This window comes from Corynebacterium marinum DSM 44953 (assembly GCF_000835165.1).
GTDB classification, from domain to species: domain Bacteria; phylum Actinomycetota; class Actinomycetes; order Mycobacteriales; family Mycobacteriaceae; genus Corynebacterium; species Corynebacterium marinum.
Window position 1 is genome coordinate 1 of record NZ_CP007790.1, and the last position, 113,765, is coordinate 113,765.

Below are 113,765 nucleotides of genomic sequence, written 5' to 3' on the forward strand. Positions count from 1 at the left end.
GTGACAGATGAGCAGCATTCTCTCGCCCAGACCTGGGAGGCGATCAAGGCGGAACTTCTCGACCAGTCGGAACGCCCCGACACCGACATCCCCGTCTTCACCCACCAGCAGCGGGCCTTCCTGGGCCTGGTGCAGCCGATCGTGCTCGTCGACGGCTACGCCGTCCTCGCGACCCCCCACGCCATGGCCAAGCAGGTCATCGAGGACGACCTCGGCCCGCACATCGTGAAGGTGCTCTCCGAACGCACCGGCCGGCCCTGCAGCCTGGCGGTGTCCATCCAGCCCGAGGCTGCCCCGCCGCCCGCCCCTGCGCAGACCCAGGTCCAGACCCAGGTGCAGGGCATCCAGCAGCAGATTCCCGATCACCAGCTCGGGTGGAACACATCGCACACGACCCAGCCGAGGCCTCCCGTGCAGCGCGAGGTGCCGGCCTCCCGGCCGCAGCCACCGGCCCCGCCCGCGTACCCGCAGTACCAGTCGAGCTCCGCGGCCGCGCCGCCGAACCCGGCCCCCGCGGCGCCGGTGTACCACCAGTCCCAGCGCATGCAGCGGGAGACACCGGCGCACGACCCGAACCGCGAGCGTTCGCTGAACCCGAAGTACACCTTCGAGAACTTCGTCATCGGTTCCTCCAACCGTTTCGCCAACGGTGCCGCCGTGGCCGTGGCGGAGAACCCGGCCCGCGCCTACAACCCGCTCTTCATCTGGGGCGGTTCAGGTCTGGGCAAGACGCACCTGTTGCACGCCGCAGGCAATTACGCGCAGGTGCTGCAGCCCGGCCTGCGGGTGAAGTACGTCTCCAGCGAGGAATTCACCAACGACTACATCAACTCGGTCCGCGACGACAGGCAGGAGTCCTTCAAGCGCCGTTACCGGAACCTGGACATTCTCATGGTCGACGACATCCAGTTCCTGCAGGGCAAGGAGGGCACCCAGGAGGAGTTCTTCCACACCTTCAACGCCCTGCACCAGGCGGACAAGCAGATCATCCTGTCCTCCGACCGTCCGCCGAAGCAGCTGACCACGCTGGAGGACCGCCTGCGCACCCGATTCGAGGGCGGCCTGATCACGGACGTCCAGCCGCCGGACCTGGAGACGCGCATCGCCATTCTGGAGAAGAAGGCCCAGGCGGACGGCACGCACGTCGACCGCAGCGTCCTCGAGCTCATCGCCTCGCGCTTCGAGTCCTCGATCCGCGAGCTCGAGGGCGCGCTCATCCGCGTCTCCGCCTACTCCTCCCTGATCAACGAGCCGATCAACCGGGAGATGGCGGAAATCGCGCTGCGCGACATCCTCCCGGACGCCGCGGACGTGGAAATCACCGCCTCCGCCATCATGGAGGTGACCTGCGAGTACTTCGGCATCACCATGGAGACGCTCACCGGCGCCGGCAAGACCCGTTCCGTGGCGCACGCCCGCCAGCTGGCGATGTACCTGTGCCGCGAGCTGACGGACCTGTCCCTGCCGAAGATCGGCAACGAGTTCGGTGGCAAGGACCACACGACCGTCATGTACGCGGACCGCAAGATCCGCGGTGAGATGACGGAGAAACGGGACGTGTACGACGAGATCCAGCAGCTGACGCAGCTGATCAAGAATCGCGGCCGCGCCTGACCTCACCGCTCTTATCGACGCCGCCCCGGGCTGCAGGATCCTCCTGCGACCTGGGGTTTTTGCGATTCATCCCCAGAAAAGAAGGCCATCCACAGGGTTGTCCACAGCAGTGTAATTACAAGAATGTAAGTCAGAGAGATTAGTCACAGAGTGGCCGGGAGCACATTCGGGCGGGGGCCTGTGGATAACTATGTTTCCCCTGTTGAGAAGTGGTGTCCGGGGTGGGGAGCAATTGTGGACAACTCCGCCTGTGGATAATTTATCCACAGATGGGCAGAGTTATCCACAGGTTGTCCACACCCTGAATCACACCGTGTATTCGATCCGCTACCTTGTGATTCAGGGCCCCATCCACAGATTGCACAGGACCTATTGTTACTACTCCTTTTAAAACTTGTAATTTCTAAAGAAGAAAAAGGGTGTGGGGAGAACAGCTCGGCAGGGCGGGCCGGGGCCGCCGCGGCGGGGGACTTCCTGGAATTACAGGATTTCGACTGACGGGACCGTGGGGTACGTTGGTGATTGTTGTTTCAGGTCCGCCCGTCCTTCCGGCGGTGGATCACACATATTTCGAGGAGCCCGAAAGCATGGAGTCGCAAGCAGTGTCGTTCCGGGTGGCCAGGGACGACCTGGCCAACGCCGTCGGGTGGGTGGCCAGGAGCCTGCCCACCAAGGTGACCCAGCCGGTGCTGCGCGCCATGCTCGTCACCGCGGACGACAACGGGTTGGAGTTCGCCGGCTTCGACTACGAGGTGTCGACGCGGGTGCGCATCGCCGCCGAGGTCGGTGAGCCCGGACGCATCGCAGTCGCCGGTAAGCTCATCGCGGAGATCGTCAACATGCTTCCGAACAAGCCCGTCGAGCTGCGCGTCGAGGGCTCCAAAGCGATGCTCTCGTGCGGTTCCTCCCGTTTCGAGCTGCCGCTGATCCCGCTGGACGACTACCCGCAGATCCCGACCCTGCCCGAGGTCACCGGGAGTATCGACCCGGCGCTGTTCGCCGAGGCGATCACCCAGGTCGCCACCGCTGCGGGCAAGGACGACACTCTTCCCATGCTCACCGGCGTGCACATGGAAATCTCCGGCAGCGAGGTGAAACTCGCCGCGACCGACCGTTTCCGTCTGGCGCTGCGCACCTTCGAGTGGGATCCGGTCTCTCCGGACGTCCAGGCGAAGCTGCTCATCCCTGCCAAGACCCTGCTCGACAACGCCCGCACCCTGGACTCCCACGTCCGGGAGCCCGTGGAGATCGCCGTCGGCGCAGGCGAGCAGATCGGCGCTGCCGGCCTGTTCGGCGTGCACACCGACAGCCGCGAGACCACCACCCGCATGCTGGACGCGGACTTCCCGAACATCCAGCCCCTGCTGCCGAAGACCCACACGTCGATGGCCACCGTGGAGATCGCCCCGCTGCAGGAGGCCATCCGCCGCGTCAGCCTGGTCACCGAGCGCAACGCCCAGATCCGCATGCAGTTCAGCGAGGGCGAGCTCATCCTCTCCGCCGGCGGCACGGAGTCCGGCCACGCGGAGGAGCGCCTGCCCTGCGGTTTCGCGGGCCGCGACGAACTGACCATCGCCTTCAACCCGGGCTACCTGCGCGACGGTCTGGCAGTGGTCAACACCAACCGGGTCGTCTTCGGTTTCACCGAACCCTCCCGCCCCGCGATCCTCATCCCGGAGCCGGAGCAGCTGCCGGAGGCCGACGCCGACGGCACGTTCCCGACGCCCGACTCGGAGTTCACCTACCTGCTCATGCCGGTCCGGCTGCCGGGCTAGTTCCAGCTTCGTCCGGGAGGTGAGCACACATCTACATCAGGACGCTTGATCTGCGGGATTTCCGCAGCTGGCCGCAGCTGACCCTGGAGCTCGAGCCGGGGATCACACTGTTTCTCGGCCGCAACGGCTTCGGCAAGACCAACATCATCGAGGCCGTGGGCTACATCGCGCACCTGTCCTCGCACCGCGTCTCCCACGACGCCCCGCTGGTGCGGGCGGGGGCGGTAAACGCGCGGATCACCGCGACCGCGGTCAACCAGGGCCGGGAGTTGACTGCCCACCTGCTGATCAAACCGCACGCCGCGAATCAGGCGCAGATCAACCGGACCCGGCTGAGCTCACCGCGGGAGGTGCTGGGGGTGGTGCGTTCCGTGTTGTTCGCGCCGGAGGACCTGGCGCTGGTCAAGGGGGAGCCGGCGGAGCGCCGCCGCTATCTCGACGACATCATCGCCACGCGCAGTACCCGCCTGGCCGGGGTGAAGGCGGACTACGACAAGGTGCTGCGCCAACGCAACGCGCTGCTCAAGACGGCGGGCGCTGCGCTGCGCCGCGGTTACCGGGACTCCGACGGGGCGAGCGCGCTGGCCACCCTCGATGTGTGGGACGGGCAGCTGGCCGCCCTGGGTTCTCAGGTGACCGCCGCGCGGCTGAACCTCGTCGACGAGCTGGGCGACCTGATCGCGGAGGGTTACGCGGGTCTGGCGCCGGAGTCGCGGCCGGCGCAGGTGGGTTACCGGTCGACGGTGGCGTCGGAAAGCAGGGACCCGCAGGTCCTCGAGGCGGAGATGCTCGCGGAGCTCGGCCGGGGCCGCCAGCGGGAGATCGAGCGCGGGATGTCGCTGGTGGGGCCGCACCGCGATGATCTGGCGCTGAAGCTGGGCGGGCAGCCGGCGAAGGGATTCGCGTCGCACGGCGAGACCTGGTCTTACGCGATCTCGCTGCGCCTGGCGGAGTTCCGGCTGCTGCGCCGCGACGGTTCGGATCCGGTGCTCATCCTCGACGACGTGTTCTCGGAGCTGGACGCGGGCCGCCGCGAGCAGCTGGTCAGGCTGGCGGCGGAGGCCGAGCAGGTGCTCATCACCGCCGCGGTGGCCGGGGATCTGCCGGATAATCTCGGCGAGCTGTCCCATGCCCCGCTCCGGCGTTTCACCGTCGGCGTCCGGGACACCGGGGAGGGCCGCGTCAGCGTGCTGGAGCCCGACGATGAGTGAGCAGCCGGACCCGGTCAAAGCCGCGTTCGATGCGATGCAGCAGGCGGCGAAGCGGCGGGGCGCCACCCCGCTGCCGCCGCGCAAACCCGCCGCCAAGAAGACCCTGCCGCCGCGGATCGGCCGGCCCACCGGCCGCGACGGCCGACGAAGGCGGCGCCCGCTGGAGGTGGATTCCCTGGGTTCGGTGCTGGGCACGGAGATCTCCCGGCGGGGCTGGGAGAAGGAAATCGCCGGCGGCTGGGTGACTGGGCACTGGGACGAATTGGTGGGGGAGAAGATCGCCCAGCACACGGCGGTGGAGATGATCAAGGACAAGAAACTGTTCATCACCTGCGATTCCACTGCCTGGGCCACGAACCTGCGGATGATGCAGAGGCAGATTCTGCAGGTCATCGCGGAAAAGGTGGGCCCGAACATCATCGTGGAACTGAAGATCTTCGGGCCGAAGACGCCGAGCTGGCGCAAGGGGCCGCTGCATGTCAAGGGCCGCGGGCCGCGCGACACCTTCGGATGAGGGGATCCGCCGAAAACGCGCGAGAACGCCCCTCCACGGCGCGAGACCCCTTCTCTGGTGGTTCCCCATTAGGTGTAGACTAAGGAGGTCTGAAATTACCTTCTAGCGAGGAGAACTCGTTTCACGTGGCAAACGCTGAAAACAATTACGGCGCGTCATCGATCACGATCCTCGAGGGCCTCGAAGCTGTCCGGAAGCGTCCGGGCATGTACATCGGTTCGACCGGCCCCCGTGGTCTGCACCACCTGGTGTGGGAGGTCGTGGACAACTCGGTCGATGAGGCGATGGCGGGTCACGCCACCAAGGTTGAAGTCACCCTGCTGGCCGACGGCAGCGTGCAGGTGCTCGACGACGGCCGCGGCATTCCCGTGGAGATGCACCCCTCCGGTGCGCCGACCGTCCAGGTCGTCATGACCCAGCTGCACGCCGGCGGCAAGTTCGACTCGGATTCCTACGCGGTCTCCGGCGGCCTGCACGGCGTGGGTATCTCCGTGGTCAACGCCCTGTCGACCCGCGTCGAGGCCGACATCAAGCGCGACGGCAAGCACTGGATCCAGAACTTCAACAACTCCGTCCCGGAGGAGCTGGTCGAAGGCGGTAACGCCCGCGGCACCGGCACGACGATCCGGTTCTGGCCGGACGCCGAGATCTTCGAGACCGTTTCCTTCGACTACGACACGATCTCGCGCCGCCTGCAGGAGATGGCGTTCCTCAACAAGGGCCTGACCATCACCCTCAAGGATGAGCGGGTCAGCGACACCGAGCTCGAGCTGGAGGCGCTGGCCGAAGCGGGCGACACCGCCCCGTCCATCGACGGTTCCTCCTTCGACGACAGCGATATCGAGGAGGCCGAGGCACCCGCCGGCGAGGCTCCGAAGCCGCCGAAGAAGCGTGAGAAAAAGGTCGTCTACCACTACCCGGACGGCCTGGTGGACTACGTCAACCACCTGAACAAGGGAAAGACCCCCATCCACCCGTCCATCGTGGGCTTCGACACCAAGGGTGCGGACCACGAGGTCGAGATCGCCATGCAGTGGAACTCGGGTTACAAGGAGTCGGTGCACACCTTCGCCAACACCATCAACACCCATGAGGGCGGCACGCACGAGGAGGGTTTCCGTTCGGCGCTGACCTCGTTGATGAACAAGTACGCCCTGGCGCACAAGCTGGTCAAGGAGAAGGACCCGAAGCTCACGGGCGAGGACTGCCGCGAGGGTCTCGCCGCGGTCGTGTCCGTGCGTGTGGCGGAGCCGCAGTTCGAGGGCCAGACCAAGACGAAGCTGGGCAACACGGAGATCCGTTCCTACGTCCAGCGCATGGTCAACGAGCATGTGGCCTTTTGGTTCGACGCCAACCCGGCGGAGGCCAAGGCCATCGTGAACAAGGCGGTGTCCTCGTCCCAGGCGCGTGTGGCGGCGCGCAAGGCACGCGAGCTGGTGCGCCGCAAGTCCGCGACCGACCTGGGCGGGCTGCCGGGCAAGCTGGCGGACTGCCGCTCCAAGGATCCGGTGGCCTCCGAGCTCTACATCGTGGAGGGCGACTCGGCCGGTGGTTCGGCGAAGGCCGGCCGCGACTCCATGTACCAGGCGATCCTTCCGCTGCGCGGCAAGATCCTCAACGTGGAGAAGGCGCGCCTCGACCGGGTGCTGAAGAACGCCGAGGTCCAGGCCATCATCACGGCCCTGGGCACCGGGATCAACGAGGAGTTCGACATCTCGAAGCTCCGCTACCACAAGATCGTCCTCATGGCGGACGCGGACGTCGACGGCCAGCACATCGCCACCCTGCTGCTGACGCTGCTGTTCCGCTTCATGCCGGACCTCATCGCCGAGGGCCATGTCTTCCTGGCGAACCCGCCGCTGTACAAGCTGAAGTGGTCCAAGGGCGAGCCGGGCTTCGCGTTCTCCGACCCGGAGCGCGACAAGTTGATCGCGGAGGGCCTGGCGGCCGGCCGCAAGATCAACACCAACGACGGCATCCAGCGTTACAAGGGCCTGGGCGAGATGAACCCGAACGAGCTGTGGGAGACCACCCTCGACCCGACGGAGCGCATCCTGCGCCGCGTCGACCTCGAGGATGCGCAGCGCGCTGACGAGCTCTTCTCCATCCTCATGGGCGATGATGTCGCGGCCCGCCGCTCCTTCATCACCCGCAAGGCGAAGGACGTCCGCTTCCTGGACGTGTAAGGCCTGCTTATCGACATCCCCGCGCTGCTCACCCCAGCGCGGGGATATCTATTTCCAGCATCTCGCCCATGCCGATCCAGCCGATCCACGGGTCGTCGTTGAGCACGACGGGGGAGTGGACGTGGCCCAGCAGGCACGCCCCGTAGCCGCGGGACAGGAGGTGTTCCTGGGTGGTGGGCAGGCAGGGGTTCTTGGTGTACTGGCCCTCGACCTCGGTGTGCAGCACCCCCACGTGGCCGGGTTCGTTGACCCGGGGCAGGTCCTTGAGCAGGTCCCGCGGGTCCGGGTCGGCGACGACGTTGGCGGCGTGGAACAGCAGGGGCACGCCCGGCACCCGGATCTCCTCGATCCCGTCGCCGCGCGGGCGGTGGACGCCGGGGAGGTCGGGGAAGCGGGGGATCATCCCGGAGCCGACGTCGTGGTTGCCCCACACGTGAACCAGGGGCAGGGTGAGGTCGCGGGTGATGTGGCGGAACAGGGCTATGCCGTCCGCCAGGTCCGCCTCCGTGGCTTTCTTCTTGTCCAGCAGGTCCCCGGTGAACACGATGGCGTCAGGGCGGATGGCGGCCCCGGCCAGGGATTCGTAGGCCCACTGCACCCCGGGGGACTTCTTTTTCCCCAGGTGCAGGTCGGCGAAAGCGAGGAGGCGGACCGTAGCCATGTGCCTAGGGCATGTGCTTCTGCAGGATGCGGCCGAACTCGGGGATCTCCGGCTCGATGACCTTGGCGGCCTTACCGCGCAGGGCGTTGTAGGCCTTGGCCAGCGGGGCGACGGTGATGGACTCGGCGTTGCGGTCCGCGATCGCCATGAGGGAGTCCACGACCTGGCTGCTACGGCCGGCGAGGAAGGCGCCGAAGTCGCTTCCGCCCTCGTTCCGGAAGGCCTGCCAGTGCGGCTGGAGGTCGCCGAGCACATCCGGGAGCATCCGGTTGAGGCCCTTGGACACGATGTCGCCGTCGATCTTCTTGGCGGCCGCCACGGCGCCCTTCATGGCGGTGCCGCTGAGGCCGGACTGCTTGGCGACGGTCGCGTCCGCGAACGCGGCCAGGTCCGCCAGCACGGCGGGACGTTTGTCGTCGGTCAGGAGCAGGGAGAGATCAGTCATGGTTGCCAGCCTAGCGTCAGGCTGGCGGCCGGGTGGGGTGAAAAAGAGGCGATCACCATGGTTGAACTCGTCCGGGATGGTCCGGACGGGTTCAACGACGGTGATCGCCTCCGCGTTGTGGTTCTTCCGCCGCAGCCTGTTAATCACACAAGTAACTTTAATTGACTGCAACCACAACGTTACTGACTTTACACATAAGCACGCAATCCCGCCAAGGAAACAAGCGGGGAATGTCCCCACCGTGTCATTATCGACATCCGCGCAGTTCAACCACGAAAAACCGCCCCGCACCCGGAGGGTGCGAGGCGGTCCGTCATGCTGCCCGGTGCGGGCCGTCCGTTTTAGGCGGAGCGGCGGCGCAGAACCAGGAGGCCGGCGCCTGCGGCGGCGGCGATGAGGCCGACGGCGAGGGCGATCATGGTGCCCTCAACGCCGGTGTTGGCCAGCTGCTTCTGCTGTGCGGCCTGGGCCGGAGCGGCGGCCTGCTGCTGAGCAGCCGGTGCAGCCTTGGCCGGGGCGGCCTGCTGCTTTGCCGGTGCGTACTGCTTGGCGTTCTCGGCCTGCTGCTGAGCCATGGCCTTGTGATCGACGAAGTCACCCTTTCCGCCCTGGCCCGGGGTGCCCGGCACTGCGGGAGCAGCCGGGGCTCCGGGTGCTGCCGGAGCAGCCGGGGTGGTGGTCGGGGCCGGAGCCTGGTCGTTCGAGGAGCCGTCGGAGGAGCCGGAGCTCAGGAGGGCGGACCCGGCGAGGCCGGACAGGCCGAGTGCGGCAGAGCCGCCGAGGGAGGAGTCCTCGGTGGGCGGGGTGTCGTCGGAGGAACCGGAGGAGAGGTCAGCGGAGCCGTCGCCCGGCGCCGGGCCGTCGGAGGATCCCTGGGAGGAGCCGGAGCTCAGGGCCGCAGAACCAAGAGCGGCAGAACCGAGGCCGGACAGGCCGAGTGCGGCAGAGCCGCCGAGGGAGGAGTCCTCGGTGGGCGGGGTGTCGTCGGAGGAACCGGAGGAGAGGTCAGCGGAGCCGTCGCCCGGCGCCGGGCCGTCGGAGGATCCCTGGGAGGAGCCGGAGCTCAGGGCCGCAGAACCAAGAGCGGCAGAACCGAGGCCGGACAGGCCCAGTGCAGCGGAGCCGCCGAGGGAGGAGACCTCGGTGGGCTCTGTGGTTGGGGGACTGGAGGTGGTGCTGGTTTCGGTGGTGCTGGTTTCGGTGGTGCTGGTTTCGGTGGTGCTGGTTTCGGTGGTGCTGGTTTCGGTGGTCGGCGGTGTGCTCTCATCGAGGAAGCAGTTCGCGTTCAGCATGTAATAAGTCACTTTCTCGCCCTCGACCTCTACGGTCTGTTCCCGGGCTCCCTGAACGTTGTAGGTGACGAACGTTTCTTCCGCGTTATGGGTGGCGCAGGAGTTGTGGGGTCCACCCGGACCTCCGTTTGCGGCCAGATCTTCGGGGCTCAGGACCGATTGGCCAGTAGGAACGAAAATGTACGCTTCGCCTTCCTGCTGAGTCTGAACCAGTACGAGGGTGCCGCCTTCGACCGGGATGCTGTTTTGGGCCCCGGCCTGGGGGACGAATGCGAGGGAGGCTGCCAGGGCGACGCCAGCGATTGCGGCGGAAATACGCTTCTTGGACATGGTGTTCCTTAAGGGACGAAGTACAGAGGGATCGGTCGTCGGAAACGATTCCGGAGCTGCGACCGAGCCGGCTGAGGGAAATCATCCCAGCGCCGACTACGTCTCACAGACTAAGTGAGTTGGATGAGAAATTGGTTGTAAGCGAAAAGAATCCTGTCAATTGGGAAAAAGATAAGATCATAGCCTCCCCTGCCTGGGGGTGAAATTGGTAAATATTCAGGATATTTGAGAAAGAAGCGATTTTTCCTCGGTCCGAATTGTGGCTGTTGTGACTGCTGTGAAGTGTGGGGCGTTTCGACCGGTCACGTCGCCAGGCGGACATAAACCGCCTCGCAGGCCGTTGCGAAATCCCGGTTCCGTCCGCTCAGTGGCTCCAGGCGGGCCACGGCCCGGGCGAGGGCCGCGCCGGCGGCGGCGGGATCGGCGTGCACGGCGAGGCCGTGGATGCGGGCCCCCGGCACGGACGCGGCGGCCACGAGGGCGGCGAAATCCCGGACCTGCACACGGTGGGCGGCGCAGAACTCATCGGCGATGAGCAGCAGCTGCTCCGGCGTGAGGGGGGGTGTCATCCGCGCGCCCGCCTTATCCGGGATTCCAGATCGGCGTGACCGGGGATGACGTCGCGGGCGAGCTGGGCGACGGCGTCGTCGGCAAGCAGGCGGTTCGCGGCCGCGACGATGGCGCGGACGGCGGCCTCGTGCTTGCTGGAGCCCTGGGCCCCGGCGAGCAGCGTCAGGGCGCGGTCCTGTTCAGGGGTCAGGCGAAGGGTCATGGCCATGTCCCAGTGATACCAGAATGGTGGCAGATTGCGGGGGAGGAGCGCAGAAAACTGCCGGAGAAGCCCCTCAGTGGCTTGGGGGTAGTATAGGGGGATCTACACCCTCAACAGATAGGTGATCATGAGCGACGACACCCCCACCGGTGGAGGAGACCTCTTCGACCGCATCCAACCCATTGACATCAATGAGGAGATGCAGACCAGCTACATCGACTACGCGATGTCCGTCATCGTGGGTCGTGCGCTGCCAGAGGTGCGCGACGGCATGAAGCCGGTCCACCGGCGCATCATGTACGCGATGTTCGACAACGGCTACCGGCCGGAGCGCGGTTATGTGAAGTCCGCCCGCCCCGTCGCCGAGACCATGGGCAACTACCACCCGCACGGCGACGTGGCCATCTACGACACCCTCGTTCGCCTGGCCCAGCCGTGGAACATGCGCTATCCGCTGGTCGATGGCCAGGGCAACTTCGGCTCCCGCGGCAACGACGGCCCCGCCGCCATGCGATACACCGAGTGCAAGATGTCGCCGCTGGCCATGGAGATGGTCCGCGACATCCGCGAGAACACCGTCGACTTCTCCCCGAACTACGACGGCAAGACCCGCGAGCCCGACGTCCTGCCGGCGCGCGTGCCCAACCTCCTGATGAACGGCTCCGGCGGCATCGCCGTGGGCATGGCGACCAACATCCCGCCGCACAACCTCAACGAGCTGGCCGACGCCATCTACTGGCTCCTGGAGAACCCCGACGCGGACGAGAAAGAGGCCCTCGACGCATGCATGGGCTTCGTCAAGGGCCCCGATTTTCCCACCGCCGGCCTCATCATCGGCGACCAGGGCATCCACGACGCCTACACCACCGGCCGCGGGTCCATCCGCATGCGCGGCGTCACCGAGATCGAGGAGGTGGGCAACCGGCAGACCATCGTCATCACCGAGCTGCCCTACCAGGTCAACCCGGACAACCTCATCGCCAACATCGCCGAGCAGGTCTCCAACGCCAAGCTGGCCGGCATCTCCAAGATCGAGGACGAGTCCTCGGACCGCGTCGGCCTGCGCATCGTCATCACCCTCAAGCGCGACGCCGTGCCGCGTGTGGTCCTGAACAACCTGTACAAGCACTCCCAGCTGCAGGCCAACTTCGGCGCGAACATGCTCTCCATCGTCGACGGCGTCCCGCGCACTCTGCGCCTGGACCAGATGCTGCGCTACTACGTGGCCCACCAGATCCAGGTCATCGTCCGGCGTACCCAGTTCCGCCTCGATGAGAAGGAGGAGCGCGCCCACATCCTCCGCGGCCTGGTCAAGGCCCTCGACATGCTCGACGAGGTCATCGCCCTCATCCGTCGTTCGCCCACCGTGGAGGAGGCCCGTTCCGGCCTCATGTCGCTACTCGACATCGACGAAGTTCAGGCCGACCACGTCCTGGCCATGCAGCTGCGCCGCCTGGCGGCCCTGGAGCGCCAGAAGATCGTCGACGAACTCGCCGAGGTTGAGCTCATCATCGAGGACCTCAAGGACATCCTGGCCAAGCCGGAACGCCAGCGCACCATCGTCCGCGACGAGCTCGCCGAAATCGTGGAGAAGTACGGCGACGAGCGCCGCTCGCGGATTGTCGCCGCCACCGGCGACGTGTCCGAGGAGGACCTCATCGCCCGCGAGAACGTGGTGGTCACCATCACCTCCACCGGCTACGCCAAGCGCACCAAGGTCGACGCCTACAAGTCGCAGAAACGCGGCGGCAAGGGCGTGCGCGGAGCAGAGCTGAAGCAGGACGACATCGTCCGCCACTTCTTCGTCAGCTCCACCCACGACTGGATCCTCTTCTTCACCAACTTCGGCCGCGTCTACCGCCTCAAGGCCTACGAGCTGCCCGAGGCCTCCCGCACCGCCCGCGGCCAGCACGTGGCCAACCTGCTGGAGTTCCAGCCCGAGGAGCGCATCGCCCAGGTCATCCAGATCCAGACCTACGAGGACGCCCCCTACCTGGTGCTGGCCACCGCCCAGGGCCGGGTGAAGAAGTCCCGCCTCACCGACTACGAGTCCGCCCGCTCCGCCGGCCTGATCGCCATCAACCTCAACGAGGACGACCGTCTCATCGGCGCCGCCCTGGTCAACGAGGGCGACGACATCCTGCTGGTCTCCCAGTTCGGCCAGTCCATCCGCTTCACCGCCGACGACGAGCAGCTCCGCCCCATGGGCCGCGCGACTGCCGGCGTGAAGGGCATGCGTTTCCGCGGTGATGACCAGCTGCTCGCCATGAGCGTGGTCCGCGACGGCGAGTTCCTGCTTGTCGCCACCTCCGGCGGCTACGGAAAGCGCACCGCCATCAACGAGTACTCCACCCAGGGCCGCGGCGGCCTGGGCGTGGTCACCTTCAAGTACACCCCCAAGCGCGGACGTCTCATCGGTGCTGTCGCGGTGGATGAGGACGACGAGATCTTCGCCATCACCTCCGCCGGCGGCGTCATCCGCACCGTGGTCAACCAGATCCGGCCCTCCTCCCGCGCCACTATGGGTGTGCGCCTGGTCAACCTCGAGGACGGGGTGGAACTGCTCGCCATCGACAAGAACGTCGAGGAAGAGGGCGAGGAAGCGGCCGAGGCCGTGGCCAAGGGTGACATCGACGGGCCCGCCGAGCGCGCCCAGAAGAAGGGCCAGGAGTAGCCGATGGCAACACGCGACGTCTCAGTGACTCGGGTGTCACCCCTGTCCGCCTTCCGCGTCGGTCTGGCCATGTCCCTGGTGGGTCTCGTGGCCTGGCTCATCGCCGTCGCGCTGCTCTACGTCGGCATGGACGCCGCAGGCATCTGGGACCAGGTGAACTCCCTGATCGGCGATGTCGGCGGTTCCCAGGCGGTGAGCTTCGGGCTCGTCATCTCCTTCGCCGCCCTGCTGGGTGCGATCAGCACGATCCTCACTGCCGTCCTGGCTCCGCTGACCGCGGTGATCTACAACGCCATCGTCGACCTCTTCGGCGGCCTGCAGGTCAGGCACCAGGAGGAGGCGGAGTAGGGGACCGTTCGCAACTCGCCTGTTCAGAAGTAGCAAATACCCCTTCTGAACAGGCGATTTGTCTCGATGGCACACTACTGGGTAATGTTACGTTTCGTTCCCAGGGCCTATAGCTCAGTTGGTTAGAGCGCATCGCTGATAACGATGAGGTCGCAAGTTCGATTCTTGCTAGGCCCACCAGGAACATGGGGCATTAGCTCAATTGGTAGAGCATCTGCTTTGCAAGCAGAAGGTCAGGAGTTCGATTCTCCTATGCTCCACAGCAGGGGAAACCCCATGTGAACCCGCCCTCCGGAAGATCCGGAGGGCGGGTTTTCTGTTGCCGGGTCCGGCGTGGCGCCTCCCCGGTGCGGGTCGGGTGCGTTACGATATCGAATCGTTACATACCCCGATATGCATAAGGTGCCCCCTATGAAGAATCTGAAGCGAAGTGCCATCGCCCTGGCCGCCGCCACCGTGCTGTCTGCCGGGGTCGTCTCCCCGGCCAGCGCCCTCTCTTCACACCCTGCCCTGTCGTTCCTGCCCGCCCTGCCAGCCCTCCCTGCGCAGCAGTCCGCGGCGCCCGTGTCCGGCGACGCCGCGCACCTCGAGCACCAGACGATCCAGCGGCTCAACGACTACCGCGCCTCCCGCGGGCTCAACCGGCTGAGCGTCGACCCGGGTCTCACCTCCCAGGCCCGGGCCTGGTCCCAGCGCATGGCCGCTGGCAGCTCTTTCTCGCACAGCAAGGGGAACAACGTGTTCGAGAACATCGCCTGGAACACCCACGCCGGGCCGGACACCTTCTTCGGCCAGTGGAGGAACTCCCCGGGCCACGACCGCAACATGCTCCAGGCAGGGGTGACCAAGGTCGGGGTCGGCGTCGCCTACGCGCCCGACGGCAAGGCCTTCGCCACCATGCAGCTCGCCCGCTGAGGGAAGTTGCGCGCGGCAGATGCGCCATTGTTTAAAACATTCAGAAACGTGTTAAATAGGTAGGTGATACTTACCTTCGACACGAGGAGAATGACGTGAAACGCACCCCGGCAGCCGTCGCCGGCCTGGTACTCGCTCTCGGTCTGGCGGGGTGCGCTGCGGCGGACGACGACACGGCGGAGTCATTCCTCAAGTCCCAGGGGCTGGCGGGAATGGACGCGGTGGAGATTGTCGAGTACCTCGACCGGATCCCCGTCTCCGCCCGCTCCGCGGAGCTGGTCGCCTCCGTGCGCCACGATGAGCTGGTGCTGGCGGCCGAGGGGCAGGAGGTCGTGCTGGATCTGCCGGAGGATCAGACCTATGTGTCGGTGGCCCCGTACGTCGACGAGACCCACGACTGCTTCTATCACAGCCTGACCACCTGCCGGGGGGAGTTGGCCGGCCAGCCGGTGCAGGTCACCTTCACCGACGCGGCGACGGGGGAGACGCTGATCGAGGAGGAGACGACCACCTTCAGCAACGGCTTCGCCGGTTTCTGGGTGCCCAGCCACACCACCGGCACCATCGAGGTGACCCACCAGGGGCGCACGGGCACCACGGAATTCTCCACCGGAGAGGACGGCGCGACCTGCGTCACGGACCTCCGTTTGACCTGACCGTGGGCCCGCCCCGCCGTTTTCATTAACGTTTCAATAAAGCGGTCCCGGGACTAGGCTGGAGCCATGGGCACCCACGCGCATGAGCACCGCCACGGCGTCGGCAGCACGCACGCCACGTCGGCCCCGCTGCGCGCGCTGGCGGTCGCATTCGTCATCACCGCGACGGTATTCTTCGCGGAACTGGCCGCTGGCCTGATCTCCGGTTCGCTGGCGCTGCTCTCCGATGCGATGCACATGCTCTCGGACGCCGCGGGCCTGATCATCGCGCTGCTGGCGGCGGTGGTGGGGAAGAAGGCGGCGTCGAGAAGCGCGACCTTCGGCCATCGGCGGGTCGAGGTGCTGGCGGCCCTCATCAACGCGGTGACGGTCACCGGTGTGGTGGGGTGGATCCTCGTCCGGGCGGTGGGGCGCCTGGGGGAAACCCACGAGATCGACACCACGGTGATGCTCATCGTCGCGGTGGTCGGCCTGGCGGCGAATGCGCTCTCCGCCTGGGTACTGTCGCGCCACAGCTCGGAGAACCTCAACGTCCGGGGAGCTTTCCTGCACATCGTGGCGGACATGCTGGGTTCCGTGGCGGTCATCGCCGCGGGTCTGGTGATCCGTTTCACGGGTTGGACGCCCGCGGACACCATCGCCTCACTGGCGATCGTCGCCTTCGTCCTGCCACGGGCGTTGACCCTGCTGTGGCAGACGGTGGAGGTGCTGCTGGAGCGCGTTCCGCGGGGCGTGGACACCCGGGAGATCGAGCGGGCCCTGCGCGCCGTTCCGGGCGTGACCGACGTGCATGACCTGCACATCTGGTCCACCGACGGTGTGACTCCGCTGGCCACGTGCCACCTGGTGGTCGATGAAGTCTGCGTGGGGACGGGGGAGTGCGGCGTCCTCGGGCAGGCCCAGGCCGCGCTGTGCGGGCTGGGTATCGGGCACTCCACGCTTCAGCTGGAGCATCCGGGCCACGTGGACAACGAGCAGGTGTGCGGGCCCCAGCCGTACGGGCTCTAGTCCTCCTGCGTCCCGATGCTGAACTTGGCGATCTCCCGGGCGCTCACGCTCTGGGCCTGCCCGTCGAGGTCCTCGCACTCGAAGACGGCGTCGGGGTTCTCCGACTCGACGACCGCCCGGAGGCGCTGGAAGTTGTTGACCTCCGGCAGGCCGTTCACGTCTTTCTCCCCCGACTGGGCGGGGAAGTGGAAGGTCCGGTCGTCGACGGTGGTGACGGTGAGCACATTGGTCTTCATGCGGCCGACACTACCGGCGCCCACCGCCGTACGCACCCCTACTTCTTCTTGGCGTCGCCTTCGACGGTCTCTTCGGCCGGGGCTGCGTCGCCCGCGGCGATGTCGGCGTCGGCATTCACGTCGACCTCGTCCTCGGTCTCGGCCTCGTCGGCCTCGTCCAGTGCAGCGGCGTGGTGCTTCTCCAGCTGCTCGTCCAGGGACTGCATGAGCTCCTCGTCGACCTCCTCCGGCACGCCCTCCTCCGGGGTGGTGGTGGAGTAGACCAGCGTGGACTCGGTCTCGGGCGCCTTCTCCTCGGTGCCGGAGAAGTCCTCGACGCGCGGCGGGGTGTCACCCGGCTTCGGCTCCTGGCGGGTGAACCAGTAGACGCCGCCGGCCACGGCGGAGAGCAGGAGGGCGACCAGCCCGGCGATCGTCAGGGTGCGGCGGCGCTGGGCAGCCTGGGCGCGCTGCCGGGAGGGGCGGTTGTCGGCGGCCTTCTCCAGCCGCTTCTTCGCCGCGTCGAGGCGCGCGTGGGCGGCCTGGGTGACGTGGCCGGCTTCGCGGCGGCTTTCGTCGAGAAGCGACCCGCCGCGGGCCTTGAGGTCCTCGAGGTCGACGCGTCCCGCGGCGTCGGAAAGTAGATCGTATGCCTCGCGGGTCTTCTTCTCGTTGTACTCCTTGACGCGGTCGCGGACGGCGAGTGCGGCGCTGAGGGCCATTTTCAGGGTCACGGGGTTCACAGCAAGCTCCTTCATGGTGAATTCGACTTGCCTCAAGCGTAGCCAGAACATCCCGGCCGTGCGGCGGGTCCGACCCCGGGAATACGCGGCGAAAGAAAGTGGACAGCTTGGTTCATTTCGGCCGCTCGGAAGGCCGTTTTTCGGCATTTATATTCATCTCACTATTAGTCCGTTTTGCCAGGTCAAAGCATTAGTCACACGTGATATCTTTGAAAATATTACGCTGCTTCTTCCGGTGCGTTGCTACATTCACCATCACTTGCTCAACGGACACGGAAAAGGAGGGTCGAACATGAACGCGACAGCACCGCAACACAGCGTCAAACGGCGCTTCTCGGCTTCCGTTCCGCTGGACTCCTTCGACCCCGTCGAGACGCATCAGGCGCCGGTGCCCTCCCGCACCTCCCTCTCCTTCGAGGTCATGCCCCCGCGCCACGACGTGGACGAGACGAAGATCGACGAACTCCTGGCCACCCTCGGTTCCTACCGGCCGGACTACATCTCCGTGACCAGCTCCCGGAACTCCGGCTGGCTGGAGGGCACCGCCCGCTTCATCGAGAAGGTCGACGCGCAGACCCGGATCCCCACCCTCGCGCACCTGGCCTGCACCGCCGGCACGCGGCAGGAGCTCATCGACTGGATCAACCGGCTCATGGACTCCGGTGTGCGCGGCTTTTTGGCGCTGCGGGGCGACTACGCCGAGGGGCAGACCGGGATGCCCGCGGGCTACCTCCCGCACGCCACCGATCTGATCAGTCTCATCCGGTCGCTGGAGAACGACCAGCGCGCCCGCTTCGGCGCCGGCCGCCTGGCCATCGGCGTGGCCGCCTACCCCAGCGGCCACGAGGAGTCCGCGAGCAGGGACGAGGACATCGACGTCCTCCTGGCCAAGCAGCGCCTCGGCGCGGACTTCGCCATCACCCAGCTCTTCTTCGACGCGGAGGACTACCTCCGCTTCGCGGAGAGAGCCCGCCTGGCGGGCGTGAGGATCCCGCTCATACCGGGAATCATGCCCATGACGAGCCTCGCGAGACTGCGCCGAATGGGCGAGCTCTCCGGACTCACCGTCCCCGACCGGCTGACCCGCCGGCTGGCGGCGGCGGGACCGGAGGGCGAGTACCAGACGGGCCTCGACCTCACGGCCGAGCTCGCGCAGACCATCCTGGCAGCCGGTGCCGGCGGGATGCACGTCTACACGTTCAACCGGCCCGACACCACCACAGAACTGCTGGACCGCATCGGCATCGCACCCCGGCCAACCGGCTAGGCGAAGACCGACCGCATCCACCGGGAGACCTGCCCCAGGCGGTCCCCGGCCCCTAATTCTCACCTGCGAACCTTTTTGAGAGGCCTTCTTTCCATGACTTCCTTCCCGTCCTTCACCATCGAGGGTTACCCCCGCGTCGGCGCCAACCGCGAGCTGAAGAAGGCCCTCGAGTCCTTCTGGGCCGGCCGCATCGACGAGGAGACCTTCACCTCCTCCGCGCACTCCATCCGCCTGGAGAACTACGCCCGACTGCGTGACCTCGGACTGGACGCCGACTACGCCATCCCGGCCGACGTCGCCCTCTACGACCACGTCCTGGAGACCTCCCTGACCGTCGGCCTCATCGGCGGCGACGCGGAGGAGATCGACCTCGCCGAGTACTTCGCCCTGGCCCGCGGCAACGCCGAGCGCTCCCCGCTCGAGATGACCAAGTGGTTCGACACCAACTACCACTACCTCGTCCCCGAGGTCGCCGACTCCGGCGCCATCACCCCCCGCGCCCAGCGCATCCTGGACATCGTCGCCGAGGCCAAGGCCGCCGGCCACGTCGTCCGCCCCTACCTGGTCGGCCCGGTCACCCTGCTGGCCAAGTCCAAGCCGGCCGAGGGCGCAGGCAACCCGCTCAACCGCCTGGCGGAGCTGACCGAGGCCTACAAGACCGTCCTCGCCGCACTCAAGGAGGCCGGCGTCGAGTGGGTCCAGCTGGCCGAGCCCGCCCTGGTCTCCGACCTGACCGTCGCCACCGACGAGGAGCTCGCCCAGCACGCCGCCGACACCTACGCCGCCATCCTCGGCGTGACCAACCGCCCGCAGGTCCTCATCTCCACCCCCTACGGTTCCCTGCGCGCCGGCCTCGAGGCACTCGCCCAGGCCGGCCCGGAGGCCCTGCACGTCGACCTGGCCCCGGCCACCCTGGCAGCCGACGCCGGCTACGCCGGGCGCGTCGCCGCCGCCGTCAAGGCAGCCGGCAAGAACACCGTCCTGGTCGCCGGCGTCATCGACGGCCGCAACGTCTGGGCCGCCGACCTGCGCGAGCGCCTGTCGGTGCTGGAGGGCCTGAAGGAGGCGGGCGTCGAGAAGCTCGCCGTCTCCTCCTCCGTCTCCCTGCTGCACGTGCCGCACACCGTCGCCGGCGAGACCTCGCTGCCGGTCGACGTCGCCGGCTGGCTCTCCTTCGCCGACGAGAAGATCGGCGAGGCCAAGGCGCTGTCCGCAGCGCTGGCGGGCGGCACCGTCGCCGCCGCCGACGACTTCGCCCGCTCCGACCGCGCGGTGCGCACCCGCACCGAGTCCGCCCGCACCCACAACGAGGCCGTCCAGGCCCGCGTCGCCGCTCTGCCGGCCGGCCAGGTCGCCCGCCAGCCGGAGTTCGCCGCACGCGTCGAGGCGCAGAAGGCCCTCAACCTGCCGAAGCTGCCGACCACCACCATCGGCTCCTTCCCGCAGACCGCCGAGATCCGCAAGGCTCGCGCCGACCACCGCACCGGCGTCCTCAACGAGGAGCAGTACACCGAGGCCCTGAAGGACGAGGTCAAGTCCGTCATCGAGCTGCAGGAGCGCCTGGGCCTCGACGTCCTCGTCCACGGCGAGCCCGAGCGCAACGACATGGTCCAGTACTTCGCCGAGCTGCTCGACGGCTTCGTCGTCACCGAAAACGGCTGGGTCCAGTCCTACGGCTCCCGCTGCACCCGCCCGCCGATCGTCGTCGGCGACGTCTCCCGCCCGGAGGCCATGACCGTCGAGTGGGCCAAGTACGCCCAGTCCCTGTCCGAGAAGCACGTCAAGGGCATGCTCACCGGTCCGGTCACCATCCTGGCCTGGTCCTTCGTGCGTGACGACGTCCCGCTGTCCGTCTCCGCCGACCAGATCGGCGTCGCCCTGGCCGACGAGGTCGCCGACCTCGAGGAAGCCGGCATCGAGATCATCCAGATCGACGAGCCCGCCCTCCGCGAGCTGCTGCCGCTGCGCGAGGACGCCCGCCCCGAGTACCTCGACTGGGCCGTCCGCTCCTTCCGCCTGGTCGCGATCGACGCGAAGCCGACCACCCAGATCCACACCCACCTCTGCTACTCGGAGTTCGGCCAGATCATCGACGCCGTCGCCGCCCTCGACGCCGACGTCACCTCCATCGAGGCCGCCCGCTCCCGCATGGAGTTGCTCGAGGACCTCGAGGACTCCTTCCACTCCGAGATCGGCCCGGGCATCTGGGACATTCACTCCCCGCGCGTGCCCTCCGTCGCCGAGCTCACCGAGCTGATCAAGGCCGCCCTGGTCAACGTCCCGACCGAGCGCCTCTGGGTCAACCCGGACTGCGGCCTGAAGACCCGCGGCTACGCGGAGACCGAGCAGTCCCTGCGCAACATGGTCCTCGCCCGCGACATCGTGGTTGAGTCGCTGTAACGCGCTGTAAGTACTGACGCCATCAGGGCGCAACCGACCTCGGGTCGGTTGCGCCCTTCGTGCGTCTACCGTGAGAGTGTTCGAGAACTCCATGGTCGTGGCGGGGTCCGGGGATAAGCTTGCGGCATCAAAAGTCGAAAACCCTGACAAGGAGTCACCGTGAACACTGAGGAAGCAGAAATCCGGACTCTCGTCTCCTACTGCGAGGACAACCTGGGGGATCCCCACCTGTGGAAGACCCCGGACGGGTACCCCGAGAGTCTGGCGCTGTGCATCATCGATTCGCTCTACTCCACGGGGTCCCACTACACCTCGGTGGTCAACGTGATCAGGCGGTACAAGGAGAAGTACCCCGCCGGCGGCAAGCACGGCGCGGAAGATCTCCTCCGGTCCATCATGGAGGCCGGCGGCGCCCGGAAATGGGCCGAGGACGTGGTGCAGAACAGAAAGCCCGCCCACACCCGCCCCGGGGCACCGCTGAAAGCAGAGATCATCGAACAGGCGGCCCAGCTCATGATTGACCTGGGCATCCACACCGTCCCCGATCTGCGCCGGGTGGTGGAGGAGAAACCGCAGGACAATCCCGTCTATTACGGCTGGAAGAAACTGCCGAGCCAGAGCTCCGGGGTCACCTACAACTACCTGCTCCTACTGGCTGGCATGCAGTCCATCAAGCCCGACCGCATGGTCCTGCGTTTCCTCGCCGACGCTCTGGGCAAGAACACGCAGATATCCAATGACCGGGCATGCAGACTCCTTACAGAGACCGCGAAGCATCTAGGCGTCGAGCCCCGGGTCCTCGACCACATCGTCTGGCGGGCGGCGTCGGGACGCGAACTCACGGACTGAGCGGGTGATCGGCCCCGTCACCTTCCGCATCTCCACCCGGGTTTCGTTAGGATGGCCACCATGACCAACAAGACCGCTACCGCGACGCTGCACACCAACCGCGGCGACATTGTCATCGAGCTCTTCGGGAACCACGCCCCGGTCACCGTCGAGAACTTCGTCGGCCTGGCACAGGGCACCAAGGAGTACTCCACCGAAAACGCTAAGGGCGAGAAGAGCGGCCCGTTCTACGACGGCGCCGTGTTCCACCGCGTCATCGACGGCTTCATGATCCAGGGCGGCGACCCGACCGGCACCGGCCGTGGCGGCCCGGGCTTCATGTTCGCCGACGAGTTCCACCCGGAGCTGCGCTTCGACCGCTCCTACCTGCTGGCCATGGCCAACGCCGGCCCGGGCACCAACGGCTCCCAGTTCTTCATCACCACCGGCCCGACCCCGCACCTGAACAACCACCACACCATCTTCGGCGAGGTCGTCGACGAGGAGTCCCGCAAGGTCGTCGACGCGATCTCCTCCACCCCGACCGACCGCATGGACCGCCCGGTCGAGCCGGTCGTCATCGAATCCGTCACCATCGCCTAACACCCCCTTCCCCGAAGGCCCGCCACGTTGCTTATCGACGTCGGCGGGCCTTCCCCTTTCCAGGAGCCCTCATAAGTGACCACCCTGCGCCGTTGGTGGGCTGACGCCCCCGCCACCACACTGCTCACTCTCACCGCGGTTATCGTCTACGCGATCACCGCGCTGCAGTCCGGCTCCCTGATGGACAACCTCCCCGGTTCCTCTCTCGGCGCCGCCTGGGTCCTCTACGGCCCGGAGGTAGCGCAGGGCGGGCTGGACCGCCTGCGGGCCCTCGGCGCGATCTTCCTCCACATCGACCTGGGCCACGTGGCCATCAACAGCTTCATGCTCCTGCTCATAGGCCGCGAGATCGAGCGGTTCGCCGGCACAGCCCTGTACTCCGCGGCCTTTTTCGCCGGGGGAATCGGCGCCTCCGCCACCGTCCTGTGGATGGCGCCGTACAACCCGACCGCGGGGGCCTCCGGGGCGTTGTTCGCGCTCATGGTCCTGCTGCTGGGCATCACCCGCGCTCGGGGCGGCGACCTGCGCGCGCCCCTGGCGCTGATCCTGGTGAACGTGGCGTACACCTTCATCGCCCCGTCAGTGTCTCTCTGGGGCCACCTCGGGGGACTCTTCGCCGGTCTGCTCATGGTGTTGTTCTTCGTCCACCCGCGGGCAGCCTTTCGCTGGGCGGGTGTGCTGGGCGTGCTCCTGCTCTCCTGCGCGGCAGTCCTGCTTGTGTAATCCGGGGGCTGAAAGTTATCCACAGGCTGTGGAGTGATCTGTGGATATTGTGAAGAACATCTCTTCGGGCAAACCATCCCCAGCCTGTGGATAACTTTGTGGACAGTTTTCCCCACCTGCGCAAACGTTCGAATAATTCACGATTTTCACAGCTTATGGGGCCAGCCGACGAACTTTTCCGGTGTCCTGACACCAAACTACACACGTGTAACTATCCACAGTGTGGATAACTCCTGTGGAAGGATTCCGGCCGTGGGGGCTGGTGGATAACTCCGTGGAATTCTCCACCGGCCTGGGGATAAACAGGGCAGTTATCCACATTCCTCCGCCCGGTGACTGATTCGTGTCCTTCGCACCTGTGGCAGCCTCAGGACATCGCCAGGGCAATCCCCATCACGACCAGGAAGCCGACGAACGGGGCGATGACGGTCACCCTGCCGATGTCCTTGTAGGACTGGCGGTGCGTGAGGCCGCACACGAGTAGCAGGGTGATGACGGCACCGTTGTGGGGGAGCGAATCGAAACTGACGGAGGCCATCGCCGTCACGTGGTACATCAGCTCCGGACTGACGCCCTGTTCGGCGGTCATTCGCGCAAGATCTGAGCCGAAGCTCTCCAGCGCGATGCTGAGTCCGCCGGAGGACGATCCGGTGATGGCTGCGATCACGGCGGTGGATAGTTCCGCCACCACGAGCGCGTTGTCGCTGACCTCGAATATGCCTTCCCGGATGACGGCGAATATTGCCAGTGAGGCGATCACGCCACCGTAACCGACCTCGCTCGCCGTGGTGAATGCGGGGAGCACGGCGGTCTTGGCGCCCTCCGAGATGCCGTCGACGTAGTCCTTGGCCCGCTTCGGCCGCATGAGGAAGATGGCGATGACCGCCGTGGCGAGGGCGATCGTCACCGACCAGACCCCGATGACACTGCTCAAGGTCGTGGCGCCGAACTGTTCCTCGGCGAGGTAGTCGAAGTTCATCGTCGTGGAGAAGACGTACACGAACAGGAAGTTCATGGTGACGACGACCAGAATGGGCACCAGCGCGATCACGCCCCTGACGGCCACGTTCTGCGCTGTCTGCGGGCGCTCCAGGACTGCGACGCCGCCGCCGGTGGACGGTGCCGTGCCGGCGGGGGAAGGGCCGTCACTGTCCGGCGATCCCGCTTTCAGGTCGGGTCCATATGATTCTCCGGCGTGGATTAATTTGCGCTGGCGCCAGGTGAGCCAGGCGATTCCGAAGGCGTAGGTGACCATTGCCCCGAGGATGCCCAGGACCGGGGCGGCGAACGTGGTGGTTTCGAAGTACCGGGTGGGGATGGCGTTGTGGATCTGCGGGGATCCCGGCAGGGCGGCCATGGCGAAGGAGAAGAACCCCAGGGCGATCGCGGCCGGCATCAGGCGTTTGGGGATACCCGCCTCCTGGAACAGGGCCTGCGCGATCGGGTACATCGCGAAGACCACCACTCACGCGCTCACGCCGCCGTAGGTGAGCAGTGCCGAGGCTATCGACGTGGCGAGGATGGCGCGCTGCGGGCCCAGTGCCCTGGAAATCCACCGGGCGAGATCTTCGGCGTACCCCGATACCGACATCAGCCGTCCGAAAATTGCGCCGACCAGAAACACCGGGAAGAACTTCACGATGAATCCGCCCAGGGCCGGCATAAAAATTTGAGTGTAGGAGGCAAAGAGAAGTGCCCCGGAGAACAGGACGGCGATCATCGCGGCGACCGGCGCGATGAAGATGACTGAGTGGCCCCGGTAGGCGAAGAAAATGAGGAATGCCAGCGACACCAGGATGCCGATAAAGGGAAGGACTATAGGGGTTCTCTTTCATAGTGATGGGGTTGGCGCCAAGACGCCGGCGAGCAGATGATGCGCGATTGCCCCTGCCGGCGTGACGGATTACCGGGAGAGCTGATGTGACTTCTGCCTTATCTCGCAGAATTAGTAATGCGGGTCACTAGTAACAACTGCACTGCGCGCGCCCCGATGAGAACGATGATTATTGATTTTTCGATACCAGATCTAGTGTTGATTAATGTTGGAAATACAATAGAGATGGCCGGGTGCGGGTCCGGAGAGGACCACGGCACCTCGGGTTCAACAGCGTGGAGGATCAGCAAAACCCCGGTCCCCGCCGCCGGACGGCAGCAGAAACCGGGGTTGAACCACGCGGGGAGGGCGGCTAGCGCCAGCCCATCGTCATCAGCAGGCCCAGGACGAAGAGTCCGAAGCCGATGCCGTAATTCCAGGGCCCGAGTTCCACCATGAAGGGGATCTGGGCGCCCGCCAGGTAATTCACGATGAGCCACACGAGTCCCGCGAGCATCAGCCCGAACATGAGGACCTTGTACCAGAGCGGCGTGCCGCCGGTGTTGATCTTCACGGGGGTGCGGTTGGCGGAGGAGGTCGAATGGGCGATGGGGCTCTTGGTGATCTTTGCCTTGGGCATCGTGGGGGGCCTTTCGGTGGGTTGTCAGGATCAGGTTAGCAGCAGATCACCGTCTGTTGAGGAGCTGTTCCAGGGGGTTGGCGGGGGGAGCCTCGACGGTGTCGGCGCCCGGTACAAAGACGCCGACGTCGAACTCCCAGTACCGCACCGTGATCGTCTGGTCCCGGCGGAGCGTGGTGCCCTGGGAGGGGTCGGAGGCGGCGATGAGACCGGCGTCGACGAGTGCCCCCGTGCTCACGGGTTCGCCCGTGGCGAGGTTGCCGGTCCAGCCGGCGGCCCGGAGCGAGGCCAGGGCCTCCTCCTCGCTGAGACGGGTGATGCCGGGCATGGTCATGATCATGCCGTTGGACACCTCGAGGGTGACGGCGGTGCCCGGGGGCACCTGGGATCCTTCGTCGCTGACGGAGAGGACGAGGCCCTCGGTTTCGGCGGAGTCGCTCATCCGCACCTGGGCGACCAGGCCGAGGTCGTTGAGTGTGGCCTCCGCCTGCTCCAGCTGCATGCCGGAGAGGGTGGGGACGCGGATGAGGGCGGGGCCGGTGGAGACGGTGATCCGCACGCGGGAACCCTTCGAGATCTGCGCCCCGGCGGGCGGGTTCTGCTCGATGATCAGCCCGGCGGCCACCGTGCCGGAGTTCTCCTCCGCCACCTGCTGCTCCAGCAGCAGGCCGGCCGCGGTCAGCGCTTCGGCGGCCTGCTGCGGGTTGAGCCCCGTGACGTCGGGGACGTCGGTGATCTCCCGCCCGCTGGACACCGCCACGGTCACCGTGGTGCCCTTCTGCAGCTGCGAGCCGGCGGTCGGGTTGGTGCGGATGACGTCGCCGCGGGGGACGTCGGGCGAGGGTTCCTCGTTGACGTCGACCCGCAGTTCCAGCGCCTCCAGCTGCGCGACGGCGTCCTGGCGGGGCAGGCCGGTGACGTCCGGGACCGCGACGGTGTTCTGCACGGTCTGCGTCTGCCCGCCATCTCCGCCGCTGTCGCCGCCCCGCAGGTCCCAGAGGAAAGCGCCGCCGATACCCACCGCGATCAGGGCCAGCAGCGCCGCGAGCCACACCATCCATCTGCTTCTCGACGCCCCCTCGTCCCCGCGCACCACCGACGTGACGGTCGTGGGGGTGTCCTCGACGGGTTCGACGGCGGTGATGTGGTGCCGCGCGGCGTCGGTGACCGCGTTGCGGGAGAGCTTCAGCAGGTCCTTGCCCATGTCGGCGGCCGACTGGTAGCGGTCCGCGGGGTGCTTGGCCATGGCGGTGAGCACCACCGCGTCGACGTTGACGGCGGCGGTGGGGGAGAGGGGGGTGTCGATAAGCGAGGAGGGTGCGTCCGGTTCCTCCTGGACGTGCTGGTACGCCACGGCGAAGGGGGTTTCGCCCTGGAAGGGCGGCCGGCCGGTGAGGAGTTCATAGAGCACGCAGCCGAGAGCGTAGACGTCGGAGCGGCCGTCGGCGGCCTTGCCGCGCGCCTGCTCGGGGGAGAGGTACTGCGCGGTGCCGATGACGGCGGAGGTCTGGGTCATCGCGGAGGTGGAGTCGTCGAGCGCGCGGGCGATGCCGAAGTCCATCACCTTGACCTCACCGGTGTTGGTGATCATGATGTTCGCCGGCTTGACGTCGCGGTGGATGATGCCCGCGTCGTGGCTGACCTGCAGCGCCTCGGCCACCGGGAGGAGTATCTCCGCGGCGCGGGTCGGGGTGAGGGGCCCCTCCTCGCGGACGATGTCCCGCAGGGTGCGGCCGTGGACCCGCTCCATGACGATGTAGGGGACGGCGATGCCGTCGACGACCGTGTCGCCGGTGTCGTAGACGGCCACGATGGCGGGGTGGTTGAGCCTGCCGGAGTTCTGCGCCTCCCGGCGGAACCGCTCCCGGAAGCTCACGTCCCGGGCGAGCTCCACCCGGAGCATCTTGACGGCGACCCCGCGGCCGATCAGGGTGTCCTGGGCGGCGTAGACCTCGGACATGCCCCCGGTGCCGATCACCTCGGCCAGGTCGTAGCGGTCACCGATCAGAGACATCAGGTTCCTCCGTTGGTCATGTTCCCCAGGTTATCCAGGAATTCATCGGCGCCGCCCGGAGTTGCGTTACCTGTCGCCGGCGGCGGCTGGGTCTGCGGTTGCGGTTGCGGCTGTGTCTGGGTCTGTGTCTGGGGCTGGGTCGGAGTCGGCTGGGGCGCCGGGCTGGGCTCTGGTTCAGGCTCCGGCTCTGCGGTCACCTCCGTGGGGGTGATCAACTCGGTGATGGTCTCCTGGGGTGCCTGAGTCGGCGGGGCCGGCGCCACGGTGGGTTCCTCCGCCGTCGGGGTGACCCACTCGGTGACGATCTCCTGCGTGACGGTCGGCGGCGTCTGCGTGGGTTCCGGTTCCGTGCCCGCGCCATCGAAGAGGCCGGCCTGCCAGGCGAAGTAGAGCCCGCCACCGAGCAGGGCCGCGATGAGCACGGCCAGCAGCACCCCCGAGATGAAACCGCCGCCCCCGCCGCCCCCGCTGCGGCGGGGCTGTGCGGGGGGCGCGGGAGGTGCTGTCACGGTGGCCGAGGCCGCGGGCCTGACCGTCGTGGGGTGGGTGACCGCCCCCAGCATGCGGGTGGATTCGGTGGGCGAGGGCTCGGGGGCCAGACGGGTCATCACCGCGGACTTCGGCTGCGGGGGCCGCTGGCCGAGCCGCACGGCGGACACGGCCAGCGCCATCTCGTTGCCGTTGGCGAAACGCTGCGTCGGGTCCTTGCGCAGGGCGATGCCGATCAGCTCGCGGGTTTCGGCGCTGACGCTGGTGGACAGCGCCGGCGGCGCCTGGCTGATGTGGGCCAGGGCCACCGACACGGAGGAATCCCCGGTGAAGGGCCGACGGCCCGCCAGCATCTCGTACCCGACGACGCCCAGCGAGTAGATGTCGCTGCTCGCCGTGACCTCCCGCCCCTGCGCCTGCTCGGGGGAGACGTACTGGGCGGTGCCCACCACCATGCCGGTGCGGGTCAGCGGCACCGCGGCCGCCGCCTTCGCGATGCCGAAGTCGGTGATCTTGACCTGCCCGTTCTGGGTGATCATCAGGTTGCCCGGCTTGATGTCGCGGTGGACCAGGTCCATGCGGTGGATGATGGACAACCCGTGCGCGGCCTGCTCCAGAACATCCAGGGCGAGGTCCTCGGTGAGGGTGTTCTCCCGCGCAAGCAGGTCGGCCAGCGACTCGCCGCGCACGTACTCCATGGCGATGAAGCAGAACGTGTGCCCGCTGGGGTCGGGGATCTCCCGGTAGTCGTAGGTGCGCACGACGTTGTCTGAGTCGATGAGTTCGGCGGTCTCCGCCTCGTTGCGGAAGCGGTCGAGGAACTCCCGGTTGTCCGAGAACTCCGGGCGCAGGACCTTGACGGCCACCTCGCGGTCGAGGACGGTGTCGTCCGCCAGCCACACGGTGGACATGCCGCCGTGGCCGATGATCCACTGCAGGACGTAGTCCGGCCCGATGAGGTTCTGGAGCCGCTCGCGGCCCTCGATGTCGGCCATCACTGACCCCCGGCCGCGTCCAGGACGGCACGCCCGACGGGGGAGGCCACCTGGCCGCCCGTCGCGCTGCTGCCGAACCCGCCGCCGTCCTTGACCACCACGGCCACGGCCACGTCGCTGTCCGGCAGGTACGCCACGTACCAGGTGTGCGGCGGGGTGCCCTCTCCGCCGTGCTCGGCGGTGCCGGTTTTCGAGGCGATGCCGGAGCGCCCGCCGGAGGTGTTGCGCTCGGAGGCGAGCATGAGATCCTCGATCTCCCCAGCCACCTCCGGGGAGACGGCCTGGGTGATCTCGCGCGGCTCGTTGCCGCGCAGCTCCCGCAGGTCGGTGCCGGTGATCCGGTCGACGAGGTAGGGCTCCATCCGGAGCCCGTCATTGGCGACGGTCGCGGCCATCACCGCGGCCTGCAGCGCCGACATGGTCACGTCGCGCTGCCCGATGGAGGTCTGACCGAGGGCGGCGTCGTCGGGGAGCTCGCCGAGGCTGCCCGGGGAGACCGGCAGACCCAGGTCGTACTGCTCGCCGACGCCGAAGGACTCGGCGGCCGAACGCAGGGCGTCGGCACCGACGTCGATGCCCATCTCCACGAAGGCGGTGTTGCAGGACAGGGAGAACGCCGTCTCCAGGGACACCTGGCCGCCGCCCGCGCAGGTCTGGCCGGCGTAGTTGGTCAGCGTGGTGGTGGTGCCCGGCAGCGTGATCTCGGCCGCGCCGGTCAGCTGCGAGTCGGCGGAGTAGCCGTTGTCCAGGCCTGCCGCGGTGGTGATGATCTTGAAGATCGACCCCGGCGGCAGTGTCTCCTGGGTGGCGTGGTTGATCAGCGGGTTGCCCGGATCCGTGGTCACGGACTCCCACGCGCCGGCGGCGGTGGCGGAATCGCTGAGCGGGTTCGGGTCGAAACCGGGGGAGGACGCCAGCGCGAGGACCTCGCCGCTGGAGGGTCGCAGGGCGACGACCGCACCTTCGTAACCGTTGGCGCTCAACTGCCGGTGCGCGACCTCCTGCATGCGGGGGTCGAGCGTGAGCTCCAGGTTCGCTCCGGGGGAGTCCTTGCCCGTCAGGGTGTCCAGCCAGCGGGCGCTGAACAGTCCCGGGTCGGTGCCGTTGAGCACGCCGTTGTAGGAGGACTCCAGGCCGGAGGCGCCGAACTGGTCCGAGAGGTAACCGGTGACCGGGCCGAACGCGGTCGGGTTCTCGGAGGGGTAGGAGCGCTGGTACAGGCCCTCCCCGTCGGCGGCGGAGGTGGCCAGCACCATCCCACCGGTGGAGATCTGGCCCCGCGGGGTGGACTTGAGCTCGAGGAAACCGCGCTGGTTGAGCGGGTTAGCCGCGTACTCGTCCTGCCGGAAGACGTGGATGATGCTCAGGTTGACCAGCAGGACCAGCGTCAGCAGGAGGGCGAAAATCGAGGTGAAACGAATGGAACGGTTCATCGCGCAACCCCCTCCTCCGGTTGGACGGGGAAAAGGCCGGTGCCGTCGGTGGCTTCGGTGGCGTCGATACGCGGCGACGTCTCGGCGGGGCGGCGGGCGGAATGCGAGATGCGCAGCAGAAGTCCCAGCAGAATGTAGTTGGCCATGAGCGAGGAGCCGCCGGCGGACATGAACGGGGTGGTCAGGCCGGTCATCGGCATGAGCGCGGAAATACCCGCGGTGACCACGAAGACCTGGATCGCGATGGTCAGCGACAGGCCGCCGGCCACGAGCTTGCCGTAGGAGTCGCGCACCTGCAGGGAGGCGCGGAAACCGCGGGCGACCAGCAGCGCGAAGAGGACGAGCACGGCGGCCAGGCCGACCAGGCCGAGCTCCTCGCCCACGGCCGCGAGGATGAAGTCCGAGTGGGCGACGGGGACGATCTCCGGGTGGCCCTGACCGATGCCGGTGCCGGTGATGCCGCCCCAGGACATGCCGAACAGGGACTGGGAGAGCTGGTAGCCGGTGGAGTCGTAGTTGGCCACCGGGTCGACGAAGTTGGTCACCCGCTCCTGGATCTTCGCCGAGACCTGGTACACGGCGAAGCCGCCGGCGGCGACGAGCGCCAGGCCGATGAGCAGCCAGGAGCCGCGGCCGGTGGCCAGGTACATCATGCCCAGCACCGTAGTGAACAGCAGCAGCGCGGGGCCGAAGTCGTTGGAGACGGCCATGATGAGGATGGCGATGGCCCACACCGCCAGGATCGGCGCGAGGTCGCGCAGACGCGGGAAATCGATGCCCAGGAAGCGGTAGCCGGCGATGGTGAACAGGGCGCGCTTGTTCACCAGCAGCTGCGCGAAGAACAGCAGCAGCAGAATCTTGGAGAACTCGCCGGGCTGCACGGAGAACGGGCCGATGGAGATCCAGATCCGGGCGTCCGCGTTGATCGACGTCGGCCACACCAGGGGCAGCGCCAGCAGCACCAGGCCCACCAGGCCCAGGAGATAGGAGTACTTGCTCAGGACCTTGTGGTCGCGGACGGACACCAGCACGCCGATGAGCAGCACGATGCCCACCAGCGTCCACATCACCTGCCGGCCGGCCATCGACGTTCCGGTGGCCAGGTCGAGGCGGTGGATCATCACCAGCCCGACGCCGTTGAGCAGGGCCGCGACGGGCAGCATCAGCTGATCCGCCTGCGGGGCGAAGAAGAGCAGCGCCACATGCGCGACGGCGAACACCGCGATGAAACCGCCGATGAGCCACAGCATGTCGGTGCTCAGGACGTTGCCCTGGCTCAGCTCCAGGCTGGCCAGCATGACGGTGAGGACGACCGCGCCGAGGATCAGCAGACCGAGCTCGGTGCGTCGGGTGAGGAAGCGGGACATCTACTTCACCTCCCGGCAGTTGATGCCCGGGCGGGTCAGATCGCCGCCGTCGGATTCGGCGTCCCCGCCCTCCGGCGGGTTCTCCCGGTCGATGCACACCGGCAGAGCCTGGTCGGCCAGGCGGCGCAGCTGCTGCGTGACCTCGTCGTAGGAGCCGGTCTCCAGCCCCGCGACCGAACCGCGCGCGGATTCGGGCAGGTCCTGCAGCGTGAAAGGCGAGCAGTCCTCCGTGCTGCCGACGTCCACCACGCGCAGGGCGCCCGCCTCGTCGAGGCAGGCCTCCTGGTAGGGCGTATGGAGGTCACGGCCGAAGACCGAGAAGTCCACGCCGCTTTCGATGACGAGGTGTTCCTCCTCGCCGGTGCTGATGAAATAGGAACGGTCGACGGTCGAGTAGACCCACCAGGCGGCGGCCACCAGGCCGATGAGGGCCAGCAGGGCGAGGATCAGCGAGGGGAGACGAAATCGGCCCCGCCGGGCGGCATCATCTGCCGGCCCGGCAGTCACCTCCTGCGCTCCGGACGGCACCTGCGGGGCGCCCGTCAGCGGTTGGCTGGACACTTCGCCGTCCGGCGAAATGGTCTTCGGCCGACGCGAGAGAAGCGCCGCGCGCCCCGCCGAGGTGTCCGGGTGGGACTCCTCCTCCGGGTCGCCCAACAGGGCGCCCGCGGTGACGGGGACGGCGGGCAGGGCGGCGACGGCGGCGTCGTCAAGTTCGTCCGTGTCGACGACGTCGGCGACGACGACGGTGATGTTGTCGGGGCCGCCGGAACGCAGCGCCAGCTCGATGAGGCGGCGCGCGGCGACCTGCGGGGCGCCGGTGTTGAGTTCGGAGGCGATGGTGGAGGCCGTCACCGGGTCCGAGAGTCCGTCGCTGCACAGCAGGAGGCGGTCGCCCGGACGGGCGTCCAGGTTGGCCAGCGTCGGCTCCACCGGCCGGCCCGTGTAGGCCTTGAGGATCAGCGACTTCTGCGGGTGCGAGGAGACGTCCTCCGGATCGAGGCGGCCCTCGTCGACCAGGGACTGGACGAACGTGTCGTCGACGGTGATCTGGCTGAGCTCGCCGTCGCGCAGCCGGTAGCCGCGGGAATCGCCGACGTGGATCAGGCCGAACTCCCGGCCGTTGAACATCAACGCCGTCAGCGTGGTGCCCATGCCGTCGGTCTCGGGATCCTGCCGGATCGCCTCGGCGATCTCCCGGTTCGCGTCGTCCGCCACGCTGCCCAGCAGGGCGAGCATGTCGTTGTCGGCCGGGTCGGCGTCGAGCTGCTCCAGGCGCGTGACCATCATCTGGCTCGCCACCTCGCCGGCGGCGTGGCCGCCCATGCCGTCCGCGATGATCAACAGATTCGGACCCGCGTAAGCGGAATCCTCGTTGTTGCCGCGCACCAGGCCACGGTCCGAAAGGGCCGCATAATTCAATCTCAGGTTCACGGAACCAACCTCACTGTCGTCCGGCCGACCTTAATGTCCGAGCCCACGCCGACGCGTTCGGGCTGGTCGATACGCCCGCCGTCGACGAAGGTGCCGTTGCGGGAATCCAGATCCTCCACGAACCAGTCCGAGCCACGCCGGAACAGCCGCGCGTGACGCCCCGAGGCGAAATCATCGCCCAACTGGAAATCACATTCCGGGGAACGTCCCATCACCACCTCCTCCAGCGAACCGACTGCCATGTGCGAACCCTTCAAGGGGCCCTCCACGACGGCCAACTGCTTCGCCGCTTCACGACGCCCCGGCACCACCGCGGCGCGCCGCGGCGTCGCCGGGGCGCTGGTCCGCACGCCGGCGGCGAGACGGACGTCCTTGTACATGGCGCGGACCGCCATGAAAATAAAGAACCACAGGAGCAGCAGCAGGCCGATCCTGAAGATCTGCAGGACAATCGAATCCACCGCTACCTCCTCGACGAGGAGCGGGAAGGATCGACGATCCGCACCTCGATATGCGAATGGCCCACCGTGATGACGTCGCCGTCAGCCAGCAGCCAGTTGTCCACCGGGGTGTCGTTCACGGTCGTGCCGTTCGTCGACTCCAGATCCACCAGCACGGCATCCTGCCCGTCCCACGTGACCTCCGCATGCTGACGCGACACACCCGTGTCCGGCAGCCGGAAATCCGCGTCGTTCGACCGGCCGATGATGTTCGACCCCTCCTGCACCAGAAAAGTCCTGCTCGAGCCGTCCTGCAGCAGCAGGGTCACCACCGGCTGAATCGGAAGCTCGGTGACTTCGGTGGGTGCGTCCTGCTTGTTCATGGTCTTCTCCTGAGGTTCAGGCTGGTCAGTACTGATGGCGTCGAAGCCACTGTCGTCCGAAGGCGCATCATCCCGGAAGGACGACACCCGCAGCTGGCCCGTGTGCAGACCCGACTCCTCCGCGATGCGGACGACCACGGGGCCGCCCACGAACCACCCCTGGTTGCGGCAGTAGCGCGTCATCTGATCGGCGAAAGCCGCCGGCAGATCCGGATTCACCTGCGAGAGGTTCTCCAGATCCTTCGACGACACGCCCACCACGTAGACGTTGGGGGCAGTGACCACGCCGTCATCGACGACGAGGTTGTCCCCCGACTCCTGCTTGAGCAACTCCTCGATCTCGGCGGAAACTACTTTCCCGCCGAAAATCAGGGCAAACCCGTTGTCGAGACCGCGCTGCAGAGCACTGTCGAGCCTGGCGAAACGAGCCATCATGGACATGTCGCACGGCCTCCTTTCTGAAGGGCTTTCCAACGGACGGTTAACCAGCAATGGCGCGGAGGATTCCTCCCGCGCGCACGATCCACATCATTATAGGGGCCGGGTGGGTGGGAATCGTAGATGAAGAATCCGGGCGGGCGCGGGGGAGCACCTGTCCCGCCGGAGTTTCCGGGCTGGTTTCGCGGGGTCGGCAGGCCGGGTGGCCTGCAGATTTGTTCTTTGAATGTGACGCCTGTTATCTTGATTAAGTCCGCACAGCAGTAAGGCTAACGCCGAGCAGCTGTCGCATCACCCGCCCGGGTGGCGGAATGGCAGACGCGCTGGCTTCAGGTGCCAGTGTCCGCAAGGGCGTGGGGGTTCAAGTCCCCCCCCGGGCACAAATTAAAATGCAGCGGGTCACACTTAAGGTGTGGCCCGCTTCTTTTTGCGTCCGTCGGGGTGGGAGCGGCGGGGCAGGAATCCGCCGCCGCACTGACATTGGGCCGCCGAGAGGCCTGTTTCCGGGCCGAGGTCCACCCGGCGGAGGATCCGGGGCCTGTCGACGGCGGCGTCGACACCCAAAACGCCGAATGCCCCGGCTTGCGGGGCAGTCGGCGGGCGTCGGACGGGCGGAGACTAGAAGTGGATGCCGTGGTTGGCGAACCACGGCACGGGGTCCACGGCGCCGTTGCCGCTCGGGTGGATCTCAAAGTGCAGGTGTGAGCCGGTGGAGAATCCCTCGCTACCCATGCCGGCGATGTGCTGGCCTGCGGCCACGCGCTGGCCGACGGACACGTTGAGCGTGGACATGTGGCCGTAGACCGACATGGAGCCGTCGTCGTGCTTGACGCGGATCCAGTTGCCGTAGCCGGAGGCCGGGCCGGAGTTGATCACGGTGCCGGACATGACGGAGTAGATCGGGGTGCCGATGGCGTTGGCGATGTCGATGCCGTTGTGCATGGTGCCCCAGCGCGGCCCGAAGCCGGAGGTGAAGGTGCCGGTGGCGGGGCGGACGACGGAGGCCGTCGGTACGACGTCGGCGATGCCGGCCGTGGTGGCGACCTGGTTGACCGCGCCGGTGGCCGCACTGGTGGCGGCGGAGGACATGGATGCGAAGTCCGGGGTCTGCGCGGAGGCGTTCGCCATGCCCGCCATGCCTGCGGTGGTCACGGTGCCGGCAACGACGGCGGAGAGCGCGAAGCGTCGCCTGGCGGTCTGGAGGGTGGAGGTCTTGCGGTGGCGTCCGGTGTAGCTCAAGGTCTGACTTTCTTTTGAGGGGCAGTCAACTAGTAGCGGCTTCGTAACCGTACCGTTATCAATTTGTGACAACCCTAAACCTCGGACGCATTGTTGTCCAGTTATGCCTCTGGCCTGCGCTGCTCCGGCCGGGGCATCTCGAAACGCTCGCCCTCGGTGATGCCGAAGTAGGTCGCCGGGCCCCCACCTCGGGAGATGGGGTGCGCGAGCGCCGTCTGGTAGATCCCGTCAACCAGCAGATCCTTGTCGATGTGCACGCCCACCACCTCGCCGAACACCACGCGGGTCTGGGTGGGGGAGCCGGCGGCGTCATCGAGCCGGACGATCTGCGTCACACGGCACTCGAAGACAACGCGGGCCTCGGCGACATGCGGGGCGTCGATAAGCGAGGACGCCGCCGGCGTCAGGCCGGCGAGCTCGAACTCGTCGACATGCTTGTCGACGATCGCCGCCGACTCATTCATCGCCTCCGCCAGCTCGCGCGTGGCGAGGTTCCAGCAGAACTCGCCGGTCTCGGTGATGTTGGTGACCGTGTCCTTCATGCCGATGCTGGCGAAACCGATGATCGGCGGCGTGTAGGAGAACGCGTTGAAGAAGCTGTACGGCGCGAGGTTGAGTTGACCTCCGGCGCTGCGCGTGGAGATCCAGCCGATCGGCCGCGGCGCGATGATCGCGTTGAACGGGGAGTGGGGCAGGCCGTGGCCGGCGGAGGGCTCGTAGAAGTGGAAGTCGCGGTGGTGGGGCATGGTGGGGTCCTCGGTGCTCAGTGGGGTGGACGGGTGGGACCCCTCACGGTATCCGTCGACCGCGGTCCGCCCCCGTGATCACCGGGAGGCGGGGTTCAGCCACGCCTCCACCGTGCCGGGGTGGTTGTCCGCCCACCGGCGCACCGCCGGCAGGACGTCGAGCCCGTCGCGCTGCACGTACAGGTCCATCTCGTTGACGTCGGCGGCGGTGAAACGGATGCTCTGCAGCACCGCGCGGGTGCGCTCGTCGCACTCGGCCCAGAAATCGTTGTGCGCGAGCAGGCAGGCCTCGTCCGGGGCGGGGAAGGCGCCCTTCGGGTCGGCGAGCGGGCGCAGGTCGTGGGCCTCGTTGAGGAACATCGGCTGCCACAGCGGGGTGACGAAGTTCTCGCGGGCCCCGATGCGGGTGTTCACCGTCTCGATGAGCTTATCGATGTCGCCGGACGGCTGCTCCCAACCCAGCGCATCGAGCCCGTAGGTCTTCAACAGTTCATTGCCCATGACGGTCAGTCCGGCGTAAGAACCGGTGCCCTGCACCACACGGGTGGTGAAGGTCTCGGCGACCTCCTCGCGGGCGAGGTCCTCCAGCGAGGTGACCGAGGCGTCGACGTAACCGGGCACCGCCCAGAAGAACCTGGCGTCGCCGTACAGCGGGGCGACATTGGTGACCGCATCCTTGACATCGGCCCAGTACATGGCATGCCCGCCGGGCAGCCAGGCGTCAGCGAACAACTGGTGCTCCCCGCTGGCGAGCTTCGGGTACATCTCCGGGTGCGGGCCCTCATGGACCACGACCTCGTGGCCGAGGCGCAACAGCACCTCCTCGACGACGGCCGCGGCAACCTGGTGGAAGGATTCGTTGATTCGTCCGTAGTGGATCTTCATGTCGCTGGTGTCCTTGAGGCAGGGTCGGGTACGGGCGGGTTTTCGCCAGCCTAGCCACCCGGTGCGGGGCAGGTGCGAACGCCGCGGTTGCAGGGGGGCGGCGACCCGCCCCCGCGGTGGTAGGTTCGGCACGGAAATTACATCTTCTGCCTGGGAGTCCGGTCCGAGACGACCCCGGGAGAGCCCCACTTTATGGAGGTCGGGACATCATGAGCACTCGAGTGTCAGCGCAGACGGAGCGGGTGACAGCCGCCGAGACCCTGGCTGCCCGGCTGGACCGGCCGATGGGTTTTCTCGGCGTGCTCTTCCTCTTCGTGGTCCTGGGACAGCTGCTCGTCACCGAACCGGGGTGGGTGCGGACCCTGAACATCACCGGGTGGGTGTTCTGGGCGCTGTTCGTCGCCGAGTTCCTGTTGCGCGCCTATATCGCCGGATTCCAGGCGGCGTTTTGGCGCCGCAACTGGTGGCAGGTCATCTTCCTGCTGCTCCCCTTCCTACGGTTCGTGCGGGCGTTGCGGGCGCTCCGGGCCCTGCGGATGGCCCGGGTCACCCGGGCGGCGCGGGTCGGCGGCATCCTCTCCGCCGGGGTGCGAGGCTCCCGTTCCGCCGGGCGGCTGCTGTCGAACCGGATCGGCTGGCTGGTGTCCGTTACTGTGGTCGTCATCCTGGCCGCCAGTCAGCTGCTGTACGTCATGGAGTCGGAATTGGACTACAGCACGGCGCTCTACGAGGCGGCCCTGGCTACGATCACCGGCACAGGGATCACCGCCGACGACTCTTTCGCAAGGCTGCTACAGCTGGTGCTGGCCGTCTACTCCGTCGCGGTGTTCGCCACCCTGGCCGGTTCCCTGGGCGCCTTCTTCCTCCAGAACGAGGAGGAGGAGTCGGCGGGACAACAGTCCTGAGCCGGCGGGCCTACCCAACCACCCTGCCGTCCCTCACCGGCGCTATGTGAAAGTCGTGCTCAGGAGGCCTCAGTTCCAAGAACTGAGGCAGCCATCCCCGCCACCTCCAGGTGTTCGCGCCGCCGGTTGTTGACGCTGACGCTCGAGGAGGGCTGTGGTGCTGTTCAGTCCCGGAGAGATCCGCCGTTGGTGGCGATGACCTGCCGGTACCAGTCGAAGGATTTCTTGCGGTACCGGCTGAGGGTGCCGCTGCCATCGTCGTTGCGGTCGACGTAGATGAAGCCGTAGCGCTTGGACATCTGCACCGTTGACATCGAGACCAGGTCAATCGGCCCCCAGGCGGTGTACCCGAGCAGCCCCACACCGTCGGCGATGGCTTCGCGCACCTGAACCAGGTGGTCGTTGAGGTAGGCGATGCGGTAGTCATCGTCGACGGTGCGGCCATCCGGGCCGCCGTCGATAAGCTCATCTGTGGCGCCCAGGCCGTTTTCCACGATGAACAGGGGCTTGCGCCAGCGGTCCCAGTAGTCGTTGAGGATGATGCGCAGCCCCACCGGGTCGACCTGCCAGCCCCAGTCGGAGGCCTCCAGCGTCGGGTTGACCACCCCGCCGATGATGTTGCCCCCGCCGCGCTCACCGGCCGCCGGGTCCGCGGCCTCGGCCACGGACATGTAGTAGGAGAAGGAGACGAAATCGACGGTATGCTGCAGCGCCTCCCGGTCGGCGTCGGTGATCTCGAGGTCGATGCCGTGGTCACGGAAGTAACGCTGGGTGTAACCGGGGTACTCGCCGCGGACGTGGATGTCGCCGAAGGTGTAGTCCAGCTGCGCCTCGTACTGCGCCTTGCGTTGGTCGTCCGGGTGCGGTGTCAGGCCGTAGCGCGGCACCGCGAGGATCATGCAGCCGACCTGGTTGGCCGGGTCGACCTCGTGGGCGATCTTCGTCGCCAGGGCGGAGGCGACCAGTTCATGGTGGACGGCCTGGTACAGCTCGGTTTCGCTGAGCTGTTGACGCGGGGCCTCGATGCCGCCAGCGGTGAAGGGGTTGTGGAGGATGGCGTTGACCTCGTTGAAGGTCAGCCAGTAGCGGATGCGCCCGTGGTAGCGCTGCATGACGGTGCGGGCGAAACGGGTGAAGAAATCGATCAATTTCCGGTTGCGCCAGCCGCCGTAGGCCCGGGCCAGGTGCAGCGGGGTCTCGTAGTGTGACAGGGTCACCAGCGGTTCAATGCCGTATTTCTCCAGCTCATCGAGCAGGCGGTCGTAGAAGGCCAGACCCTCTTCGTTCGGCTCGGTGTCATCACCGTGGGGGAAGATCCGCGACCAGGCGATGGAGAAGCGGTAGACCGTGAAGCCCATCTCGGCGAACAGGGCGATGTCCTCGGCGTAGCGGTGGTAGTGGTCGATGCCGGTCAGGGTGAGGTTGTCTGCCGTGGGTCCCTCGGTGGGTGGGGCCTGAAGCCCGTGGGGTAGGACGTCGCGGATGGACAGGCCCTTGCCGTCCTCGTTGTAGGCGCCTTCGATCTGGTTCGCGGCGGTCGCCCCGCCCCAGAGGAAACCGTCGGGGAAAGTGATCGTCATTGTGTCGGTCTCCTCGCTCAAGGTGGTGAGGCCCAGGGTATAAAAGGGTGCGCTGCCGGGGTGGTCGGATGTCGGCGCCACGTGGGCCTGTCGCGTTCTCAGTGACGCGCCGCTGGTGGTGATGGGTGGAAGTGCTCATCCGGTCAGGGGTGGTGAGTGAGCTGACTCCGGCTCAGGGCAGGCTTGGTGGGCGCGCAGGTGTCGCCTGCCGCGCCACGTGTTCATCCACGAAAGACAGGAACGCCACTGCCCGGGAACTGGCTGACCGTCCCGAGGGCTCCCTGCAGGCTGAGATTCTCGGTTGCAGCTTTTCAGGGGTTGTCCTGCAGCGGCCGTGAGGGTGACACCGGGAGTCAGCGACGCCAGGTGGTGGGGTCGCCGGCTGCGTTCTCGGGATCCAGCTCCCACGCCCGGGCGATAAGTTCCATGGACCGGGTGTTGCTCTGCGTGTCGGAGCCTTTGACCAGGAGCATGAGCTCGTCTGCCTGCGCCTTCTCGACGAAGGTCTCCAGGTAATCGGCGACCTGTTCACCGGTGCCGACACCGTAATAGTCGAGCATCGAGGCGTACTGCCGCCCAGCCGCAGAAGCCATCAAGTGAGCGATCTCTCCCTCGCTGACGGCACGTCCATTGAAGTGCATCGCCGTGACGTGCTGCCGCACCATCTGTTCGTGGATCCGGCCTGCTTCTTCTTCAGTCTCGGCGGCAGTCGCGTTGAGGGCCGCGATCACGTAGGGCGCCGACATCACCGAGGAAGGCTCGAAAGTCTCCCGGTAGAGCTCAACGGCCTGTTCGAGCATCGGGGGGAACAGGTGTGAGGCGAACGAATAGGGCAACCCCAGCTGGGCGGCGAGCTGCGCCCCGTAGAGGGAGGAACCGAGCACATAGAGCGGCACGTTGGTGCCCCGGCCCGGGATGGCCTGCACGCCCGGGAAGGGCGATTCCCCCTGGAGGTAGTGCATGAGTTCGATGATGTCCGAGGGAAAATTCTCCGCCGCATTCAGGGGGCGCCGCAATGCCCGCGCCAGGGTCGTGCGGTCGGTGCCGGGGGCCCGGCCAAGCCCCAGGTCGATCCGACCGGGATACATCTCCTCGAGCGTGCCGAACTGCTCCGCGACGACATAGGGGGAATGGTTGGGCAGCATGACCCCACCGGCGCCGAGCCGGATGGTCGAGGTATGTGCCGCGACTTGCGCGATGACCAGGGCGGGGACCGCGGAGGCGATGGAGGAGGAGTTGTGGTGCTCGGAATACTAGACCCGGGAATAACCCAGCCGTTCGGCCTGCTGCGCTATGGCGACAGAACGCCGAAAGGCATCGGCAGGACGCTCTCCTTCGTAAAAACTGGAGAAATCGACGATGGACAACGGTACTCGGGGTGTCATGCGGCTCCGTTTTGTCGGGATCGGGAAGGCGGGAGGCCACGACAGGAACGCGCTGAGCCCGATGGATGCACCACCGGATCAGGTGACCCCTGACGGGGGATCTCTTGCCGGGGTTAGCTCTGGCTGCGGCCGGCCAGGGCGGATTCGACGAGGTTGCTGGCCGCAACCGGCGTCTTGTCCTCGACCGCCTGGCGCCAGCCGGCGGTGTCGGTGACAGCGGCGAGGTTCGAGTGCAGCACGGCCAGCAGCGCAGTGTGCACCGTTTTCGCGTCCACGGATCCGGCGGCGTTGGAGATGCCGATCGCCCCGGTCGCGTCCGAGAGCACCTCCACCTTCAGGCCGAGGGATTCCGCGCCCACCGCGGATCCGATGATGCAGTTGTTGGTCATGAAACCAACCAGAGTGATGGTGTCCACCTCCTGAGCACGGATCCATTCCTCCAGGTCGGTGTCGGCGAAGACGCTGGCGAAGACCTTCGAGGTCTGCTGCCAGTCGGACTGCACGAGGTCGGCGACCTCGGGGTGCAGCTGCGCACCCGTGGAACCGGCCGCGAAGACCGGGGCGCCTTCAGGCAGCTCGTGCCGGATCGCGGCGACAGGAACGTTGTTCTCGCCAGCGATGGTGAGGGCGTCGATGATGGCGGCCAGCGTCTCGTTGCGGGGAGGGTACTGGATTTCCAGGGGGCCGTCGAAATACTCGTTCTGGATGTCGACGAGGACCAGGGCTCTGCGCGGCTGGGTCATGGGTGTCCTTTCCACAGTAATGGGCGATCGCGCTGTGGGGCGCGTCAGTCCCTAGTGTTCTCTTTTCCCCTCCACTAGCGTGAGTGTCATTTATGATGACCTTCGATGGAAAAAGGACAAGCATGAAGATCACCGTCCACGCTTTCGAGACGATCCCGATGTTCCACCTCTCGGTCCCCCTGCTGGTCTTCTCCGAGGTGGGGCAGCTGGGAACGGCGCAGGGCTGGCAGGCTCAGGTGTGGTCTCTGCATGGGCGGCCGGTGCGCACCGCTGAGGGTGTGGTTCTCGGTGACATTCACGGCCCGGAGATCGCCGACCACGCCGATCTGCTCATCTTCCCCTCCTGGCCAGCCGATCTGCCTGCCGTCGATGCCGAAATCACACGGATCATCCAGCGGGCGCATGAGCGGGGGGCGGTGATTGTCGGCCTGTGTCTGGGGGCGTTTCCCGTGGCGGCCAGCGGTATCACCGATGGGCGGTCGGTGGTGACGCACTGGGGGGCGGCTGATCAGTTAGATCAGGCCTATCCGCGGGTACGGGTGGAGCCTGAAGCCCTCTACATCGACCACGGTGACGTGCTGACCTCTGCCGGGACCGCCTCGGGGCTGGATGCGTGTCTGCACCTGGTGCGGGAGCGGTTGGGGTCGCGTGCTGCGGCCATGCTGGCCCGCCGGCTGGTCATCGCCCCGCACCGTGAGGGGGATCAGGCGCAGTACATCGACAGGCCCTTGCGGGGTGAGCCGGTGCCCGGACCGGTCAACGAGGTCATCGACTGGATCCTGGAGAACCTGGACCAGCCGATGACCGTGGCAGCGATGGCGGAGCGGGCGCATATGAGCCAACGCAACTTCACCAGAGTGTTCACACAGATCACCGGCACCACGCCCGGTAAGTGGCTCACCCAGAACCGGTTGAACCACGCTCGAACCCTGTTGGAGAGCACGCGGGACTCCATCGCGGACATCGCCCGTGCGTGCGGGTTCGCCAGCCCCGTGACGTTCCGTCAGAATTTCACGGCCGCCTACTCGACCACCCCGACGTCGTACCGGCAGCGTTTCCACGAGAATGAACCCCACCGAGCGTATAAGTGACAGAAGTGCGTTATGGCGTTGATCGGTTATACGCGGGCTCTGAAATCGGACGGATCGTAGACCGCGGATCTGCAGCGTGTCGCTCTGCTGGCTACCGGGGTGGAACCGGAGCATCGGTATAGAGGCCTCGCGATTCCGCTACCGCCGGTCGGTGCCGGAGCGGCGGTGCAGGCGACTTCTGACAGCGGCACTATCGCTGGGCCGGGATCCATGACATACTGGGCGTTGGTCGCGGTTTCTGTGTGCAGTGTCTAGGCGCTCGCAAGAGATTTACACGCGAGCGCCTTGTTTTCCTCAGCCATGCAGTAACTGCGGAGGTTGATGGTCGACGAGGAGTTCCAACGACTCGGGCGTCAGCGAATCATGCTGGCGAACGTAGCATCGCCTCATCAGGAAAAGGTAATACATATGGCACAGGGAACTGTTAAGTGGTTCAACGGCGAAAAGGGCTTTGGTTTCATTGCCCCCAACGACGGATCCGCTGATCTCTTCGTCCACTACTCCGAGATTCAGGGTGGCGGTTTCCGCACCCTCGAGGAGAACCAGCCGGTCGAGTTCGAGGTCGGCGAGGGCGCCAAGGGCCCGCAGGCACAGCAGGTTCGCCCGCTGTAAGCCACTGGCTCGCTAAAGAATAACCGCCTCACCTTCGGGTGCGGCGGTTTTTCTCATCTCCGGGTCAGGCTTGGATTCGAGTGGTCGCTGCAGCAGCACCGTCAACACCACTTCTTGAAGGGCGGTCATCGTTGCTCGGCGTGGTCGATTTTGAGCTGTATCGCCTGCATGCATGCTCACCTACCGGCCGTTGAGCATAGGCGTCATCGTGGAAGCGATCACCCCGAGACCGGATATGTTCGTTAAAGGTCATCGCAAGGCTGAGGTGTGAGGCGTTAGACGCCTTCTGACCCTGCCAACGGCCCCGATCCGGCAACAGCGTTGGAACTGAGACCGTCACCGGTACAAACTCGATCCAGAAGGTCATCGCAGCCCCCGATCATCCGAAAGATCGGACCATCCAAAGCCCCACACGTTGTGAACTACGCGCCTGAAGCGGGACCGAGAAATCGATGTCCACTCCAGAAATCGCAGTTCACTTATACGATTGGGGGTTAGACTGACGTGCATGATGCCGCTGAAGCCTGACCGATCCGGACATCACGACCCCACATCCCGTGGACGCGAGGTGACCGCCGCCGATTCAAACGACGACGTCGTCCCGGCCGGGCAGATCACGCCGTCCATCCCGAAGTTGATCGGAGTGGCCGTCGCTGCCGCCGCCCTGATCGGCGGGGGGACGGCCCTCGGAATCTCCCAGGCGATGCCCGTCCCTCAGGAGTCCGCGTACGTCATGCAGGATTCTCCCCGGCTCGCGCCGTCCGAACAGACGGACGTGGTGATCCACAACCCGGACGCGGTGCTCAGCGCCGGGGACGAGGCCAGGATCGTCCGGGATGCCGAGAGGCTCGAGGTTCCCGCGGTGGTCACCCAGCTGCACTACATGGTCTTCGCCGACAACCACGAGAACGTCAACGACACGGTGGAGGAGTTCGCCCGCGACACCCGACCCGACCTGATCTCCGCCGATGACGACCACTTCGCCGACGGCGTCCTCATTGTCGGTGTCGGGCTGGACCCTCGCCAGTCCTTCGTGTTCGCGGGCAACGACGTCGCCGACGCGCTGCATCTGCACTCGGGTAGCCACCTCGACAAGGCGGTCACCGCAATCCAGCCCGGGGTCAAGGACAACAACATCCCCGCCGGGCTGTTCGCCGGTGCCGATGCCGCCACCGACACCGAGACTCTCGCGCGGGACCTGTACGGGGATGCCCGCAACAACCGGGTCGGTGCGATCATTGGCGGGGGAGTGGGTGCGGCGGGAGGTGCCGCGGCGGCGGCCGCCGGCGCCGGCGCCGTGCTCCGGACCCGCCGCAAGAAGGCGCTGACCGCCCGGCAGCACTACGACGTGGTGTCCCGGGAGTACGGTTCGCTCGCCCAGCGGCTCGACCACATCGACATCCGGGCACACTCGCTGACCTCCCCGTTCGCGGACAACCAGATGCGGAAGCAGTGGGAGGAGGTACGCGACCGCTTCCTCAATCTTCACGATCATGTGGATTCCTTCAGCCATCTCTCCGCCAGCTCCCCGGACAAGGCCTTCCTCTCACACGCCACGGAGCTTGACGACGCCGCGGAAACCACCACCCGGGTCAGCTACGCCGAAGCGAACATCGACAGCCTGTTCAGGCTCGAACACGGCGATGAAACCGTGCGCCGTACCGAGCTCGCGGCGCTCCGCGAGGACGTCATCGCGGCTCAACTGGAGATAGGCGAGTCCGAATCGGAGCTGTCCCAGCGCCTGCGCGGCATTGAGCGCCGCGCCGACGAGCTCTCCGCCTCCGCGTCGTCGCCGTCGTTCATGGACCAGTTCGTGGTGCTGCTGGGGGATTACCGCCTGGCACTGGCTCAGCTGCAGGAGCAGAGGTTCTCGGATGTCAAGCCCGCCTCGGAGCTGGCCGCCCCGGCCATCTACGACCGGAACTACCGCCCCGGTTACGGCTACCACGGCTTCGTCCCTTTCTGGACGTTGAGCACCTGGCACTCGAGCAATGTCCAGGCAAACGAGGCGACGCAGTCCTCCTCGACCAACTCGTCCTTCAGCTCGGGCTTCTCCGGGGCGGGCGGTTCCTCAAGCTTCTGATCCGCCGCAGGTCACTCGACCTCGACGGGCAGGCTCGCGGCCGTCGACAAGCTGGGTGAGATCCACGAAGGGGCCCGACCCAGACACGAGGATTGAAAACCCCATTCGAGGAGAAGAGGAATAACGTGAAGATCACCGTTGTCGGAGGTTCGCCGGGTGCAGGTGCCCAGTTAGCTGTCGCGGCGGTGCGGGCGGGACATGATGTGACTGCGGTGTCGTGAAGCGGCAACGTTCCGGATGGCGTCACTGCGGTTGCCGGTAGCGCGACGGATGCTGAGGTCGCCCGCGCGGCGGTGACAAGGTCCATCATTGCGGCGATGAGGGAGTCCGGGGTTCGTCGGCTTGTTGTCCAGTCCTCCCTGGGTGCGGGTGATTCGGGGAAGCAACTTCCTGTTCCGCTGCGTCAGCTGATGAAGGTTCTTCTTGCCAAGCCGTTGGCTGATCATAATGAGCAGGAGAAGGCGGTGCGGGAGTCCGGACTCGATTGGACCATTGTCTGCCCGACCGGGCTGAAGGATGCTCCTGCCCGCGGCACGTGGCGGGCGCATGAGGTGCCTGACGGGGAAACGTTGGGCGGAACCATTCCCCGGGTTGATCTGGCTGCTTTCATGCTGGAGGTTGTGGCGGACGATTCGGCCGTTGCTAAGGGGTTCGGTATCAGCAGCTGACCCACTCAGCTGCGTTCTGCGGGGAAATGCTTGTCGACGCCCACGTGGCCAGCCCCGGGAAAATAAAAACCGGGCCCCGTAGTGGGGCCCGGTAGAACATGTCACCGGCTCAACTGCTCACCGGCGCACGTCGGAATGTCACCAGAAGACGGCGATGGCGATGTTGATCAGCGACATGCCGCCGACGGCGTGGGCGAGGCCCTTGGACACCGGCTCGTCGCGGGCGACCTTGCGGCGCGCGATGACGGCGGCGACCAGGACACCGACGAGGATGACCAGCTTGATGCCGATCTTCATGTGGTTGACCGTGCCGTCGTTCATCTCGGCCAGGCCGACGAGGCCCAGGCCGGTGAGCAGCTGGACCCAGGCGCCGATGTGCTGCCACTGGAGAACGGTGGGCTGGCGGAAGGTGGCGAGCCAGCCGCCGACGAGGGCGGCTGCACCGACAATGTGCAGGAAGACGAGGAAGGTATAGAGGAGGTCCATGCCTGACATGCTAACTTTTCGGCACTCAGGTGGCTAAACGGACAGCGGCTCAGCGGTTCTGGTACCAGATCGTCCCCGTGAGCACGGTGGCGAAGGCGGTCCACGCGGCGTAGGGGAGAAGGAACGCGCCGCGGCGCTTATTCACTGCGATGTTGCGTCTGGCCAGGTCGGCGCTGGAGATCGCGAGCATGCCCGCCTCGAGGGTGGCCGGTCCGGGCTGGTGCCCCTTGAAGAACAGCGCGCTCCACCCGGCGTTGAGCGCCAGGTTGGCGGCGAGCGCGTTGCGCAGCTCCTGGTATTCGGCCGTATCGCCGCGTTCCTGCAGGTCGGCGAGGCTCCGGCCCGCGACGGCGGCGATGCTGGCGTACAGCCCGGTCCAGGCGACGGGGAAGACCCAGGCGGGTGGCTGGATAGCGGGTTTGGTCAATGACCGGTACCAGGGCGAGGACGTGTCGGTGGCCAGGGAACCTGCAATGGCGGTGGCCACGACTGCAGCTGACGTGGCGCCGATGGTGCGGTGGCGGCGCTGTCTGAGGGCGGGGAAGTCGAGGATGTCCATGTCCCCGATGCTAGAGAATCGCGTGCCCGCCAGCCGCGCCGAGGAGGAAGGGGCGGGTCCACTGACACCGTGAACCAGCCCCCGCGTCCACCTCCTATTCGGCGGCGAGTTCGGCGAGACCAGCCTGATCGGTGACCTCGATGTCCTCGTCGGTGATGAGGAAGCTCATGAGGTCCTGGCCGAGGACGACTTCGCCGTCGTAGTTTTCCTTGGTCCGGGCGATCATCTCTTCGTCGCTGATGCCCTCGACCTTGCCGGGGATGCCGTTGACGAAGTGGCTGTACACAGCCAGCTTCGGCTGTGCCTGGGCGAAGATCTCGCCGGCCTGGTCCGGGGTGGTGTGGTGCGAGATGACCTGGGGCAGGACGTTGCGGTCCTGGAAGGCGGCGACTTCGTGGATCAGGATGTCGGCGTCCTTGCCGTAGGTCGCCACATTCTCGTTCGGGATGGTGTCGCCGCTGATGACCACAGACTTGCCCTCGTAGTCGATCCGGTAGCCCTTGGCTGGTTGGATCACGTCCGCCGGGTCGTGCTGCACGTCGAACATCGTCACCTTCAGGCCGTCCTCGTCGAAGATGACGCCGTCCTCGGTGAACTCGTGGGCCTCGATGCCGGTGGTGTCGCGCTCGAGCTCCCCGTCGGCGACGCGGACGTCGACGTCGTTCTGGAAGGCTTCGCGCAGGTTGTCCACGATGTTGGTCACGCCCTCGGGGCCGTAGACGTCGAAGGCTCCCTCACGGCCGCCGAAGGCGGGCACGTAACCGGTCATCCACAGGTCGTCGATGCTGAGGACGTGGTCGGAGTGGAAATGGGTGAGGAAGAGTCCGTCGACTTGTCCGGCCTCCACGCCGGCCTGGATGAGGCGGACGATGGCGCCACGGCCGGCGTCGACGACGTAGTTGTTCTCTCCCGCCTGGACGAGCACGGAGAAGCCGAAGCGTTCCGTGCTCGGGATCGGGCTGCCCGTGCCCAGCAGCGTCACCCGCAGTTCGCCCTCGGCCGGGGGGTTCGCCGCCGGGTGGGTGGACTCGGTGATGTTCACCGGGAAGTCGTTCGCTGTCACGTCCCGGGGCTCAGCTGCGTTGCGTGACGATGTCGCCGACGAGGACGTGGACGAGGACGTGGACGAGGACTCAGTGGTGGAGGATCCGCTTTCCTGGGCCCCGGTGGCGGTGCAGGCGGTGACTGCCGTCAGCGAGAGAAGGAGGGCTCCGGTCAGGGCCGTCCTGGCGAAGGGGCGGGTTCTGGAAATGAAAGGTTTCATTGCTCAGCTACCGTTCTCTTATGTGACGTGGGTCATATAATGGTAGCAGACGTGAATCATCAGACCTGACCGGTTCCGCGCCCTTCCTGGGGCGTCGAGGTCCCTACAACCGCATCAGCCACCGCACTATCCTGGAATGAGGCAGTCAATGATATGACGTGTCGCCCCGGGCGAAGCCCCAACGAGAGTCCCCAGGAGAGCGGAGTCCCAGCATGGACCACAAGATTCCCACCATGCCGGTGAAGCGGAAGAAGTCCACCGCTCCGTACGTGGTGGCGCTCGACGTCGGGTCCACAGCCTCGCGGGGAGGGCTCTACGACGCCACGGGTCGCCCGGTCTCCGGGTCCAAGCAGCGGATCGCGCACGAGTTCAGCACGGCCGGCGACGGGACGAGCGTCATCGACGCAGACCAGGTCGTCGCCGAGTGTCGGGAGATCATCGACGAGATCGTGTGGTTCGCGCAGAACAAGGGGTTCGCCGACCAGATCGCCGGCGTTGCCATGGATTCCTTCGCGTCCTCGCTCGTCCTCGTCGGCGCCGACGGCAAGGCGCTGACTCCGTGCCTCACCTACGCCGATTCCCGTTCCCGGAAGCAGGTGCAGGAGCTGGGGGAGCGTATCGACGAATCCGCGTACCACGCCCGCACCGGCGTCCGGCTCCACAGCTCCTACCATCCGGCCCGCCTGCTGTGGCTGCAGAATGAGCACCCGGAGACCTTCGCGCGTGCGGAATCCGTCATGACGATCGGGGAGTACGTCTACCTCCGCCTGGCCGGCATCCGTGGCCTGGCCACCTCGGTGGCGGCGTGGTCGGGCATCGTCGATGTGCGCACCGGCGAGCTTGACCTGCCGGTTCTGGAGGCGTGCGGGGTTGCCCCGGAGTTGTTCTCGCCCATCGTCGACCCGGACCAGCCCGACCGTCCGACCTCCACCGGCTGGAAGGAGCTGAAGAAGGTCGACTGGTTCCATGCCATCCCCGACGGCTGGCCCTCCAACATCGGCCCCGGGGCGATCGACAGCTCAACCGTCGCCGTCGCCGCAGCCACCTCCGGCGCCGTGCGCGTGATCCTCGACGAATGCCCGACCGAGATCCCCTCCGGCCTGTGGTGCTACCGGCTCTCGCGAGATCGGTGGATCGTCGGCGGCGCCCTCAACGACGTCGGCCGCGCGGTCTCCTGGCTGGACGCCACCGTCGCCTCGCCCGGAGAGAATCTCGACGCGGTGCTGGCCGGACCCCCGCTGGCGGGCACCCCTGCTGTCCTCCCGTTCTTCAGCGGCGAGCGCGCCACCGGCTGGGCGGCCGGCGCCCGCGCGACCTTCCACGGAGTCACCGCCGCCACCGGCCCGCAGGAACTGTGGCGGGGCGTGTTCGAGGGCATCGCCTTGTCCTACCGGCGGGTGTGGGACGAGCTCACCGCCGCCGGAGCAAGGCCGTCACGGGTGATCGCCTCCGGCCGTGTCTCGCTCGACCATCCCGCCTGGCTGCAGATGCTCGCCGACGCCCTCGAGGCCCCCGTCATCCCTCTGGCCATGAAGCGCGCGACGCTGCGCGGAACCGCCCTGATCGCGCTCGACACACTGGCACCCGGAGTGGAGAGGGCGACGCCACCTTTCGGGGAGGAATGGCGGCCCGTCGATAAGCATCTGCCCCATTACCGGCAGGCGATGGGCGACTTCGAGATGCTTTACGGCGTACTCGTCGCTTAACGGCCATTCACTGGGTGGCCTCCGGCTCCATGCCGCGCTCCGCCATGACCTCCTTGACCAGGGTGAGCGCGTTGAGCACCCGCGGGAAACCGGCGTAGGGGAGGAGGTGGATCATGGTACCTACGATCTTTTCCCTGGTCAGAACCACGTTGAAGCCGACGTTGATGTGCAGCTTCAGCTGGCGCTCCGTGCCCAGGGCGGCCAGGGAAGAGATGGTCACCATCGTCTGCTCCTGCTGGGACAGGCTGTCGCGGGAATAGATGTCGCCGAAGGCGAAAGAGACGATGTCGTCGGAGAGCAGCGGGCCCAGGTCCTTGTACGACTCGACGAGCTTGGCGTGGTCGCAGGTGTTGGACTGGCCGCCGGCGACCAGCTCCATCATGCGGTCGAGGCCCTTCTGGAAGCGCTCAGCGGTCCCGGGCGGGGGCCCCGCGTGCCTCACAGGGCGGCGGGTAGGGCGGACGAGGGCGTCGATAAGCGGGGCGGCTTCCCGGGACCGCCGCCGAGAACGACGGACCGGACAATAATCAACGTCTAATAGGTCACGTTGCGTCGTAACCGGCCGGCGCAGGGAGGGGGCGGGCTAGTGTTCGAGACAGTACCGGCCCACTTGACCGGGGTGAATTCCTCCGTCGAAGCAAGGAAAAGTCATGGTCACCAGTCCTGTCTCGTCCTCCCGATACTCCGCGCGCACCAGACCCTTCAACTGGGTCCTGCTCGTACTCGGCGTCCTGCTCACCGCTCTGGGCCTGGGACTGAGCGCCGGCGGATTCGCCATCATGGGCGCCGAGGCAGCCCAGCGGGACGGCCAGTACCTGACCGGCCCTGCGCAGAGGTTCGAGTCCACCGGCCACGCCGTGACCACAGGTTCCCTCGTGATCGACCCGGGTGAGGCCGGCATGAGCGGCCTGCCGCCGCTCAACGAGCTGGCCAGCATCCGGATCCGGGTGACTCCCGTCGTCCCGGACGAGGCGGTGTTCGTGGGCATCGCCGAGGCCGCCGACGTCTCCGGCTACCTCGAGGATGTCCCCCATTCGGCGGCGGGGGACGCCGCCTGGATGAACGGCGGGTCCCGCACAACGCAGTGGGACTGGCGCACCGGCGATGTTGACCCCGACCTCAGGGAGGTGTCCGGCAACCGGAGCCCGGAACCTCCGGAGCAGCAGGACTTCTGGGCAGTCTCCGCCAGCGGCGCCGGCGTCCAGGACATCACCTTCGACCTGCAGGAGGGGCAGTGGACACTGGTAGTGATGAACGCCGACGCCGACCGCCCGGTGTGGGTCGACGTGGAGGCCGACGTCCGCACCGGGCTGCTCGGGGCAGTCAATCCGGGGCTGCTGATCGCGGGCCTGATCGGACTGCTGCTCGGCATCCCGCTGCTGCTGTTCGGCACGGCGGGGCTGGGCCGGGACATCGCCCCCCGGGAACCGGTGGGGGACGCGGGAGTCGGGGGAGTTGGGCCCGTGCCACTGGGCCGCTCCCCGCTGACCTTCACCGGTTACCTCGACGAGGGCGTCTCCCGCGGGTTGTGGCTGGTCAAATGGCTGCTGGCCATTCCGCACTACCTGGTGCTGGGCCTGTTGTGGTTCGCATTGGTGGTCACCACCATCGCCGCCGGGCTGGCCATCCTGTTCACCGGCCGCTTCCCGCGGGCCTGGTTCAACTACAGCGTCGGCGTACTCCGCTGGAACTGGCGGGTGGGCTTCTACGCCTACTCGGCGCTGGGCACCGACCGCTACCCGCCCTTCACGCTGGCCGCGGGCGACTACCCTGCGGACCTCGACGTCGCTTACCCCGAGCGCCTCTCACGCGGACTGGTGCTGGTCAAGTGGTGGCTGCTGGCCATTCCGCACCTGCTGGTCGTGGCGCTGCTCACCGGCAGCGGCGGGATGCTGAGGCTCGAATCGGGCGACGGCGCCGGTGCCAGCCTGGACATGTCCCTGATTGGGTTGCTGGTACTCGTGGCGGCCGTGATCCTGCTGTTCACCGGCAGGTACCGCCGCGACATCTTCGACCTCATCGTCGGCCTCAACCGCTGGGTGTACCGGGTGTCCACTTATGTGCTTCTGCTGCGCGACGAGTACCCGCCGTTCCGCCTCGACCAGGGGCCGACGGAAGAACTGGTGGAGAAACAGGCGGCGGCGGGAAGCTGACCTGGGGCCGGATTCGAGGCGGCGTCGATAAGCGGCGCTCAGGCGCGGCGGCCGTGTACCGCGAAGTAGAGGACGGCAGCGGCGGCCGCGACGCCGGCGAGGGTCGCGTACATGGTGCCGTAGCCGGTGGCGGCGACGAGGGCGCCCAGCAGGATCGGGCCGAGACCGAGGCCGAGGTCCATGAACAGGAACAGCGTGGAAATGCCGGTGCCGATCTTCTCCCGGGGAACCGCGTTGACGGCGATGGCCTGGCAGGCGGGCATGAGCGTGCCGTAGCCGAGACCGGTCAGCGCGCCGGCGAGGACGACGTGCCAGTCTGCGGTGGCGAGGGCGAGCATCCCCAACGCAAGGATGAACAGTGCCAGACCGAGGTAGACGACGATGTTGTCACCGCGCTTGTCCTGCAGTCGGCCGAGGACGGGGCGCATGAGGAGCATCGGCACCGCGTAGGCCAGGAAGAACAGGCCGGCGCCGGTGAGCACCCCGCGTTCGACGGCGTAGCCGTTGAGGAAGGTGATCACGCCGCCGTAGGCGAGCCCGATGAGCAGCATGAAGGCGCCGATGGGGGCGACGGCCGGGTGGGCGATGTCGCGGAAGGAGAACCGGGGCCGGGTGGCCTTCTTCGCCTCGGCGATGGCCTGGCGCTGGGCGGCGGAGGGGCGGAGGAAGATGCTGAGCGCCAGGGCGAGCACGGCGATGGCCAGGCTGGCGATGAAGAGGATGTCGTAGGTGAAGGCGCCGACCAGTGCCAGGCCGAGGGCAGGTCCGACTGCGGTCGCCAGGGTGGAGGTGAGCGCGAAGTAGCCGGTTCCTTCGGCGCGGCGCCGGGAAGGGATGGCGGTCTGCGCGATCGCCATGAGTGCCGTGCTGGCGAAGGCGTACGCGCAGCCGTGGACGATGCGCACGGCGATGAGCAGGGGGAGGGAATCCACGACCAGATACAGGGTGGACGTCAGCGCTATCACTACGGCGGAGACGAGCAGGACCGGCCGTTTTCCCAGCGTGTCGATGACATAGCCGCAGAAGATCCGCCCGAGCGTGGCGCCGATGACGAATGAGCTCGCCGCGAGACCGCTGGCGGTCTGTGAGGCGGCGAACTCCCGGACGGCGTAGAGCGCGATGGTGGTCACCAGCAGATAGAAGAGCAGGTACTGGAGGAAGTTGACCACCCAGGCCAGCACGAAGGTGGGGGAGATCAGGCGCTCACGTGCGGTGGAGTCGACTTTCGGGGTGCGTTCCTGCCGGCTGTCGTCGTCGACTGTCAATGAAGTTCTCCTCGTGGATGTTGCTGCGTGTAGCGAAAATGATATTCCCAATAATGGCCAGGAACAATCCGCGGGAGGGGAATCGTGTGTCTGTGTGGCATCAGGGGAGGGGCGGGGGTTTCACGTGGAACATCCCGGGGCATTGGCGGGAAGGTCCATGAGGGCGCAAAAAGGCCCAGCCCGTGGGGGCTGGGCCTGTGGGAGCGGCAGGTTAGAAGGAGATGCCGTGCTGGGCGAACCAGCCGACCGGGTCGACGGCGCCGGCGCCGCCGGGGTGGATCTCGAAGTGCAGGTGGGAGCCGGTGGAGAAGCCTTCGCTGCCCATGCCCGCGATCTGCTGGCCGGCGGTGACGCTCTGGCCGACGGACACGGCCAGGGTGGACATGTGGCCGTAGACGGAGACGGATCCGTCGCTGTGCTGGATACGGATCCAGTTGCCGTAGCCGGAGGCCGGGCCGGAGTCGATGACGGTGCCGTCCATGATCGCGAGAATCGGGGTCCCGATGGCGTTGGCGATGTCGATGCCGGCGTGGAGAGTGCCCCAGCGCATGCCGTAACCGGAGGTGAAGGTTCCCTGCGCGGGGCTCACGACGGCGCCGGAAGCGGTCTGTGCCGCATGGGCCGGAGCGGCGGGGGCTGCGGCTGCCTGGGCGGCTGAGGCAGCGGCAGCTACGGCGGCCGCTGCCTCCTCGGCCTCTGCCTGGGCCGCAGCGGCGCGCTCGGCGCTGAACGCGACGGCCTTGTCCAGCTGCTCGTCGATGTTGGCCACCGGCTTGTACTCGGAGATCTCCAGGATCTGCGGCGATGCGGCCACGGCCGGCGACTGGTCGGCGTCGCTGGTCAGCTGGTAGTCGACGTCGACGGCCTGCGGGGAGGGCTCCGGGGAGGCCTGCAGAGTGGCGGCGGCTGCGCCGCCGACGCCGGCGGAGGACACCGCACCGGCGGTGAGGGCCACCAGGGCGAAGCGCTTACGGGTTGCCTGGGCGGTGGAGATCCTGCGGTGACGGGCTGCAGTCGACCGCTGAGTGTTGTTGAGAATGGAATTACTCCTGTCGTGCTGCCGGCGAGGCGGTCCGGGCTCGTGTTACATCCGTGAGCACGTCGTGACCGATTCGTTATTGATGGGCGTCACGCTACCGATTCGACTGCATGCATGCAAGTCATGTATGGGGCAGGAGCTCTCTACTGGGGTCCGAAATGTGGAAAATGGTGGGAAGCCGGATATTTTCCCAGTTCCGATGCCAAGGTGGACAGGATTTTATGTCAGACGGCCATGTAGTTCACAGGTTCTTGTGCGGTGCCGGGGGTGACGGCGGAGACAGCCGGACAAGCGGGAGAGGCCCCGCCGGACCCGGTGGGGGTCGGCGGGGCCTCATCGGCGTGCGTCAGGAATTAACGGCGCGGGGTGCGGCCTTCGGAACCGGGGTCGAAACCGGCGTCGGCATCGCCGTCGACGTCGAGTTCCTCGCGGGCGACGTCCTCGCGGACGGTCTCGGTGTCGCGGACGGTCTCCTTGTGCAGGCTGACCTCCTCCACCGGGACGGTTTCCTTGGTGACGTTGACGCGTTCCTCGGACAGGGACACGGTGGTCTCCTCCTCGCCGAGGGCACCGCCGCGATCGCCGCGGTCGGCGCGGTCACCGTCGACCGGAGTGCGCTCGATGCGCAACTCCTCACGCTCCACGGGGACCTCGACGGTCTGGGTGTCGTGGACGACGTGCTTGCGCAGACGCACCTCACCGGTCTGGACGTTCTCCTTGTCCACGTTCACGCGCTCCTCGGACAGCGTCATCGAGTCCGCGTCCGTGGTGGTGTCCACGTCGGCGCCGGTATGTCCACCGATACGATCATCGGTGCGGTCGTATGCGGCGCCGCCGGCGAGGCCCGCCGCTCCCGCTCCCGCGCCCGCTCCCGCTCCGGCCACGTCACGGCCGGCCGGGCGGTCACGGTCGTGGTCGCCGGCGTCGTAGGTCTCGACGTTCTGGGTGCCCTCGAGGCCGTAGTGGCGGTAGATGACGGCCTGGTCCTCGTCGGACAGGTGGGCGTCGTCGTCGATGTTCGGGGCGTCCTGGATACGGTCCTTGGTGAAGGCCAGTCGGAGTTCCTCGCCCGTGAGCTGGTGGCCGCGCAGCGGCACCAGGCTGGAGCTCATGCCGAACAGGCCGTGGCCGACCTCGACGAAGTCGGGCTGGCCGGTGGAGTCGTTGATGTACACCTGCTTGACCGAGCCCAGCTTGTCGCCGCTCTTGTCGTAGGCGGTGGCGTTTGCGAGATCCTGAATGTTGCGGTTTACCATCGTGCACTCCTTTAACTCGTTGTCGCGGTCGTCCGGGGTGCGTGCCGTGCGTGGCCCGCGGTCCCGGTCAACTGCTTTGACTGCTTCGGGGTGGTGCACCGCCAGCCTAGGAACGCTCCGCCCGGAATTCCATGCTTCTCAGCTAATGGATATGGATCCGTAACTTTTCCCGCATTCAATACACAGGAACCGGGCTGCGCGGACAGGGACGCCGGAGCGCCGCCCGGGATCCCCGGGGCGGCGCTCCGTATTCAGCTCGGGTCTCAGGACACGCCTGTTGTCTTACAGGGCGCCGTTCTCCCACGGGCCGGTGATGGCGTAGGTGATGCCGGGGTTCTGCACGTTGAAGAACAGGATCCTGCCGTCCGGGCTGAACGTGGCGCCGGCGACCTCGCTGTTGTTGTTGGAGTTCAGTTCCGCGAGGTCGAAGATCTGGCCGTCGAGGGTCACGCCGCGCAGCAGGTTCTTGCCTGCGCCGTCCTCGCACAGCACGAGGGCGTTGGTGTTCGGGGAGACGCAGAGGTTGTCCGGGCTCTGCAGGACCTCGGGGTCGGTGGACTCGTAGGTCAGCTCGAGCTGGCCGCCGGAGTTGCCCCGCGGGGTGTAGCGCCAGACCTGGCCCAGGCCCGCGTCGCCGCCGCTGGTGGAGACGATATAGATGGAACCGTCGCCGTACCAGGCGCCCTCGAGGCGGGCGAAGAGCGCGCCGCCCTGCTCGTAGCCCTGCTTGAACACGGCGAGGGAATCGGTGCTGTCCGGATCCGGATCCTTGATGTCGACCCAGGTGACCGGCAGGGGCTTGCCTGCGCGCTGGCTGATGCTGGTGTCGAACTTGGGCTGGGCCTTGATGGCCATCATCTGCAGCTTGCCGCCGGCGGTCAGGTCATTGCGGTCGTTGGGGACGAAGCGGTAGAAGCCGGAGGTGCCGCGGTCCTCGGTCTCGTAGACGATGCCGGTCTCCGGGTCGATGGCCACGGCCTCATGGGTGAAGCGGCCCATCTCCTTGATCGGGACGGCGTCGACGGGGGAGGTGGCGTCGGCCGGGACCTCGAAGACGTAGCCGTGCGGGTGCGCGACGTCCAGGCCGGTGAAGGTCTCCTCGCAGGTCAGCCAGGTTCCAGCGGGGGTGGGGCCGCCGGCGCAGTTGCGGATGGTGCCGGTCAGCGAAGGGTACGCGGACACGAGCTCCATCTTGTTCGGATCGAAGACCAGGTTGGTCGTGCCGCCGCCGGCGTTCGGGTCGTAGGAGTTGGCGCCGAAGGCCGCGCCCTGCGACCGCTCGTGGTTGCGGACCAGGTTGATCATGCCGTTCGCGCCGGCGAAGGCGGCCATGCCGTCATGCATGTTCGGCGTCGGCGTCCCGTCGCTCATCAGGGTGCCGGTCTGGCCGAAGGCCACGTAGGAGAAGCCGGCGGGCAGGAGCAGCTCGCCGCCCGGGGCCGGCTGCAGCGGGCCGTAGCCGCCGTTGTCGGGTGCCTGCATGGTGTCGACGCCGCGCCCGCGGCCTTCGGCGGCCAGCGCGGCGTTGCCCATCAGGGCGGAGAGGACGCCTGCGGCGCCCAGTGCTCCGCCGGCCTTCAGGAATCCGCGGCGCCCGAAGGCGGGCTGCTGCTGTGATGCGTTCATCTGCTTATATCCTCACTGGATCATTCTGGCGGTTGTGTCCCGCCCGTGTAATTCAAACGGTCAATCGATAGTTTTAGGCGAATTGGCCGCTGGGCATTCATGTGAGCGCCCCCCGGTGCCGCCGAGCCCCCGACCCCAGGCGAGATACTGAAAAAAACCTTAAAGAGTGGGTGCGGTGAGGACTTTAACAAAGGTTGGTATGACCTGCAGGGTGAGCGAAATTGCTGCTGGTGGGGTATTTTCTCCCGATTCCCCGGTCGCACCGATACTGATGCTCCGGCATCCGGACCCCCGGAAATTGGCTACGCTGAGCGGCATGGAGGTCGAGGGACGCGAGGTCGACGAACAGGGGCGGTGCGCCCACTACCGCGGTGAACGGGACGTGGTGGCCAACCGCTGCGCGGTCTGCTGCCTGTACTGGGCGTGCCACGCCTGCCACCGTGAGCTCGCCGACCACCCCTTCGGGCGCATGCGTATCGACGCCCCCGCCTCCGTCCTCTGCGGCAACTGCGGTTACACCATGGGCTACCAGGAATACTCGGCGGCGCCGGACTGCCCGAACTGCGACCACCCCTTCAACCCGGGCTGCGGGCTGCACGCGCCCTTGTACTTCGAGATCTGAGGAAAGCCGGTACCCCGACATGAACGACCGAGACCCGCACGCCCGCCGGGGCTGGGAGAACTCCATCCTCGGCGGTGGCGAGGAACCCGACGCCCGCTTCACCCTCGCCAACGAGCGGACCTTCCTCGCCTGGACCCGGACCTCCCTGGCCTTCCTCGCCGGCGGCATCGCCCTCGGCGCGTTCCCCCTGGCGGAGATCTCCGATGAGGTGCGGACCCTCGCCGCCATTTTCGTGGTGACCGTCGGCCTGCTCATCTCCGGTGGCGCGGCGGTGAGGTGGCTGCGGGTGGAGCGCGCCATGCGCCACGGGCGGCCCCTGCCCATCCCCGGGATCGTGCCGCTGCTCTCCTTCGCGGCGGTGTGCGCCTGCCTGCTGACGATCGCGATGCTGCTGTGACGCCCCCGCCGCTCATCCACGGGGACCCCGGGCTGCAACCGGAGAGGACCACCCTGGCGTGGACGCGCACCACCGTGTCCTTCGCGGTGTCCAGCGCGATCCTGCTGCGCTGGCTCCCGCACTACGGGGTTCTCGTGGTCACCCTCATCCTCCTGCTGGTGGCCATGGCGCTGGGCATCTACCTCTCCCAGACCGCCCGGCACCGCGCCGCAGTTCAGGGTCTCGTTGCCGGCCGCGTCCGCGCCCAGGTGGGGGTGGTCGCGCTCATGACCGCGGGCATGATCGTGTTCGGGGTCGCCGGGCTCTTCCTCATCCTGTCCTAGGCTGAAACCCATGTCTCCCGTCGCTTCCCGACGCCGCGTCCTCACCGCCCTCATCATCGCCCAGGTCATGGCCGGGCTGGGGCACGGCGTCACCTACTCCATGGGCGCGTTGCTCGCCGCCGACCTCGCCGGAACCATGTGGGGCGGCGCAGCGGCCACGGTGACCACGATCGGCGCCGCGCTGTGGGCCATACCCCTGGCGCGGATCGTGCGGGTGCGGGGCCGGCGGGCGTCGTTGAGCACCGGCCTGGTGCTGGGGATGGTCGGCGCACTGCTGGCGCTGAGCAGCGCCCAGACCAGGATCTTTCCCCTCCTGCTCCTGGGCTTCTTCTTCCTCGGCGCCGCCGTGGCGATGAACCTGCAGGCGCGTTTCGCCGCCGCCGACCTCTCCGAGGAGAACCAGGGGCGCAACATCTCCCTGGTCGTGTGGTCGACGACCGTCGGCGCGATCCTCGGCCCGAACCTCTTCGCCCCCACGGAGGCCCTGGGCGGCGCACTGGGCCTGCAACCCTATTCCGGTGCCTACCTGGTCGCCATGGCGGCCCAGCTCCTCGCCGTCCTGGTCCTGCAGGTGATGCTCCGGCCCGAGCCTGCCCCGGTGGCCGTGAAGAGGAAGGCCGGGAGGGTCCGGCTCGCCGACCACCCGGTGGTGCTCTCGGCGATCACGTCCATCGCGACGGCCCACTTCGCGATGATCGCCATCATGTCCATGACCGCCGTCCACATGCACCACCACGGCGCGGAAATGACCCTGATCGGTCTGACCATCTCCTTCCACGTCGGCGGCATGTACGCCCTCGCCCCGGTCTTCGGCGTGCTCAGCGACAAGGCCGGCACCCCCGTGACCATCGGCCTCGGCATCGCGATGATGCTCGTCTCCGCCCTCATGCTCCTGCCCTTCTCGCAGGTGGAGGCAACCGTAGTGGTTTCCCTGCTCCTGCTCGGCCTGGGCTGGTCGGCCACCCTGGTCGGTTCCTCGGCGCAGCTGACCGCCGCCGCCCCGGTGGACCAGCGCGCCGCCCTGCAGGGCCGCAGCGACTTCAGCATGAACATCGCCGGCGCCTTCGGCGGCGTGGTGGCCGGCCCGGTCGTCTCCACGTGGGGCATGCCCGCCATGGCCGGAGTGGTCGTGGTCCTGATTGTGGCGCAGCAGCTCTGGGCCGTGCGGACCCGACGGCGTGCGGTGTCAGTTTCGGGCTGAAGTTTCCCGTGAACTGCCTGAAATGAGGGCACTGGGGCGAGAATCAGCCTGATCCCGACATGGCCTGCCGGAATCCACCGGCTATGTCGCCGCGCGCCGGTTTCCCGCCACCAGAACCAGTACGCCGGCCGCCACCAGCAGCACGGTGGTGACCAGCAGCGCCGAGCTGAACGCGTCGGCTGCGGCGGCCCCGTCGGCCAGTCGAGTGGCGTAGATCGAGCCGATGACGGCCGGACCCAGTGCGCCGCCAGTCTGGCGCAGCACCGTGTTGGTGGCGCCGGCCATCGCGGCCTGCCGGAGGGGCACCGAATTGACGGCGACGGTGGCCACGGAGGCGAACATCGCGGCGATGGAGACACCGAAGATCATCAGGCGCCACACCACGTCGAGGTGGGCGGAGGTTTCGTCGGTGCGGCCGATGAGGAGGGTGCCCAGTGCGGCGAGGAGGAGGGCGAGGGAGAGGGCGACGTCGGCACGCATCCTCCCCAGGAACCGACCGACCAGCGGGGCGGCGAAAAACGCGGTGCCGGGGATGAACGCGATGTAGGAGGCGATGCCCAGCGGGGAGAGCTGTCTGGCCTGGCCGAGGAAGAGTGCCAGCAGGAAGCCGACACCGACGACGGAGAACAACGCCATCATCGCGGCGACACCGGCGGCGGCGAAACCCGGGTTGCGGAAGATCCGCAGATCCATGAGCGGGGCGGCGGCGGTGCGCTCGCGGTGGATGAACAGGCCGAGGAAGACCACGAACACGAGGTAGCCGAGGAGGGCGGGCACCGAGAACCAGCCCTGCGCGCCGCCCTGGATGACACCGAAGATAAGGCCCACCACGGTGAGGACGGCGAAGAGCTGGCCGGGCACGTCCAGGCCCGGGGAACTGGTGGGGGCGGCGGGCAGGAAGCGGCGGGTGACCAGGGCGATGACCACCGCGAGGAGGCCGGTCGGCACGAAGATCCACCCCCACGGGGCGAATTCCAGGATCAGGCCCGACGCGACCGCGCCGAACGCCAGGTCGGCGGTTGTGCCGGCGCCCCACAGCGCCATGTAAGGTCCGCGTTGGCGGGGGTCGGGCACGGCCATGGCGATGGTGCCCAACGTGGTGGGCAGCAGCGCGCCGCCGCCCAGACCCGCGAAAGCCTGGCCGAGCCACAGGACAGGCATGGCCAGCCCTTCACCGGCCAGGGAGGCGAGCCCGCCGAGCACAGACCCCAGAGCCATGAGCCACAGCGCACCCACCATGATCTTCCGTCGCCCGATGTTCTCGGCGATAACTCCCGCGGAGAGGACCGCGGCAGCCATCGCGAGGATGTAGATCGACTGCACCCACTGCAGGCCGGCGGTGGCGGCTCCGGTATCGGCGGCGATGGTGGTCAGGGACACCGATACGGCGTTGATCGGCAGCTGCGCCATGAGGACGGTCAGGACCGCGACGGTCACCGCGCGCCGGGATTCGGGGGAGAGCTGGTGCTTCCGGATGCCGGACATTGAGGCCTTCCACGTGGCGGGGGGGGATGGACCTACGGCATCTTAGGCCCTCACCGTCACCCGGCACGGAGCCTGCTGTTAAGCACAGATAAACGCCGACGCTTCCGGGGGTGGCGGGCGTAGCCTTGTCCCATGGATATCAAGGACGCATACCTCAACCTCATCGACCGCGCGACCGCCAACCTGGAGCGCGTACCCGTGCTCTCCCCGGCGCAGCTGAACACGCACCCGGGCGGCCACCCGAACTCCGCCGCGTGGAACCTGTGGCACGCGGGCCGGGTCCTGGACGTGATGGGAGTCTCCGCCCTCGCGGGCCAGCCCCAGGTGTGGGAGGAGCAGGACTACCGCTCCAGCTTCAATATCGGACCGGCCGGCGAGGAGACCGGTTTCGGCCACTCCGACGGGGAGGCCGCCGCCGTCATCGTCGAGGACCGGGACCTGCTGGTCGACTACATCGCCGCGTCCCTGGCTGCCCTGCGCGAGTACGTCTCCACCCTGGAGGCCGAGGACTTCGACAAGGTCATCGGCGAGTTCAAGGGCGCCCCGGAAACCGTCCAGGGCCGCCTGAGCCTCATCCTCATCGACGCGCTCCAGCACGTGGGCATGGTCCAGTACATCGGCGGTGTCCCGGAGCTGGGCAGGTAGTTTCAGGCGGGGTAGGCCAGGGGCCGGCGGATGCGTATCGACGCCGCGTCGCCCACCCGCGGCCGCGCCCCGCGCACCGTGGCGCGGAACACCGCCCCCGCCGCGTCGAGGGTGACGGACCAGTCGCGGGAGTCGTAGAGCACTGACCGGATCTGGGCGGGCAGCGCGTCCGGTGTATCCGCGGGCAGGACCTCCACGGCCGACGGCAGGACCGCCAGGGTCAGCGCCGGGGAGGGTTCGTCGACGAAGTCCACCTCCTCGGGGGACCAGGTCAGGGGGCCGGAGGTGACGGCGCTGTCGAAGGTGGCGTCGAGAAGCGCCGCGTCCGCGATGAACGCGGCGACCCCGGCGGTGGCGGGGCGGGCCACCAGGTCCTGCGGGGCGGCGATCTGCCGGACGCGGCCCCGGTCGAGCACGACGACGCGGTCCGCGATCGACAGCGCCTCCGAGCGGTCGTGAGTGACGTGCACGGTGGTCAACCCCTCCCGGCGGGTGAGGGTGACCAGTTCGCGGCGCAGGTTGTCGCGCAGGGGTTCGTCGAGGGCGGAGAGGGCTTCGTCGAGAAGCAGCGCGGTGGGGTCGGCGATGATGGCGCGCGCCAGGGCCACGCGTTGCCGCTGGCCGCCGGAGAGCGAATCGGGGCGGCGGGCCGCGAACCCGTCGAGGCCGACCAGCTCGAGGGCGCGGGCGACGCGGTCGCTGCGCCCACGCTTATCGACGCCGCGCATCTTCAGCGGGTACGCCACATTCGCCGCCACCGTCATGTGCGGCCACACCGCGTGCTGCTGGAACACCATGCCGATGTTGCGCTTGTCGGGGGGAACCCGGGTGACGTCCTCGCCGCCGAGGGCGACGTGGCCCGCGCTCGCCGGGACGAAGCCGGCGATGGTGCGCAGCAGGGTGGTCTTGCCGGAGCCGGAGGGGCCGATGAGCACCACGAACTCCTCGGGCCGGACGCTGAGGTTCACGTCCGCGAGGCCGGTGGTGCCGTCCGGGAAGGTGACGGACAGGTCGTGGATGTCGATGGCGGACACGTTCAACTCCTGACTTTCGGGGAGCGCACGGTCAGCGCCAGAGCGAGGATACCGACGAGCGCGAACATCAGCGACAACGCCGACGCCTGGTTGTAGTTTCCGGCCTGCTGCAGGTTGAACACCTGCACGCCGAGGGTGGTGGTCCCGGGCGCGATGAGCAGGATCGACACCGTCAGCTCGCGCACGGCGGTGACCGCGACGAGCATTGCGCCGGAGAACGCCGCCGGAATCGCCATCGCGCCGGTGGTGCCCAGCAGCGCGCGCAGCCGCCCCGCGCCGCTGATGCGCGCGGCCTCCTCCACGGCCAGTGGTGTGTTCTGCAGGGGCGCCCGGACGGCCTGGAGCACCATGGCGGTGAAGGCGCAGACGTACGCGCCGAGGATGACCCACATGGTGTTGTAGATGCCGGTGTAGCGGCCGAGGATGAGCCAGCCGACGCCGATGATCAGGCCGGGCAGCGCCGTCGGCAGCAGCACCGTCAGGGTCAGGGCGGTGTTCCCGAAAAACCGGGTGCGGGTGACCAGGAGCCCGATCAGCCAGCCGAGGAATCCGGCGATCACCGCCGTCGCCAGCGCCAGGGTGACGGAGTTGCTGAAGCCCTCGGCCACGCGCGGGTTGGCCAGGGAGCGGCGGAAGTTCTCCAGCGTGACGGTGTCCATGGTGAAGGGGATGCCGGGGGCGGGCAGCAGCGCACGGTAGGCCAGGCCCAGGATGGGGCCGAGGGTGACGGCCAGGCCCGCCACCCAGGCCACGAGGGTGACCGGCCAGCGGGCGGCGCCGAGATCGAAACGCAGCGCCTGGCCGGTGTCCTGCAGCTTGGCGGCGGCGCGGTTGGCCACGAGATGGTCGGCCAGGACGGCGCCGACGCCCAGCACGAGCAGCACCACGCCGATCGTGGAGACGATCTGCAGGGGGTTGCCCACGGTCCCGGACTCCATGAAGCGGTAGATCATGGTGGCCAGGGTCTCGAAGCGTGCCGGGGAACCCAGCAAAGCCGGGATGCCGAAGTCCGCGAGGTTGGCCACCGCGGTGAGCGTGAAGGCCGAGAGCAGCGCCGGCCGCAGCAGCGGGAGGGTCACGGTCCGCAGCACCGCCGCCGTCCCGGCGCCGCTGACGCGCGCCGCCTGCTCCAGGTCCGAGGGGATGGACCGCAGGCCCGCGGAGACGATGACGTAGACGATCGGGTACGAGTGCAGGATGAGCAGGAACGTCACGCCGTCCGCGCCGTAGATGTTCCACACCTCGGCGCCGAAGAAGCGGTTGAGCCCCTGGTTCGGGCCGAAGAGCTGGAGCCACGCGATCGCGCCGATGAAGGGCGGGATGAGCAGGGGGGAGAGCAGGAACAGCCGCAGGACGGCGGTGCCCGCGGCGTTCGTGCGGTCCAGCACGAGCGCGATCGACGTCCCGGCGACGACCGCGCCGAGGGCGGAGAGCAGCGTGGTGTAGGTGGAGTTCCACACCGCGGAGCCCAGCCCCTGGTCGAACAGAGTGGGTATCTGGTTCCCGCCGGCGGCGAGAGCGAGGACGAGCGACAGGGGTGCGACGAACAGTCCGAGGACTATCAGCCACACCCCGACGCGCATCAGGGACAGAGCTTTCATGCCGGGTTACTGCATGGCGTTCTGGAACAGCTCGACGGCCGCGTCCTTGTCATCGGTGACGACCTGCAGGTCCGGGGTCATCAGCACGATGTCGGCGAGTTCCGGGGTGTTCTCAGGGGTGCCCACGTCCTCGCGCACCGGCAGGTAGGCCTGCTCCACGGCGATCTTCTGGCCCTCCTCGGAGAGCAGGAAGTTGAGGTAGCGCTCGGCGGCCTCCTTGTTGTCCGAGGCCTCGAAGACGCCGGCCGGCTCGGTGATGTACGGGGCACCCTCGGTCGGGTAGACGGCGGCGATCGGGGAGCCGGCGTCGGCGAGGTCACGCACAAGGTAATCCACGACCACGCCCACCGAGTGGCCGCCGCCGGCGATCTCCTGCGAGGTCGGGCCGTTGGACTGGGCGATCATGGGCTGGTTCTCGCCGAGGGCGTTGATCCACTCCTCGCCGAGATCCTCGTTGTTCTTCCACACGGAGGCGTTGAAGGCGGCGGCGCCGGAGACGGCCGGGTCGGGCATGACCAGCTGGCCGGCGTACTTCGGGTCGACCAGGTCGGCCCAGGACTGCGGGGCGTCGGCCTCGTCGATGACGTCGGTGTTGTAGGCGATGACGGTCGGGATGATGCGGGTGCCCACGTAGAAACCCTCGGCGTCGACGGCCTCCTCGATGAGGTCGGCGGTGTCCACGTCCTGCAGCTCAGCCAGATCGCCGGCCGCCTTGTACGTCTCGAAGGTGGGGGCGTCCGCGGCCCAGAGGACATCGGCCTCGATCTCGCCGGACTCCTTCTCGCCGGCGATGCGGGCGTTGAGGTCGCCGGTTCCGGCGCGATACACCTCGACCTCGATGTCCGGGTTCGCCGCCATGAAGGCTGCGTTGATCTCGTCGACCTTCTCCTCCGGTTCGGAGGTGTACACCGTGAGGGTGGTGACCTGGGAGGCGGCGGCTTCGGTGGTGGCGGCTGCGTCGGAGTCCCCGGAGGGTTCGGCGCAGGAGACCAGGAGCGCGGCGGTGGCGCCGGCTGCGGTGGCCGCGAAGAGGGGGCGGCGGAACTTCAGGCGGGGGAAGGAGACCATGTCGGGGAGACCTTTTCTATTGGTGGGACTATTGGACAGCCGGGTGGCAGGCACCCATAATCCCACGGGGGGAACGGGTGCGCAGCGCGAGCGGAACGCCGGCATTGCCGGGCGCCGCCGCCACCGCTGTCACCGCCGGAGTCTGCGCAGCGCCGGGGCCAGGAGGACGACGGCGGCGGCGATGCCGGCCGCCCAGACCAGCACCGGGGACTCGAACTGTCCCTCCGTGCGGCCGACCGCGATCCAGGCCAGGCCCCAGGCCGTGGCCAGCGCGGGCGCCACCCGGCCGCCGTCCAGCAGGGCGGCGGCCGCCGCCACGACTGTGGCGACCACGATGCCGGCGACGCCGGCGGGGATCTCCTGCACGGCGTCGACGCCCAGGTCGGCCAGCCACGCCCAGGTGTTGGCGAACGTGGCCACCAGTACCCAGCCGAAGTACAGGCCGAAGGCGCCGTCCGTGAGCACCTGCTCGACCACCCCTCCCGTCCGCGGGGCCCCCAGGATGTACATGATCCGGATGAGCACGGCGAGCAGGGCGAGGATGACCACCACCGAGCCGATGAGCGAGCCGAGCTGCACGGTCCAGATCCAGGCCGCGTTGAGCAGCAGGGACAGCAGCGCCCAGGGGCGCAGGGAACGCTGCCGGGGCGAGGTGCGGGCTGTGCGCGTCAGCTGCCAGAGGGCGTAGGCGGCCAGGCCGAGGTAGATCACGCTCCAGATGCTGAACGCCGGCCCGGCTGGGGCCAGGGGAGTGGCGTCGGCGGACAGGGCTCCGCCGGCCGCCTGGTTGATGGGCGTTCCGCCGAGGGCGCCGCTGCCGAGGAAGGCGGCGGCGATCGCGAAGACGGCGCCGATGAGGGTGATCACCGGCAGGAGCCAGGTGTTGCCGAGGGTGCGGGTGGGGGTCTGGGACATAGTGGGCACCTCCTTCCTGCCATGTTAAGGAAATCGGAGCACTAGGTTGGTGGTGTGACTCAAGCGAACGGGAAAGCGCCCGCCCTCTTCTGGTTCCGCGACGACCTGAGGGTCCGCCACAACGAGGCGCTCGCCGCGGCCGCCGACCGCGGGCCGGTCACCGCGGTCTACATCGCCGAGGACCCGGTCGCGACCGGGGTCCGGCCCCTGGGCGGGGCGGCCCGGTGGTGGTTGCACCGCAGCCTGGAACGACTCATCGAGGACCTGGCGGGAGGTGGGGTGCCCCTGCTGATCCGCAGCGGCGACCCCCGCCGCCTCATCCCGGAACTGGCCGCACGGAACGGGGCGTCCTACGTGTCGTGGAGCCGGCGCTACCACCGCCCGCAGCGCGACATCGACGCGGAGGTGAAGGAGAGTCTGCGTTCCGGTGGGGTCGACGCCCACAGCTTCCCGGGCCACCTGCTGGCGGAACCCTGGACAGTGGCTACGGGGCAGGGTACCCCCTACAAGGTGTACACGCCGTTCTCCCGGGCGCTGCGTTCCGTCGTCGAGGAGGGTCCCGGCCCTGGCCGGCTGCACCTGGAGCAGGCGCCGGAGGGACTGGCCGGGCCCGGCGCGGACCCGGAGGGGAGCAGGGAGGACCTGGCCGAGCTCGCCCTGCTGCCCTCGCACCCCTCCCGCCGGGAACCGGACTGGACCGGCGGCCTGGAGCAGATGTGGACGCCGGGGGAGGAGGGCGCGTGGCGCCGGCTCGGGGGGTTCCTGGCCGCGCTGGAGGGGGGCGTCGGAAAGCAGGGTTACGCCGAGGGGCGGGATTATCCGGCCCTCGACGTGACCAGCCGGCTCTCCCCGCACCTGCGCTTCGGGGAGATCAGCCCGCTCGCGGTGTGGTCGGCGGCCGCCGCGCTGGAGGCGGACGGGCGCGACGTCACGGTCTTCCAGAACGAATTGATGTGGCGGGACTTCGCCTGGCACCGCCTCCACCACCGCCCCGACCTGGCGACGGCTAACGTCCGTGCGGATTTCGACGCCTTCCCCTGGGCCTGGGACCCCGGTGAGCTGGCGGCGGGCACCGCCGGCGGGCGCGACGGACGGCGCAGCAACCGCGCCGCTGCCCCCGGGGACTTCCACGCCGACCTCGGCGCCTGGCGCAGCGGCGTCACCGGCATCCCGCTGGTCGACGCCGGCATGCACGAGCTGTGGGCCACCGGGCACATGCACAACCGGGTGCGGATGGTCGTCGGTTCGCTGCTGACCAAGAACCTGGGCATCCACTGGCGCCACGGCGAGGAGTGGTTCTGGGACACGCTCGTCGACGCCGATCCGGCCAGCAACGCCTTCAACTGGCAGTGGGTGGCCGGGTGCGGCGACGACGCCGCGCCCTATTTCCGGATCTTCAACCCGGAGACCCAGGCCAAGCGGTTTGATCCGGAGCGCACCTACATCTCGGCCTGGGTGCCGGAATTCGGCGGCCCGGACTACCCGGCCCCCGTGGTCGACCTCCGGGAATCCCGGGCCATGGCGCTGGCCGCCTACGAGGGGATCCGCCGGTAATTTCCTCGGCCCGCCGTCACGGTTCGGCCATGAAATCCCCGGAGGCCGGACGGGGCCGCCCGCACGTATCTATCCTGGACCCATGTCTACCTCACTCCCCGCCACCCTCGACTACACCGCCCGACACGGGAGCCGGACTGTGCTGGTCACCGGGGCTTCCGGTTACGTCGGCGGCCGCCTGGTCACTGAGCTGCTGGCCGCCGGGTTCCAGGTCCGCGCCTCCTCCCGCCGGGTGGAGAGCCTGCGCCGGTTCGACTGGAGCGACAGGGCGGAACTGGTGGAGGCGGACCTCACCGACGCCGACGACATCGCCCGGATCATGGCGGGTGTCGACGTCGTGTTCTACCTGGTCCATTCCATGGGCGGCCAGGACGAGGACTTCGAGGAGGTGGAGAAGCGGACCGCCACCCTGGTGGCCGACGCCGCGGGGGAGGCGGGTGTGTCGCAGATCGTCTACCTCTCGGGCCTGCATCCCCGGGGACGGCAGCTGGAGGACCTGTCCAAGCACATGCGCTCCCGGGAGCGGGTGGCCAAGATCCTCCTCGAGGGCAAGACCCCCACGCTCGTGTACCGGGCGGCCACGCTCATCGGCTCCGGTTCCGCCTCTTTCGAAATGATCCGGCACCTCACCGAACGGCTGCCGGTGATGGTGGCGCCGCGGTGGATCAAGAACCGCATCGAACCCCTGGCAATCCGGGACGCGCTCTACTACCTCGTCCGGGCGGCGGACCTCGAGGAACCCGTCAACCGGGAGTTCGACATCGGCTGCGGGCAGGACTACGAGTTCGCGGACCTGATCAGGATCTACGGCCGGCAGAAGGGGCTGCGCCGGCGCGTTTTCACCGTCCCGCTGCCGCTGCCCATGGACACCCTCTCCGGCGGCTGGATCGGGCTGGTCACGCCCGTGCCGGCCGGGCTGGCGGTACCCCTGGCGCAGTCCATGGCGGAGGACGCCGTCACCGAGGAGCACGACATCGCCGAGATCATCCCCGACCCGCCCGGCGGGCTGATCGACTACCCGACGGCGGTGACCCTGGCGGTCAAGGCGGAACGCGGCCGTGGGGTGCCCACCTCCTGGGACCGGAGCTGGACCAGCGTCGGTGACGCCGCGGACAGTCTGCCCACGGATCCGGAGTGGACCGGGGAGTCCGTCTACGAGGACGTCCGCTCCGGGGAGTCGGAACTTCCGGCCGAGAAGGTCTGGGAGGTCGTGGAGGGAATCGGCGGGCCGAACGGCTGGTACTCCGCCCCTTCGCTGTGGCGGGTGCGCGGCATCATCGACCGCCTCATCGGCGGGCCGGGGCTCGGCGGACGGCGCGATCCGCGCCACCTGGCCGTGGGCGACAAGGTGGACTGGTGGCGGGTGGTTGAACTCGACCGGCCCCACCGGCTGGTGCTGGCGGCCGAGATGAAGATCGACGGCCGGGCCTGGCTGGTCATGGAGGTCAAGGACCGCGGCGAAGGATCCACCTACGTCCAGCGCGCCCTCTACGCCCCGACGGGACTGCTGGGGCGGCTCTACTGGTGGTCCCTGCTGCCCTTCCACGCCCTCATCTTCCCGGTCATGCTGCGCACCATCCTCAGGACGGCGGAAGAGGAGAACCGGGCGGGCGGGGACGGGCGCGCGTAGAAGGCCCTGCCGTCGAGGGGCCCCGGCGGAATGTCCGCCGGAGCCCCGGGGGCTACACGCGGTTTAGCAGCGGATTAGAGCAGGCAGAGCGGGGTGGCGTCCTTGCGGCCCTCCGCCATCGGGACGGTCAGGAAGGAGCAGTCCCACCAGCCGCGGTCGGCGACGGTGGTCTTGACCAGATTCCACTGTTCGGCGGTCAGGTTCGGGGTGCGGCTGAGCACGAAACCGGAGCGGCGCTGGGGGTCGCCGACGATGGCCAGGGTGTAGTCCCCGGTGGGGTTGTCCTCGGCCAGGTAGGTGATGCGGTAGTTGACGGGTCCGTTCTCGTCCTGGAAGGGGATGCCGGGGAAATTCACCCGCAGCGAGGCGTTGGTTTCGGTGTTGCGGATGGTGGCGGTGCCGTCGATGACGGAGTCCGAGCTGATCCGGGAGCCGCAGGAGTTGCGCACCGACAGGGCGGTGCCGTCCTCGTTGAGTTCGTAGTCGGCGGTGGTGTCGTTGGTGCACTGCAGGGTGTACGGCTGGGGGACTGCGGCCACCTGGTACCACCTGCCGTCGTACCTCTCCGGGTCGACGACGAATCCCACTTCCCGCAGTTCCGGGCCGGTGCTGGAACCGGCGGGCAGGATGTCCGCGGAGATGCTGGAGTTGCGTCCGCCGTTGGTCAGGTCCTGTGCTCCGGCTGCGGCGACGGAGAGCGGGGAGATCAGTGCGGCGAGCAGGAGGGCGGCGCCGAATTTCTTGGAGGTGCTCATGAGCAGAGCCTTTCGCGGAAGTGTACGGGTGCGGTGAGGGGGCCTGGCCCCGTGGAAAAACTAGTTAGCCAGGCTAACTAGTTTGCACTCTAGCGGGCAGGGCGCGAGTGGGTGACTGTCTTCGGGAAAATTACCCCCGGGGCAGGGCCCTGGGGCAGGGCCTCGGCACCCCCGTCGGCGTGGTGGATGGGGCGGCCGGGGCCTGATTAGTTAGCCTGGCTAATTAAATGCCAATATGGTGTATGGCGGCTGTCCAGATGCCAGTTGAAGGCACAATGGAACCAGCCTTCCCACTTCACCTCCCTCGGGGGGGGGCGGGGATTGATTATTGTGACATCACAGAAAGTGCCACGCCCATTTTATCCAGTAGGACTTACCTCCATGTCGACGCTTTCCTGCGCGGTCACCGATGAGTGACGCACCCGTATCAGCTGGCCGCCCGGCGCTCAGCGTGATCATCCCCTGCCTGAACGACGCGCGCCTGCTCGACCGCTGCCTGCGCAGCCTCGGTGCGCAGTCGGTCGCCCCCGCCGAGGTCATCGTGGTCGACAACGGGTCCACCGACGATTCCGCTGATGTCGCGCGCCGTCACGGGGCACGGGTCGTCGACGAGCCGCGCCGCGGCATCACGTGGGCGACGAAGGCCGGATTCGACGCCGCGGGAGGCGACGTCCTCATGCGTATCGACGCCGACGTCGAGCTTGACCCCGACTACCTGGAGCGCGTGCGCGACATCTGGCGGAGAGCCGAGGCATCACCCGGCCGCCGTGTGGTCGGGGTGACCGGTTCCGCCCGTTTCGAGATCCCGGGCCCAGCAGGCGACATCGCCAGCTCCCTCTACCTGGGCGCCTATTTCCGCAGCGTCGGTTCCACGCTGGGGCACTATCCCCTGTTCGGCACCAACTACTCGATCCGCGCCGACTGGTGGGCGGAGGTCCGCGACTCGGTCGACCTGAGCGACACCTACGTCCATGAAGACATGCAGCTCTCCTTTGCCGTGCGTGCCGACGAGACCGTCTGGTTCCAGAAGGACCTCGTAGTGAGCATGGACGACCGTGCCCTGCACGGGATCCGGCAGGTGGCGGTGCGCTTCCACCGGGGTTTCTACACCGTCCTGCGCAACTGGCGGAAGCACCCTCCCCACCGCCGGCTGGCGCAGCGGGGCCTGCTGGGAACACGGCTGCGGGAGGTGCTGGCACCGTGACCCCGGACCTCGATTCCCGGATCGGCGCTTCGCTGACGCTGCTGGAGGACTTCCTCGCGCGCGGCCGCGCCCAGATCCCGCACGACGCCCGGCTGCTGGCGATGGCCTACGACGGTGTGGCCGAATTCTCCCTGGGCGGCAAACACCTGCGTTCCCGGCTCGTCCATATCTCCGCCGGCGACGTCGCCGGCGAAGGCCTCCAGGCCGCCACGGTGTTCGGGGCGTGCGTGGACCTGCTCCACGGGGCCTTCCTCATCCACGACGACATCATCGACCGCGACGACCTGCGCCGTGGCCGCCCGACCATCCACGCGGCGGTGCGGGACGAGTACGGGGACGCTCACCTGGGCACCTCGCTGGCCATCGTCGCCGGAGACCTGGGAATCAACGGCGCCCTCCAGCTGCTGCTCACCTCGGACCTGGCGGACGACGTCGTCCGCCGCGGCATGCGGTTGCTCTCCTCCGCGGCGCACGAGACGATCACCGGCGAGATCCTCGACATCGCCCACCTGGTGGAGCCGGACCCCGACCTGGAGCAGGTGCGGCTGAGCAACCACCTCAAGACCAGTGAATACAGCTTCGGCACCCCGCTCAAGCTCGGCGCCCTGGCGGCCGGGCGGGACCCGGCGTCGATGAAGCCGATCGCCCACGCGCTGGGCAACGCCTACCAGGCGGCCGACGACATCGCCGGCGCGGTGGGCGACAGCGAGGTCACCGGCAAGCAGACCGCGGGTGACGTGGTCAACCGGCGTGCGACGTTGGTGACCATGAGGATGGACCCCGAACAGCCGACGGACCCGCAGGCCCTGGCCGGGATCATCCGCGACGTCATCGCGGAGGGTGACTCCCACCTGGCGGATGCCCGCCGGCTCATCGACGAGACCGACCTGGCGCCCGGCATCCGGGAGAATCTGCACCACATCACGAACCGAATCGAAGGGATGCTGCGCACCCATGCCTGAGCAGACGCCACCGGACCGGAAGCAGCTGGGGGAGTTCCTGGACCGCTACGACCGCGCGGCGGTCAAGGCCTCCCACGAGGTCATCCTGTCCTACTCCACGAGTTTCTCCCTGGCCACCCGCCTGCTGGGCAAGCAGGTGCGCACGGACATCCGCAACCTCTACGCCATGGTGCGCATCGCCGACGAAATCGTCGACGGGACGGCACGGGCGGCGGGTCTGAGCCCCGAGGAGACCGCCGCGGCACTGGACGACTACGAGAGCGCGATCCTGGCCGCCCCCGCCCGGCGTTTCCACGTCGACCCGGTCCTGCACGCCTACGCGCTCAGCGCCCGCCGTTGCGGTTTCAACCCCGAGCATGTGACGGCTTTCTTCTCCTCCATGCGTCGGGACCTGAACCAGACGACCTACGACGAGCAGAGCTTCGAGGACTACGTCTACGGCTCCGCCGAGGTCATCGGCCTGCTGTGCCTGTCGGCCTTCCTGGTGGACCATCCGGTCACGGAGGAGCAGCGCGGCCGGATGGAGGAGGGCGCGCGTTCCCTGGGCGCCGCCTTCCAGAAGATCAACTTCCTGCGCGACCTGGCGGAGGATTCCGGGACCCTGGGCCGCGCCTACTTCCCCGGCCTGGACGACCACGAGCTCACCGAGGAGCACAAGGCGCAGTTGATCACCGACATCCGCGGCGATCTCGCGCACGCCCGCACCGTCATCCCCCTGCTGCCGTTGTCCGCCCGCACCGGTGTGCTGGCGGCGGCGGAGCTCTTCGGCACGCTGACCGACCAGTTGGACGAGCTTCCCGCGGCGGAGCTCACGCGCCGACGCGTCAGCGTGCCGCGCCGGACGAAACTCGCGATACTGGCGCGGGCGGTCGCCACCGCCCGGTGCATGAACCCCGCGACCTGAACCTGAGAACCCGAACCCTAGAAACGAGAATCAGACACATGGCAGACAACACCCCCCGCTCCGCCGTCGTGATCGGAGCCGGCGTCGCCGGATTGGCCACCGCCGCGCTCCTGGCCAAGCAGGGTATGAAGGTCACGGTCGTGGAGCGCACGGACAACGTCGGCGGCCGCGCCGGCGATTTGACGCTGGACGGGCACCCCGGTTTCCGCTGGGACACGGGCCCGTCCTGGTACCTCATGCCCGACGCCTTCGACCACTTCTTCCGGCTGCTGGGCACCACCACGGAGGAGGAGATCGACCTGGTCGACCTCGCTCCGGCCTACCGGGTGTTCCCCGAGGGGGAGGCCCCGGTGGACGTGCCCAGCGGCGTGGAGGCGGCCGTCGAATTGTTCGAGTCGATCGAACCCGGCGCGGGGCAGAAGCTGCGCGATTACCTCGACAGCGCCGGCGACACCTACCGGATCGCCATCGAGCGTTTCCTCTACACCACCTTCTCCGCGCCGGGCCCGCTGCTGCACCGCGACGTGCGCCAGCGCCTGGGCAAGCTGGCCAAGCTGCTGACCCAGCCCCTGGATTCCTTCGTCAACGCCCGTTTCCGCGACCACCGGCTGCGCCAGGTGCTCACCTACCCGGCGGTGTTCCTGTCCTCGCGGCCGGAGACCACGCCCTCCATGTACCACCTGATGAGCCACACCGACCTGGTGCAGGGCGTGCGATACCCGATCGGCGGCTTCACCTCCGTCATCCAGGCGATCCACCGCCAGGCGGTCAAGCACGGCGCGGTCGTCGAGCTGGACACCGAGGTCACCGCAATCACCACGCGGAAAGAAGGCCGCAAGGATGTGGCGACCGGCGTGCGCGTCCGCCGCGCCGACGGCCGGGTCGAGGAGATCGGCGCCGACATCGTCGTCTCCGGCGCGGATCTCCACCACACCGAGACCCGTCTCCTGCCGCCGAAGTTGCGCACCTACCCGGAGAAGTACTTCGCCTCCCGCGATCCGGGGCTGGGCACCGTGCTGGTCATGGCGGGTGTGAAGGGCCGGCTCCCGCAGCTGACCCACCACAACCTGCTGTTCAGCCGCGACTGGACGGAGGACTTCGAGGCCGTTTTCGACGGGCCGGTCCCCAACCGCCCGCTGGACGCGTCCCGTTCCATCTACGTCTCCATGCCCTCGGCGTCCGACCCGGACGTGGCGCCCGAGGACCACGAGAACCTCTTCATCCTCGTGCCCGTCCCCGCGGCCGAGGAGATCGGGCACGGCGACGCCTACCGCGGGCAGGCCTCCGATCGGGTGGAGGCCATCGCCGACGCCGCCGTCGACCAGATCGCCGAGTGGGCGGGCATCCCGGACCTGGCCGAACGCATCGTCGTGCGCCGGACCCTGGGCCCGGTCGACTTCGCCGAGCGCTTCCACGCCTGGCGGGGCGGTTCCATCGGCCCCGGCCACTCGCTGCGCCAGTCGGCGTTCCTGCGCGGCCGCAACGTCTCCGGGAAGGTCGACGGCCTGTACTACGCGGGCGCCACCACCGTGCCCGGTGTGGGCGTGCCCATGTGCCTGATCTCCGCCGAGAACGTGGTCAAGCGCCTGCACGGCGACACCAGCCCGGGCCCGCTCCCGGAGTCGGGGGGCGCCCGTGCCTGAGTTCTTTGAGCCCTTCACCTATCTGACGATCCTCCTGGTCGTCCTGGTCTGCATGGCGTTGTGCGACTGGCGCTGGAAACTGGCCTTCTTCCTCGACGCCCGCCGCGCCGCCGTGCTCAGCGCGGCCGTCGTCGCGGCGTTCCTCGTCTGGGACGCCCTCGGCATCGCCACCGGATCCTTCTTCCGCGGCGGTTCCTCCTACATGACCGGGGTGGTCCTCGCCCCGGAGATGCCGGTGGAGGAGCCGATCTTCCTGTTCTTCCTCACCTACCTGACCATCAACCTCACGGCCGGGGCGCGTCTGCTTCTCGACGCCCGCGGAAGGCGGTCCGCATGACCTACCTGCTCATCAGCCTGCCGTTCCTCATCCTCGCCGCGGTGCTGTGGGTCATCCGGCGCGGTTCCGCGCCCCGCCAGGTGGCGGTGACCGCGATCGTCGCCGCCGTGCTCCTGGTGCTCACCGCCGTCTTCGATAACCTCATGATCTGGGCGGAACTCGTCGGCTACGGCGACGCGCAGCGCCTCGGACTGCAGGTCGGCCTCGTGCCCGTCGAGGACTTCTTCTACCCGCTGTTCGTCGCACTGATCGTCCCCGCCTTCTGGCCGGGGAGAAAGAAGCAGCATCCATGACAACCATCCTCGGGGTGCTCTCCGCTTCCCGGCCCATCAGCTGGGTCAACACCGCCTTCCCCTTCGGCCTGGCCTACCTGCTGGCCGGTGGGGGACTGGACTGGCTGTTCTGGGTTGGCGTGCTCTTCTTCCTCATCCCCTACAACATCGCCATGTACGGGATCAACGACGTCTTCGACTACGAATCCGACATCCGCAACCCCCGCAAGGGCGGCGTCGAGGGTGCCGTCCTGCCGAAGTCGATGCACGCACCCCTGCTGTGGGCCTCGGCGCTGACGACCGTCCCCTTCCTGATCGCGCTGTACGCGGCCGGGACCTGGACCTCGGCGCTGTGGCTGACCGTCGCCATGGCGGCGGTGATCGCCTACTCCGCGCCTCCCATGCGGTTCAAGGAACGCCCCGTCCTGGATTCGGTGACCTCGTCGGCGCACTTCGTCACCCCGGCGATCGTCGGCGCCACCATCACCGGCGGCGAGGCGGGCACCCACTTCTGGTTCGCGGCCGGCGCCTTCTTCCTGTGGGGGATGGCCAGCCACGCGCTCGGCGCCGTGCAGGACGTGAAGGCGGACCGCGAGGGCGGGCTGAGTTCCATCGCCACCGCCTTCGGCGCCCGGCTGACCACCCGCCTGGCCGCCGGCGCCTACCTGCTGGCGGCGCTGCTGGTCTTCGCCCTGCCCGCCCCGGGGTGGATCGTGGGTATCGCGGGCCTGGGCTACGTGGCCAACACGCTGCGCTTCTGGAACATCACCGACGCCACCTGCGAGGACGTCAACCGCGCCTGGCGGGTGTTCCTCTGGCTGAACTACCTCGTCGGCGCGATCGTCACGATCACGCTGGCGGCGGTGTTCATCGGGATCTAGACCCCGCAGAAGCGGCGGACCAGCGAGCGGTAGGCCTGCACCGTGAGGTCGAGGTCCGCCAGCTCCAGGTGCTCGTCGTGGGTGTGCAGCTGCGAGAATACGTCGCCCAGGGTGCGCTCCCGGGCGTGCAGGGCGAAGCCGTAGCCGTTGCCGCCGAGACGGCGGCCGAACCGCAGGTCCGAGCCGCCGGCGGCGATGGTGGGCACGACGGGGACGCCGGGGAAGAACTCGTCGAAGGTGTCCACCAGGGCGTCGTAGAGCGGGCCGGAGGTGGGGGAGACCGTGGCCGACTCGGAGATGAGACGTTCGATGCGGACCTGGTCGGCGAGGTCGCCGAGTGCTCCGGTGAGAAGCTCGTCCACATCGTCCTGGGTGGTGCCCGGCAGCGGGCGGATGTCCAGGTCGAGCGTCGCCGCCGAAGGCAGCACGTTGATGGCGGTGCCGGAACGCAGGATGGTCTGCGAGATGGTCAGCCGCGACAGGGCGTGGGCGTAGCGCTTGAGGTCCTCGCCGAAGTGCTCGAAGGCGGCCGGGTCGGTGCCCTCCAGGAGTGCGGTCTCGACCTCGGGCGAGAAGCGGAACGCGCGGACGAAGCCCTGCCAGAGGTGGTCGTCGGAGACGGGGATGTCGATCTGCGAGATACGGCGCGCAACCTCGGCGATCTTCACCACCGCCGAATCGCGGCCGTAGGGGTTGGAGCCGTGGCCCGCGTCGCCGGTGACGTGCAGGCGGCGTTGCGCGGCCCCCTTCTCGCCGACGACGAGCACCAGGGCGTCGGAACCGTCGGAGATGGGCAGGTGGGATCCGCCGGTCTCGGAGACGGTGTTGCGCCAGGAGAAGGCCTCGGGGTGGTGCTCGGAGAGCCACTTGGCCCCCAGCCCGCCGCGGGCCTCCTCGTCGGCGACGCCCACGAAGGTCAGGGTGCCGGTGGGGCGGCCGGTGAGGGCGGCGTCGCGAAGCACGGCGGCCATCGTCGCGGTGATAAACAGCATGTCCATCGCGCCGCGGCCGTAGATGCGGCCGTCGCGGATCTCCGCGCTGAAGGGGTCGACGGTCCAGTGGTGGCGGTCGACGGGCACGACGTCGGTGTGGCCGAGGAACGTCAGCGGCTCGGCGTAGGGGTCCGTGCCGGGCAGGGTGACCACGATGCTCACCCGCCCGGGCGCGGACTCGTAGCGGTTGATCTCCAGGCCGGGGACGCCGTCGAAGAAGAGCTCGAGCGTGTCCGCGTTGTGGACCTCCTGGCCGGAGGACGGCGTGAGGTCGTTGACGCAGGCGTTGCGGATGAGCGCACGGAGGAGGGCGAGGGTGTCGTCGTAGAGCGGCATGGAGTCCAACCTATCTAGTCCCGGGCACGGCGGGCGAGCCAGTTGCCCAGAGACTGGATGCCCTGCACCACGATGATGAGGATGATCACGGTCGCGATCATCGCGAAGGTGTCGAACTGCTGGTAACCGTAGGAGATCGCCAGGTCGCCCACGCCACCGCCGCCGATGGTGCCGGCCATGGCGGTCGCGCCGATCAGGCCGACGGTGGAGGTGGTAAGCGCCAGGATGATCGAGGCCCGGGCCTCCGGCAGCATGAACCACCGGATGGTCTGCCACATCGTCGCCCCCATCGACTCGGCGGCCTCGAGGATGCCGGGGCCGACCTCCAGGAGCGAGGCCTCGATGAGACGGGCGATGAAGGGCGCGATATAGATCGTCAGCGGCACCAGCGCCGCGGTCGTTCCGATCGACGTCCCCGTGATCAATCTGGTCAGCGGCACGATGGCCACCATGAGGATGATGAAGGGAACGGAACGCACGATGTTGACCACGAAGTTGGTCACCGAGTAGATCAGCCGGTTCGGGCGCAGCGCGCCGGGGCGGGTGATCACCAGCAACAACGCCAGGGGGATGCCGGCGAGCGCACCGATGAACAGCGAGATCCCCACCATGTAGAGGGTCTCCCAGCCTGCGTCGATATACTGCTGCGGAGTCACGCGGGTGTCGAATAGTTCCATCATGGGAGTACCTCCACGGTGAGTCCTGGCTGTTCAGCAAGCCATTCCAAGGTGTGCGACACCGCCGCGCCGGGCCCGGTCAGGCCCAGCACCATCGTGCCGACGGTTGTGTGCCGCAGCGGGGCATCTGAGGCGTGCAGCAGGGCTGCCTGCACGTCGAACTGCTTCTCGACGTCGCGCAGCACCGTCCGTGCCGCCCCGCCCGTGTGGACGAGGCGGACGACCGTGCCGGCCTTGCCGTCTCGGACCTCCTCCGAGAGGGAGTCAGGTAGGCGCTGCGGTACGACGGTTTCCACGAACCGTCTGGTCAGCGGGGCCTGCGGATGGGCAAAGATTTCATCCACCGGACCGTTCTCGATCAGTTCCCCGTCCTCCAGGACGGCGACGTTGTCGGCGATCCGGGCGATCACGTCCATCTGGTGGGTGATGATGACCACCGTGATCCCCAGGTCCTCGTTGATCTGTACCAGCAGGTCGAGGATCTGGGAGGTGGTGATCGGGTCGAGTGCGCTCGTGGGCTCATCGCACAGCAGAACCTTCGGACGGGTCACCAGCGCGCGGGCGATGCCCACCCGCTGGCGCTGCCCGCCGGAGAGCTGCCGCGGCTTGTGGGTGGCGCGGTCGGCGAGACTGACACGTTCGAGAGCCTCGGCGACCCGCCCGCGGATGGTGTCCTTGGGCGTGCCGGACAGCATGAGCGGCATAGCGACATTCTCCGCCACGGTCTTCGAACCCAGCAGGTTGTAGTGCTGGAAGATCATTGACACTTCACGGCGCAGGCCGCGGAGACCGGCCTGGCTGAGCGTGGCCGGGTCCTGGTCTAGCACCGTGACGGACCCCTCGGAGGGGGTCTCCAGACCATTAACTGTGCGCAGCAGGGTGGACTTACCCGCGCCTGAGGTGCCCACGACCCCGTAGACGGAACCGGAGGCGACGTTGAAACTCACACCAGCCAGGGCGGTGATGTCACCGTAGCGCCTGCTGACGTTGTCGAAGGAGACAGCTGTGCTCATCAGGGGTTACTTGATGGATTCCGGGACGAACCAGTAGTCGTTGACGTTCTCGTCCTCGAGGAACTCGTGGAAGGAGTCATCGCGGTAAGCCTCCGCGACTGCTTCGGCCCATTCCGTACCAACCTGGTCGGCACGGGTGACCGCCACGAGGATGAGCTCCGGGCGGAGATCCTCCTGGAAAAGCTGCAGATTCGGATCCACGCCGGAGGCGTAGCTCATCGAACCCGGGATCACCCCCCAGTCCAGGTCCTGCAGGGCGCGCGGGATGGTGGCGGAATCCATGACCTGGATGTCCAGGTTGTAGCGGTTCTCGTCGATGTCGTTCTCCGTGAGCAGCGCCGGGTCAGCGCCGTCCTTCAGGGTGATCCAGCCGGCATCGGCGAGGATGTTGTAGGCGCGGGCGGCGTTGGAGGCGTCCATCGGGATGCCCACGGTCTGGCTGTCTGCGACGTCTTCCAGCGAACTATGACGCTCAGAGTACAGGCCGGCCGGGACCGTCGGGACCTCGGTGATGGAGTCCAGCTCGGCGCCGCGCTCGCGATTGAACACCTCCATGTAGGCGGTGTGCTGGTCGACGTTGAGATCGACGGCGCCTTCCTGCACGGCGGTGGTGGCCTGTTGCAGATCGGAGAAATTGGTGTATTCGATGGTCCAGCCGTCTTCGGCGAGAATCGGGTCGATGCCGTCCTGGAAGAGGACGGAGTAAGGGCCGGGGGAGACACCGACGCGGATTGTCTTGTCATCGGTGCTGTCCGAGGCGCATGAAACGAGGCCGAGGGAGAGCGCGGCGACACTGACGAGGACGAGGGAACGTTTGAAGATCATGAAGATTTCCTTTGGGTCGTGTTCTAATGATGCTCATGGTAGACCTATCGGTCAGTTTTTGCTAGACAAGCCTGTCTTAAATGGCGCGGTGCGACTCTTTCAGGTCACGGATCGGACAAACTCTCTCCGGGGGAGGGGACCGCTCCGTAGGCTGGGAACATGAATACCCGGAACGCCATCACAGCCTCAGACCCCGTCCGTCATGACGAGCTCCGTGACCTGGCCACGAAGCCCGGACCCGTGGTTTCCCTCGTGTTGCCGACCCACCGCGGCGGCGTCGAGACCCTGGCCGACTCCCAGCGGCTCCGGCCGCTGCTGGAGGAAGCCCGTAAGGAACTCGCCGAGCGCTACCCGGACGCCGATGCCGAATCCCTGCTCGCCCCGGTCCAGTCGCTCGCGGACTCCCGCCGCTTCTGGCAGGAGCAGTCCGACGGTCTGGCCGTCTACGCCTACCCGGGCGGCAGCCGGCACTTCCGCACCGACCGCGACTTCGTCCCGGCCGTCATCGTCGGCGACCACCCCAACCTGCGGCCCATCCTGCCGCTGTTCACCGAAGACCAGGAGTTCCTCCTCCTGGCCGTCGGCCGGGATAAGGTCCGCATCTTCGAGGGTGACCGCGCGACCATCACCGAACTCCCGCTCGGGGACATCCCCGCCTCGGATGAGGACGCCGAGGGCGTGAACACCCGCGAGCCGGAGATCACCCGGCAGTACTCGCAGACCTCCGCCGCCCACGGCCAGGGCCCCCGTGACTACAACGTGCTCAACGGCTTCCTCCAGCAGGTGAGCAAGGGCTTCGAGGCCCGCTTCACCAACGACCGGCGTCCGCTGATCCTGGCCACCCTCGAGGAGTACCGCGGCGCCCTCGCCGAACACATCACCACCGTGAAGGTGCTCGAGGAGATCGTCCCCGGCTCCCCGAGCGAACTCTCCCCGGCCCAGCTGCAGAAGAAGGCCTGGCCCATCGCCGCGGCCGAGGGGAAGCGTCGCCACGACGCCACCCTCGAGCGCCTCGGCGATGCCCTGGGCACCGGCCGCGCGACCAATGACACCGGGTTGATCGGCAGCGACTCCGCCACCGGCCGCGTGGACACCCTGGTCCTGGCGGAGCGCGCCCTCACCGAGGACGCGCGCGCCGACGAACTCGACGCGGCCATCGCCAACACCTTGGCCAACCGCGGCACCATCGACGTAGTGCCCGATCTGCAGGGCAACCACGCCGCCGGGGCGATCTTCCGCTACTAGCGCTGCAGGGGACAGGGCCGCCGACCCTGGTGAATCTGGTTGGACCCTGCGCATCTGCACAGGGTCCAACCAGATCCACCGGGTGAAGTGCCCTGAGCGGACTCTGCCCTGCCCACCCCTTTCTTGAACGTCGTTCAATAGGGTGGGCTACACTCGGCCCAGTCTCTTAAACACCGTTCAATGACTGGAGCCTCACCCATGTCCGACATCCTCGCCCGAACCCGCGCAACCGCCTTGGAGAAGGGGGAGGGTCTCAGCGAGCCGGAGCTCCTCCAGGTCCTCGAACTGGGTGACCAGCACCTTCCGGAGCTGCTGGACCTTGCCCACCAGGTCCGCCTCCGCTGGTGCGGCGAGGAGGTGGAGATCGAGGGCATCATCTCCCTGAAGACGGGCGGCTGCCCCGAGGACTGCCACTTCTGCTCCCAGTCCGGACTCTTCGAATCCCCGGTGCGCTCGGTGCAGCTCGACGTCGCCGAGCTCGTGGAGGCCGCGAAACAGACCAGGAAGTCCGGGGCCACCGAGTTCTGCATCGTCGCCGCCGTCAAAGGCCCCGACGAGCGCCTCATGCGCCAGCTCGAGGAGGCCGTCGCCGCCGTCCGGGCCGAGGTGGACATCAACATCTCCGTCTCGGTGGGCATCCTCACCCGGGAGCAGGTCGACCGCCTCAAGACCGCCGGCGTCAAGCGCTACAACCACAATCTCGAGTCAGCGCGTTCCTTCTTCCCGCGCGTGGCCACCACCCACACCTGGGACGAACGCCACCGCACCCTCGAGATGATCCGCGACGCCGGCATCGAGGTCTGCTCCGGCGGCATCCTCGGCATGGGCGAGTCCCTCGCGCAGCGCGCCGAGTTCGCCGTCCAGCTCGCCGCGTTCGCACCTGAGGAGGTCCCGATCAACTTCCTCGACCCGCGCCCCGGCACCCCCTTCGCCAGCCGCCCGCTCATCGACGCCGCCGAGGCGCTTAAGGCCACCGCCATGCTGCGCCTCGCCATGCCGAAGGCCACCCTGCGTTTCGGCGGCGGCCGCGAGCTGACGCTGGGGGATCTCGGCGTTGAGAAGGGTCTGGCCGGCGGTGCGAACGCCCTGATCGTCGGCAACTACCTGACCACCCTCGGCCGTCCGATGGAAGACGACCTGGACATGCTCGACGGCCTGCGCATCCCGATCAAGGCCGTCGGCCAGGTCATCTGATGGGTGAACTCGCAGCGGCCGTCGCCGCGGGGGAGGCCCCTGACTTCCACCCGAACACCGGCGTGGAGATCGGCGTCGGGACAGGGCGTCCGCTGTCCGCCGGCGCCGCGGCCGGCCTGGAGCCCCCGCGTTACTGCCAGCTCTGCGGTCGACGCATGAAGGTGCAGGTCAGGCCGAACGGCTGGGTGGCCGGATGCTCCCGCCACGGTGAACTGGATTCGGTGCTCTTCGAGCGCTGAGAGGTCAAGATCGGATCACGGAGCATCCCGAACGTGGCGAACCCGCCGGGGCCGTGGGTACCGTCGGGGGCAGCACTGACCGACGAACGAAAGGACCGATAGCAATGGGCATCATGGATGGCGCCAAAGACAAGGCCCGCGAGTTCCTCAGCAGCGAAGAAAACTCCGACAAGCTCCTCGATCGGGGTGAGCAGTTCGCCACCGGCCGGCTGGGGGAGGACAAGGCGGAGCACATCGCCAAGGCGCGTCACGCCGCCGATGAGCGTATCGGTGACGGCGAACAGCCGAGCCCGGAGCAGCAGGCCGATCCGGGTGATCTGGCCGACCCGAACCAGTCGGGCCCCAGTACCGCCCCCGCCTAGCATCTGAGCTGCAGGGAAGGCGCCGACCCTCGGTGATGGGTCGGCGTTTTGTCGTGCGGGCTGATGTCAGGATCGGACTGATTCTTGTCCTGGATTTTCCTGGCAGGGCGATCTCGGGGAAATTTCAGCCTGATCCTGACATGCGGGCCTTAGCGTCGTACGGCGGCGGCCGGTCGACGCCCTGGGTCTCAGGGGCTGATCTTGCCGTAACCTGGGCGCATGACACAGCTCCTGGTTTTCGAGTTCCCGTCCACCGGCCCCTTCGGTGCCGAAGCTGAGACCGCCTACGCCGACCTGGCGAAAGACATCGCCGGGCAGGAGGGGCTGATCTGGAAGGTGTGGACGGAGGACCCGCAGCGCGGTGTCGCCGGCGGCGTCTACCTCTTCGCCGATGAGGCCAGCGCCCAGGCCTACGTGGAGAAGCACACCGCGCGCCGGGCGGGCTTCGGGATTACCGACATCACCGCCACGTCCTACGAGGTCAACGAGGGTCTTTCCCGCATCGACCACTGCATCCTGGAGCGCTGACCCCGCCCTGTCTGGAGAGCCCCGTGACCGGTGACGTGATCGTTGAACTGGAGGGCGGCGTCTCTCCGCCCCGTGCGCTGGAGATCTTCGATTCCCTCCCGGCCGTGAGCATCGAGGAGATGTACGGCCGGTGGGCCGGCTCCGAGGCGCCCACCGACAACCCCCTCGACGGGCTGCTGGGAGCTTACGGCTGGCACGGCAAACGCTTCTCCTCCGCGGACGGGGTGGCCCCGCTCGTCTTCGGCCACGACGGAGAGCTCTTTGAGGTTGAGCCGGCCGTCATCCCCGTGCGCCTGGCACTGAGGTTCCCACGACTCGTGCGCCACCCGGCGGTGGTCGCGGTCGGGCGTCTTGGCCTGCCCCTGCTGAAGGCCCGCCGGCCGAAGGCACGGCTGCGCATGGTCGTCTACCGCGGGGTGGCCACGGCGACGATGATCTACGACTCCCAGCCCATCAACGACCATTTCCGCCGACTCGACGAGGACATCCTCCTCGGCGCGATGGACCTCCGTGGCCTGCCTGAACCCTTCTTCTTCCTGCTACGCCGCGAGATTACCGCCCGTTAACGCAGCAGAACCCGCCCGTAGCGCAGGGCCTTCGACATCACCTGCGCGTACTGCTCGCGCGGCATGTCGGCCGGTCCGCGCAGCGACAGCCCCCGCTGCGCGGCGACGGTCCGCTCCTCGGTGTACTTGAGCAGGCCCACCTCGCCGTGGCGGCGGCCCACGCCGGACTGCTTCCACCCGCCCATGGGGGCGTCGAGGGATCCCCAGGCGGCGGCGAATCCGTCGTTGATGTTGACGGTGCCTGTCTGCAGGCGGGAGGCGATCTTCCGGGCGGTGGGTCCCGCGCCCCACACTGAGGCGTTGAGGCCGTAGTCCGATTCGTTGGCCCTGGCCACTGCCTCGTCGAGGCTGTCGACGACTTGGACGGTGACCACCGGCCCGAAGGTCTCCTCGGCGAAGAGCTCGGCGTCGGAGGGCACGTCGGTCAGGATGGTGGGGGCGTAGAAGGCCGGGCCCAGCTCATCCAGCTCGCGGCCGCCGGTGAGGATGGTGGCGCCGCGGGAGACGGCGTCGTCGACAAACGAGGCGACCCTGAACTTGTGCTCCTCGGAGATGAGCGAGCCCATGTCGACCGTCCAGTCGCGGCCGCCGCCCACGCGCATGGCATCGGTCGCGGCGATGAAGCCGGTGAGGAAATCGTCGGCGACGTCCGCGTGCACGAAGATCCGCTCGATGGAGATGCACAGCTGGCCTGAGTTGGAGAAGCATGCGTTGATGGCGCCGCGGACCGCGCGGGGGATGTCGGCGTCGGGTGCGACGATGAGCGGGTTCTTGCCGCCCAGCTCTGCGGAGTAGCCGATCAGACGCTCGCCGGCGACTGCGCCCAGCTTCCGGCCCACGGGCGTGGAACCGGTGAACATGAGGTAGTCGCACTCCTGCGCCACGGCCTGGCCGGTCACGGCGCCTTCGCCGGTGACCACCTGCATGACGTCGCGCGGCAGGCCGGCCTCCCGCAGGAGCTCCACGGCGCGCAGGGCCGTGAACGGGGTCTTCTCGTCCGGCTTGAGCACGACGGCGTTGCCGGCGAGCAGCGCCGGGAGGGCGTCGGAAAGCGCCAGCGAGAGCGGGTAATTCCACGGCGAAATGATGCCCACCACGCCCTTCGGGGCGCGTTCCACGTGGGTCCGGGTGAGCACGGGCACCGCGCCACGGACCCGGCGGGGTTTGAGCAGGCGCGCGGCGGCGTGGGCGTAGTGGCGGGCGGTGACGGCGATGTCGAGGATCTCGTCGAAGGCGCTCGCGCGGTTTTTGCCGGTCTCGTCCTGGATGACGTCCAGGATCTCGGACTGCCGTTCGAGGATGAGGTCGTGCATCCGGAGCATGATCTTCTTCCGCTGCGCTACCGGGGTGGCGGCCCAGGCGGGTTGCGCCGTCCGGGCGCGCGCGAAGGCGTCCGAGGTGTCGGCGGCGGTGTGGGCGGGGACGTCACCGATGCGGGATCCGGTGACCGGGGAGGTGACGGTCAGCGTGGTCATGCCCCCACGGTAGCGATCTATGCTCGGAGGGCATGCCATCCATCTTCATCACGGGCGCAGCCGGCGGCATCGGCCGAGCCGTCGCCGAGAAATTCCTCGCCGCGGGCTGGACCGTCGGCGCCTACGACATCAATCCCGTCACCTGGTCGCCTGACGTCCACGCCGGGCTCATCGACGTCCGCGGCGCTTCATCCTGGGACGCCGCCCTCGCCGAGTTCGCCGCCGTCACCGGCGGGCGTATCGACGTCGTGAACGACGACGTTGGTGTGATTCTCGGCGCTCGTGTCGCCCTGCCGTACCTGCGCCCTGCCAGCGTAGCGCCCGGTGCCCACCGTCCCGCCATGGGAAGCGGCCATAGGGCGGGAGGAACAGACGGGGCACGACCCCACACCGGCCGATGTCGATGGAGGGAACCCGCCCTTCCGGGAAGAGCGGAAGAAGAGAAACAACCATTTCACAGGGTTTTAAAAAAGAATATAAAAAATATAAAACTTTATAATTGCCGCCCAGCTAGGATCGGTGCCATGAACCGAAAGAAGAACCCGTTCCGTGCCTCGCTGGGTGCCACCCCGCCTGTGCTCGTCGGACGTTCTGAAGTCATCGAGGATTTTGCTCTCGCGCTCGACGAAGGACCGGGTTTTCATGAACGGGTCACTCTTGTCACGGGGACTCGGGGGATAGGCAAGACGGTCCTGCTCAATGCGCTGGAGGACACGGCGGAAGAACGGTCCTGGTGGGTGATCAGTGAAACCGCGACACCTGGCTTCGTCAACCGCATCCGTGACACCGCTTATCGGCGCATGGTCGGCCATCTCCGGGAGACTCGACAGAAGTTGAGTTCATTCACACTGGCCGGGTATGCCCTGAACTGGGAGGATGGGGAAACCCACCATCCTGACACGACGCTGCGTGACGTGTTGACGGAGTTTCTCTATCTCCAGCATCAGCTGGATGAACGCCTGGGACAGGCGCCTGTGGGGCTGCTCATCACCATCGATGAACTCCACTATTCGGTCAGTGATGAGGTGATTGATTTCGGCACGGTGATCCAGCATCTGGTACGAGAAAACGCCGACATCGCGGTTGCGATGGCGGGGATCCCTGCGGCTGTCAAGCCTCTTCTGGCCAGTAAAGAGGCCCAGAATCCGGTCACGTTTCTCCGCCGGGCGAACCGGGTGGAACTTGGAGCTGTGTCAGATGAGGATGTAGAGACTGGCCTGGTGAAACCGGTGGAAGCGGCCGGGCGGTCGTGGGATCCGCAAGCCTGTGGCGCGGCGGTGGCCGCCTGTGGGGGCTATCCCTTCATGATCCAGCTGGTGGGGCAATGGTCCTTCCACTACGCCCAGGGTGATGTGATTGAGGCCGACGCAGCTGAGCGCGGAATAGCCAAGGCGCAGCGCAAACTCGGTCAGCTGGTGCATGAACCGGCCCTGGCGGATCTCTCTGATGTTGATCGGACCTACCTTGCGGCCATGGCCAGAGACGACGGACCCTCACGAACCGCTGAGATCGCTGAAAGGCTCAGCGTCAGCCCCCAGTATGCCAACCAGTACCGGCGCCGACTGATGGAGGCCGAGATGATCCTTCCGGTGAAAACCGGTTACGTTGATTTCGAACTTCCCTACATGAGGGATTACCTGCGGGAACACATCGTCAACGACGCGTTCTCGCTGGTTCTGGGTGAGGACGGACAGCCCCGCCTCCCCGGCCTGTGAAGGTGGGGGAGGCGGGGCGTCGATAAGCGGTCGCCTACTGGTGCGGCACGATGACGGCCCGGCCGGCGATCTTGCCGTCGACCAGCGCCTGGTACGCCTCGAGGGCGTCGTCCAGGGAGTAACGGGTGACCTGCGGGACGATCTGGCCGGCCTTGTACATGTCGACGACCTCGTGGAGCTCCTCGACGGTGCCCCAGTAGGTGTTGACCAGTTCGGCCTCGTACGGGGTGGTCAGGAAGGCCCACTCGTAGGGGGAGAGGTTGCCGATGCCCACGATGCTCACGCGGCCCTGACGTGCCACGGACTGCATGGCGGTCTTGACGGTTGCGCCCACGCCGACGAAGTCGAGGACGACGTCGGCGCCCTTGCCGCCGGTGGCCTCGCGGATGCGCTCGACCTGGCCCTCGCCGCCCGGCACGGTGACGGCGCCGAGCTTCTCGGCCTCCGCCATCGCCTCCTCCTTCATGTCGGTGGCGATGATGGTGGCGCCGGTCAGCGCCTTGAGGATCTGCACGCCGATCATGCCCAGACCGCCCAGGCCGATGACCAGGACGGACTTACCGCCGCCGTTGAGCTTCGGCAGAGCGAGCTTGATGGCGTGGTAGGGGGTCAGCGCGGCGTCGGCCAGCGGGGCGGCGTCGATCGGATCGGCGTCGCCCAGCGGCACCAGGTTACGGGCGGGGACGACGAGGTACTCGGCCATGCCGCCGTCCCGGCCCAGTCCGATGCCGGCGTAGGGCATCTCCGCGGCGTTCTCGCAGTAGGTGTCCTGGCCGCGGGTGCAGGCGCGGCAGCGGCCGCAGCCCACGGGGCCGTAGACCAGGTGGGCGGAGCCGATCTCGAAACCTTCGACACCCGGGCCGAGCTCCTCGATCCAGCCGGAGTTCTCGTGGCCGAGGACGAACTCGGGGTCCATCTGCGGGTTCAGGCCCTCGTCGAACTCGTGGAAGATGGCCACGTCGGAGTGGCAGGCGCCGGCGCCGGCGACCTTGAGCAGAACCTCACCGGGGCCGGGGGTGGGCTTGTCCACCTCCTTGAGCGAGGGGAATGTGTGGTAGCCGGTGTGGACGACAGCCTTCATGAGGTGGTGCTCCTTCGGGTTGGTGCGGGGCACCCGGGCGGGTGCCGATACCGTCCAGCGTAGGTACGTTCCGGGAGGTTTGCCTGGTGGGAATGTTATTCAACTAGGGAGTGCTAAAGGGCGCGACCTCAACGGCGCGATCTCGGTTTCATGTGTAAAGAAGAGGACATGGAAGCGGGATTGCGTAGTTGAGGTCGCGCCCTTTGGCCCGGGTGGTGCGGGCCCGGATGCCAACTACTCCAGACGGGAGGACTCATCCAGGGCCTTGGCGGCCGAGGACTGCCCGAAAGGAGAGAAATGCGGGCCCCACAGCGGCTCAGACGAGCCCAGCAGTCTGGCGCTCAACATGACCCAGCCGGGAATATCCACGTAATAGTCCACCCCGACCTTCACGGTCACGGTCTCCGTGGAGGCGTCCGGATAGGTGACTAGCAGCGGAATCTCGAAGTTGCCGTCCACGGTCACCGGCGGGGTCACGGACAGGACGTTGTCGGTGAGGGAGATGTCCCAGCCCTCTGCGCGCAGCGACTCCACGGCGGCGCCCTCTTCGAGTGTGACGACAGTGCCGGCCGGAAGATCGGTCCCCTCCACGGGAGTGGAGGTGGCGGTCTCGCCGTGCATCACGTAGATCCCGTTGTAGGCCACCGGGTGTTTGTCTGCATCAGTCTGCTCGACCACTTGAGAGGTCGTTTCTGCCGTGGCGGGCGCAGCCAGGAGGCCGCCGCTCACGGCGACGGCAGTGAGCAGGGAAATCAGTTTTCTGGAGAGCACTTCTACAAACCCCTCGGAAGAAATTCAGTTGCCGCAGCGAGTTGTGCGGCCGGCAGAACCATACCCAGGCCCGGTGGCCCGGCGCCACCGCCACGAACAATCGTGCGACCGGGGGCTCTGTCCCGCCGGCGGAGTCCCACGTAAACTTGCCCGCGTGAGCTTCGCCGACCCCGCCGTCAACGACTCCCACCGCGCGGCCCTACGGTCGATTGCCCGGGTGGTGGAGGAGAAAGCCGCGCCCACCCCGCCGGCGGAGGCGCTGGAGCGTATCGTTGGCCAGCTCGGCCGGGGCCCCTCCCTGGTGCTCACCGGCGCGGGCGTGTCCACGGACTCCGGGATCCCCGACTACCGGGGGCCGCGCGGGTCGCTGAGCAGGCACCGGCCGATGACGTACCAGGAGTTCAGGCACGATCCGGCGGCGTCGCAACGCTATTGGGCCCGGTCTTTCGTGGGCTGGCGGCAGATGTACGTGGCCGAGCCGAACCGCACCCACTTCGCCCTGGTGGAACTGGAACGCGCCGGGTTGCTGCGCGGTCTGGTCACGCAGAACGTGGACGGCCTGCACCGTGCCGCCGGTTCGGGGAATCTCCTGCACCTGCACGGTGACCTGGACACGGTCATGTGCCTGGACTGCGGCCGGCGGGAGGACCGCGCGATCTTCGACGAACGCCTCGAGGCCGCCAATCCGGGCTACCTGGCGTCCATCTCCCTGGATCCGGCGATGGTCAACCCGGACGGCGACGTGACCCTGCCGCAGGAGGCGGTGGACCGGTTCAACATGGTCGGTTGTGTCCGCTGCGGGTCGCGCCGGCTCAAGCCGGACGTGGTGTATTTCGGTGAGCCGGTCCCGCAGCACCGCAAGCAGGATGCTGCCCGCATGCTCGACGGGGCGGCGTCGTTGCTGGTCGTGGGGTCCTCGCTCGCGGTGATGAGCGGCTACCGCTTCGTGCTCGATGCCCAGCGCCAGGGCAAGGCGGTTTCGGTGATCAACGGTGGTCCCGGCCGCGCCGACCACCGGGTGGACGTGCTGTGGCGTACCCCGGTGGCGCCGGCGTTCGACGCGCTTCTCGACGCCCTCTCGCTCTAGATTCTCGCTCTAGACCGCGATCGCGTCCAGCGCCTCCCGCACCAGCTGCCGGATGCGGGCGTCGCCGGGCAGCTCCGTGTGCAGGACCAGGGCCTTGGGTTCGAGGTCCTGGAGCAGGATGTTGGTGATGTCCGCGTCCGGGTCTTCGGAGTCGAGGAAGCTGGTCTCCGTGGGCTGGATGATGGTGTCGTTCCTGGTGGCGATGTTCGTGTAGCCGACACCGGGTTCGAGGGGGCCTCCGGCGTTGAGTTCGTCGAGAAGAGGATGGCCGGTGATCAGCTGGAACCCGGAGGGCCCGAACCAGGACTGGATGATGGAGGTCATCATCGATTCACCCATCTTGGTGGTGGTGATCGACGACAGCATCCCGCCCATCGTAGTGCCGTTGTGGGGGACGCCGAGGCTGACGAGGTGGCGGACTTTGGGTGCGCCGTCGAGAAGCCGCATCCAGTAGCGGGCGAGCACGCCGCCCTGGGAATGGCCCACGAGGACCACCTGCTCCGCCCCGGTGACGGTCAGGACCGCGCCGATGTAGGCGCCGACCTGTTCCGCGGACTCCTCGACCCCGGCGGTGCAGCGGTTGCCGAACTCCGGGACGAACACCGCCCACCCGTCCTCCCGCAGGTCGAGGGCCAGTTGCTGCCAGACTCCGTTGGTGTCGCCGGTGCCGTGGATGAGCACCACCGGCCACGGGCGTTGCGCGGTGGGCCGGGCCCGCCAGTCGTCCTCGATGTGGCCGCGCGGGGGCAGGCGGGCGGTGAGGGGGAGATCCGGTTTGGTGGCCTGGCGCGGCGGCTTCTCCACGTCCGCCTCCCTCGTCGGCAGCAGCCGGTGTAGTTTCCCGGAGATGTCCTGCTGGAGTTCGGCGAGGTAGTGATTGGACATGGCCCCACCCTAGTGACAGGCTCCACAACCTTGCCTAGCATGGAGTGATGAAGATCCCCGAGAAACTCCTGGACACCCTGAACAAGCAGGTCACTGCCGAGCATCAGGCCGCGCTGATCTACACCCAGCTCTCCTACGACCTCGACCACCTCAGCTTCACCGGTATGAGCACGTGGATGGCCGCGCAGGCCGACGAGGAACGCGTGCACGCCGGCAAGATCGCCGACCACATCCTCGCCCGCGGCGGCCGCGTGCAGCTGGGGCAGATCGAGAACCCCGCGCTGAACGTCAACAGCCCCCTCGACGTCTTCAGCCTCGCCCTCGAGCACGAGCGGAAGGTCTCCGAGATGATCCGCAACCTCGCCCGCGTCGCCGATGAGGTGCAGGACTTCGACAGCCGCACCCTGGTCAACTGGTTCCTCAACGAGCAGATCGAGGAGGAGGACACCGTCTCCGGTATCATCGACCAGCTTCAACTGGTCGGGGATGACGGCGCCGGTCTGCTGCGTATCGACGCCCGCCTGGGCGCCGAGCGCTCGCCCGCCACGCCGGCCCCGTAGCCGCCGGCTACTCGTGGAGGATGTCCACCACCACCCGCTGCGGATTCTCCAGGATCTGTATCGAGTAGGGGAGCTTCTCCGTCAGGCCGATGATGAACTGACTCTGCTGGTGGTAGCTGAGGGACTCCACGACCTCGACGACGACGCCGCCGGCTCCCGGTGTGGTGCCGATCGGAGGGTAGGCCTCGCCGATCTCGGAGGGCAGGTAGACGCCGGTCAGGTTCACGTCCAGGGCAATGGCGCCCTCGTAATCCACCGGCTCGCCGAACTCGGGCATGATCGGATCGGTGGTGTAGGAGGTGTACCAGCCGACAGTGCCCTCGCCGACGGTGTCGAAGACGACGCGGTCGAAGCCGTCGTGGGCGCCGATGCGCACGTTCGTGACCGCCCGGCGGTGCGGCGGCCCGGAATCCTGCGTCTTGTCCTGGAGGTTGGGGCTTCCCAGCGCATTCACCTCCGGGGCCGCGCCGGGTTCGTGGAGGATGTCCACCACCAGCCGCTTCGGGTTGTCGATCATCTGGATCGAGTAGGGGCGCTCCCCGGTCAGGCCGATCACGAACTGGGTCTGGCCCTCGAACCAGCCTCCGGAGACGACTTCGGTCACCACGCCGCCGGCCCCGGGCACGGTGCCGATGACGTGGTATTCGCCGTCCACGGGTTCAGGCATGGCCAGGCCGGTGACCCACAGGTCGATGCTGGTGGCACCCTCGTACTCCACGGGGAAGCCGGAGCCGTCCTGCCGGGGATCGGTGTTGAAGTCCGCCCTCCAGCCCGGGGTCCCCTCGCCGGTCAGATCGAGGACCACGCGGTCGAAGTCGGGATGGCGACCTACCCGCACGTTGGTCACGTCCAGCTGCGCCATGCCTGAGGGATCCTGGCTTTTCGCGGCGTTGTCGGGCGAGCCGAGCGGCCGAGTGGCAGGCGGGGTGCTGGTCGGGGAGCTGGAGGTGGTTCCGGGGGAGTTTCCGGTCGGAGACGTCGACGGCGTGGCGGTCACGGTCCCGGTCGTGGTGGTCGCCGGCGACGTCGCTGTGGCTGTCGTGGTCGTCTGCGTCGGGGGATCGGCCCCGTTGTCAGAGTTCTCGGTGCAGGCAGAGAGGGTGAGCGCGCCCACGAAGATCAGGGCGGCGGCGGTGCGGACGTTGCGGAACTTCGTATGGTGTCTCATGTATCCACGGTAGGCCCGGGTTGGGGCATTGTACATGGTCCCGGAGTATTTGGTACGCAATCGTTGTTCGGGCAGGTGGTGGGTGATTTTTCGGGGCCCGGGGAAATTTCGGGGCAGGGGGTGTTCTGGAGGGCCGCGCGCGACTATGGTGTGAAAAACATAGGTAAGGGTTACCTTAGGTGAAATTCAATTCGAAGGAGAGGTCCACCCATGCTCGCTGCTCCGGCACGGCCACTGTCTCTTGTGCTGCGTGAATGTACCGCTGCGGCACACGGCGACGTCGAGAAGTCCCCCTTCCTGTCCCGGCTCGTTTCCGGTTCGCTCAATCGCGCGGCGGTCGCCGACTACGCCGCCCAGCTCTGGTTCGTCTACAGCGCGCTGGAGGTTGCCGTCCGCGAACATTCGGCAGATCCGCGACTCGCGGTGGTGGCCGATCCCCGGTTGGAGCGGGTGGGCGCCCTGGAGCGGGATCTGGCAGATCTTATCGGTCCGCAGTGGCGTTCATGCATCCTTCCGGGGCCGGGCGCTGCCGCCTACGTGGATCGCCTGGCGGGCCTCGCCGAGGTCGGTGACGTGACCGGCCTTATCGCGCACCACTATGTCCGCTACCTGGGCGATCTCTCAGGTGGTCAGCTCCTGGCGCGGGTCCTGCGCGAGCGCTACCGCGTCGGCGCGGCCGGACTCCACTTCTACGATTTCCGGGAGGCCGGCGACCCGGGCATCTGCCGCGCGGAGTACCGGCGCCAGCTCGATTCGCTCGCGCTGGGCGAGGTTGACGTCTCCTGGCTGGCGTCCTCCGCGAACGAGGCTTTCGCGCTCAACCGTGGGGTGTGCCGCGACCTGGCGGAGCGGCACTGCACCCTCAGCGATCGGATCTGAAGCGGGGTGGATTAATTTCGGCCAGGGTCTTGATTTTAGGTAAGGCTTGCCTAAAATATGTGGAGTGTGCGGGTCATCCACCCGCCCCATCCCCGGTCGGTCAGCCGGGCTCCGTCCCACTCCCAGGAGGTCGAACACACCACACTCCGAGACACCTCTTCACCAGACTCACGATGACCCGGGGCTCCACTCCAGCCCCGGGTCCTCCGCTTTGATCAACCTGTTACCCGCTAAAGGGCGGAACGGTCTTCCGCGGCGGGGGAGTGCGTCGATAGGTTGGTGCGTGAGGGTCGGTCGCCCGGCCGGCCTGTCGCTGAAGCCGAACCGAGAACGGAGTACGCCATGACCCATCACGTGAGCGCCATACTGGACACCTACCCGAAGGACCTCGGAAACATCGACCGGGACAAACTCGCCGAATGCATCGAGGCCTGCTTCGAATGCGCCCAGACCTGCACCGCCTGCGCGGACGCCTGTCTTGCCGAGGACATGGTCGCCGAATTGACCGCATGCATCACCACCAACCTCAACTGTGCCGACGTCTGCGCGGCCACCGGCCGGGTGCTCACCCGCCGCACGGGCACGAATGACGCACTCACCCGCTCACTCCTCGAGGCCTGCCGGGATGCCTGCCGGGCGTGCGCCGAGGAATGCGAACGCCACGCGGAGATGCACGAGCACTGCCGCGTCTGTGCGCAGGCCTGCCGCCGCTGCGAGAAGGCGTGTAACGACGTGCTCGCCACCCTGGCCTGAGGGTCGGCCTGACACCGATTCAGCGGACCTCCACAGTGCCCATCATGCCCAGGTCCTCGTGGTCGAGGATGTGGCAGTGGTACACGGTGCGGCCGGTGAAGTCCTCGAAGGGGATCCGGACGGTCACCTGACCGAAGGCGGGAACATTGACCACGTCGAGCCACAGGGGGTCGGCCAGGTCGCCGGGGCCGCCATCGACCACCTGCATCGGCCACACGTGCAGGTGCACGGGGTGGTCCATCGGACTGGAGTTGCGCAGGGTCCATTCCTCGACGGCGCCGGCTGCGACGGGGGAGTCCGTGCGTCCGGCGTCGAATTCCCGTCCGTTGATGGTGAAGCTCATCATCCCGCCGGACATCCGCCCCATTCCTCCGCCGCCCCCCATGCCACCCATGCCGCCCATGCCGAAGTCCAGGGTGCGCCTGTTCGAGACCGGCCCATCGCGCAGGTCCCGCAGCGCCGGTCCGGCAGGAAAGGCCGCCAGCGGGGAGGCCTCGTCACCGGTGACCTCCAGGCGCAGCAGAGCCACGGGACCCGAGCCGCGGGAAAGCTGGCCCATCATGCCCGGCATGTTTCCGCGGTCGACGGGCTCGGTGACCAGTGTGGCGGCGCCCGCCCGGGTCTCCACCAGCAGCTCCACCCGGTTGCCCGGCGCCAGGTCGACGTCGGTGATCTCCACCGGCTCGGACAGCCGCCCCAGGTCCCGGGCCAGCAGACTCAACGGCTGCCCGTCCAGGCTCAGCTTCAGGTACCGGGAGGGGCAGGCGTTGATGATCCGCCACCGCTCCCGTTCCCCGGGGGCGGCACTGAACGTCGGGCTGATCTGGCCGTTGACCAGCACCATCTCCCCCTCGCGTCCCATCATCTGCTCCATGGGGCTGACCCCGGCCACGTTGCCCCGGGCGTCCAGCGACAGATCGGAGATCACCAGCACCCGTTCGCGGGTGACCGGCAGCTCCGCCGGGTCCTCCACGATGATCGCCCCGTAGAGGCCGACAGCCAGCTGCTCCGCGACGTGGCCGTGATGGTGCGGGTGGTACCAGTAGGTGCCCGGCGGGTGATCCTCCGGAACGTGGAACTCGTAATCGAAGTCATCGCCCGGGTTGATGGTGATGAAGGGGTTGTCCCCGTTGCCCTCCGGGGAGACGTGCAGACCGTGGACGTGCAGGTTGGTCGGGTCATCCAACCCGTTGGCCATCCTGACCCGGAGGGTGTCGCCGGGTTTCACACTCAGGGTCGGGCCGGGGAGGGAGCCGTTGTAGGCCCACACCGTGGCCTGGCGGCCACCCACCCGCAGGGACGTCGGGGCGGAGCGCAGATCCACCTCGAGCCGGCCCCGCGCGCTGGAGAGAACCTCCGGTGAGCCGGCGGCTCCGGCTCCCCTGCCAGCCCCAGGGCCGGCCGTCGGCGTCCCCGGGGTGCCCGCGTTCCGCGAGGACCACAGACCAGCCGCGCCGACGGCGGCCAGGCCTGCCCCGACAACCGTCCACCACAGCAACCGCCTTCGGCTGAGGGTCCCGGAGGGGGTGTCCTCTCCGGCAGCTGGTTTCCGTCTCCCGCGCTGGGCCAGTATCAGCCCGGCCAGGAGGAGGGCCACGGCGACGGCCAACAGCGGCCACCATCCGACCCCTCCCATCGTCGACTGGGGGCCAGGTCCCTGCATCACGGTGTCCTCCTCGTCCCCGAGCTCGCGCTGGGGCTACAGGTTCTGGAGCAGCTGCTCCATCTCGGCGATCTCGGACTCCTGGGCGTCGATGATGTCCTCGGCCAGTGCAACCGCCTCCGGGTTCTGACCGTCGTTGACCTCGTCGCGGGCCATGTCGACCGCGCCCTCGTGGTGCCGGATCATCTGCTCCAGGTAGAGCCGGGAGGCCTCCGTGCCCTCGGCGGCGTCGAGTGCGGCCATGTCCTCCTCACTCATCATCCCGCGCATGTTCCCGTGGCCGGCCATCTCCCCGGCGCGGGTCACCGGGTTCTGGCCCCAGGCCTCAAGCATGGCGTTCATCCGGTCGATCTCGGGACCCTGGGCGTCGATCACCTTCCGGGCGAAGTCGGCGACCTCCGGCGTGATCCCGTCCTTGGCCAGGAGGGTCTCGCTCATGTCGACCGCCTGCCGGTGGTGGGGGATCATCATGTCGGCGAACGTCACGTCGGCGTCGTTGTGCCCGGCTGAGACGTCCGGGTCCGCGGAGGCGCCGGTGCTGCTCGTCTCCTCGGCAGAGGTGGTCTCAACGGCGGTTTCCGTCGTGGTGGCCGTTGTCGTCCCGGTGGCTGTGTCCTCGGCGGCGTCCGTGCAGGAGGCCAGGGCCAGGGCGGAGGTCAGGGCCAGTGCGGAGAGTGCGGTGGTGCGCTTCATGGGGAGTCCTCTCTGGGTCGAACTGCAGATTCGGTTTATACGGCTGGTGGAACCGTGCCACGAAGCCTATACCTGCAGGGGGTATGGGCGCAGCCGTCTTTCTCCCACCAGTGGTTTTCCCCGGCACCGCGGCAGTCCAGCCACTAACCTGGGGCCGAAGGAGGACGCTGACTGTGACTGACACCGATCTCACCCAGGTTTTCGACGTCGACGAGGCCGTCGACGGGCTCGTCAAGCTGTACGACAACGCCACCGCACTCGCCCGGACGATCCTGGACAAGGGCACCTACGACGAGTACTGCGACGTCGTCTACCCGAAGCTCGTCGTGGACGTGAAGGAGTGGCGCCCCATCGACCGCTCGGAGCCCTTCGGCTACGTCGACGAGGCCGGCCGCTACTCCGCGACCCTGTCCAAGCCGCACCTCATCCGGGACTACCTGCGCGACCAGCTCCACCGGCTGGCCGGCAACTACCCCTGCGACATCTTCATCGGCCCCTCCGATGAGCGCATCCCGCCCGAGTACATCCGCGGCATCGAGGGCATCACGGAGGCCCGCCGCGCCGGGGACAGCGCGGCGGAGGTCCCCCGCCCCACGCTGGACAACGTGCACGACGCGATCGTGGACGGGGAGTGGGAGGCGTTCCACGGCGTCGAGAAGCCGCTCTTCCACTTCGGGCCGCAACGTTTCGACATCGCCTGCGCGCGCATCGAGCACTACACCGGCATCGAGGTCGACAGTGTCCAGCGTTTCATCCTGTTCACCAACTACGACATGCACACCGCTGAGTTCGTGAAGTTCGGGCTGGAGGAGCTGGCCGCCGAGGGCTCGCGCTACACCGACGTGGTCCTGCCCAACGGGCTGCAGATCAACCGCGACCGTGCCTCGCTGATCACGGTGGCGGACCTCGACCTGGGATCGCGGTACCAGATGCCGCGCTACGACCTGTGCACCCGCGACGGCGACGGCATCACCATGATCAACATCGGCGTCGGACCCTCCAACGCCAAGACCATCACCGACTGCCTCGCAGTCCTGCGCCCCGAGGCGTGGATCATGATCGGCCACTGCGCCGGCATGGACGGCCGCATGCGCATCGGCGACCTCATCCTGGGCAACGCCTACCAGCGCCAGGACAGCATCCTCGACCGGCACATCAGCCGCGACATCCCCATCCCCGCCGTCCCCGAGGTGCAGATCGCGCTGGAGGCCGCCGTGGAGGAGATCTACGGCGACGACAATTCCCTCATGCGCACCGGAACCGTCCTGTCCACCGCGGACCGGAACTGGGAGTGGCACACCCCGCGGGACCTGTGGAACTGGCTGCGGGGCTCGACGGCCGCGGCCGTGGACATGGAATCCTCCGCACTCGCGGCCAACGGTTACCGCTACCGCATCCCCTACGGCGCGCTGCTCTCCGTCTCCGACCTGCCGCTGCATGCCGTGCCGAAGCTGCCGGCGCAGGCGCAGGCCTTCTACTCCAACTCCAAGCAGGCCCACGTCATGTGCGCGGTCCGCGCCGTCGAATCCCTGGCCGAGGATCCCGAGCGGCTGCGCACCAGGAAGCTGCGCCGCACGATGGGTGAAGTACCGTTCCGTTAGGAGTCCGCCATGAACCTGCGCACCGACATGATGACCCGTGCGGCGTATTCCTCGGATGCGTCGGTGTTCCGGCGGGTGCCCGCGGCCGTGGCGGAACCGCGCACGGTGGCGGACATCCGCACCGCTCTCGCGGCCGCCCGGGAGCGCGGCTGGCCGGTCGTCGCCCGGGGCGGCGGAACCTCCGTCGCCGGTAACGCCATCGGCGACGGCCTGATCATCGACACCTCCCGCCACTTCAACCGCATCCTGGCCATTGACCCGCAGGCGCGCACCGCCACGGTGGAACCAGGGGTGATCTGCGATGATCTTCGCGCCGCCGCGCTCTCCCACAGCCTCACCTTCGGTCCGGACCCGTCCACGCACTCGCGCGCCACCATCGGCGGCATGGTGGCCAACAACGCGTGCGGCTCCCATTCCGTCGCCTGGGGCACCACCGCGGACAACCTCGTCGCCGTGCGGCTCATGCTTGCCGACGGCCGCGAGGTCGCCCTCGACGCGCACGGTTGCGACGACCCGGAGATCGATGCGCAGCTGCGCGCACTCGCCGAAGACCATCGCACCGTCATCGGGTGCGAACTCGGGCACTTCAGCCGGCAGTCCTCCGGGTACGGGCTGCACCATCTGCTCGACGAGCCGGTGAAAGCGGTCGCGGGTTCGGAGGGGACGCTCGGCGTCATCACACAGGTCACCGTCCGCCTGGTCGAACTCCCGCCGGTGCGGGCGCTGGTGGTGCTCGCGTTCGACACCGTCTTCGACGCCGCGCGGGCGGGTGCGCGGCTGCGCACCCTGCCGGGCATCGCCACGGTGGAGGGCATGGGCGGAGACCTGGTCGAGGCGCTGGGCACCAACCCTGACCTGCCCGGGGACGACGCCGGAGGCTGGCTCTTCTGCGAGGTCACCGGCGCCACACCCGAGGAGGTGGGGGAACGAGCGGCGGGGGTTGACGGGGGCGTCGATAAGCGGGTGGTGGTCGACGCGGAGGAGATGCAGGTGCTGTGGCGGATCCGGGAGGCCGCGGCGGGGATCGTCACCCGGCTCCCCGACGGCGGCGAGGCCTGGCCCAGCTGGGAGGACTCCGCCGTGCCGCCGGAGAACCTGGGCGATTACCTGCAGGATCTCTACGCCCTCATGGCGGCGCACGGTCTACGCGGCATCCCCTTCGGGCATTTCGGCGAGGGCTGCGTGCACGTGCGCATCAGCTTCGACTTCTTCAGCGGGGAGGGGCTGCGGACCTTCCGTCATTTCATGCTCGACGCCGCCCGGCTCGTGACCAGGCACGGCGGCAGCCTCTCCGGGGAACACGGCGACGGCCGCGCGCGCTCCGGGCTGCTGCGCGAGATGTACTCCCCGGCGATCCGCGACGCCTTCGAGCAGTTCAAGCTCATCTTCGATCCCGACCGCGTCTTCAACCCCGGCGTGCTGGTCTGGGCCGAGGACATCGCGGAGGGCCTGCGGCCCGGGGCGCCGCAGCGCAGGCTGGAGGTGACCCCGGTGCACGCCTTCAGTAGGGACCGCGGTTCGCTGTTGGGCGCCGTCAACCGCTGCGTCGGCGTCGGGTCCTGCCGGTCGATGAGCGGCGCGATGTGCCCGTCCTTCCAGATCACGCACGATGAGGTCCACTCCACCCGCGGCCGCGCACGACTGCTCGCCGAGGCCCACCGCGGCGAGCACCTCGACGGCTTCGCCTCCCCGGAGGTCAACGAGGCCCTGGATCTCTGCCTGTCCTGTAAAGCGTGCGCCTCCGAATGCCCCGTCACCGTGGACATGGCCACCTACAAATCCGAGTTCCTCCACCACCACTACCGCTCCCGCCTGCGCCCCCGCGCCCACTACGTGATGGGCTGGTTGCCGCTGCTCACTCGCGCGATCCGCCGGGTGCCCGGGGCGACCCGGCTGGCTTCGCTCGCGCTGCGGATGCCCGGCGCCGCGCGGCTGGCGGGCCTGGATCCCGGGCGCCCGCTCATCCGGCTGGTTCAGGGCCGGCTGCGGGCCCGGGCAGGGGAGGGCGACACGGTGGTCCTGTGGCCCGATTCCTTCAGCGCCGGTCTGGATCCGCGTGCGGCGCAGGCGGCCATCGAGGTCCTGGAGATCCTCGGCTACCACGTGGAGATCCCCCGCGCGTTCGTCTGCTGCGGCCTGACCTGGCACTCCACCGGCCAGCTCGGCATGGTGCGGCGCGTGTTGGACCGCACGGCGAAAGCCATGGCCCCCTACCTCGACCGCGGACTGTCCGTCATCGCCGTCGAACCCTCCTGCACCGTGATGCTGCAGCGCGAGGTCACCGAGCTTTCCGACGCCCCCGACATCGCCCGCCTGGCCGCCGCCACCGTCTCCTGGGCGGAGTTCGTGGCGCCGCGCCTGGCCGAGTTGGACCTCCCGGCCTCCGGTTTGTCGGCGTTGACGCAGGTCCACTGCCACGAACGTTCCCTCGGCTGGCCCGAACACTCGGCCGCGATCCTGCGTGCCCTGGGGGTTGAGGAGGAGCAGATCGCCACGGGCTGTTGCGGCCTGGCGGGAAACTGGGGCTTCGAACCCGGCCATGCGGGAATGTCCCTGGAACTGGGGGAGCGGGAGCTCTTCCCCCGCGTCCGTGCTGCCGAAGGCGAGGTCATCGCCGACGGTTTCTCCTGCCGCACCCAGATTGAACAGGGCACCGGCCGCCCGGCGCGGCACCTGGCGGAGGTGGTGCGGGAAGTGCTGGTCGGGGCGGGTGTGAATCCGCGACAAGCACAGTCATGAGTATGGTCCCCACGCGCTCTCCTTCGCCAGGTTCCGGAAAGAATGGCCGATGATGGGGCTGCTCGTAGTGGCCACCTGACCGATTCTGAGCTCGCGAGCCTGGGCGCGCCCATCGAGGCCGGTCACCTGCCTGTCGCGCAGGGGCGGATCCGTGGCGACCTCGCGGTGGCGGCGGGAACGCCGCGCCGACCAGGCTTCAATTGGTCATATGTCGATTTTCGGGAGAAATATCGACATATTCTGGGGATATGTTTATCCGGTCAACATGTCGTTGCGGGCCTTCTCCGGTGCTACGTGGATGAACTCATCACCGGGTGGTGAACCCCTGGCCGACACTTTCCGACGCCCCGATGGTTCCCCCGCCGCGCCCCTGTCGGGCATCCGGAGGGGGCATTGGCGGCTCGTGTCACCCCCCTCCCGGAACCCCCGCAGGGTGACGCGGCCGCTGCTGATTCCCCATGGTCCACGGTCCGCCGGCCGGGACCATATGTGTGATCCATAACTCTTATAGGAACCTTGAGTTGCGCTCCGCACACCAAAGATAGTTTCATTGGGTTATGACGCGTATTCCCATACCCGCGGACGTCGAACAGCGGGGCAGATGATGAGAACTCCCCAGAGGCGCCCCCGTGCCAGCATTCGGCGCAGACCGCTCGTCGCCGCCGCATTGGCCCCCGTCCTCTCCCTCGGGTTGATCTCCTGCGCCGACCTGGGCGGGCTCGACCTGGCCACCGTCGGATCCCCCGACAAGACCACCTACCTCAAGCTCGCGCTCAACCAGGCGGAGAGCCACCCCAGTTACATCGCGCTCGAAGGACTCTCGGAACGCTTCGAGGAGCGGACCGACGGCCGCTGGAACATCGAGGTCTTCCCCAACGAGCAGCTGGGCTCGCAGCAGGAGGTGTTGCAGTTCGTGAAGTCCAGCGCCATCGAGATGGCGATCGTCTCGGGCACCCAGCTGGAGAACCTGAACAAGGATTTCCAGGTGCTCAACATGCCCACCACGTTCAGTTCGGTCGACCACCAGATGTCGGTGGTCCGCGACCAGGACCTCATGGAGCCGCTGTTCACCAGCCTGGAGGACAGCGACAACATCTCGGTCATCGGCGGATTCACGCAGGGCACCCGCAGCATCTACACCAAGGACGCCCCGGTTACCACGCCCGCCGACCTGGCCGGCAGGAAGATCCGTGTCCAGGAGTCCGACATGCACATCCGCATGATCCAGCTCATGGGCGGTTCCGCCACCCCGCTGTCCTACGGCGAGGTCTACACCGCCATCCAGTCCGGTGTGCTCGACGGCGCCGAGAACAACGAGGTCAGCTACGTCACCCAGAACCACAACGAGGTCGCTCCTTATTGGAGCGGCACCAACCACCTCGTGGGCCTGGACTACATGGTCATGCGCCACGACCTGCTCGAGGCGATGGACGACCAGGACCGCGCGCTCTTCCTCGAGGAGTGGGACCGGACCATGGCGGAGCACACCGACCTGTGGGCGGTGGAGACCGAGGGGGCCATCGAGGAGGCGAAAGCGGAGGGGGCGACGTTCACGGACGTCGACAAGCAGGCCTTCGATGAGGCGCTCGCCCCGATCCGCGACGAGTTCCTCACCACCGATTTCCAGCGCGAGCTCTTCGAGCAGGTCCGCGCCGCCGACCCGGACCAGGGGGAATGAGATCATGACCGCATTCAAGGGTGTTCTCTCGAAGTTCCTGGGCATTGTCAGCATCATCCTCTTCACGGTGCTGGTCCTGGTGACCACGTGGCAGGTGGTCTCCCGGCAGGCCCTCAATGATCCCTCGACCTGGTCTGAAGAGCTGTCGAAGATCCTCTTCGTCTGGTTGTCCTTCGTCGGCTCGGCCTTCCTCTTCGGCGAGCGCGGCCACATCGCCGTCGACTACCTCGCCCGCCGTTTCCCCGCGCCGGTGCAGAAGGTGCTGGCGTCGTTCGTGCAGCTGGTCATCCTCTTCTTCGCGCTCGTGGCGATGGTGTGGGGCGGCTACCTCGCCGCCTCGATCGCCTGGACCCAGAACCTCACCGCCCTCCCGCTGACCATCGGTTGGGTCTACGTGGTCATCCCGGTCGCCGGCGTCTTCGTCGCGGTTTTCGCGCTCATCGATCTCGTCGCCGTGCTCACCGGCCGGGAGGCTCCCTACCCGGACATCGACGAATCCGACGACCAGCCCATGCACCTGGAGGACGCGGCCGCAGAGAGCCGGATCGTCCTCGACGAAGGGACCCGGAAATGATCCTCGCACCCGCGACAGTCGCCGCGCTCATCCTCCTGATCGGCATCGTCGTCCTCATCGCCTTCTCGGTGCCCATCGCCGTGGCCATCGGCGTGCCCTCCATGCTCGCCGCCATGGCCGTGCTCGGCCCGGAGAACGCCGCGCAGGCCGTGGCCCAGCGCATGTTCACCGGCACCAACTCCTTCAGCCTCCTGGCCATCCCCTTCTTCGTGCTGGCTGGCGCGCTGATGAACTCAGGCGGCATCGCCGCCCGGCTCATCGACGCCGCGAAGGTCCTCGTGGGCCGCCTGCCCGCCTCCCTCGCGCAGACCAACATCGTGGCCAACGGCATGTTCGGCGCCGTCTCCGGCGCGGCCGTGGCCGCCGCCTCCGCCGTCGGCACCGTCATGACCCCACGGATGCGGGAGGACGGATACTCCCGTGCCTACTCCGCCGCCGTCAACGTGGCCTCCGCGCCCGCCGGCATGCTCATCCCGCCGTCGAACACCTTCATCGTCTACTCGCTGGTGTCCTCGACCTCCATCGCTGCGCTGTTCATGGCCGGCGTCGGACCGGGCCTGCTGTGGGTCATCGCCTGTCTCGTCGTCGCCCTGCTCATGGCCCGGCGGGAGAACTACCGGCGTGACACCACGCACCCCACGCTCTCGCTGGCACTGCTGACGATCTGGCGGGCGGTGCCCTCCCTGCTGATGATCGTGATCGTCATCGGCGGCATCCTCGCCGGCTGGTTCACCCCGACCGAGTCGGCCGCCATCGCCGTCATCTACTGCCTGGTCCTGGGCTTCGCCTACCGCAACATCAGGGTCCGGGATCTGCCGGAGATCCTCCTGCGCGCCACCCGCACCACCTCCATCGTGATGATGCTGGTCGCGGTCTCCTCCGCTCTGTCCTGGGTCATGGCCTTCGCCCGGATCCCGCAGATGATCTCCTCCGGGCTGCTGGCGGTGTCCGATTCCAAGGTGGTCATCCTGCTCATCATGATGTTCATCCTGCTGATCATCGGCACCTTCATGGACCCCACCCCGGCGATCCTCATCTTCGTGCCGATCTTCCTGCCCGTGGTCACCGAACTCGGCGTCGACCCCGTCCACTTCGGCGCCATGGTGGTGATGAACCTGTCCCTCGGCGTGATCACCCCGCCGGTGGGCAACGTCCTCTTCGTCGGCGCGCAGGTCGCGGGCCTGCGCATCGAAACCGTGACCAGAATGCTGTGGCCCTTCCTGGTTGCGATCCTCATCGCCCTGTTCGTGGTTGTCTTCGTCCCGCAGGTCTCCCTGTGGCTACCGGAGACGATGGGGCTGATGTCGGCCAACTGATGCGCCGCCTGAGACGGGGTGCCTTCCCGCCTCAGGCCTGCTCAACCCGGTGCAGGGTCACCAGCCCCAGGGTCGCGGCCTTCCCGTCCGGGTTGAGCACGCGGGTTTCCACTGTTGCGATGGTGCGTGACCGGTGGATGACGTCCGCCGTGACCCTGAGGTGACCTTCCACGATTCCAGGGCGGAGGTAGGACATTCGGATGGATGAGGGAAGGAACTTCTCCGGCGAAGAGCCTCCGGAGAATTCGGCGGCCCGCCGTGCGGCCAGTTCCGAGAAGGCCAGGCTGACCCCGCCGTGGAGCGTACCGAGCACGTTCCGCATGCCGGGGTCGGCATGACGCCGCATCCACAGGCAGGCCCGCCGTCCGGTGCAGGGGCCGGTCACTGGGGAAGTACTCCACACACTGGCCGATGGTGGCGATCAGGTCCCCGTTGTCCGCGACCACCCGCCTACTGCTCGTCGTCCCGCGCCGTGAGCGCGGCGTAGGCGGTGACGTCGTCGATGAGCACACCGGTGACTCCCTGGTGGGGGAGAGGAAGGGAGGAACTCGGGACCGGTGCCGGATCCCGGGTCCGCGACGGCCTCACCTCGAGGTGGGCCACGGATGTGCGGGCGGTGCGGGGGCCGGGTAGGTCCAGGGCGCCGTCTGGATCCGCGCAGCGCATTGACCCCACGGGATCAGGGAATCTGCCGCGAGACCCGACCGCTGCTTCAGCCCGCTGAGGCTGAAGAACCACACGATATGCTCCCGGAGGGCGGCGGCTGCGTCCTCACCGCGCCGTTCCTCCACCGCCTGCAGGATCCCCCGGTGCTGCTGCTGCAGGGCGCAGCTGACGTCACGCCAGTTGCCCAGACCCGCGACAGTCTCCTGGACATAGCTGATGGTGGCCTGGCGCAGCGAGGTCATGATCGTCTCCACCACCACATTGCCGGCCAGAGAGGCGAGCAGGATGTGGAACTGGGCGTCCCGGGTGTGGAATTCATCCGCCGGCAGGTCAGGGGCGTCCATCATGTCCACCAGCGCGGCGGCCTCCTTGAGGATCTGCACGCGTTCCGGGGAGTCCGGAGCGGCGGCGGCCTCGACCGCGGACTGGGTCTCCAGCACGAGCCGGGTCTGCACCAGGTCCCGCACCGGCAGGGAGCGGGTGGCCACGTGCATCCTCAACGCCCAGGCCAGGGCGGCTGAAGGCTCGGAGATGACCACGGCCCCGGCATTCGGCCCGGATCCCGTGGCTGAACGGACCAGCCCCATGGCGTCGAGCACCCGGATCGCCTCGCGCACCGAGGCCCGGGAGATGCTGAAGTCCTCGGCGAGCTGACGCTCGGCCGGAAGCTTGTCACCCACGGAGATGTCTCCGGAGCGCAGGCGCTCCTCCAGCCAGTCGAGGATGACGGTGTAGGCGCGGGGCTGGGGGGTGGACATGGGCAGGGCCTCCTGGCAGACAAGTTACCCGTCAATCATAAGGTCCCGGTGCCTGGGCGTCCGGATCCGGGTGCCGGCAGTCCGTGTGCCCGCCGGGAAAGCGGCGTGCCCCGGAGCCGCTGCATCTGTGTCAGGCCCGGACTGCGCTGGGAACGGGAGAGTCTTTACGCCACAGCCAGGTGGCGAGGACGCCGAGCCCGGCGATGAGCAGTGCCAGCATGACAGTGCCCAGGTTCAGGCCTGCCCCGTAGATGAACAGGTAGGCGACGGCACCGCCTGCCAGGCAATAGTAGGTGGTCACGAGGATGGTCTGGCGCAGCAGGTCACCCTCCCGGCCGAGGAGTCCGACGGTGGCGGACGCGGCCACGATGTTGTGGATGGAGATCGGGTTGCCGCCTGCCCCGCCGATGGCCTGGGCGGCCACGACGAGTTCCGGGCGCTCGACGCCGATGGCGACGCCGGTGGAGTACTGGAACTGGGAGAATGTCAGGTTGGAGACGGTGTTCGAGCCGGCGATGAAGGCGCCGAGCGCCCCGATCCAGGGGGCGATGACCGGCCAGGAGGTGCCGGAGATCAGCGCCGCACCTTCCGCAAGGGTGACCGGCATGCTCGACAGGCCTGAATCGTTGAGGGCGGGACCGGACTGGATGAGCACGCGCACCAGGGGCACGGCGAAGACCAGGGCGGCGGCGGTGCCGGCGAGCTGACCCGTGGAGATTCTGATGGTCTCCTTGATCTGGCCGGAGTTCATCCGGTGCAGCAGGTAGGCGAAGACGGAGGTGGCGATGAGCACGAAACCGGGCAGGTAGAACGGCTGGACCGTGGTGGTGATCCCGGTGCCCAGGATGTCTTCGAAGGGGATGGCCAGGCCGGTCAGCCACTCCTTCAGTGGGGTGATCACGCGGCTGGCCACCAGGAGTCCGGCCATGAGGACGTAGGGGCTCCAGGCGCGGACCAGGCTCATGTGCGCTGAGACGTCGGTGGCTTCAGCCGGTTCGATGGTGCCCATCCAGCGGGCGGGCCAACTGGCGCGGGGGCCGAACCGGAAGGTGTCCTTCGGCATGAGAAAGCCCCTGCTGGAGGTGAACATCACCAGCAGCAGGCCGATGATGCCGCCGAACATCGAGGGGAACTCGGGTCCGAGGAAACGGGCGACCAGCAGGTAGGGGATCGTCATGGCCAGGGAGGCGTAGATGGCGAAGGGCCACACTGCCAGGCCGTCGCGGAAGCGTCGTTCGGGGCCGAAGAAACCGGTGAGGAGGGTGACGATGATCAACGGGATGAGAATGCCGACGATGGTGTGGATCGCCGCGGTGTAGAAGCCGATGGAGCTGATGAACTCGGGCATGGTCACACCCAGGACGCTGATGCGTTCGGCCACCGCAGGGTCGCCGCCGAGGCCGTTGGCCACGCCGACGAGGATCGGGGTGCCCACCGCACCGAAGCTGACCGGAGTCGACTGCACGACCAGTCCCACCATAACGGCGGCCATGGCGGGGAAGCCCATGGCCAGCAGAAGAGGGGCGACGACGGCTGCGGTGGTGCCGAACCCGGAGACGCCTTCGATGAAGGAGCCGAAGAGCCAGCCGATGATGATCGCCTGGATCCGGCGGTCGGCGGAGATGTTGTTGAACCCCGCCCGGATGGTGGACATGGCCCCACCCACGGTGAGGGTGGACAGCAGCAGGAGGGCGCCGAAGACGATGTAGAGCATGGTGCCGGCCACGATCACGCCTTCGATGGTGGCCGCCAGTACGCCGGTGAAACTCATCTGCCAGACGAACACGGCCACCACGACCGCGGCAAGGTAACCGACCGGCATCGCGTACTTCGCGGGCCAGCGGAAGCCGGCCAGTAGCACGCCCACCAGGAGCAGGGGTAGCAGAGCCAGGAAGCTCAGCACAGCGAGATTGTCCATCGATAGATCCTTTCGGTTGCCTTCCTCTGCATGGCTGTGGAGTGAGGGGCCGGCAAGAGGGTGACTGAGGTGCTTCATTCGAAAACGGGCGCGGGGGTGCTTTTCCCCGGTGCGGGAGAACTGCGGGAAAACGTGGGTCGGTCTGATTGCTAACCGGGGCTGGTCCCTGCGGGGAGGGCGGACAGCGCCGCGTTGTGGTCAGTCCACAGGACGATATGTGTCGCGGGTCACCGCGGTCAAGTGTGGACGCGATCTTTTTCCGGCACTTGCGTGACCTGCCTCACTGGCTTAGTATGGTCAGACCACAGGCGGACGGACCCTCTCCGAGCCGCCTCCCCGACTCTGGAGGTCTCATGAGGATCGCTCTGTTCTCCACGTGCATCGTGGACGCGATGTACCCGAAGGTCGCCTTGGCCACCGTCCGTATCCTGGAACGCCTCGGCCACGAGGTTGTCTTTCCGCCGGGGCAGGGCTGTTGCTCGCAGATGCACGTCAACAGCGGGTATCTCGCCCACGCTCTGCCGGTGGTGCGCAACCACGTCAAGGCGTTCAGTGAGGCCGACTACGACGTCGCGGTCGCCCCGTCCGGTTCCTGCGTGGCCTCTCTCGGCCACCAGCAGCCGATGGTCGCGCGTGCCGGCGGCGATGAGCGGCTGGCCGGGCAGGCCACCGAGGTCGCCGCCCGGACCTACGAGCTCTCGCAACTTCTTATCGACGTCCTCGGCGTCACCGACGCGGCTGCTCAGCTCGGATCCTTCTTCCCCCATTCCGTCACCTACCACCCTTCGTGCCACGGCATGCGCCTGCTGCGGTTGGGGGACCGGCAGTCCGACCTCGTCCGGTCGGTCGAGGGCATCGACTTCCGGGAACTCCCGGACGCCGATGAATGCTGCGGCTTCGGCGGCACGTTCTCCATGAAGAATGCGGACGTCTCCGGAGCCATGGTGGACGAGAAGATCGGCAACATCGTCTCCACCGGCGCCGAGCTGTGCACCGGCGGGGACGCTTCCTGTCTGCTGCACATCGGCGGGGCCGTGGCCCGCCGACAGGAGAACGTCAAGACCGTGCACTTTGCGGAGATCCTCGCCTCCACCCGCCGCAACCCCCTGGAGATCTCAGGGCCGGTCGAACTGTCCATCCCCGCCCCCACCGAAGGAGGCCCCCGATGACCACCCATCTGGGAATGCCCACCGCCCGCCCGGTCCACGGCGAAGGAAACCTGCACGCCGACATCTCCTTCCCCAAAGCGGCGAAGGAGCAGATGCGCAACGAACAGATGCGCGCCAACATCCACCACGCCACCCACACCATCCGGGGCAAGCGGGCGGCGGTGACCGCGGAGCTGCCGGACTGGGAGCTTCTGCGTGACGCAGGATCGGCGATCAAACAGCAGGTCGCCGCGAACCTGCCCGAGTTGCTCGAGGAATTCGAACGCAACTTCACCGCCCGGGGCGGCACGGTCCACTGGGCACGTGACGCGGAGGAGGCCAACCGGATCGTGACCGAACTGATCCAGGCCACCGGCTCGAAGGAGGTGATCAAGGTCAAATCGATGGCCACCCAGGAGATCGACCTGGAGGCACACCTGCACCGCCACGGCATCACCGCCACCGAAACCGACCTCGCGGAGCTCATCGTCCAGCTGGGCCATGACAAGCCCTCCCACATTCTCGTGCCCGCCATCCACCGCAACCGCCACGAGATCCGGGACATCTTCCTCAAGGAAATGCCCGAGACCGATGAAACGCTGACGTCCGAGCCGCACGACCTCGCCGATGCGGCCCGTCGGCACCTGCGGGAGAAGTTCCTCAACACCTCCGTGGCCGTCTCCGGTGCGAACTTCGGCGTCGCGGAGACCGGCACCCTCACGGTCGTGGAGTCCGAGGGCAACGGGCGCATGTGCCTGACCCTGCCGGACACGCTGATCACGGTCATGGGCATCGAGAAGATCGTGCCCACGTTCACCGACCTTGAGGTTTTCCTCCAGCTGCTGCCGCGTTCCTCCACCGGCGAGCGGATGAATCCCTACACCTCCATGTGGACCGGGGTCACCCCGGGCGACGGTCCACAGAATGTGCACGTGGTGCTGCTGGACAACGGCCGCACCGCGGTCCTCGACGATGAGGCCGGGCGCTCCGCCCTGCACTGCATCCGCTGTTCGGCCTGCCTCAATGTCTGCCCTGTCTACGAACACGCCGGCGGACATTCCTACGGTTCGACCTACCCCGGCCCTATCGGAGCGATCCTCTCCCCGCAGCTGACCGGCATCACCTCGGCGGAAAACGCTTCCCTCCCGTTCGCGTCCTCTCTGTGTGGCGCCTGCTACGACGTCTGCCCGGTCAAGATCAACATCCCCGAGATTCTGGTCCACCTGCGCTCGGAGGCGGTGAAGTCGGAGGATCACAAGGTTCCCTCCCAGATGGATCTGCTCATGAAGGGGGCATCCGTGGTCATGTCCTCCGGCGTGCGGATGGCACTCATTGAACGAGGTCTGCCGGTCGGTCGCATCGCCGCGGGACGTGACCGGCGGATCAGTCGGCTGCCCGGACTCGCCGGCGGCTGGACCGACCAGCGCGACATCCCCGCACCGCCGAATCAGTCCTTCCGCAACTGGTGGAAGAAGCACGAGCACGAGACCGAACAGCGGCTGCGCCGCGACGGCCATTACGAGCAGGAGAAGAAATGAGCACCGAGGCCAAGACCGAGATCCTCCGGCGCATCAGGGCCGCGATTGACGATGCCCCCGTCGCCCCGGACATCCCCCGCAGCTACCGCCGCTCCTCAGACCTGGCGCCGGCCGAGATCCTCGAGATGCTCGAGGACCGGTTGATCGACTACAAGGCCAATGTCTTCCACGAGACAGCCGAGAGCCTTCCCGCACGTCTGGCGGAGCTGTTCGGTGAATCCGCCCGGGTCATTGCCCCGCATGGCCTGGAACGGACCTGGCTACCCACCGACTCCGGTGACCGGATCCTCTTCGAGACTCCCGACGCGGTGCTCGAGGTCCATGACCTCAACGACACCATCGACGCTGTGGTCACCTCGTCCACCGTCTCCTGCGCGGAGACCGGCACCATTTTCCTCACCGGCCGCCCCGATGAGGGCCGCCGCGCGATCAGCCTCGTGCCTGACCACCACATCTGCGTCGTGCCGGTGGACACCGTGGTCGAACTCATCCCCGAGGCCATGGCCAGGGTCGATGCGATCGCCCCGATCACGATGATCTCCGGGCCCTCCGCCACCTCCGATATCGAACTCGAACGCGTCGAGGGTGTGCACGGTCCGCGTCGTCTGGATGTCATCCTCCTCGGCTGAGTGCTGTACCCCCGCCGCGCCCCGAGGATTCCCCTCGTGGCAGTGCCATAACCCTCAGACACAGCCTCCGGTGACCAGAGCCCTGACCGGGGGCGGAACGGAACAACCCTGATGTTCAAGAAAATTCTCGTGGCCAACCGTGGCGAGATCGCCATCCGCGCCTTCCGCTCGGCCTACGAACTCGGCATCAAGACCGTAGCGGTATTCCCCCACGAAGACCGGTACTCCATCCACCGTCAGAAAGCCGACGAGGCGTACCAGATCGGGGAGGAGGGACATCCGGTCCGTGCCTACCTCGACGTCGATGAGATCATCCGGGTCGCGAGGGAATCCGGGTGCGACGCCATCTACCCTGGTTACGGTTTCCTCTCCGAGAACCCGGATCTGGCGCGGGCCGCGGAAAATGCCGGAATCACCTTCGTCGGCCCCCGGGCTGAGATCCTGGAGTTGGCCGGTAACAAGGTCGAGGCCCTGCACGCCGCGAAGCGGGCGGGGATTCCCACCCTGCGCTCCACCGACCCCTCCGATGATGTCGATGCCCTGCTGGCACAGGCGGAGGACATCGGATTCCCGATCTTCGTCAAGGCGGTCGCCGGTGGCGGTGGCCGCGGCATGCGGCGGGTGGAAAATCGCGAAGCCCTGCCGGATGCCCTGGGAGCGGCGATGCGTGAGGCCGAGACCGCCTTCGGCGACGCCACCGTCTTCCTGGAGCAGGCGGTGTTGCGGCCCCGGCATATCGAGGTGCAGGTGCTGGCTGATCACACCGGTGAGACGGTGCATCTGTTCGAGCGCGACTGCTCGCTGCAGCGCCGTCACCAGAAGGTCGTCGAGATCGCCCCGGCCCCCAACCTGGACGAGAACATCCGCCGGGCCCTGCACCGGGACGCCGTGAAATTCGCCAGGGAGCTCGGTTACGTCAACGCGGGCACCGTGGAGTTTCTGGTCGATACCGTCGGCGAGCGGGCCGGGGAGCACGTCTTCATCGAGATGAACCCGCGCATCCAGGTTGAGCACACCGTCACCGAGGAAATCACCGACGTCGACCTCGTCCAGGCCCAGCTGTGCATCGCCGCCGGCCAGACCCTGGCCGACCTCGACATCGCCCAGGACCGCCTGCGGATCCGGGGGGCGGCGATGCAGTGC

108 protein-coding genes, 3 tRNA genes and 2 pseudogenes (1 of these 113 running past the window's edge) are annotated in these 113,765 nt (G+C 67.7%); 60 read left to right on the forward strand and 53 right to left on the reverse strand.

Going from position 1 to position 113,765, the window contains the following annotated elements; translation table 11 throughout:
* From dnaA to gyrB, 5 genes are all read left to right on the forward strand, one after another.
* Positions 1-1,614, forward strand: a complete 1,614-nt coding sequence (gene dnaA, locus B840_RS00005; RefSeq protein ID WP_042620419.1) for a chromosomal replication initiator protein DnaA — start codon at positions 1-3, stop codon at positions 1,612-1,614.
* 587 nt (positions 1,615-2,201) lie between these two features.
* Positions 2,202-3,389 (forward strand): DNA polymerase III subunit beta, encoded by a 1,188-nt coding sequence (gene dnaN, locus B840_RS00010; protein ID WP_042620420.1) that lies wholly within the window; start codon positions 2,202-2,204, stop codon positions 3,387-3,389.
* 29 nt (positions 3,390-3,418) lie between these two features.
* Complete coding sequence (gene recF, locus B840_RS00015; RefSeq protein ID WP_042620421.1) at positions 3,419-4,600, forward strand: DNA replication/repair protein RecF; 1,182 nt, start codon at positions 3,419-3,421, stop codon at positions 4,598-4,600.
* Positions 4,593-5,114 carry a DciA family protein gene (locus B840_RS00020; protein WP_042620422.1) on the forward strand — a complete coding sequence of 174 codons (522 nt, stop codon included), beginning with the start codon at positions 4,593-4,595 and terminating at the stop codon, positions 5,112-5,114. Before recF ends, B840_RS00020 begins: the two co-directional genes overlap by 8 nt.
* A gap of 125 nt (positions 5,115-5,239) precedes the next feature.
* On the forward strand, positions 5,240-7,300 hold the full coding sequence (gene gyrB / locus B840_RS00025; protein ID WP_042620423.1) for a DNA topoisomerase (ATP-hydrolyzing) subunit B: 2,061 nt from the start codon (positions 5,240-5,242) through the stop codon (positions 7,298-7,300).
* Between the two features lie 28 nt (positions 7,301-7,328).
* Here gyrB and B840_RS00030 read toward each other — a convergent pair whose 3' ends face one another.
* From B840_RS00030 to B840_RS00050, 5 genes are all read right to left on the reverse strand, one after another.
* Positions 7,329-7,961, reverse strand: a complete 633-nt coding sequence (locus B840_RS00030) for a metallophosphoesterase family protein (RefSeq protein WP_042620424.1) — start codon at positions 7,959-7,961, stop codon at positions 7,329-7,331.
* Positions 7,962-7,965: 4 nt separating this feature from the next.
* Entirely contained in the window at positions 7,966-8,406 is a 441-nt protein-coding gene (locus tag B840_RS00035) for a DUF6918 family protein (protein WP_042622381.1), read from the reverse strand.
* Between the two features lie 341 nt (positions 8,407-8,747).
* Positions 8,748-9,698, reverse strand: coding sequence for an LPXTG cell wall anchor domain-containing protein (locus tag B840_RS00040; protein WP_156971795.1), 951 nt, complete (start codon positions 9,696-9,698; stop codon positions 8,748-8,750).
* Positions 9,699-10,330: 632 nt separating this feature from the next.
* Positions 10,331-10,597 carry a hypothetical protein gene (locus tag B840_RS00045; RefSeq protein ID WP_042620426.1) on the reverse strand — a complete coding sequence of 89 codons (267 nt, stop codon included), beginning with the start codon at positions 10,595-10,597 and terminating at the stop codon, positions 10,331-10,333.
* Entirely contained in the window at positions 10,594-10,806 is a 213-nt protein-coding gene (locus B840_RS00050) for a hypothetical protein (protein ID WP_042620427.1), read from the reverse strand. Before B840_RS00050 ends, B840_RS00045 begins: the two co-directional genes overlap by 4 nt.
* Before the next feature lie 121 nt (positions 10,807-10,927).
* On the opposite strand from B840_RS00050, the gene gyrA reads away from it, so the two are divergent.
* The 7 genes from gyrA (at position 10,928) to B840_RS00085 (ending at position 16,401) form a co-directional block, all read left to right on the forward strand.
* The gene (gyrA, locus tag B840_RS00055) at positions 10,928-13,474 is read left to right on the forward strand and encodes a DNA gyrase subunit A (RefSeq protein ID WP_042620428.1); all 2,547 of its coding nucleotides are present in this window, start codon (positions 10,928-10,930) and stop codon (positions 13,472-13,474) included.
* Between the two features lie 3 nt (positions 13,475-13,477).
* On the forward strand, positions 13,478-13,822 hold the full coding sequence (locus B840_RS00060; RefSeq protein ID WP_042620429.1) for a DUF3566 domain-containing protein: 345 nt from the start codon (positions 13,478-13,480) through the stop codon (positions 13,820-13,822).
* A gap of 103 nt (positions 13,823-13,925) precedes the next feature.
* Positions 13,926-14,002: transfer RNA gene (locus tag B840_RS00065), tRNA-Ile, on the forward strand.
* Positions 14,003-14,009: 7 nt separating this feature from the next.
* A tRNA-Ala gene (locus B840_RS00070) sits at positions 14,010-14,082 on the forward strand.
* Between the two features lie 151 nt (positions 14,083-14,233).
* Positions 14,234-14,737 carry a CAP domain-containing protein gene (locus tag B840_RS12785; RefSeq protein WP_052491009.1) on the forward strand — a complete coding sequence of 168 codons (504 nt, stop codon included), beginning with the start codon at positions 14,234-14,236 and terminating at the stop codon, positions 14,735-14,737.
* Positions 14,738-14,832: 95 nt separating this feature from the next.
* Positions 14,833-15,393, forward strand: a complete 561-nt coding sequence (locus B840_RS00080; RefSeq protein ID WP_042620430.1) for a CueP family metal-binding protein — start codon at positions 14,833-14,835, stop codon at positions 15,391-15,393.
* A gap of 66 nt (positions 15,394-15,459) precedes the next feature.
* Positions 15,460-16,401, forward strand: a complete 942-nt coding sequence (locus B840_RS00085; protein ID WP_042620431.1) for a cation diffusion facilitator family transporter — start codon at positions 15,460-15,462, stop codon at positions 16,399-16,401.
* Here B840_RS00085 and B840_RS00090 read toward each other — a convergent pair.
* Positions 16,398-16,637 (reverse strand): hypothetical protein, encoded by a 240-nt coding sequence (locus tag B840_RS00090; protein WP_156971796.1) that lies wholly within the window; start codon positions 16,635-16,637, stop codon positions 16,398-16,400. The two genes, B840_RS00085 and B840_RS00090, sit on opposite strands and share 4 nt — an antisense overlap.
* Positions 16,638-16,675: 38 nt before the next feature.
* Positions 16,676-17,359: a hypothetical protein gene (locus B840_RS00095; protein WP_052491011.1), complete on the reverse strand. Its 684-nt coding sequence runs from the start codon at positions 17,357-17,359 to the stop codon at positions 16,676-16,678.
* 292 nt (positions 17,360-17,651) lie between these two features.
* On the opposite strand from B840_RS00095, the gene B840_RS00100 reads away from it, so the two are divergent.
* The 5 genes from B840_RS00100 (at position 17,652) to B840_RS00120 (ending at position 23,180) form a co-directional block, all read left to right on the forward strand.
* Positions 17,652-18,626 carry a methylenetetrahydrofolate reductase gene (locus tag B840_RS00100; protein ID WP_084602668.1) on the forward strand — a complete coding sequence of 325 codons (975 nt, stop codon included), beginning with the start codon at positions 17,652-17,654 and terminating at the stop codon, positions 18,624-18,626.
* A 93-nt stretch (positions 18,627-18,719) separates the two neighbouring features.
* Complete coding sequence (gene metE, locus B840_RS00105) at positions 18,720-21,026, forward strand: 5-methyltetrahydropteroyltriglutamate--homocysteine S-methyltransferase (RefSeq protein WP_042620433.1); 2,307 nt, start codon at positions 18,720-18,722, stop codon at positions 21,024-21,026.
* Positions 21,027-21,185: 159 nt separating this feature from the next.
* Positions 21,186-21,875, forward strand: a complete 690-nt coding sequence (locus B840_RS00110) for a hypothetical protein (RefSeq protein WP_042620434.1) — start codon at positions 21,186-21,188, stop codon at positions 21,873-21,875.
* A gap of 60 nt (positions 21,876-21,935) precedes the next feature.
* Positions 21,936-22,457: a peptidylprolyl isomerase gene (locus B840_RS00115; protein ID WP_042620435.1), complete on the forward strand. Its 522-nt coding sequence runs from the start codon at positions 21,936-21,938 to the stop codon at positions 22,455-22,457.
* A gap of 75 nt (positions 22,458-22,532) precedes the next feature.
* A complete protein-coding gene (locus B840_RS00120; RefSeq protein ID WP_042620436.1) occupies positions 22,533-23,180 on the forward strand; it encodes a rhomboid family intramembrane serine protease in 648 nt (215 codons plus the stop codon).
* Positions 23,181-23,547: 367 nt separating this feature from the next.
* On the opposite strand, the gene B840_RS00125 is transcribed toward B840_RS00120, so the two are convergent.
* The 10 genes from B840_RS00125 to B840_RS00165 form a co-directional block, all read right to left on the reverse strand.
* Positions 23,548-24,630, reverse strand: a complete 1,083-nt coding sequence (locus tag B840_RS00125; protein WP_229676559.1) for a GntP family permease — start codon at positions 24,628-24,630, stop codon at positions 23,548-23,550.
* A gap of 15 nt (positions 24,631-24,645) precedes the next feature.
* The gene (locus B840_RS13755) at positions 24,646-24,999 is read right to left on the reverse strand and encodes a GntT/GntP/DsdX family permease (RefSeq protein WP_342341965.1); all 354 of its coding nucleotides are present in this window, start codon (positions 24,997-24,999) and stop codon (positions 24,646-24,648) included.
* Positions 25,000-25,366: 367 nt separating this feature from the next.
* A complete protein-coding gene (gene crgA, locus B840_RS00130; RefSeq protein WP_042620437.1) occupies positions 25,367-25,633 on the reverse strand; it encodes a cell division protein CrgA in 267 nt (88 codons plus the stop codon).
* 46 nt (positions 25,634-25,679) lie between these two features.
* Positions 25,680-27,647 (reverse strand): Stk1 family PASTA domain-containing Ser/Thr kinase, encoded by a 1,968-nt coding sequence (gene pknB / locus B840_RS00135; RefSeq protein ID WP_084602670.1) that lies wholly within the window; start codon positions 27,645-27,647, stop codon positions 25,680-25,682.
* A complete protein-coding gene (locus tag B840_RS00140) occupies positions 27,647-29,131 on the reverse strand; it encodes a serine/threonine-protein kinase (RefSeq protein WP_042620438.1) in 1,485 nt (494 codons plus the stop codon). Before B840_RS00140 ends, pknB begins: the two co-directional genes overlap by 1 nt.
* On the reverse strand, positions 29,131-30,564 hold the full coding sequence (locus tag B840_RS00145) for a penicillin-binding transpeptidase domain-containing protein (RefSeq protein ID WP_042620439.1): 1,434 nt from the start codon (positions 30,562-30,564) through the stop codon (positions 29,131-29,133). The genes B840_RS00140 and B840_RS00145 overlap by 1 nt, the downstream gene beginning before the upstream one ends.
* Positions 30,561-31,931, reverse strand: a complete 1,371-nt coding sequence (locus tag B840_RS13380; RefSeq protein WP_042620440.1) for an FtsW/RodA/SpoVE family cell cycle protein — start codon at positions 31,929-31,931, stop codon at positions 30,561-30,563. Before B840_RS13380 ends, B840_RS00145 begins: the two co-directional genes overlap by 4 nt.
* Complete coding sequence (locus B840_RS13385; protein WP_042620441.1) at positions 31,932-33,365, reverse strand: PP2C family protein-serine/threonine phosphatase; 1,434 nt, start codon at positions 33,363-33,365, stop codon at positions 31,932-31,934.
* Positions 33,362-33,826, reverse strand: coding sequence for an FHA domain-containing protein FhaB/FipA (locus B840_RS00160; RefSeq protein ID WP_042620442.1), 465 nt, complete (start codon positions 33,824-33,826; stop codon positions 33,362-33,364). Before B840_RS00160 ends, B840_RS13385 begins: the two co-directional genes overlap by 4 nt.
* 2 nt (positions 33,827-33,828) lie before the next feature.
* A complete protein-coding gene (locus B840_RS00165; RefSeq protein ID WP_042620443.1) occupies positions 33,829-34,629 on the reverse strand; it encodes an FHA domain-containing protein in 801 nt (266 codons plus the stop codon).
* Positions 34,630-34,923: 294 nt separating this feature from the next.
* Here B840_RS00165 and B840_RS00170 point away from each other — a divergent pair.
* Positions 34,924-35,006, forward strand: a tRNA-Leu gene (locus tag B840_RS00170).
* Between the two features lie 238 nt (positions 35,007-35,244).
* Here the strand turns inward: B840_RS00170 and B840_RS00175 are convergent.
* The 3 genes from B840_RS00175 to B840_RS00185 all read right to left on the reverse strand — a co-directional run bounded on the left by B840_RS00175 (position 35,245) and on the right by B840_RS00185 (position 37,496).
* Entirely contained in the window at positions 35,245-35,865 is a 621-nt protein-coding gene (locus B840_RS00175) for a M23 family metallopeptidase (protein ID WP_042620444.1), read from the reverse strand.
* A gap of 101 nt (positions 35,866-35,966) precedes the next feature.
* On the reverse strand, positions 35,967-36,611 hold the full coding sequence (locus tag B840_RS00180; RefSeq protein WP_042620445.1) for a flavin reductase family protein: 645 nt from the start codon (positions 36,609-36,611) through the stop codon (positions 35,967-35,969).
* 78 nt (positions 36,612-36,689) lie between these two features.
* Positions 36,690-37,496, reverse strand: a complete 807-nt coding sequence (locus B840_RS00185; protein WP_052491015.1) for a glycine betaine ABC transporter substrate-binding protein — start codon at positions 37,494-37,496, stop codon at positions 36,690-36,692.
* A 209-nt stretch (positions 37,497-37,705) separates the two neighbouring features.
* Here B840_RS00185 and B840_RS00190 point away from each other — a divergent pair, with 209 nt between their 5' ends.
* Positions 37,706-38,401 (forward strand): hypothetical protein, encoded by a 696-nt coding sequence (locus B840_RS00190; RefSeq protein WP_042620446.1) that lies wholly within the window; start codon positions 37,706-37,708, stop codon positions 38,399-38,401.
* 164 nt (positions 38,402-38,565) lie between these two features.
* Here B840_RS00190 and B840_RS00195 read toward each other — a convergent pair whose 3' ends face one another.
* The 3 genes and pseudogenes from B840_RS00195 to B840_RS00205 form a co-directional block, all read right to left on the reverse strand.
* Positions 38,566-39,981 carry a glycoside hydrolase family 1 protein gene (locus B840_RS00195; RefSeq protein ID WP_042620447.1) on the reverse strand — a complete coding sequence of 472 codons (1,416 nt, stop codon included), beginning with the start codon at positions 39,979-39,981 and terminating at the stop codon, positions 38,566-38,568.
* A gap of 353 nt (positions 39,982-40,334) precedes the next feature.
* A pseudogene (locus B840_RS00200) lies at positions 40,335-41,366 on the reverse strand (LLM class flavin-dependent oxidoreductase).
* Positions 41,367-41,479: 113 nt separating this feature from the next.
* Entirely contained in the window at positions 41,480-42,109 is a 630-nt protein-coding gene (locus B840_RS00205; RefSeq protein ID WP_042620448.1) for an isochorismatase family protein, read from the reverse strand.
* Between the two features lie 122 nt (positions 42,110-42,231).
* Here B840_RS00205 and B840_RS00210 point away from each other — a divergent pair, with 122 nt between their 5' ends.
* Entirely contained in the window at positions 42,232-43,200 is a 969-nt protein-coding gene (locus B840_RS00210; protein WP_042620449.1) for a GlxA family transcriptional regulator, read from the forward strand.
* 408 nt (positions 43,201-43,608) lie between these two features.
* Positions 43,609-43,812, forward strand: a complete 204-nt coding sequence (locus B840_RS00215; RefSeq protein ID WP_042620450.1) for a cold-shock protein — start codon at positions 43,609-43,611, stop codon at positions 43,810-43,812.
* Positions 43,813-43,824: 12 nt separating this feature from the next.
* On the opposite strand, the gene B840_RS13390 is transcribed toward B840_RS00215, so the two are convergent.
* Entirely contained in the window at positions 43,825-43,992 is a 168-nt protein-coding gene (locus B840_RS13390; protein ID WP_156971797.1) for a hypothetical protein, read from the reverse strand.
* Between the two features lie 328 nt (positions 43,993-44,320).
* Between B840_RS13390 and B840_RS00220 the strand changes: the two genes are divergently transcribed.
* Positions 44,321-45,895: a DUF5129 domain-containing protein gene (locus tag B840_RS00220; RefSeq protein ID WP_229676557.1), complete on the forward strand. Its 1,575-nt coding sequence runs from the start codon at positions 44,321-44,323 to the stop codon at positions 45,893-45,895.
* Between the two features lie 257 nt (positions 45,896-46,152).
* Positions 46,153-46,563: pseudogene (locus B840_RS00225) on the forward strand (NAD(P)-dependent oxidoreductase); the annotation flags it as partial.
* Between the two features lie 138 nt (positions 46,564-46,701).
* Here the strand turns inward: B840_RS00225 and B840_RS00230 are convergent.
* The 3 genes from B840_RS00230 to B840_RS00240 all read right to left on the reverse strand — a co-directional run bounded on the left by B840_RS00230 (position 46,702) and on the right by B840_RS00240 (position 48,671).
* On the reverse strand, positions 46,702-47,049 hold the full coding sequence (locus B840_RS00230; RefSeq protein WP_042622388.1) for a hypothetical protein: 348 nt from the start codon (positions 47,047-47,049) through the stop codon (positions 46,702-46,704).
* Positions 47,050-47,098: 49 nt separating this feature from the next.
* Positions 47,099-47,608 carry a TspO/MBR family protein gene (locus tag B840_RS00235; protein ID WP_042620452.1) on the reverse strand — a complete coding sequence of 170 codons (510 nt, stop codon included), beginning with the start codon at positions 47,606-47,608 and terminating at the stop codon, positions 47,099-47,101.
* 94 nt (positions 47,609-47,702) lie between these two features.
* On the reverse strand, positions 47,703-48,671 hold the full coding sequence (locus tag B840_RS00240; protein ID WP_156971799.1) for an MBL fold metallo-hydrolase: 969 nt from the start codon (positions 48,669-48,671) through the stop codon (positions 47,703-47,705).
* A gap of 19 nt (positions 48,672-48,690) precedes the next feature.
* On the opposite strand from B840_RS00240, the gene B840_RS13760 reads away from it, so the two are divergent.
* Together B840_RS13760 and B840_RS00250 are read left to right on the forward strand one after the other, a co-directional pair.
* A complete protein-coding gene (locus B840_RS13760) occupies positions 48,691-48,912 on the forward strand; it encodes a hypothetical protein (protein ID WP_042620453.1) in 222 nt (73 codons plus the stop codon).
* Positions 48,913-49,084: 172 nt separating this feature from the next.
* Positions 49,085-50,578, forward strand: a complete 1,494-nt coding sequence (locus B840_RS00250) for a gluconokinase (protein ID WP_042620454.1) — start codon at positions 49,085-49,087, stop codon at positions 50,576-50,578.
* Positions 50,579-50,585: 7 nt separating this feature from the next.
* Here the strand turns inward: B840_RS00250 and B840_RS00255 are convergent, their stop codons facing one another.
* Positions 50,586-51,020 carry a carboxymuconolactone decarboxylase family protein gene (locus tag B840_RS00255; protein ID WP_229676555.1) on the reverse strand — a complete coding sequence of 145 codons (435 nt, stop codon included), beginning with the start codon at positions 51,018-51,020 and terminating at the stop codon, positions 50,586-50,588.
* Positions 51,021-51,228: 208 nt separating this feature from the next.
* Between B840_RS00255 and B840_RS00260 the strand changes: the two genes are divergently transcribed.
* Positions 51,229-52,731, forward strand: a complete 1,503-nt coding sequence (locus B840_RS00260; protein WP_042620456.1) for a DUF4389 domain-containing protein — start codon at positions 51,229-51,231, stop codon at positions 52,729-52,731.
* Between the two features lie 38 nt (positions 52,732-52,769).
* On the opposite strand, the gene B840_RS00265 is transcribed toward B840_RS00260, so the two are convergent.
* The 4 genes from B840_RS00265 to B840_RS00280 form a co-directional block, all read right to left on the reverse strand.
* Entirely contained in the window at positions 52,770-53,930 is a 1,161-nt protein-coding gene (locus B840_RS00265) for an MFS transporter (RefSeq protein WP_042622390.1), read from the reverse strand.
* 277 nt (positions 53,931-54,207) lie between these two features.
* Complete coding sequence (locus B840_RS00270; RefSeq protein ID WP_042620457.1) at positions 54,208-55,035, reverse strand: M23 family metallopeptidase; 828 nt, start codon at positions 55,033-55,035, stop codon at positions 54,208-54,210.
* Between the two features lie 353 nt (positions 55,036-55,388).
* Positions 55,389-56,291, reverse strand: a complete 903-nt coding sequence (locus B840_RS00275; RefSeq protein WP_042620458.1) for a DUF2382 domain-containing protein — start codon at positions 56,289-56,291, stop codon at positions 55,389-55,391.
* A 282-nt stretch (positions 56,292-56,573) separates the two neighbouring features.
* Positions 56,574-57,917, reverse strand: a complete 1,344-nt coding sequence (locus B840_RS00280) for an alkaline phosphatase PhoX (RefSeq protein ID WP_042620459.1) — start codon at positions 57,915-57,917, stop codon at positions 56,574-56,576.
* 316 nt (positions 57,918-58,233) lie between these two features.
* Here B840_RS00280 and B840_RS00285 point away from each other — a divergent pair, with 316 nt between their 5' ends.
* From B840_RS00285 to B840_RS00300, 4 genes are read left to right on the forward strand one after another with little or no spacing between them, the layout of a single operon-like run.
* Entirely contained in the window at positions 58,234-58,539 is a 306-nt protein-coding gene (locus B840_RS00285; RefSeq protein WP_042620460.1) for a CHY zinc finger protein, read from the forward strand.
* Positions 58,540-58,558: 19 nt separating this feature from the next.
* Positions 58,559-58,936: a YidH family protein gene (locus B840_RS00290; RefSeq protein ID WP_042620461.1), complete on the forward strand. Its 378-nt coding sequence runs from the start codon at positions 58,559-58,561 to the stop codon at positions 58,934-58,936.
* Complete coding sequence (locus B840_RS00295) at positions 58,933-59,259, forward strand: DUF202 domain-containing protein (RefSeq protein WP_042620462.1); 327 nt, start codon at positions 58,933-58,935, stop codon at positions 59,257-59,259. The genes B840_RS00290 and B840_RS00295 overlap by 4 nt, the downstream gene beginning before the upstream one ends.
* Before the next feature lie 10 nt (positions 59,260-59,269).
* On the forward strand, positions 59,270-60,460 hold the full coding sequence (locus B840_RS00300) for an MFS transporter (RefSeq protein ID WP_042620463.1): 1,191 nt from the start codon (positions 59,270-59,272) through the stop codon (positions 60,458-60,460).
* An 81-nt stretch (positions 60,461-60,541) separates the two neighbouring features.
* Here the strand turns inward: B840_RS00300 and B840_RS00305 are convergent, their stop codons facing one another.
* The gene (locus tag B840_RS00305; protein WP_042620464.1) at positions 60,542-61,945 is read right to left on the reverse strand and encodes an MFS transporter; all 1,404 of its coding nucleotides are present in this window, start codon (positions 61,943-61,945) and stop codon (positions 60,542-60,544) included.
* 132 nt (positions 61,946-62,077) lie between these two features.
* Between B840_RS00305 and B840_RS00310 the strand changes: the two genes are divergently transcribed.
* Entirely contained in the window at positions 62,078-62,590 is a 513-nt protein-coding gene (locus tag B840_RS00310) for a DinB family protein (protein WP_042620465.1), read from the forward strand.
* Positions 62,591-62,592: 2 nt separating this feature from the next.
* Here B840_RS00310 and B840_RS00315 read toward each other — a convergent pair whose 3' ends face one another.
* The 4 genes from B840_RS00315 to B840_RS00330 form a co-directional block, all read right to left on the reverse strand.
* Entirely contained in the window at positions 62,593-63,624 is a 1,032-nt protein-coding gene (locus B840_RS00315; RefSeq protein WP_042620466.1) for an ABC transporter ATP-binding protein, read from the reverse strand.
* A 2-nt stretch (positions 63,625-63,626) separates the two neighbouring features.
* Positions 63,627-65,225 (reverse strand): ABC transporter permease, encoded by a 1,599-nt coding sequence (locus tag B840_RS00320; RefSeq protein ID WP_042620467.1) that lies wholly within the window; start codon positions 65,223-65,225, stop codon positions 63,627-63,629.
* Positions 65,226-65,231: 6 nt separating this feature from the next.
* Positions 65,232-66,293 (reverse strand): ABC transporter substrate-binding protein, encoded by a 1,062-nt coding sequence (locus B840_RS00325; RefSeq protein ID WP_042620468.1) that lies wholly within the window; start codon positions 66,291-66,293, stop codon positions 65,232-65,234.
* Between the two features lie 129 nt (positions 66,294-66,422).
* Positions 66,423-67,208 carry a tryptophan-rich sensory protein gene (locus B840_RS00330; RefSeq protein ID WP_042620469.1) on the reverse strand — a complete coding sequence of 262 codons (786 nt, stop codon included), beginning with the start codon at positions 67,206-67,208 and terminating at the stop codon, positions 66,423-66,425.
* 54 nt (positions 67,209-67,262) lie between these two features.
* Here B840_RS00330 and B840_RS00335 point away from each other — a divergent pair, with 54 nt between their 5' ends.
* Together B840_RS00335 and B840_RS00340 are read left to right on the forward strand one after the other, a co-directional pair.
* Positions 67,263-68,762, forward strand: a complete 1,500-nt coding sequence (locus tag B840_RS00335; RefSeq protein ID WP_042620470.1) for a cryptochrome/photolyase family protein — start codon at positions 67,263-67,265, stop codon at positions 68,760-68,762.
* Between the two features lie 82 nt (positions 68,763-68,844).
* Complete coding sequence (locus B840_RS00340) at positions 68,845-70,392, forward strand: SDR family oxidoreductase (protein ID WP_042620471.1); 1,548 nt, start codon at positions 68,845-68,847, stop codon at positions 70,390-70,392.
* A 74-nt stretch (positions 70,393-70,466) separates the two neighbouring features.
* Here the strand turns inward: B840_RS00340 and B840_RS00345 are convergent, their stop codons facing one another.
* Complete coding sequence (locus B840_RS00345; RefSeq protein WP_042620472.1) at positions 70,467-71,147, reverse strand: lipocalin family protein; 681 nt, start codon at positions 71,145-71,147, stop codon at positions 70,467-70,469.
* A 409-nt stretch (positions 71,148-71,556) separates the two neighbouring features.
* Between B840_RS00345 and B840_RS00350 the strand changes: the two genes are divergently transcribed.
* Genes B840_RS00350 through B840_RS00380 form a run of 7 tightly spaced genes read left to right on the forward strand, consistent with a single transcriptional unit; the run spans position 71,557 to position 77,350 of the window.
* The gene (locus B840_RS00350; protein WP_042620473.1) at positions 71,557-72,351 is read left to right on the forward strand and encodes a glycosyltransferase family 2 protein; all 795 of its coding nucleotides are present in this window, start codon (positions 71,557-71,559) and stop codon (positions 72,349-72,351) included.
* Positions 72,348-73,313 (forward strand): polyprenyl synthetase family protein, encoded by a 966-nt coding sequence (locus B840_RS12790; protein WP_052491021.1) that lies wholly within the window; start codon positions 72,348-72,350, stop codon positions 73,311-73,313. The genes B840_RS00350 and B840_RS12790 overlap by 4 nt, the downstream gene beginning before the upstream one ends.
* Positions 73,306-74,217 carry a phytoene/squalene synthase family protein gene (locus B840_RS00360; protein WP_042620474.1) on the forward strand — a complete coding sequence of 304 codons (912 nt, stop codon included), beginning with the start codon at positions 73,306-73,308 and terminating at the stop codon, positions 74,215-74,217. Before B840_RS12790 ends, B840_RS00360 begins: the two co-directional genes overlap by 8 nt.
* A 2-nt stretch (positions 74,218-74,219) precedes the next feature.
* On the forward strand, positions 74,220-75,860 hold the full coding sequence (gene crtI, locus B840_RS00365; protein WP_342341966.1) for a phytoene desaturase family protein: 1,641 nt from the start codon (positions 74,220-74,222) through the stop codon (positions 75,858-75,860).
* Entirely contained in the window at positions 75,853-76,197 is a 345-nt protein-coding gene (locus tag B840_RS00370; protein ID WP_042620476.1) for a lycopene cyclase domain-containing protein, read from the forward strand. The genes crtI and B840_RS00370 overlap by 8 nt, the downstream gene beginning before the upstream one ends.
* On the forward strand, positions 76,194-76,490 hold the full coding sequence (locus B840_RS00375; protein ID WP_042620477.1) for a lycopene cyclase domain-containing protein: 297 nt from the start codon (positions 76,194-76,196) through the stop codon (positions 76,488-76,490). The genes B840_RS00370 and B840_RS00375 overlap by 4 nt, the downstream gene beginning before the upstream one ends.
* Complete coding sequence (locus tag B840_RS00380) at positions 76,487-77,350, forward strand: prenyltransferase (RefSeq protein ID WP_042620478.1); 864 nt, start codon at positions 76,487-76,489, stop codon at positions 77,348-77,350. The genes B840_RS00375 and B840_RS00380 overlap by 4 nt, the downstream gene beginning before the upstream one ends.
* Here B840_RS00380 and B840_RS00385 read toward each other — a convergent pair.
* Genes B840_RS00385 through B840_RS00400 form a run of 4 tightly spaced genes read right to left on the reverse strand, consistent with a single transcriptional unit; the run spans position 77,347 to position 81,193 of the window.
* Positions 77,347-78,678, reverse strand: coding sequence for a M20/M25/M40 family metallo-hydrolase (locus B840_RS00385; protein WP_042620479.1), 1,332 nt, complete (start codon positions 78,676-78,678; stop codon positions 77,347-77,349). The genes B840_RS00380 and B840_RS00385 overlap by 4 nt on opposite strands.
* Before the next feature lie 14 nt (positions 78,679-78,692).
* Positions 78,693-79,358: a methionine ABC transporter permease gene (locus B840_RS00390; RefSeq protein ID WP_042620480.1), complete on the reverse strand. Its 666-nt coding sequence runs from the start codon at positions 79,356-79,358 to the stop codon at positions 78,693-78,695.
* Positions 79,355-80,368: a methionine ABC transporter ATP-binding protein gene (locus tag B840_RS00395; RefSeq protein ID WP_042620481.1), complete on the reverse strand. Its 1,014-nt coding sequence runs from the start codon at positions 80,366-80,368 to the stop codon at positions 79,355-79,357. Before B840_RS00395 ends, B840_RS00390 begins: the two co-directional genes overlap by 4 nt.
* Positions 80,369-80,374: 6 nt before the next feature.
* Positions 80,375-81,193, reverse strand: coding sequence for a MetQ/NlpA family ABC transporter substrate-binding protein (locus tag B840_RS00400; protein WP_156971800.1), 819 nt, complete (start codon positions 81,191-81,193; stop codon positions 80,375-80,377).
* Positions 81,194-81,352: 159 nt separating this feature from the next.
* Between B840_RS00400 and B840_RS00405 the strand changes: the two genes are divergently transcribed.
* The 6 genes from B840_RS00405 to B840_RS00430 all read left to right on the forward strand — a co-directional run bounded on the left by B840_RS00405 (position 81,353) and on the right by B840_RS00430 (position 85,327).
* A complete protein-coding gene (locus B840_RS00405) occupies positions 81,353-82,438 on the forward strand; it encodes a baeRF3 domain-containing protein (protein ID WP_042620482.1) in 1,086 nt (361 codons plus the stop codon).
* A 198-nt stretch (positions 82,439-82,636) separates the two neighbouring features.
* Positions 82,637-83,632, forward strand: a complete 996-nt coding sequence (bioB, locus tag B840_RS00410; RefSeq protein ID WP_042620483.1) for a biotin synthase BioB — start codon at positions 82,637-82,639, stop codon at positions 83,630-83,632.
* A complete protein-coding gene (gene bsaP / locus B840_RS00415) occupies positions 83,632-83,871 on the forward strand; it encodes a biotin synthase auxiliary protein BsaP (protein WP_042620484.1) in 240 nt (79 codons plus the stop codon). Before bioB ends, bsaP begins: the two co-directional genes overlap by 1 nt.
* Positions 83,872-83,975: 104 nt before the next feature.
* Complete coding sequence (locus B840_RS00420) at positions 83,976-84,233, forward strand: Rv0909 family putative TA system antitoxin (RefSeq protein WP_042620485.1); 258 nt, start codon at positions 83,976-83,978, stop codon at positions 84,231-84,233.
* A 219-nt stretch (positions 84,234-84,452) separates the two neighbouring features.
* Positions 84,453-84,761, forward strand: coding sequence for a monooxygenase (locus tag B840_RS00425; protein WP_042620486.1), 309 nt, complete (start codon positions 84,453-84,455; stop codon positions 84,759-84,761).
* A gap of 23 nt (positions 84,762-84,784) precedes the next feature.
* Positions 84,785-85,327, forward strand: coding sequence for a DUF4334 domain-containing protein (locus B840_RS00430; protein WP_052491024.1), 543 nt, complete (start codon positions 84,785-84,787; stop codon positions 85,325-85,327).
* On the opposite strand, the gene B840_RS00435 is transcribed toward B840_RS00430, so the two are convergent.
* On the reverse strand, positions 85,324-86,802 hold the full coding sequence (locus B840_RS00435; RefSeq protein ID WP_042620487.1) for a succinic semialdehyde dehydrogenase: 1,479 nt from the start codon (positions 86,800-86,802) through the stop codon (positions 85,324-85,326). The two genes, B840_RS00430 and B840_RS00435, sit on opposite strands and share 4 nt — an antisense overlap.
* Positions 86,803-87,326: 524 nt before the next feature.
* Between B840_RS00435 and B840_RS00440 the strand changes: the two genes are divergently transcribed.
* Positions 87,327-88,517 (forward strand): ATP-binding protein, encoded by a 1,191-nt coding sequence (locus tag B840_RS00440; protein ID WP_169745285.1) that lies wholly within the window; start codon positions 87,327-87,329, stop codon positions 88,515-88,517.
* Between the two features lie 34 nt (positions 88,518-88,551).
* Here B840_RS00440 and B840_RS00445 read toward each other — a convergent pair whose 3' ends face one another.
* Both B840_RS00445 and B840_RS00450 read right to left on the reverse strand, forming a co-directional pair.
* Complete coding sequence (locus B840_RS00445; RefSeq protein ID WP_042620488.1) at positions 88,552-89,598, reverse strand: NAD(P)-dependent alcohol dehydrogenase; 1,047 nt, start codon at positions 89,596-89,598, stop codon at positions 88,552-88,554.
* A gap of 234 nt (positions 89,599-89,832) precedes the next feature.
* Complete coding sequence (locus B840_RS00450) at positions 89,833-90,369, reverse strand: Rib/alpha-like domain-containing protein (protein WP_156971801.1); 537 nt, start codon at positions 90,367-90,369, stop codon at positions 89,833-89,835.
* A gap of 154 nt (positions 90,370-90,523) precedes the next feature.
* Between B840_RS00450 and B840_RS00455 the strand changes: the two genes are divergently transcribed.
* Positions 90,524-91,456: a Sir2 family NAD-dependent protein deacetylase gene (locus tag B840_RS00455; protein ID WP_042620490.1), complete on the forward strand. Its 933-nt coding sequence runs from the start codon at positions 90,524-90,526 to the stop codon at positions 91,454-91,456.
* 9 nt (positions 91,457-91,465) lie between these two features.
* Here B840_RS00455 and B840_RS00460 read toward each other — a convergent pair whose 3' ends face one another.
* Entirely contained in the window at positions 91,466-92,341 is an 876-nt protein-coding gene (locus B840_RS00460) for a lipase family alpha/beta hydrolase (RefSeq protein ID WP_042620491.1), read from the reverse strand.
* A 47-nt stretch (positions 92,342-92,388) separates the two neighbouring features.
* On the opposite strand from B840_RS00460, the gene B840_RS00465 reads away from it, so the two are divergent.
* Positions 92,389-92,901 (forward strand): ferritin, encoded by a 513-nt coding sequence (locus B840_RS00465; protein WP_042620492.1) that lies wholly within the window; start codon positions 92,389-92,391, stop codon positions 92,899-92,901.
* A 7-nt stretch (positions 92,902-92,908) separates the two neighbouring features.
* On the opposite strand, the gene B840_RS12795 is transcribed toward B840_RS00465, so the two are convergent.
* Positions 92,909-94,069, reverse strand: coding sequence for an AMIN domain-containing protein (locus tag B840_RS12795; protein WP_156971802.1), 1,161 nt, complete (start codon positions 94,067-94,069; stop codon positions 92,909-92,911).
* A gap of 210 nt (positions 94,070-94,279) precedes the next feature.
* Here B840_RS12795 and B840_RS00480 point away from each other — a divergent pair, with 210 nt between their 5' ends.
* Together B840_RS00480 and B840_RS00485 are read left to right on the forward strand one after the other, a co-directional pair.
* Complete coding sequence (locus B840_RS00480; RefSeq protein WP_042620494.1) at positions 94,280-94,948, forward strand: biliverdin-producing heme oxygenase; 669 nt, start codon at positions 94,280-94,282, stop codon at positions 94,946-94,948.
* A 342-nt stretch (positions 94,949-95,290) separates the two neighbouring features.
* The gene (locus B840_RS00485; RefSeq protein WP_042620495.1) at positions 95,291-95,701 is read left to right on the forward strand and encodes a four-helix bundle copper-binding protein; all 411 of its coding nucleotides are present in this window, start codon (positions 95,291-95,293) and stop codon (positions 95,699-95,701) included.
* Between the two features lie 19 nt (positions 95,702-95,720).
* Here the strand turns inward: B840_RS00485 and B840_RS00490 are convergent, their stop codons facing one another.
* On the reverse strand, positions 95,721-97,364 hold the full coding sequence (locus B840_RS00490; RefSeq protein ID WP_229676568.1) for a multicopper oxidase family protein: 1,644 nt from the start codon (positions 97,362-97,364) through the stop codon (positions 95,721-95,723).
* A gap of 36 nt (positions 97,365-97,400) precedes the next feature.
* Positions 97,401-98,057, reverse strand: coding sequence for a DUF305 domain-containing protein (locus tag B840_RS00495; RefSeq protein WP_042620496.1), 657 nt, complete (start codon positions 98,055-98,057; stop codon positions 97,401-97,403).
* A gap of 173 nt (positions 98,058-98,230) precedes the next feature.
* Between B840_RS00495 and amn the strand changes: the two genes are divergently transcribed.
* The 5 genes from amn to B840_RS00520 all read left to right on the forward strand — a co-directional run bounded on the left by amn (position 98,231) and on the right by B840_RS00520 (position 105,965).
* On the forward strand, positions 98,231-99,658 hold the full coding sequence (gene amn / locus B840_RS00500) for an AMP nucleosidase (protein ID WP_042620497.1): 1,428 nt from the start codon (positions 98,231-98,233) through the stop codon (positions 99,656-99,658).
* Between the two features lie 9 nt (positions 99,659-99,667).
* A complete protein-coding gene (locus B840_RS00505; RefSeq protein ID WP_042620498.1) occupies positions 99,668-102,397 on the forward strand; it encodes an FAD-binding and (Fe-S)-binding domain-containing protein in 2,730 nt (909 codons plus the stop codon).
* A 637-nt stretch (positions 102,398-103,034) separates the two neighbouring features.
* A complete protein-coding gene (locus tag B840_RS00510) occupies positions 103,035-104,075 on the forward strand; it encodes a TRAP transporter substrate-binding protein (RefSeq protein ID WP_042622397.1) in 1,041 nt (346 codons plus the stop codon).
* 4 nt (positions 104,076-104,079) lie between these two features.
* Complete coding sequence (locus B840_RS00515; protein ID WP_042620499.1) at positions 104,080-104,649, forward strand: TRAP transporter small permease; 570 nt, start codon at positions 104,080-104,082, stop codon at positions 104,647-104,649.
* Positions 104,649-105,965: a TRAP transporter large permease gene (locus B840_RS00520; protein WP_042622398.1), complete on the forward strand. Its 1,317-nt coding sequence runs from the start codon at positions 104,649-104,651 to the stop codon at positions 105,963-105,965. The genes B840_RS00515 and B840_RS00520 overlap by 1 nt, the downstream gene beginning before the upstream one ends.
* Before the next feature lie 31 nt (positions 105,966-105,996).
* On the opposite strand, the gene B840_RS00525 is transcribed toward B840_RS00520, so the two are convergent.
* From B840_RS00525 to B840_RS00535, 4 genes are all read right to left on the reverse strand, one after another.
* A complete protein-coding gene (locus B840_RS00525) occupies positions 105,997-106,350 on the reverse strand; it encodes a PaaI family thioesterase (protein WP_042620500.1) in 354 nt (117 codons plus the stop codon).
* 65 nt (positions 106,351-106,415) lie between these two features.
* Positions 106,416-106,553: a hypothetical protein gene (locus B840_RS13400; RefSeq protein ID WP_169745256.1), complete on the reverse strand. Its 138-nt coding sequence runs from the start codon at positions 106,551-106,553 to the stop codon at positions 106,416-106,418.
* The gene (locus tag B840_RS00530; protein WP_084602686.1) at positions 106,550-107,389 is read right to left on the reverse strand and encodes a FadR/GntR family transcriptional regulator; all 840 of its coding nucleotides are present in this window, start codon (positions 107,387-107,389) and stop codon (positions 106,550-106,552) included. The genes B840_RS13400 and B840_RS00530 overlap by 4 nt, the downstream gene beginning before the upstream one ends.
* 130 nt (positions 107,390-107,519) lie before the next feature.
* Positions 107,520-109,307: an L-lactate permease gene (locus tag B840_RS00535; RefSeq protein WP_042620501.1), complete on the reverse strand. Its 1,788-nt coding sequence runs from the start codon at positions 109,305-109,307 to the stop codon at positions 107,520-107,522.
* Positions 109,308-109,660: 353 nt separating this feature from the next.
* On the opposite strand from B840_RS00535, the gene B840_RS00540 reads away from it, so the two are divergent.
* The 4 genes from B840_RS00540 to B840_RS00555 all read left to right on the forward strand — a co-directional run.
* Complete coding sequence (locus B840_RS00540) at positions 109,661-110,476, forward strand: (Fe-S)-binding protein (protein WP_042620502.1); 816 nt, start codon at positions 109,661-109,663, stop codon at positions 110,474-110,476.
* Positions 110,473-111,993 (forward strand): LutB/LldF family L-lactate oxidation iron-sulfur protein, encoded by a 1,521-nt coding sequence (locus tag B840_RS00545; RefSeq protein ID WP_042620503.1) that lies wholly within the window; start codon positions 110,473-110,475, stop codon positions 111,991-111,993. The genes B840_RS00540 and B840_RS00545 overlap by 4 nt, the downstream gene beginning before the upstream one ends.
* A complete protein-coding gene (locus tag B840_RS00550; protein WP_042620504.1) occupies positions 111,990-112,622 on the forward strand; it encodes a LutC/YkgG family protein in 633 nt (210 codons plus the stop codon). Before B840_RS00545 ends, B840_RS00550 begins: the two co-directional genes overlap by 4 nt.
* A 111-nt stretch (positions 112,623-112,733) precedes the next feature.
* On the forward strand, positions 112,734-113,765 hold the start of the coding sequence (locus tag B840_RS00555) for a pyruvate carboxylase (protein ID WP_042620505.1). 2,433 nt of this gene lie beyond the right edge of the window; only the first 1,032 of its 3,465 coding nucleotides appear in the window; the start codon lies at positions 112,734-112,736; the stop codon falls past the right edge of the window.

What these genes read in the sequence shown, in the direction of transcription:
- B840_RS00190 (WP_042620446.1), top strand. Translation starts at nt 37,706, where the DNA reads ATGAGCACTCGAGTGTCAGCGCAGACGGAGCGGGTGACAGCCGCCGAG.
- B840_RS00040 (WP_156971795.1), bottom strand. Translation starts at nt 9,698, where the DNA reads ATGCTGAACGCGAACTGCTTCCTCGATGAGAGCACACCGCCGACCACC.
- B840_RS00180 (WP_042620445.1), bottom strand. Translation starts at nt 36,611, where the DNA reads ATGCCCCACCACCGCGACTTCCACTTCTACGAGCCCTCCGCCGGCCAC.
- dnaN (WP_042620420.1), top strand. Translation starts at nt 2,202, where the DNA reads ATGGAGTCGCAAGCAGTGTCGTTCCGGGTGGCCAGGGACGACCTGGCC.
- B840_RS12785 (WP_052491009.1), top strand. Translation starts at nt 14,234, where the DNA reads ATGAAGAATCTGAAGCGAAGTGCCATCGCCCTGGCCGCCGCCACCGTG.
- pknB (WP_084602670.1), bottom strand. Translation starts at nt 27,647, where the DNA reads ATGTCTCTGATCGGTGACCGCTACGACCTGGCCGAGGTGATCGGCACC.
- B840_RS00030 (WP_042620424.1), bottom strand. Translation starts at nt 7,961, where the DNA reads ATGGCTACGGTCCGCCTCCTCGCTTTCGCCGACCTGCACCTGGGGAAA.
- B840_RS00140 (WP_042620438.1), bottom strand. Translation starts at nt 29,131, where the DNA reads ATGGCCGACATCGAGGGCCGCGAGCGGCTCCAGAACCTCATCGGGCCG.
- B840_RS00045 (WP_042620426.1), bottom strand. Translation starts at nt 10,597, where the DNA reads ATGACACCCCCCCTCACGCCGGAGCAGCTGCTGCTCATCGCCGATGAG.
- B840_RS00215 (WP_042620450.1), top strand. Translation starts at nt 43,609, where the DNA reads ATGGCACAGGGAACTGTTAAGTGGTTCAACGGCGAAAAGGGCTTTGGT.
- B840_RS00435 (WP_042620487.1), bottom strand. Translation starts at nt 86,802, where the DNA reads ATGACCACGCTGACCGTCACCTCCCCGGTCACCGGATCCCGCATCGGT.
- B840_RS00400 (WP_156971800.1), bottom strand. Translation starts at nt 81,193, where the DNA reads ATGATCTTCAAACGTTCCCTCGTCCTCGTCAGTGTCGCCGCGCTCTCC.
- B840_RS00100 (WP_084602668.1), top strand. Translation starts at nt 17,652, where the DNA reads ATGAACGCGACAGCACCGCAACACAGCGTCAAACGGCGCTTCTCGGCT.
- B840_RS00440 (WP_169745285.1), top strand. Translation starts at nt 87,327, where the DNA reads ATGAACCGAAAGAAGAACCCGTTCCGTGCCTCGCTGGGTGCCACCCCG.
- B840_RS00090 (WP_156971796.1), bottom strand. Translation starts at nt 16,637, where the DNA reads ATGAAGACCAATGTGCTCACCGTCACCACCGTCGACGACCGGACCTTC.
- B840_RS00230 (WP_042622388.1), bottom strand. Translation starts at nt 47,049, where the DNA reads ATGGACCTCCTCTATACCTTCCTCGTCTTCCTGCACATTGTCGGTGCA.
- B840_RS00375 (WP_042620477.1), top strand. Translation starts at nt 76,194, where the DNA reads ATGACCTACCTGCTCATCAGCCTGCCGTTCCTCATCCTCGCCGCGGTG.
- B840_RS00310 (WP_042620465.1), top strand. Translation starts at nt 62,078, where the DNA reads ATGGATATCAAGGACGCATACCTCAACCTCATCGACCGCGCGACCGCC.
- B840_RS00210 (WP_042620449.1), top strand. Translation starts at nt 42,232, where the DNA reads ATGAAGATCACCGTCCACGCTTTCGAGACGATCCCGATGTTCCACCTC.
- B840_RS00195 (WP_042620447.1), bottom strand. Translation starts at nt 39,981, where the DNA reads ATGACGATCACTTTCCCCGACGGTTTCCTCTGGGGCGGGGCGACCGCC.
- B840_RS00275 (WP_042620458.1), bottom strand. Translation starts at nt 56,291, where the DNA reads ATGGTAAACCGCAACATTCAGGATCTCGCAAACGCCACCGCCTACGAC.
- B840_RS00115 (WP_042620435.1), top strand. Translation starts at nt 21,936, where the DNA reads ATGACCAACAAGACCGCTACCGCGACGCTGCACACCAACCGCGGCGAC.
- B840_RS00290 (WP_042620461.1), top strand. Translation starts at nt 58,559, where the DNA reads ATGAACGACCGAGACCCGCACGCCCGCCGGGGCTGGGAGAACTCCATC.
- B840_RS00490 (WP_229676568.1), bottom strand. Translation starts at nt 97,364, where the DNA reads ATGCAGGGACCTGGCCCCCAGTCGACGATGGGAGGGGTCGGATGGTGG.
- B840_RS00320 (WP_042620467.1), bottom strand. Translation starts at nt 65,225, where the DNA reads ATGAAAGCTCTGTCCCTGATGCGCGTCGGGGTGTGGCTGATAGTCCTC.
- B840_RS00545 (WP_042620503.1), top strand. Translation starts at nt 110,473, where the DNA reads ATGACCACCCATCTGGGAATGCCCACCGCCCGCCCGGTCCACGGCGAA.
- B840_RS00360 (WP_042620474.1), top strand. Translation starts at nt 73,306, where the DNA reads ATGCCTGAGCAGACGCCACCGGACCGGAAGCAGCTGGGGGAGTTCCTG.
- B840_RS00165 (WP_042620443.1), bottom strand. Translation starts at nt 34,629, where the DNA reads ATGTCCATGATGGCTCGTTTCGCCAGGCTCGACAGTGCTCTGCAGCGC.
- B840_RS00405 (WP_042620482.1), top strand. Translation starts at nt 81,353, where the DNA reads ATGAATACCCGGAACGCCATCACAGCCTCAGACCCCGTCCGTCATGAC.
- B840_RS00385 (WP_042620479.1), bottom strand. Translation starts at nt 78,678, where the DNA reads ATGCCGCTCTACGACGACACCCTCGCCCTCCTCCGTGCGCTCATCCGC.
- B840_RS13380 (WP_042620440.1), bottom strand. Translation starts at nt 31,931, where the DNA reads ATGTCCCGCTTCCTCACCCGACGCACCGAGCTCGGTCTGCTGATCCTC.
- B840_RS00350 (WP_042620473.1), top strand. Translation starts at nt 71,557, where the DNA reads ATGAGTGACGCACCCGTATCAGCTGGCCGCCCGGCGCTCAGCGTGATC.
- B840_RS00280 (WP_042620459.1), bottom strand. Translation starts at nt 57,917, where the DNA reads ATGAACGCATCACAGCAGCAGCCCGCCTTCGGGCGCCGCGGATTCCTG.
- B840_RS00495 (WP_042620496.1), bottom strand. Translation starts at nt 98,057, where the DNA reads ATGAAGCGCACCACCGCACTCTCCGCACTGGCCCTGACCTCCGCCCTG.
- B840_RS00060 (WP_042620429.1), top strand. Translation starts at nt 13,478, where the DNA reads ATGGCAACACGCGACGTCTCAGTGACTCGGGTGTCACCCCTGTCCGCC.
- B840_RS00485 (WP_042620495.1), top strand. Translation starts at nt 95,291, where the DNA reads ATGACCCATCACGTGAGCGCCATACTGGACACCTACCCGAAGGACCTC.
- B840_RS00305 (WP_042620464.1), bottom strand. Translation starts at nt 61,945, where the DNA reads ATGTCCGGCATCCGGAAGCACCAGCTCTCCCCCGAATCCCGGCGCGCG.
- bioB (WP_042620483.1), top strand. Translation starts at nt 82,637, where the DNA reads ATGTCCGACATCCTCGCCCGAACCCGCGCAACCGCCTTGGAGAAGGGG.
- B840_RS00395 (WP_042620481.1), bottom strand. Translation starts at nt 80,368, where the DNA reads ATGAGCACAGCTGTCTCCTTCGACAACGTCAGCAGGCGCTACGGTGAC.
- gyrA (WP_042620428.1), top strand. Translation starts at nt 10,928, where the DNA reads ATGAGCGACGACACCCCCACCGGTGGAGGAGACCTCTTCGACCGCATC.
- B840_RS00185 (WP_052491015.1), bottom strand. Translation starts at nt 37,496, where the DNA reads ATGAAGATCCACTACGGACGAATCAACGAATCCTTCCACCAGGTTGCC.
- B840_RS00390 (WP_042620480.1), bottom strand. Translation starts at nt 79,358, where the DNA reads ATGATGGAACTATTCGACACCCGCGTGACTCCGCAGCAGTATATCGAC.
- B840_RS00285 (WP_042620460.1), top strand. Translation starts at nt 58,234, where the DNA reads ATGGAGGTCGAGGGACGCGAGGTCGACGAACAGGGGCGGTGCGCCCAC.
- B840_RS00300 (WP_042620463.1), top strand. Translation starts at nt 59,270, where the DNA reads ATGTCTCCCGTCGCTTCCCGACGCCGCGTCCTCACCGCCCTCATCATC.
- B840_RS00050 (WP_042620427.1), bottom strand. Translation starts at nt 10,806, where the DNA reads ATGGCCATGACCCTTCGCCTGACCCCTGAACAGGACCGCGCCCTGACG.
- B840_RS00250 (WP_042620454.1), top strand. Translation starts at nt 49,085, where the DNA reads ATGGACCACAAGATTCCCACCATGCCGGTGAAGCGGAAGAAGTCCACC.
- B840_RS00340 (WP_042620471.1), top strand. Translation starts at nt 68,845, where the DNA reads ATGTCTACCTCACTCCCCGCCACCCTCGACTACACCGCCCGACACGGG.
- B840_RS00125 (WP_229676559.1), bottom strand. Translation starts at nt 24,630, where the DNA reads ATGTACCCGATCGCGCAGGCCCTGTTCCAGGAGGCGGGTATCCCCAAA.
- B840_RS00445 (WP_042620488.1), bottom strand. Translation starts at nt 89,598, where the DNA reads ATGAAGGCTGTCGTCCACACCGGCTACCACACATTCCCCTCGCTCAAG.
- B840_RS00145 (WP_042620439.1), bottom strand. Translation starts at nt 30,564, where the DNA reads ATGAACCGTTCCATTCGTTTCACCTCGATTTTCGCCCTCCTGCTGACG.
- B840_RS00540 (WP_042620502.1), top strand. Translation starts at nt 109,661, where the DNA reads ATGAGGATCGCTCTGTTCTCCACGTGCATCGTGGACGCGATGTACCCG.
- B840_RS00325 (WP_042620468.1), bottom strand. Translation starts at nt 66,293, where the DNA reads ATGGTCTCCTTCCCCCGCCTGAAGTTCCGCCGCCCCCTCTTCGCGGCC.
- B840_RS00535 (WP_042620501.1), bottom strand. Translation starts at nt 109,307, where the DNA reads ATGGACAATCTCGCTGTGCTGAGCTTCCTGGCTCTGCTACCCCTGCTC.
- bsaP (WP_042620484.1), top strand. Translation starts at nt 83,632, where the DNA reads ATGGGTGAACTCGCAGCGGCCGTCGCCGCGGGGGAGGCCCCTGACTTC.
- crgA (WP_042620437.1), bottom strand. Translation starts at nt 25,633, where the DNA reads ATGCCCAAGGCAAAGATCACCAAGAGCCCCATCGCCCATTCGACCTCC.
- B840_RS00345 (WP_042620472.1), bottom strand. Translation starts at nt 71,147, where the DNA reads ATGAGCACCTCCAAGAAATTCGGCGCCGCCCTCCTGCTCGCCGCACTG.
- B840_RS00460 (WP_042620491.1), bottom strand. Translation starts at nt 92,341, where the DNA reads ATGTCCAATCACTACCTCGCCGAACTCCAGCAGGACATCTCCGGGAAA.
- B840_RS00530 (WP_084602686.1), bottom strand. Translation starts at nt 107,389, where the DNA reads ATGTCCACCCCCCAGCCCCGCGCCTACACCGTCATCCTCGACTGGCTG.
- B840_RS00205 (WP_042620448.1), bottom strand. Translation starts at nt 42,109, where the DNA reads ATGACCCAGCCGCGCAGAGCCCTGGTCCTCGTCGACATCCAGAACGAG.
- B840_RS00235 (WP_042620452.1), bottom strand. Translation starts at nt 47,608, where the DNA reads ATGGACATCCTCGACTTCCCCGCCCTCAGACAGCGCCGCCACCGCACC.
- B840_RS00420 (WP_042620485.1), top strand. Translation starts at nt 83,976, where the DNA reads ATGGGCATCATGGATGGCGCCAAAGACAAGGCCCGCGAGTTCCTCAGC.
- B840_RS00085 (WP_042620431.1), top strand. Translation starts at nt 15,460, where the DNA reads ATGGGCACCCACGCGCATGAGCACCGCCACGGCGTCGGCAGCACGCAC.
- B840_RS00425 (WP_042620486.1), top strand. Translation starts at nt 84,453, where the DNA reads ATGACACAGCTCCTGGTTTTCGAGTTCCCGTCCACCGGCCCCTTCGGT.
- B840_RS00035 (WP_042622381.1), bottom strand. Translation starts at nt 8,406, where the DNA reads ATGACTGATCTCTCCCTGCTCCTGACCGACGACAAACGTCCCGCCGTG.
- B840_RS12795 (WP_156971802.1), bottom strand. Translation starts at nt 94,069, where the DNA reads ATGAGACACCATACGAAGTTCCGCAACGTCCGCACCGCCGCCGCCCTG.
- B840_RS00515 (WP_042620499.1), top strand. Translation starts at nt 104,080, where the DNA reads ATGACCGCATTCAAGGGTGTTCTCTCGAAGTTCCTGGGCATTGTCAGC.
- B840_RS00505 (WP_042620498.1), top strand. Translation starts at nt 99,668, where the DNA reads ATGAACCTGCGCACCGACATGATGACCCGTGCGGCGTATTCCTCGGAT.
- B840_RS00260 (WP_042620456.1), top strand. Translation starts at nt 51,229, where the DNA reads ATGGTCACCAGTCCTGTCTCGTCCTCCCGATACTCCGCGCGCACCAGA.
- B840_RS00380 (WP_042620478.1), top strand. Translation starts at nt 76,487, where the DNA reads ATGACAACCATCCTCGGGGTGCTCTCCGCTTCCCGGCCCATCAGCTGG.
- B840_RS00330 (WP_042620469.1), bottom strand. Translation starts at nt 67,208, where the DNA reads ATGTCCCAGACCCCCACCCGCACCCTCGGCAACACCTGGCTCCTGCCG.
- B840_RS00465 (WP_042620492.1), top strand. Translation starts at nt 92,389, where the DNA reads ATGAAGATCCCCGAGAAACTCCTGGACACCCTGAACAAGCAGGTCACT.
- B840_RS00020 (WP_042620422.1), top strand. Translation starts at nt 4,593, where the DNA reads ATGAGTGAGCAGCCGGACCCGGTCAAAGCCGCGTTCGATGCGATGCAG.
- B840_RS00550 (WP_042620504.1), top strand. Translation starts at nt 111,990, where the DNA reads ATGAGCACCGAGGCCAAGACCGAGATCCTCCGGCGCATCAGGGCCGCG.
- metE (WP_042620433.1), top strand. Translation starts at nt 18,720, where the DNA reads ATGACTTCCTTCCCGTCCTTCACCATCGAGGGTTACCCCCGCGTCGGC.
- B840_RS00480 (WP_042620494.1), top strand. Translation starts at nt 94,280, where the DNA reads ATGCTCGCTGCTCCGGCACGGCCACTGTCTCTTGTGCTGCGTGAATGT.
- B840_RS00220 (WP_229676557.1), top strand. Translation starts at nt 44,321, where the DNA reads ATGATGCCGCTGAAGCCTGACCGATCCGGACATCACGACCCCACATCC.